The 115,343-nt window shown below is 65.4% G+C and carries 98 protein-coding genes and 1 tRNA gene (2 of these 99 only partly in view); 51 read left to right on the forward strand and 48 right to left on the reverse strand.

Features of this window, described 5'->3' with window-relative positions:
* Positions 1–167, forward strand: the 3' end of a protein-coding gene (locus tag AAA969_RS12880; RefSeq protein WP_338247258.1) for an Rrf2 family transcriptional regulator. The gene continues 277 nt to the left of window position 1, outside the view; 167 of the gene's 444 nt are visible here — the last part of the coding sequence; the start codon falls outside the window, past its left edge; the stop codon is at positions 165–167.
* Here the strand turns inward: AAA969_RS12880 and AAA969_RS12885 are convergent.
* From AAA969_RS12885 to AAA969_RS12905, 5 genes are all read right to left on the reverse strand, one after another.
* On the reverse strand, positions 164–1,930 hold the full coding sequence (locus tag AAA969_RS12885; protein ID WP_338246456.1) for a SulP family inorganic anion transporter: 1,767 nt from the start codon (positions 1,928–1,930) through the stop codon (positions 164–166). The genes AAA969_RS12880 and AAA969_RS12885 overlap by 4 nt on opposite strands.
* Before the next feature lie 96 nt (positions 1,931–2,026).
* Positions 2,027–3,733: a bifunctional protein tyrosine phosphatase family protein/NAD(P)/FAD-dependent oxidoreductase gene (locus AAA969_RS12890; protein WP_338246457.1), complete on the reverse strand. Its 1,707-nt coding sequence runs from the start codon at positions 3,731–3,733 to the stop codon at positions 2,027–2,029.
* A gap of 41 nt (positions 3,734–3,774) precedes the next feature.
* The gene (locus AAA969_RS12895) at positions 3,775–4,641 is read right to left on the reverse strand and encodes an MBL fold metallo-hydrolase (protein ID WP_338246458.1); all 867 of its coding nucleotides are present in this window, start codon (positions 4,639–4,641) and stop codon (positions 3,775–3,777) included.
* Between the two features lie 113 nt (positions 4,642–4,754).
* The gene (locus tag AAA969_RS12900) at positions 4,755–5,147 is read right to left on the reverse strand and encodes an ArsR/SmtB family transcription factor (protein ID WP_338246459.1); all 393 of its coding nucleotides are present in this window, start codon (positions 5,145–5,147) and stop codon (positions 4,755–4,757) included.
* Positions 5,137–5,802: a peroxiredoxin gene (locus AAA969_RS12905; RefSeq protein ID WP_338246460.1), complete on the reverse strand. Its 666-nt coding sequence runs from the start codon at positions 5,800–5,802 to the stop codon at positions 5,137–5,139. The genes AAA969_RS12900 and AAA969_RS12905 overlap by 11 nt, the downstream gene beginning before the upstream one ends.
* A gap of 292 nt (positions 5,803–6,094) precedes the next feature.
* Here AAA969_RS12905 and AAA969_RS12910 point away from each other — a divergent pair, with 292 nt between their 5' ends.
* Both AAA969_RS12910 and AAA969_RS12915 read left to right on the forward strand, forming a co-directional pair.
* A complete protein-coding gene (locus AAA969_RS12910) occupies positions 6,095–6,367 on the forward strand; it encodes a type II toxin-antitoxin system CcdA family antitoxin (RefSeq protein WP_338246461.1) in 273 nt (90 codons plus the stop codon).
* Positions 6,368–6,676, forward strand: coding sequence for a CcdB family protein (locus tag AAA969_RS12915; RefSeq protein ID WP_338246462.1), 309 nt, complete (start codon positions 6,368–6,370; stop codon positions 6,674–6,676). It abuts the gene before it with no gap.
* 215 nt (positions 6,677–6,891) lie between these two features.
* Here AAA969_RS12915 and AAA969_RS12920 read toward each other — a convergent pair whose 3' ends face one another.
* The gene (locus tag AAA969_RS12920) at positions 6,892–7,902 is read right to left on the reverse strand and encodes a peptidoglycan -binding protein (protein WP_338246463.1); all 1,011 of its coding nucleotides are present in this window, start codon (positions 7,900–7,902) and stop codon (positions 6,892–6,894) included.
* Positions 7,903–7,905: 3 nt separating this feature from the next.
* Positions 7,906–8,898 (reverse strand): hypothetical protein, encoded by a 993-nt coding sequence (locus AAA969_RS12925; protein WP_338246464.1) that lies wholly within the window; start codon positions 8,896–8,898, stop codon positions 7,906–7,908.
* A gap of 256 nt (positions 8,899–9,154) precedes the next feature.
* Between AAA969_RS12925 and AAA969_RS12930 the strand changes: the two genes are divergently transcribed.
* Positions 9,155–9,739 (forward strand): FMN-dependent NADH-azoreductase, encoded by a 585-nt coding sequence (locus tag AAA969_RS12930; protein WP_338246465.1) that lies wholly within the window; start codon positions 9,155–9,157, stop codon positions 9,737–9,739.
* 107 nt (positions 9,740–9,846) lie between these two features.
* Here AAA969_RS12930 and AAA969_RS12935 read toward each other — a convergent pair whose 3' ends face one another.
* From AAA969_RS12935 to thiE, 4 genes are all read right to left on the reverse strand, one after another.
* Positions 9,847–10,644, reverse strand: coding sequence for an inositol monophosphatase family protein (locus AAA969_RS12935; RefSeq protein ID WP_338246466.1), 798 nt, complete (start codon positions 10,642–10,644; stop codon positions 9,847–9,849).
* 4 nt (positions 10,645–10,648) lie between these two features.
* The gene (gene efp / locus AAA969_RS12940; protein ID WP_338246467.1) at positions 10,649–11,215 is read right to left on the reverse strand and encodes an elongation factor P; all 567 of its coding nucleotides are present in this window, start codon (positions 11,213–11,215) and stop codon (positions 10,649–10,651) included.
* A gap of 116 nt (positions 11,216–11,331) precedes the next feature.
* Positions 11,332–12,516, reverse strand: a complete 1,185-nt coding sequence (locus tag AAA969_RS12945; RefSeq protein WP_338246468.1) for a tetratricopeptide repeat protein — start codon at positions 12,514–12,516, stop codon at positions 11,332–11,334.
* An 84-nt stretch (positions 12,517–12,600) separates the two neighbouring features.
* Complete coding sequence (thiE, locus tag AAA969_RS12950) at positions 12,601–13,218, reverse strand: thiamine phosphate synthase (protein WP_338246469.1); 618 nt, start codon at positions 13,216–13,218, stop codon at positions 12,601–12,603.
* Positions 13,219–13,368: 150 nt separating this feature from the next.
* Between thiE and AAA969_RS12955 the strand changes: the two genes are divergently transcribed.
* On the forward strand, positions 13,369–13,833 hold the full coding sequence (locus AAA969_RS12955) for a peptidase S1 (protein WP_338246470.1): 465 nt from the start codon (positions 13,369–13,371) through the stop codon (positions 13,831–13,833).
* Between the two features lie 87 nt (positions 13,834–13,920).
* On the opposite strand, the gene AAA969_RS12960 is transcribed toward AAA969_RS12955, so the two are convergent.
* The 3 genes from AAA969_RS12960 to gap form a co-directional block, all read right to left on the reverse strand.
* A complete protein-coding gene (locus AAA969_RS12960) occupies positions 13,921–14,958 on the reverse strand; it encodes a class I fructose-bisphosphate aldolase (RefSeq protein ID WP_338246471.1) in 1,038 nt (345 codons plus the stop codon).
* A 176-nt stretch (positions 14,959–15,134) separates the two neighbouring features.
* Positions 15,135–16,346, reverse strand: coding sequence for a phosphoglycerate kinase (locus tag AAA969_RS12965; RefSeq protein ID WP_338246472.1), 1,212 nt, complete (start codon positions 16,344–16,346; stop codon positions 15,135–15,137).
* A 25-nt stretch (positions 16,347–16,371) separates the two neighbouring features.
* Positions 16,372–17,382, reverse strand: coding sequence for a type I glyceraldehyde-3-phosphate dehydrogenase (gene gap, locus AAA969_RS12970; RefSeq protein WP_338246473.1), 1,011 nt, complete (start codon positions 17,380–17,382; stop codon positions 16,372–16,374).
* A gap of 385 nt (positions 17,383–17,767) precedes the next feature.
* On the opposite strand from gap, the gene AAA969_RS12975 reads away from it, so the two are divergent.
* From AAA969_RS12975 to AAA969_RS12985, 3 genes are all read left to right on the forward strand, one after another.
* Positions 17,768–18,976: an NAD-dependent epimerase/dehydratase family protein gene (locus tag AAA969_RS12975; RefSeq protein ID WP_338246474.1), complete on the forward strand. Its 1,209-nt coding sequence runs from the start codon at positions 17,768–17,770 to the stop codon at positions 18,974–18,976.
* Positions 18,977–19,095: 119 nt separating this feature from the next.
* Entirely contained in the window at positions 19,096–20,466 is a 1,371-nt protein-coding gene (locus AAA969_RS12980) for a DUF1800 domain-containing protein (protein ID WP_338246475.1), read from the forward strand.
* A 9-nt stretch (positions 20,467–20,475) separates the two neighbouring features.
* The gene (locus AAA969_RS12985) at positions 20,476–21,639 is read left to right on the forward strand and encodes a DUF1501 domain-containing protein (protein ID WP_338246476.1); all 1,164 of its coding nucleotides are present in this window, start codon (positions 20,476–20,478) and stop codon (positions 21,637–21,639) included.
* Here AAA969_RS12985 and argE read toward each other — a convergent pair.
* Positions 21,636–22,805, reverse strand: coding sequence for an acetylornithine deacetylase (gene argE, locus AAA969_RS12990; protein WP_338246477.1), 1,170 nt, complete (start codon positions 22,803–22,805; stop codon positions 21,636–21,638). The genes AAA969_RS12985 and argE overlap by 4 nt on opposite strands.
* Before the next feature lie 128 nt (positions 22,806–22,933).
* On the opposite strand from argE, the gene AAA969_RS12995 reads away from it, so the two are divergent.
* Together AAA969_RS12995 and AAA969_RS13000 are read left to right on the forward strand one after the other, a co-directional pair.
* Positions 22,934–24,460 (forward strand): TadE/TadG family type IV pilus assembly protein, encoded by a 1,527-nt coding sequence (locus AAA969_RS12995; protein WP_338246478.1) that lies wholly within the window; start codon positions 22,934–22,936, stop codon positions 24,458–24,460.
* Between the two features lie 93 nt (positions 24,461–24,553).
* Complete coding sequence (locus AAA969_RS13000; RefSeq protein WP_338246479.1) at positions 24,554–26,110, forward strand: pilus assembly protein TadG-related protein; 1,557 nt, start codon at positions 24,554–24,556, stop codon at positions 26,108–26,110.
* Positions 26,111–26,172: 62 nt separating this feature from the next.
* Here the strand turns inward: AAA969_RS13000 and AAA969_RS13005 are convergent, their stop codons facing one another.
* From AAA969_RS13005 to AAA969_RS13015, 3 genes are all read right to left on the reverse strand, one after another.
* The gene (locus tag AAA969_RS13005; RefSeq protein ID WP_338246480.1) at positions 26,173–26,778 is read right to left on the reverse strand and encodes an FKBP-type peptidyl-prolyl cis-trans isomerase; all 606 of its coding nucleotides are present in this window, start codon (positions 26,776–26,778) and stop codon (positions 26,173–26,175) included.
* A 123-nt stretch (positions 26,779–26,901) separates the two neighbouring features.
* Positions 26,902–29,766 (reverse strand): M16 family metallopeptidase, encoded by a 2,865-nt coding sequence (locus tag AAA969_RS13010; RefSeq protein ID WP_338246481.1) that lies wholly within the window; start codon positions 29,764–29,766, stop codon positions 26,902–26,904.
* 85 nt (positions 29,767–29,851) lie between these two features.
* Positions 29,852–31,711, reverse strand: a complete 1,860-nt coding sequence (locus AAA969_RS13015; protein WP_338246482.1) for a dipeptide ABC transporter ATP-binding protein — start codon at positions 31,709–31,711, stop codon at positions 29,852–29,854.
* Between the two features lie 240 nt (positions 31,712–31,951).
* Here AAA969_RS13015 and AAA969_RS13020 point away from each other — a divergent pair, with 240 nt between their 5' ends.
* Complete coding sequence (locus AAA969_RS13020) at positions 31,952–35,386, forward strand: PAS domain-containing protein (protein WP_338246483.1); 3,435 nt, start codon at positions 31,952–31,954, stop codon at positions 35,384–35,386.
* A gap of 13 nt (positions 35,387–35,399) precedes the next feature.
* On the opposite strand, the gene AAA969_RS13025 is transcribed toward AAA969_RS13020, so the two are convergent.
* From AAA969_RS13025 to AAA969_RS13035, 3 genes are read right to left on the reverse strand one after another with little or no spacing between them, the layout of a single operon-like run.
* Complete coding sequence (locus tag AAA969_RS13025; protein ID WP_338246484.1) at positions 35,400–36,635, reverse strand: ABC transporter permease; 1,236 nt, start codon at positions 36,633–36,635, stop codon at positions 35,400–35,402.
* Entirely contained in the window at positions 36,632–37,312 is a 681-nt protein-coding gene (locus AAA969_RS13030) for an ABC transporter ATP-binding protein (RefSeq protein WP_338246485.1), read from the reverse strand. Before AAA969_RS13030 ends, AAA969_RS13025 begins: the two co-directional genes overlap by 4 nt.
* A complete protein-coding gene (locus AAA969_RS13035) occupies positions 37,312–38,784 on the reverse strand; it encodes an efflux RND transporter periplasmic adaptor subunit (protein WP_338246486.1) in 1,473 nt (490 codons plus the stop codon). The genes AAA969_RS13030 and AAA969_RS13035 overlap by 1 nt, the downstream gene beginning before the upstream one ends.
* A gap of 142 nt (positions 38,785–38,926) precedes the next feature.
* On the opposite strand from AAA969_RS13035, the gene AAA969_RS13040 reads away from it, so the two are divergent.
* The 3 genes from AAA969_RS13040 (at position 38,927) to AAA969_RS13050 (ending at position 40,956) form a co-directional block, all read left to right on the forward strand.
* Positions 38,927–39,244, forward strand: a complete 318-nt coding sequence (locus AAA969_RS13040; protein ID WP_338246487.1) for a hypothetical protein — start codon at positions 38,927–38,929, stop codon at positions 39,242–39,244.
* Between the two features lie 3 nt (positions 39,245–39,247).
* Complete coding sequence (locus tag AAA969_RS13045; RefSeq protein ID WP_338246488.1) at positions 39,248–40,297, forward strand: helix-turn-helix transcriptional regulator; 1,050 nt, start codon at positions 39,248–39,250, stop codon at positions 40,295–40,297.
* A 107-nt stretch (positions 40,298–40,404) separates the two neighbouring features.
* Complete coding sequence (locus AAA969_RS13050) at positions 40,405–40,956, forward strand: hypothetical protein (RefSeq protein ID WP_338246489.1); 552 nt, start codon at positions 40,405–40,407, stop codon at positions 40,954–40,956.
* A gap of 19 nt (positions 40,957–40,975) precedes the next feature.
* Here AAA969_RS13050 and AAA969_RS13055 read toward each other — a convergent pair whose 3' ends face one another.
* The gene (locus AAA969_RS13055; RefSeq protein ID WP_338246490.1) at positions 40,976–41,515 is read right to left on the reverse strand and encodes a hypothetical protein; all 540 of its coding nucleotides are present in this window, start codon (positions 41,513–41,515) and stop codon (positions 40,976–40,978) included.
* Positions 41,516–41,629: 114 nt separating this feature from the next.
* Here AAA969_RS13055 and AAA969_RS13060 point away from each other — a divergent pair, with 114 nt between their 5' ends.
* From AAA969_RS13060 to AAA969_RS13070, 3 genes are all read left to right on the forward strand, one after another.
* Positions 41,630–43,330, forward strand: a complete 1,701-nt coding sequence (locus AAA969_RS13060) for a hypothetical protein (RefSeq protein WP_338246491.1) — start codon at positions 41,630–41,632, stop codon at positions 43,328–43,330.
* Between the two features lie 107 nt (positions 43,331–43,437).
* On the forward strand, positions 43,438–43,785 hold the full coding sequence (locus tag AAA969_RS13065; RefSeq protein ID WP_338246492.1) for a zinc ribbon domain-containing protein YjdM: 348 nt from the start codon (positions 43,438–43,440) through the stop codon (positions 43,783–43,785).
* Between the two features lie 98 nt (positions 43,786–43,883).
* On the forward strand, positions 43,884–46,616 hold the full coding sequence (locus AAA969_RS13070; RefSeq protein WP_338246493.1) for a M16 family metallopeptidase: 2,733 nt from the start codon (positions 43,884–43,886) through the stop codon (positions 46,614–46,616).
* A 98-nt stretch (positions 46,617–46,714) separates the two neighbouring features.
* Here the strand turns inward: AAA969_RS13070 and AAA969_RS13075 are convergent.
* The 6 genes from AAA969_RS13075 to AAA969_RS13100 all read right to left on the reverse strand — a co-directional run bounded on the left by AAA969_RS13075 (position 46,715) and on the right by AAA969_RS13100 (position 53,390).
* Positions 46,715–47,664, reverse strand: a protein-coding gene (locus AAA969_RS13075) for an IS630 family transposase (protein ID WP_338246494.1) whose coding sequence is annotated in 2 segments (ribosomal slippage) — positions 46,715–47,322 and positions 47,322–47,664 — 951 coding nt in all. Because the reading frame shifts where the segments join, the coding sequence is not laid out codon by codon here.
* Between the two features lie 92 nt (positions 47,665–47,756).
* A complete protein-coding gene (locus AAA969_RS13080; RefSeq protein WP_338246495.1) occupies positions 47,757–48,059 on the reverse strand; it encodes a hypothetical protein in 303 nt (100 codons plus the stop codon).
* Between the two features lie 252 nt (positions 48,060–48,311).
* A complete protein-coding gene (locus tag AAA969_RS13085; RefSeq protein ID WP_338246496.1) occupies positions 48,312–49,091 on the reverse strand; it encodes an SDR family oxidoreductase in 780 nt (259 codons plus the stop codon).
* A 414-nt stretch (positions 49,092–49,505) separates the two neighbouring features.
* Positions 49,506–51,332, reverse strand: coding sequence for a translational GTPase TypA (gene typA / locus AAA969_RS13090; RefSeq protein ID WP_338246497.1), 1,827 nt, complete (start codon positions 51,330–51,332; stop codon positions 49,506–49,508).
* Positions 51,333–51,420: 88 nt separating this feature from the next.
* Positions 51,421–52,695 (reverse strand): cache domain-containing protein, encoded by a 1,275-nt coding sequence (locus AAA969_RS13095; protein ID WP_338246498.1) that lies wholly within the window; start codon positions 52,693–52,695, stop codon positions 51,421–51,423.
* 98 nt (positions 52,696–52,793) lie between these two features.
* On the reverse strand, positions 52,794–53,390 hold the full coding sequence (locus tag AAA969_RS13100; RefSeq protein ID WP_338246499.1) for a MarR family winged helix-turn-helix transcriptional regulator: 597 nt from the start codon (positions 53,388–53,390) through the stop codon (positions 52,794–52,796).
* Between the two features lie 141 nt (positions 53,391–53,531).
* On the opposite strand from AAA969_RS13100, the gene hppD reads away from it, so the two are divergent.
* From hppD to AAA969_RS13120, 4 genes are all read left to right on the forward strand, one after another.
* Positions 53,532–54,611: a 4-hydroxyphenylpyruvate dioxygenase gene (gene hppD, locus AAA969_RS13105; protein ID WP_338246500.1), complete on the forward strand. Its 1,080-nt coding sequence runs from the start codon at positions 53,532–53,534 to the stop codon at positions 54,609–54,611.
* A 16-nt stretch (positions 54,612–54,627) separates the two neighbouring features.
* A complete protein-coding gene (locus AAA969_RS13110; protein WP_338246501.1) occupies positions 54,628–55,161 on the forward strand; it encodes a VOC family protein in 534 nt (177 codons plus the stop codon).
* 255 nt (positions 55,162–55,416) lie between these two features.
* Entirely contained in the window at positions 55,417–56,139 is a 723-nt protein-coding gene (locus AAA969_RS13115; protein WP_338246502.1) for a hypothetical protein, read from the forward strand.
* Entirely contained in the window at positions 56,136–56,924 is a 789-nt protein-coding gene (locus tag AAA969_RS13120) for a hypothetical protein (RefSeq protein WP_338246503.1), read from the forward strand. Before AAA969_RS13115 ends, AAA969_RS13120 begins: the two co-directional genes overlap by 4 nt.
* Here AAA969_RS13120 and AAA969_RS13125 read toward each other — a convergent pair.
* On the reverse strand, positions 56,921–57,718 hold the full coding sequence (locus AAA969_RS13125; protein WP_338247222.1) for an IS5 family transposase: 798 nt from the start codon (positions 57,716–57,718) through the stop codon (positions 56,921–56,923). The genes AAA969_RS13120 and AAA969_RS13125 overlap by 4 nt on opposite strands.
* A 72-nt stretch (positions 57,719–57,790) precedes the next feature.
* Positions 57,791–58,480 carry an SOS response-associated peptidase gene (locus AAA969_RS13130; protein ID WP_338246504.1) on the reverse strand — a complete coding sequence of 230 codons (690 nt, stop codon included), beginning with the start codon at positions 58,478–58,480 and terminating at the stop codon, positions 57,791–57,793.
* Between the two features lie 112 nt (positions 58,481–58,592).
* Between AAA969_RS13130 and AAA969_RS13135 the strand changes: the two genes are divergently transcribed.
* From AAA969_RS13135 to AAA969_RS13150, 4 genes are all read left to right on the forward strand, one after another.
* Positions 58,593–59,630, forward strand: coding sequence for a hypothetical protein (locus AAA969_RS13135; protein ID WP_338246505.1), 1,038 nt, complete (start codon positions 58,593–58,595; stop codon positions 59,628–59,630).
* Positions 59,631–59,649: 19 nt separating this feature from the next.
* A complete protein-coding gene (locus AAA969_RS13140) occupies positions 59,650–61,179 on the forward strand; it encodes a hypothetical protein (RefSeq protein WP_338246506.1) in 1,530 nt (509 codons plus the stop codon).
* A complete protein-coding gene (locus AAA969_RS13145; protein ID WP_338246507.1) occupies positions 61,176–64,424 on the forward strand; it encodes an error-prone DNA polymerase in 3,249 nt (1,082 codons plus the stop codon). Before AAA969_RS13140 ends, AAA969_RS13145 begins: the two co-directional genes overlap by 4 nt.
* 235 nt (positions 64,425–64,659) lie before the next feature.
* Entirely contained in the window at positions 64,660–65,124 is a 465-nt protein-coding gene (locus AAA969_RS13150) for a GFA family protein (RefSeq protein WP_338246508.1), read from the forward strand.
* Between the two features lie 408 nt (positions 65,125–65,532).
* On the opposite strand, the gene AAA969_RS13155 is transcribed toward AAA969_RS13150, so the two are convergent.
* Genes AAA969_RS13155 through AAA969_RS13165 form a run of 3 tightly spaced genes read right to left on the reverse strand, consistent with a single transcriptional unit; the run spans position 65,533 to position 68,365 of the window.
* Positions 65,533–66,303: a DUF1295 domain-containing protein gene (locus tag AAA969_RS13155; RefSeq protein ID WP_338246509.1), complete on the reverse strand. Its 771-nt coding sequence runs from the start codon at positions 66,301–66,303 to the stop codon at positions 65,533–65,535.
* Positions 66,304–66,332: 29 nt separating this feature from the next.
* Positions 66,333–68,033, reverse strand: coding sequence for a sodium:solute symporter family protein (locus AAA969_RS13160; RefSeq protein WP_338246510.1), 1,701 nt, complete (start codon positions 68,031–68,033; stop codon positions 66,333–66,335).
* Entirely contained in the window at positions 68,030–68,365 is a 336-nt protein-coding gene (locus tag AAA969_RS13165) for a DUF4212 domain-containing protein (RefSeq protein WP_338246511.1), read from the reverse strand. The genes AAA969_RS13160 and AAA969_RS13165 overlap by 4 nt, the downstream gene beginning before the upstream one ends.
* A 125-nt stretch (positions 68,366–68,490) precedes the next feature.
* Here AAA969_RS13165 and AAA969_RS13170 point away from each other — a divergent pair, with 125 nt between their 5' ends.
* Entirely contained in the window at positions 68,491–68,856 is a 366-nt protein-coding gene (locus AAA969_RS13170; protein WP_338246512.1) for a BlaI/MecI/CopY family transcriptional regulator, read from the forward strand.
* Here AAA969_RS13170 and AAA969_RS13175 read toward each other — a convergent pair.
* The 3 genes from AAA969_RS13175 to AAA969_RS13185 all read right to left on the reverse strand — a co-directional run bounded on the left by AAA969_RS13175 (position 68,853) and on the right by AAA969_RS13185 (position 73,137).
* Entirely contained in the window at positions 68,853–69,818 is a 966-nt protein-coding gene (locus AAA969_RS13175; RefSeq protein ID WP_338246513.1) for an alpha/beta fold hydrolase, read from the reverse strand. The genes AAA969_RS13170 and AAA969_RS13175 overlap by 4 nt on opposite strands.
* A 113-nt stretch (positions 69,819–69,931) precedes the next feature.
* Positions 69,932–72,229, reverse strand: coding sequence for a TonB-dependent receptor (locus AAA969_RS13180; RefSeq protein WP_338246514.1), 2,298 nt, complete (start codon positions 72,227–72,229; stop codon positions 69,932–69,934).
* Positions 72,226–73,137, reverse strand: a complete 912-nt coding sequence (locus AAA969_RS13185; protein WP_338246515.1) for an alpha/beta fold hydrolase — start codon at positions 73,135–73,137, stop codon at positions 72,226–72,228. The genes AAA969_RS13180 and AAA969_RS13185 overlap by 4 nt, the downstream gene beginning before the upstream one ends.
* A gap of 83 nt (positions 73,138–73,220) precedes the next feature.
* Between AAA969_RS13185 and AAA969_RS13190 the strand changes: the two genes are divergently transcribed.
* The 6 genes from AAA969_RS13190 to AAA969_RS13215 all read left to right on the forward strand — a co-directional run bounded on the left by AAA969_RS13190 (position 73,221) and on the right by AAA969_RS13215 (position 78,614).
* The gene (locus AAA969_RS13190; protein ID WP_338246516.1) at positions 73,221–73,829 is read left to right on the forward strand and encodes a TetR/AcrR family transcriptional regulator; all 609 of its coding nucleotides are present in this window, start codon (positions 73,221–73,223) and stop codon (positions 73,827–73,829) included.
* A complete protein-coding gene (locus AAA969_RS13195) occupies positions 73,826–74,620 on the forward strand; it encodes an enoyl-CoA hydratase/isomerase family protein (protein WP_338246517.1) in 795 nt (264 codons plus the stop codon). The genes AAA969_RS13190 and AAA969_RS13195 overlap by 4 nt, the downstream gene beginning before the upstream one ends.
* Positions 74,620–76,119: an acyl-CoA synthetase gene (locus AAA969_RS13200; protein WP_338246518.1), complete on the forward strand. Its 1,500-nt coding sequence runs from the start codon at positions 74,620–74,622 to the stop codon at positions 76,117–76,119. Before AAA969_RS13195 ends, AAA969_RS13200 begins: the two co-directional genes overlap by 1 nt.
* On the forward strand, positions 76,119–76,514 hold the full coding sequence (locus AAA969_RS13205) for a MaoC/PaaZ C-terminal domain-containing protein (protein ID WP_338246519.1): 396 nt from the start codon (positions 76,119–76,121) through the stop codon (positions 76,512–76,514). Before AAA969_RS13200 ends, AAA969_RS13205 begins: the two co-directional genes overlap by 1 nt.
* Positions 76,511–76,900 carry a phosphate acetyltransferase gene (locus AAA969_RS13210; protein WP_338246520.1) on the forward strand — a complete coding sequence of 130 codons (390 nt, stop codon included), beginning with the start codon at positions 76,511–76,513 and terminating at the stop codon, positions 76,898–76,900. The genes AAA969_RS13205 and AAA969_RS13210 overlap by 4 nt, the downstream gene beginning before the upstream one ends.
* A 70-nt stretch (positions 76,901–76,970) precedes the next feature.
* Positions 76,971–78,614, forward strand: a complete 1,644-nt coding sequence (locus tag AAA969_RS13215; protein ID WP_338246521.1) for an NAD(P)/FAD-dependent oxidoreductase — start codon at positions 76,971–76,973, stop codon at positions 78,612–78,614.
* Between the two features lie 100 nt (positions 78,615–78,714).
* Here AAA969_RS13215 and ppa read toward each other — a convergent pair whose 3' ends face one another.
* From ppa to AAA969_RS13230, 3 genes are all read right to left on the reverse strand, one after another.
* Positions 78,715–79,242 (reverse strand): inorganic diphosphatase, encoded by a 528-nt coding sequence (gene ppa / locus AAA969_RS13220; protein WP_338246522.1) that lies wholly within the window; start codon positions 79,240–79,242, stop codon positions 78,715–78,717.
* 110 nt (positions 79,243–79,352) lie between these two features.
* Complete coding sequence (gene gltB, locus AAA969_RS13225; protein WP_338246523.1) at positions 79,353–83,882, reverse strand: glutamate synthase large subunit; 4,530 nt, start codon at positions 83,880–83,882, stop codon at positions 79,353–79,355.
* Positions 83,879–85,300 carry an NAD(P)-dependent oxidoreductase gene (locus tag AAA969_RS13230; RefSeq protein WP_338246524.1) on the reverse strand — a complete coding sequence of 474 codons (1,422 nt, stop codon included), beginning with the start codon at positions 85,298–85,300 and terminating at the stop codon, positions 83,879–83,881. The genes gltB and AAA969_RS13230 overlap by 4 nt, the downstream gene beginning before the upstream one ends.
* Positions 85,301–85,656: 356 nt before the next feature.
* Between AAA969_RS13230 and moaA the strand changes: the two genes are divergently transcribed.
* The 7 genes from moaA to AAA969_RS13265 all read left to right on the forward strand — a co-directional run bounded on the left by moaA (position 85,657) and on the right by AAA969_RS13265 (position 90,461).
* Positions 85,657–86,700: a GTP 3',8-cyclase MoaA gene (gene moaA, locus AAA969_RS13235; RefSeq protein ID WP_338246525.1), complete on the forward strand. Its 1,044-nt coding sequence runs from the start codon at positions 85,657–85,659 to the stop codon at positions 86,698–86,700.
* A gap of 1 nt (position 86,701) precedes the next feature.
* Entirely contained in the window at positions 86,702–86,953 is a 252-nt protein-coding gene (locus AAA969_RS13240; protein WP_338246526.1) for a MoaD/ThiS family protein, read from the forward strand.
* Positions 86,954–86,956: 3 nt separating this feature from the next.
* A complete protein-coding gene (locus tag AAA969_RS13245) occupies positions 86,957–87,427 on the forward strand; it encodes a molybdenum cofactor biosynthesis protein MoaE (protein ID WP_338246527.1) in 471 nt (156 codons plus the stop codon).
* A complete protein-coding gene (gene moaB, locus AAA969_RS13250) occupies positions 87,427–87,939 on the forward strand; it encodes a molybdenum cofactor biosynthesis protein B (RefSeq protein ID WP_338246528.1) in 513 nt (170 codons plus the stop codon). Before AAA969_RS13245 ends, moaB begins: the two co-directional genes overlap by 1 nt.
* Positions 87,936–88,502 (forward strand): cyclic pyranopterin monophosphate synthase MoaC, encoded by a 567-nt coding sequence (gene moaC, locus AAA969_RS13255; RefSeq protein ID WP_425325007.1) that lies wholly within the window; start codon positions 87,936–87,938, stop codon positions 88,500–88,502. Before moaB ends, moaC begins: the two co-directional genes overlap by 4 nt.
* Entirely contained in the window at positions 88,499–89,683 is a 1,185-nt protein-coding gene (glp, locus tag AAA969_RS13260) for a gephyrin-like molybdotransferase Glp (protein WP_338246529.1), read from the forward strand. Before moaC ends, glp begins: the two co-directional genes overlap by 4 nt.
* A gap of 100 nt (positions 89,684–89,783) precedes the next feature.
* Complete coding sequence (locus tag AAA969_RS13265; RefSeq protein ID WP_338246530.1) at positions 89,784–90,461, forward strand: GntR family transcriptional regulator; 678 nt, start codon at positions 89,784–89,786, stop codon at positions 90,459–90,461.
* Positions 90,462–90,912: 451 nt separating this feature from the next.
* Here AAA969_RS13265 and AAA969_RS13270 read toward each other — a convergent pair whose 3' ends face one another.
* On the reverse strand, positions 90,913–91,911 hold the full coding sequence (locus AAA969_RS13270) for a 4-hydroxyproline epimerase (RefSeq protein WP_338246531.1): 999 nt from the start codon (positions 91,909–91,911) through the stop codon (positions 90,913–90,915).
* Positions 91,912–91,933: 22 nt separating this feature from the next.
* Positions 91,934–92,854, reverse strand: a complete 921-nt coding sequence (locus tag AAA969_RS13275; protein WP_338246532.1) for a dihydrodipicolinate synthase family protein — start codon at positions 92,852–92,854, stop codon at positions 91,934–91,936.
* Between the two features lie 245 nt (positions 92,855–93,099).
* On the opposite strand from AAA969_RS13275, the gene AAA969_RS13280 reads away from it, so the two are divergent.
* Positions 93,100–95,640, forward strand: coding sequence for a zinc-dependent metalloprotease (locus AAA969_RS13280; protein ID WP_338246533.1), 2,541 nt, complete (start codon positions 93,100–93,102; stop codon positions 95,638–95,640).
* A complete protein-coding gene (locus AAA969_RS13285) occupies positions 95,637–96,680 on the forward strand; it encodes a WD40/YVTN/BNR-like repeat-containing protein (protein ID WP_338246534.1) in 1,044 nt (347 codons plus the stop codon). Before AAA969_RS13280 ends, AAA969_RS13285 begins: the two co-directional genes overlap by 4 nt.
* Before the next feature lie 60 nt (positions 96,681–96,740).
* Here AAA969_RS13285 and AAA969_RS13290 read toward each other — a convergent pair whose 3' ends face one another.
* Positions 96,741–97,412, reverse strand: coding sequence for a TorF family putative porin (locus tag AAA969_RS13290; protein WP_338246535.1), 672 nt, complete (start codon positions 97,410–97,412; stop codon positions 96,741–96,743).
* A 250-nt stretch (positions 97,413–97,662) separates the two neighbouring features.
* Positions 97,663–99,012, reverse strand: coding sequence for an ammonium transporter (locus AAA969_RS13295; RefSeq protein WP_338246536.1), 1,350 nt, complete (start codon positions 99,010–99,012; stop codon positions 97,663–97,665).
* A 1,075-nt stretch (positions 99,013–100,087) separates the two neighbouring features.
* Between AAA969_RS13295 and AAA969_RS13300 the strand changes: the two genes are divergently transcribed.
* The 10 genes from AAA969_RS13300 to AAA969_RS13345 all read left to right on the forward strand — a co-directional run bounded on the left by AAA969_RS13300 (position 100,088) and on the right by AAA969_RS13345 (position 111,416).
* Positions 100,088–101,809, forward strand: coding sequence for a dihydroxy-acid dehydratase (locus AAA969_RS13300; RefSeq protein ID WP_338246537.1), 1,722 nt, complete (start codon positions 100,088–100,090; stop codon positions 101,807–101,809).
* On the forward strand, positions 101,806–102,822 hold the full coding sequence (gene ilvC / locus AAA969_RS13305; RefSeq protein ID WP_338246538.1) for a ketol-acid reductoisomerase: 1,017 nt from the start codon (positions 101,806–101,808) through the stop codon (positions 102,820–102,822). Before AAA969_RS13300 ends, ilvC begins: the two co-directional genes overlap by 4 nt.
* Before the next feature lie 35 nt (positions 102,823–102,857).
* Positions 102,858–104,579, forward strand: coding sequence for an acetolactate synthase 2 catalytic subunit (gene ilvG, locus AAA969_RS13310; protein WP_338246539.1), 1,722 nt, complete (start codon positions 102,858–102,860; stop codon positions 104,577–104,579).
* Between the two features lie 2 nt (positions 104,580–104,581).
* The gene (locus AAA969_RS13315) at positions 104,582–104,926 is read left to right on the forward strand and encodes an ACT domain-containing protein (RefSeq protein ID WP_338246540.1); all 345 of its coding nucleotides are present in this window, start codon (positions 104,582–104,584) and stop codon (positions 104,924–104,926) included.
* Entirely contained in the window at positions 104,908–106,497 is a 1,590-nt protein-coding gene (locus tag AAA969_RS13320) for a 2-isopropylmalate synthase (RefSeq protein ID WP_338246541.1), read from the forward strand. Before AAA969_RS13315 ends, AAA969_RS13320 begins: the two co-directional genes overlap by 19 nt.
* A gap of 14 nt (positions 106,498–106,511) precedes the next feature.
* Entirely contained in the window at positions 106,512–107,468 is a 957-nt protein-coding gene (locus tag AAA969_RS13325; RefSeq protein WP_338246542.1) for a branched-chain amino acid transaminase, read from the forward strand.
* Positions 107,458–108,897: a 3-isopropylmalate dehydratase large subunit gene (gene leuC, locus AAA969_RS13330; protein WP_338246543.1), complete on the forward strand. Its 1,440-nt coding sequence runs from the start codon at positions 107,458–107,460 to the stop codon at positions 108,895–108,897. Before AAA969_RS13325 ends, leuC begins: the two co-directional genes overlap by 11 nt.
* Complete coding sequence (gene leuD, locus AAA969_RS13335) at positions 108,890–109,492, forward strand: 3-isopropylmalate dehydratase small subunit (RefSeq protein ID WP_338246544.1); 603 nt, start codon at positions 108,890–108,892, stop codon at positions 109,490–109,492. Before leuC ends, leuD begins: the two co-directional genes overlap by 8 nt.
* Entirely contained in the window at positions 109,489–110,550 is a 1,062-nt protein-coding gene (leuB, locus tag AAA969_RS13340; RefSeq protein ID WP_338246545.1) for a 3-isopropylmalate dehydrogenase, read from the forward strand. Before leuD ends, leuB begins: the two co-directional genes overlap by 4 nt.
* 236 nt (positions 110,551–110,786) lie before the next feature.
* Positions 110,787–111,416, forward strand: coding sequence for a hypothetical protein (locus AAA969_RS13345; protein WP_338246546.1), 630 nt, complete (start codon positions 110,787–110,789; stop codon positions 111,414–111,416).
* Between the two features lie 104 nt (positions 111,417–111,520).
* On the opposite strand, the gene AAA969_RS13350 is transcribed toward AAA969_RS13345, so the two are convergent.
* The 5 genes from AAA969_RS13350 to AAA969_RS13370 all read right to left on the reverse strand — a co-directional run.
* Positions 111,521–111,631 (reverse strand) — tRNA-OTHER (locus AAA969_RS13350).
* 231 nt (positions 111,632–111,862) lie between these two features.
* Complete coding sequence (locus AAA969_RS13355) at positions 111,863–113,023, reverse strand: dipeptidase (protein WP_338246547.1); 1,161 nt, start codon at positions 113,021–113,023, stop codon at positions 111,863–111,865.
* 107 nt (positions 113,024–113,130) lie between these two features.
* The gene (locus AAA969_RS13360) at positions 113,131–114,033 is read right to left on the reverse strand and encodes a hypothetical protein (RefSeq protein WP_338246548.1); all 903 of its coding nucleotides are present in this window, start codon (positions 114,031–114,033) and stop codon (positions 113,131–113,133) included.
* A 178-nt stretch (positions 114,034–114,211) separates the two neighbouring features.
* Complete coding sequence (locus AAA969_RS13365) at positions 114,212–114,754, reverse strand: peptidase S1 (protein ID WP_338246549.1); 543 nt, start codon at positions 114,752–114,754, stop codon at positions 114,212–114,214.
* Between the two features lie 130 nt (positions 114,755–114,884).
* Positions 114,885–115,343 carry the 3' portion of an ATP-binding protein gene (locus AAA969_RS13370; protein WP_338246550.1) on the reverse strand. 417 nt of this gene lie beyond the right edge of the window, so the window shows 459 of its 876 coding nt (coding positions 418–876); its start codon lies off the right edge, out of view; its stop codon occupies positions 114,885–114,887.

Raw genomic sequence — 115,343 nt, forward strand, 5'->3', positions numbered from 1 at the left:
ACACCAATACCTGCCCGCTCATGGACGTTTGCAAGCTGAGCCGTCTGTTCCGGAGAGGCCTCGCCGCCTTCCTCGCGGAGCTCGACACTGTCACGCTCGCCGAGATGGTCGCCGATGGACCACGCCTGCTTGAACGGCTCGCACCCCGACCGGCGGACCCGGGCTAGACGTCGCGCCCGCTGTCCGGGTCGGCGGTCCCGAGAGCTGACCGGGCGCACGCGGCATCGAGATCCTGGATGGCTTCATACTGGTTCAGATAGACATGACCGGTCAGCTCATCGAGGAAATGGGTCCGCTTGAGCTTGTCCATCACCGGGCCCTTCACTTCCGACAGATGGAGCGTGACCCCGCCATCCCGCAGACGCAGATTGATCGCCTCGAGACTCTCGAGCGCACTGGCGTCGATATGATTGACCGCCGGACACATCAGGATGAGATGCTTGAGGTCCGGACGCTTGCCGAGGACATCATAGATCGTGTCCTCGAGGAAGCGGGCATTGGCAAAGTACAGGCTTTCATCGATCCGGATGGTGATGACGCTGTCCGAGCTGATCACATCATAGCGGTCGACATTGCGGAAATGATGCGTGCCCGGCACCTGTCCCACGACCGCGAAGTGCGGCCGGCTGGTGTTGTAGAGGTGCAGCAGCAGCGAGAGGACCACCCCGGTGGTGACGCCCAGCTCCACGCCAAGGCCGAGCGTGACCAGAATGGTCGCCGCCATCGCGGCAAAGTCTGACTTCGAATAATTCCACACCGTGCGCAGGGCGGTGATGTTCACCAGCGACAGGACGGCAACAATAATGGTGGCCGCAAGGACCGCCTGGGGCAGGAAGTAGAGGTAGGGCGTCAGGAAAAGGGTCGCGAGCGCGATCCCGATCGCGGTAAAGGCGCCCGCTGCCGGGGTCTCTGCCCCGGCATCGAAATTGACGGCGGACCGAGCCAGCCCGCCGGTCACCGGATAGCCGCTCGAGAACCCGGCCGACAGGCTGGCGGCGCCGAGCGCGACCAGCTCCTGGTTGGGATCGATGCGTTGGCGTTTCTTGGCCGCCAGAGTCTGGCTGACGGAAACCGATTCGACGAAACCGATCAGGCTGATCAGCGCGGCCGAACCGAGCAGCTGCATCCACAGATCCTGGTCGAAGCGCGGCATGCCGAGCGAGGGCAGCGTACGCGGAACATCGCGGAGAATCCGGACACCCTCATCGGCCAGTCCCATGCCCGCCACGATCAATATGCTGGCGACCACGGCAAAGACGGGTCCGGCCCTCGCGATGATCGTGGCCGCCTTGTCGCCAAGCCCAGCACGCCTGAGCAGGGGCTTCAGCTGACCGCGGACCCAGAACAGGAAGAGGAGGGATCCGGCGCCGAGATATAGCGTTGGCAAGTTGGTCTGGGGCAGGTTTTCGATGAGCGCGCGGCCAATCTCGAACAGGTTATGACCGCCCGCATTGACGCCCAGAATGTGCTTGAGTTGCGAGGCGGCGATGATGATGCCGGACGCGGTGATGAAACCTGACACCACCGGATGGCTCAGGAAGTTGGCCAGGAACCCCATCCGGAACAAACCGAGCAGCAGCAGGATCGCGCCCGACAAAACAGCCAGGATCACGGCCGCTTCAATGTATTGGGGCGTTCCGGTCGCGGCGATCTTTGCCGCCGCCGCGGCCGTCATGAGCGAAAGAATGGCAACCGGCCCGACCGCCAGCTGGCGACTTGTTCCGAACAGGGCATAGGCGAAGAGCGGCAGGATGGAGGCATAAAGCCCCACCTGCGGCGGCAGCCCGGCCAGCAGGGCATAGGCGAGGGATTGCGGGATCAGCATAATCGTGACGATCAGCGCCGCCACCATGTCATTGACAAAGGTCTCACCCCGATAGCGCCGCCCCCAGTCGAGGATCGGAAGATATTTTGCCAGTTTGAACGACATCACATGCGCACTCCGCAGTCAGGCCCTGAGCCGTTGGCGCCAGCCCTGTTTGATTACCCGATCAGCGAGACCACGGACCGGTTGTTCCGGGCATCCTCAGACCGTTTCCGCCTGGCGTGTCGCGTCGGCCGTCGGCAGAATATCCGGGCCCGCCAGGGTCTCATCGCCCTTCAGCATCAGGTCGAAATAGATCCACGGCAGCATCTTTTCCTTCAGGAACCAGGCCGCACGGGTCGGCTTGGTTCCGTCCAGCATCCAGTGCGGGAAGGAGGGGTCCAGTTTGCCGCCATAGCTGAATTCCGCCAGCACGATCTTGCCGCGCTCAACGGTCAGCGGACAGGAGCCATAGCCGTTATAGACGGCATTCGGCGTCTGTACGTCGAGCGAACGGATGACATTATGGGCCACGACCGGCGCCTGCTTTCGAACCGCTGCCGCCGTCTTCGCATTGGGCGCGGAGCAGGCATCGCCGAGCCCGAAGATATTGTCATGACGGGTGTGCTGCAGCGTCGCGCTGTCGACATCGACCCAGCCGGCCTCATTCGCGAGCGGGCTGCTGGCGATGAAGTCGGGGGCGCATTGGGGCGGGCAGACATGGAGCATGTCAAAGGCACGGGCCTCCCGGGTCACCACCCCGTCGGGGCCGGTGACATCGAAGAACGCCGTTTGCGCGGGGCCGTCGACCGCCACAAGTGTCTCGCCGAAATTCAGTCCGATCCCGTACTTCTCGACGTATTTCATCAGGGCCGGAACATACTCCGCAACACCGAACAGGACGCCGCCGCTATTGTGGAACTCGATATCGATATCGCCCAGGACGCCGCGTCGCCGCCAGGCGTCACAGGCCAGATACATGGCCTTCTGCGGCGCTCCGGCGCACTTGATCGGCATCGGTGGCTGGGTGAAGAGCGCGCGCCCCGACTTCAGCGACTGCACCAGCTCCCACGTGTAGGGGGCCATGTCGAACAGATAGTTCGAGGTGACGCCATTCTTGCCGAGCGTCTCTCTCAGACCCTCGACACCATCCCAATTGAGCTTCAGCCCCGGGGCCACGACGAGGATTGTGTAGCCGACACGCTCGCCGTCTTCCAAAACCACCTGGTTGTGGTCGGGATCAAATCCGGCGCAGGCCGCGCGGATCCATTTGACGCCGTCCGGGATGAGCTTGCCCATCTGCCGCCAAGTCTGTTCGCGCTTGAAGACACCGCCGCCCACCAGCGTCCAGCCGGGCTGGTAATAGTGTTCCGCGCGCGGCTCGATGATCGCGATGCTGACACTGCCTCGCCGCTTGAGAATGCTGGCGGCCGTTGCAATACCGGCCGCACCGCCGCCGATCACGACAACATCATAGCCGGCGGCAGGGGCAGCAACATTTCCGGCAAGCTTGTCGCCGGCCTCCAGTCTCGGACGTAGCCCGGACAGGTCATAGCCCGCCTTTTCGGCGGTATCGAGAATGGCTTCGGTGGAGAGGTGTCCGGCCTGGCTGAGCGCCCACAGCGTCGCGGATCGGGTTCCGGTCCGGCAGAAGGCGAGTGCAGGCGTCGGCAGCTCGCGCATGGCGGCGCTGAATGCCGTGACATCGGCATCCTTGAGATCACCGGCAATCACCGGAACATAGCGCAATTTGAGCCCGTGCTGCCCGGCCGCGTCTTCGATCGCCTCACGCGAGGGCTGGTCGACGCTTTCGCCGTCGGGCCGGTTCAGGATCAGCGATTTGAAGCCCTGGGCCGCGGCGGTGGCAACGTCTTCAGGCTGCAATTGCGGCGAAACCGACAGGTCTGGCGCGATGGTCCGGATTTCCATGGTAATCCTCCCGTGGATCTTGGTGTCGATCGTTGATGCGTCTAGAGCGCGTTGATCGGCACTTTCATGTAGCGAACACCATTGTCCTCGGCGGGCGGCATCTCACCGGCGCGCATGTTGACCTGGACCGACGGCAGGATGAGGTGCGGCATGGCGAGCGTCTTGTCGCGCGCCGTCCGCATGGCAATGAATTCGTCCCGGCTGATCCCGGTCTTGACGTGAATATTGGCGCGCTTTTCTGCACCAACCGTGGTTTCCCACTCATAGGTGTCGCGGCCTGGCGCCTTGTAGTCGTGGCACAGGAACATGCGGGTCTCGTCGGGAAGCGCGAACAGCGTCTGGATCGAGTCGTAGAGCGTTCCCGCATCCCCGCCGGGGAAGTCGCACCGTGCGGTTCCGTAATCCGGCATGAAGATCGTATCACCGACAAACAGGGCGTCACCGATCAGATGGGACATGCAGGCGGGCGTGTGCCCCGGCGTATGGATGGCGCGCGCTTCGAGCCGGCCAACCGTGTAGGCCTCGCCATCCTTGAACAGGTGGTCGAACTGGCTGCCATCGGTGTGGAAGCTCTGACCCTCATTGAAAATCTCGCCAAACACACGCTGGACGGTGGCGACATGCTCGCCGATCGCGGTCTTGCCACCCAGCTTTTCTCGGACATAGGGCGCGGCCGTGAGGTGGTCGGCGTGGACGTGAGTATCGATGATCCACTCGACCGTCAGGCCCTGGGCCTTCACAAATGCGATCAGACGGTCGGCCGACACGGTGGCGGTCCGCCCGGACGCGGCGTCATAGTCCAGCAGCGAGTCGACGACGGCGCAGGCCTTGGTTTCCGGGTCGGCGACCACATAGCTGATCGTGTTGGTAGGCTCATCGAAGAAGGCCGTGACGATAGGATTGGTCATGTTCAGTCTCCTTGGCTGACTGGGGGCGTTGCGTGAGGGCCGTGAGGCGTGGAACGGGCGGGGGTTTGAGCTATGACGCCAAGACTTTATGACATCGGACAGGTCTTTGCGGATCAGGAGCGGGTACGGGAGAAGACCCCGTAGCCACCCGGCAGGTTGGGACGAAATTGCGGCGTTTCGGCCGAGACCGCCGCGAGCGGGACCTTGCCGAGCATCACGCCACAAATGGCATCAATCATGGCCCGCGCGCGCGGGGCGTCGGCGAGGCGATAGAAGATCACCTTGGATTCGCGGCGGGTCTCGACGACCCCTTCATCGCGAAGCTTGGCCAGTTCGCGCGACAGGCGGGGTTGACGGAACCCCAGCTGGGCCTCGATCTCGCCGACAGACATCTCGCAGGCGCGCAGCTGACAGCAGATCGTCAGACGGACCGGATGGGCGAGCGCCTTGAGCAACGAGGTCGCCTCATCGGCGAGGGGCTTGAGAGCGGTTGTGTCAGGCGTCACCGGAGGCCTCCTGGCGCGTATAGTACCAAGCGCCGCCAGCCGCGTCCGACCGGGCATCGGCTTCGGCCTGGTCGAGCGGTGGTGGCAGGACCGCTGGATCTCCGGGCATCCACCCCTCGGGCATCACGACCTGGTTGGCGTCGGATTCCTTCAGCGCACTGAGAACGCGCAGAACCTCCTCGACGGAGCGCCCGACATTCATCGGGTAGTGGATCATCGCCCGGACATACCCGTCCGGATCGATGAAAAAGACAGACCGGACGGCGGCGGTGGAGGCCGAGCCTTCATGGATCATTCCATAGGCCCGGGCGACCGCCATCGAGATGTCCTCGATGATCGGGAAGGTGATCCGGGTCTGGAAGCGGGCTTCGATATCCTTGATCCAGGCGAGGTGGGCGTAAAGGCTGTCGACCGACAGGCCGAGCAGATCTGCGCCGAGGGCGTCGAACCGGTCGGCCGCATTCTGGAAGGCCAGAAACTCGGATGTACACACCGGGGTGAAGTCGGCCGGATGAGAGAAGAAAACCAGCCAGCGCCCGCGATAGTCCGACATCCGGACCAGCCCCCGCGTCGAGCGGGCCTCAAAGTCCGGGGCACGCTCGTCAATACGAGCGGTTTCGTGTCGGACTTCCGATGGGCTGGCCGTGTCGAGCATGAGGCTTTCTCCGTTTCGACCCTCTATATATTACATTTTACGAGAATGTCGAATCAGAATCGTAAATTATAGAATCCAAGCCAAAACCCGATCCGTTGCCCGGCCTTGGCGGCGCGCTTGATTGGCGCGTTCGGACAGGATGACAGCAAGTCGGGGCGGGCGTTGGCGGCCACCCCTTCCATCGGTACTGCGGACTTCTGATCGAGGTCTGGCGTCACGCCACCCCGGCCACCAATCGTGACTTTGGCTCGGCACCGGCATGTGTATATTCATACACACATCGGAGCCTGCCATGACCGACCGCACATATCCTCAAGCCGAGCGACGCAAGCGAACCAACCTCACCGTCCGCGAAGACGTGATGGCCGAAGCCAAGGCGCTCGGTCTCAACGCCTCCCGCGCCGCCGAGGCCGGGATCGAGGCCGCCATCCGAGAGGAGAAGGGGCGTCGCTGGCTGGAAGAGAACCGCGAGGCGATCAAGGCCTATAACGAGAGGCTGGAGCGAGACGGGCCACTGCTCGGCACACCAGCTTGGGCGCTGCCGGACGAGCCGAGCGAGGCCTGAATGGCGCGCTTCGACGTCTACCGACCGACCGGCCGACCGGCGTCCTGGCTGGTCGATGTCCAAGCCGGCCTTCTCAGCGATCTGGAGAGCCGGGTCGGCATCCCGCTGGTGCCGGCCAAGAGCGGGCGGCAGGATGCGATCGACCGGCTGATGCCCGTTCTGACCATTGACGGTCAGGACTTCGTTCTGGTGACCACTGATATCGCCATGGTCCCGACACGCCTGCTGGGAAGCCCCGTCACCAATATCGAGGCCGATCACTGCGACAGCATCACCGCGGCGATGGACTTTCTGTTTCAGGGCTATTGAGTGCGGCGGGACGGAAGGGTAACGCCGAGGGCGGTGCCTACCGCTCCTCGCTTCGCTCGGCCCCATCGACCCGATGCCGCGCATCGGCCCACTTCCCCACGCGTGGGGAAGAAAAGGGAGCGCCAGAACGTCGACACCCGAGCTCGGGCTCGCGCCCGCCCATAAATCATTTGCCGAGAGACCTGTCAGGGCCAGGGTCGCAAGCCGCCGCACCCCTACCGCGACGTCAGCTTCAGCTCGATCCGGCGGTTGCGCTGGTTGGCTTCCGCGCTGCGGCCCTCGACAATCGGATAATGCTCGCCGAAGCCGGCCGCTACGAGGCGGTTGGAGGGGACGCCGAGATCCTCCATCCAGTTGACCACCGAGATCGCGCGGGCCGCCGAAAGGTGCCAGTTGGACAGGTAGGTGGTGCGGATCGGGACGGGGTCGGTGTGACCGTCAATGCGGATCACCCATTCCAGGTCATCGGGGATCTCGTCGGTCAGCTGAATGATCGCGTCGGCGATCGGGCGCAGGCTTTCACGTCCCTCATTGGACAGGGCGGCCGACCCCGACGGGAAGAGCACATCCGTTTCGAACACGAAACGGTCGCCGACAATGCGCACACCGGTACGATTGCCGAGAATAGCGCGCAGGCGGCCAAAGAAGTCGGAGCGGTAGACGGCCAGCTCGGCAGCGCGTTCGGCAAGGGCGGCATTGAGACGTTCGCCCAGATTGATGACCTGGGCCTCGGCCTCCTGGGCCCGCACCTCGGCCGCGTCGAGGGCGGCATTGAGGGTGGCGATCTGGTTGCGCAGCGCCTGGATCTGCTGGTTCAGCAGCATCAGGGCGCGGCGGCTTTCCTCGGACAATTCGCGTTCGGCGGAGAGTTCGTCCTGCAGCGCCTCGGCCTGGGTATTGGCCATGGCGAGGGCGCTGGTCAGGGCATCGCGCTCGGTCTCAAGGCCGGTGATCTCGGTCTCCAGCCCGCTGATACGGATTTCCAGCTCGGTGTTTTCTTCCTGCGTCAGCGCCAGCTCGTCGGCCAGCTGGGCGAGCTGGGCGTTGAGCGCGGCGAGCTGTTCATCGCGTCCGGTCAGCGCCCGTGACAGGGCGAACTGGCCTGCGACAAAGATCGACAGCAGGAAGACAATGACGAGCAGGAGGGTGGCCAGGGCATCGACAAAGCCCGGCCAGTGATCGCCATTATCGGCTTCCTGGAAACGCGCGAAACGCGGCGAGGCCATGGTCTATTCCCCTCCCCGCTCCCGCGATTGCAGGGCCCGGATCAGCACCCGGATCTCGTCGCGCAGGGCGCGCATGGCTTCTTCCTGGCTGGCACGGCTGTCCTCGGCAAAGCGTTGCAGGGTCGTGTCCATCTGCCGCGAATTGCGCTCCAGCGTGTGTGACAACCGGTCCAGCGTCTCGGCGGTCTGCTGCAGCAGGGCGCCGACATAGGCGGTCGAGACCTCGCCATCATCACCGGTCGTCGGACCGGCCGCTGCAAGGCGGGAGATCGAGGACAGCCATTCCTCGATCTCGTTGTAGAAACGGTTCTGGGCGCGGCTGGCCTGGAGGTCGAGAAAGCCGATGACCAGCGAGCCGGCCAGACCGAAGAGCGAGGACGCAAAGGCAGTGCCCATGCCCTGGATGGGGTCCTCGATGGCCGACATCAGGCGCATCACATCGGCTTCGCCACCGGTCGAGCTCTCGGTCACGGCGCGCACGGCCTCGCCGACATCGGAAACGACCGACAGCAGGCCCCAGAAGGTGCCAAGCAGGCCGAGAAAGATCAGCAGACGTCCGAAATAGCGGGTAAAGGCCCCGGCCTCCGACATCCGCGCGCCAACCGAGTCGAGCACGGTGCGAACCGAGCCGGCCGACAGCGAGACGCGGCCATCGGCGGACGAGATCATCGACGCCATGGGGGCAATCAGGGCCGGCGGGCGCGGCAGCGAGGCGCGGTCCTCGGCCGAACGGAAACGGATCAGCCAGCGCGCGGCCGGGCCGATGCCCAGCGCCTGGGCAAAGGTGTAGAGCACGCCGATGACCAGCACGCCGAGGATGAGACCATTGATCGCCGGATTGGCCCGGAAGGCTTCTTCCAGAGGCTCGAGCAGGAAAATCCCCAGCGCCGCGACGCCCGCCGTGAACAGCGCCATCCAGATGATGTAGCGCCACGGCCCGGTAAAGCTGACGCTCGGTGCCTGGGACATATCCTGACCGGAATTGAGAACGGGCATGCTGACCCCTCGTTAAAGCCGCCGTCTTTCCTACCCCCCGGATTGGGACAATTTGGAGGCGAGGTCAAAGGGTCGGTGCGAACTAATCGCGATCACCGCTGATGCGTCGGCGAACAATCACACCGTTATATCCAGAACGGAAACAATAATCCGCCAAATCGCTGGTTTTTCCCGATCCCTTCCATAGCCATTCTACCACCATCGATTTCACGGGCCTTGCCGGCCCGCACCCCGCATCCATGAATGGAGCTTGTTCATGACCTCGCAAACCCCGACCCAAATCCTGCGTATCGATGCCAGCATGCGCCGCCAGGGCTCTGTCAGCCGCGCGCTGGCCGATACGCTGGTCGAGCGCCTGATCGCCAACACGCCGACCGGCTCGGTCACGCATCGCGATCTCGCCGAGCACGCCCCGGCCTTCCTCGATGAAGCCTGGATCGGCGCCACCTTCACCCCGGTCGACGCCCGCACCGATGACCAGAAGGCCACCCTCGCACGCTCCGACGCGCTGGTCGCCGAACTGCAGGCCGCCGACACGCTCGTGATCGCGACACCGATCTACAATTTCGGGGTGCCCGCCGCGCTGAAGGCCTGGATCGACCAGATCGCCCGCGTCGGCGTGACCTTCAAATATACGGAGAGCGGTCCGGTCGGCCTGCTGGACGGCAAACGCGCCATCATCGTTGCCGCTTCGGGCGGGACTCAGGCCGGCAGCGCGATCGACTTCGCCACGCCCTATCTCAGGCACGTGCTCGGCTTCATCGGCATCCATGATGTCGAGATCATCGCGGCCGACCAGCTCGGTCAGGGCGCCGAACGCATCGAGGCCCTGGCGGCCTAGGCGAGGCCAGGACAGCACGTTCGCTGTGTTGTGGAGTTTGAGCGACGCCCGGCTTTGACAGTCGGGCGTCGTCTTGTATCCGGCGCGTCCGCGAAACGCCTGACGACCTAGACCGCGGCCTTCTTCAGGCGGGCGAGGACTTCGGCCAGCATCGGCTCGTTGCCGGCGGCGATATTGCCGGTCTCGAGGATATTGTCGCCGCTATCGGCCTCGGAGACGAAACCGCCGGCTTCCTTGACCAGGATGATTCCGGCCGCGATGTCCCAGGACTTCAGGCCGCGTTCCCAGAACCCGTCATAGCGGCCCGCCGCGACCCAGGCGAGATCGAGCGCGGCCGAGCCCATGCGGCGGATGCCGGCGCAATGCGGCATGATCTGGTGCAGTTCCTTGAGGAAGCGCGCCTGACCCGGGCGGCCAATATAGGGCGTACCGGTGGCGATGACGGCTTCATCGAAATGCTTGCGTTCCGCGACCCGGAGGCGGCGGTCGGCGAGCCAGGCGCCGCGGCCCTTTTCGGCGTGAAACATTTCGTCGGTGGCCGGATTGTAGATCACACCGGCAACGATCTCGCCTTCGCGCTCGAGCGCGATCGAGACCGAGAAGTGCGGCATGCCGTGCAGGAAGTTGAGCGTCCCGTCGAGCGGGTCGACGATCCAGCGATGCGACTTGTCGCTGCCCTCGACGATGCCGCGCTCCTCCATCAGGAAGCCGTAGCCCGGACGGGCCTGGCTCAGACGGTCATAGATGATGTCCTCGGACTTGTGGTCGGCGACCGAGACGAAATCGGCCGGCCCCTTGCGCGAGACCTGCAGGTGCTCGATGTCGCGAAAATCGCGATTGAGCGAGCGCCCGGCGCGCGCGGCAACATCGGTCATGACCGTGAGGAGCGGAGACAGCGTACCCATCAGATCAGTCCGCCCGCTTCACATAGCTGCCGTCTTCAGTGGCGACGATGATCTTCTCGCCAACGCCGACGAAGGGCGGCACCGAAGAGCGCACGCCATTGGACAGGATGGCCGGCTTGTAGGAATTGGCCGCGGTCTGCCCCTTCACCACCGGCTCGGTATCGGCCACTTCCAGGGTCACGTGCTGCGGCAGGGAAATGCCGATCGGACGGTCCTCGTGGAATTCGACAACGACATTCATGCCATCGGTCAGATAAGAGGCGCGCTCGGTACCGACGAAGTCGGCCTGCAGCTCGATCTGCTCATAGGTTTCCGCATCCATGAAGGTCAGGGCTTCGTCGCTGGCGAACAGGAAGGTGTGATCCTTCTGCTCCAGACGCACTTTCTCGACCTTGTCGGCGGCGCGGAAGCGTTCGTTCAGCTTGCGGCCATCGAGCAGGTTCTTCAGCTCGACCTGCGCAAAAGCACCGCCCTTGCCCGGCTTGACGTGATCCGTCTTGACCGCAACCCAGAGCGTGTCCTGGTGCATCAGCACATTGCCGGGGCGGATTTCGTTGCCGTTGATTTTCATTGGTCACCTGTTACCGCTCGCGAGCGGATCATCTGTCGCGTCAGCGCGCACGCGCCGCAAAGTGGCGCTCTCCTATCAGTGAGCACCGTGAACGGCAAGCGGTACGGCCCGTTTCGTCAGCGCGCGGCCTCGACCTCCGCCCGGATGCGTTGGCGAATATCGGCGGGCAGCACACCTTCCAGACCGGCCTCGAGGCGGTCGCGGTCACGATCATGTACCGGCGCCCCGAGCGGATCGACCGCGGCCTCGAGCGCCCAGCGGTAGGCCGCCTCGAAATCCTGCGGCACGCCTTCGCCGCGCGCGAGGGCAAACGCGTACAGGAACTGGCTCTCGACATCACCGCCACTGGCGCCGCGCGAGAACCAGTAGGCCGCCATGTCCGGATCGGCCTCGCCGCCGCGCCCCTGATACATCATCAGGCCATACTGGCCCTGGGCCGGCGCGTAATTGCTTTCCGCGGCAACACGGAGCCATTCGCGCCCGGTGGCGTCATCCTGCTCACCGCCCTCGCCATCGGCCCACATCATGCCGGCCTGGAACGCCGCTTCGGCATGGCGGTCATTGGCGGCGCGCTCATACCAGACCCGGGCGCCGGCGGCATCGCGCTCCCCGCCCTGGCCCTGATCGAGCATCTGGGCCAGCTGGTACATGCCTTCTGCCGAACCCTGCTGGGCCGCGCGACCGGCCCATTCCCGCGCCGCGATGGCGTCTTGCGGCACCGGGGAGTTTCGCAGCGTCACCGCATGCTCAACCATGGCCGGGATATGACCGGCCCGGGCTGCCCGCTCGAACCAGGGCTCGGGCTGACCGAGCTCGAGGGCCGGATCGCCGCGCCGCGCCAGCAAGCCAAGATTATACAGCGCGACAGGGTCATCGCGGTCGGCAGCGCGACTGAACCAGCGCGCTGCGGTCACAAGGTCGACCGGACCACCCTCGCCATTGCGCGCCATCAGCCCGGACAGCAGCGCCGCATCCACCACACCACCTGCCGCGGCGGTCTCGGCATAGTTTCGGGCCAGGAAGAAATCCTCGCCGACATAGGCGATCTGGGCGCGATACCAGGCCGCCTCAGCGGCGCTCAGGCCGGTCGGCACCTCGGCAGTCTGGGCCGCAAGCCCTTCGCTGGCCGCGCTTTGCACCTCCTGCGGCAACAGGATGAGGTCCCGCGGAAAGGTCGGGGCATCGGTCTCGGGAGCCTCCTGACCGGCAAAAGCCGGCGTCGCGAGCGCAACGAGGGCGGTCAGGCCCAGAATGACCAGACCGGAGGCGGTACGGAAGAGCGGGGTGGGGCGAATTGTCATGCCCCTTCTAGAACGCGCCGAATGCGGCCTGGTCAAGGCCGGTTTGCCCAAGCTGGGTGAAATGTAATCCGGCCCGCGCGCCGGTCAGGCGTCAGCGAGGCGTGCCGAAAAAGCCTTCACGGCGGCAGCCGGACCTTCGGGATATTGCCAGACCCCGCCCGACACAGCGAGGAAATCAGCACCGGCCTCGATCAGCGGCGCGGCATTGTCCGGCGTGATGCCACCAATGGCCACACAGGGCAGCTCGAAGAGCTCGGCCCACCAGGTCAGCAGGTCCGGCGTGGCGACATGGTCGGTCTGTTTGGTCGCGGTCGGGAAGAAGGCGCCAAAAGCGACATAGTCGGCGCCGGCCTCACCCGCGACCATGGCGAGATGGCGACTGTCATGGCAGGTCACACCGACCGTGCGTTCCTTGCCCATGATGGCCCGGGCGTCCTTCACCCGACCGTCGGACTGGCCGATGTGGACGCCGTCGCACCCCAAGCGGTCCGCGAGCTCGGCGCTGTCATTGAGGATCGCCGCGACACCCCGCGACTGGGCCGCCCGGATCAGCGCCGGGGCGAGCTGACGGATCTCGTCGACGCTGTGGGACTTGAGCCGGATCTGCAAGGCGGACACCGGACCCGCGTCGAGCGCGGTTTCCAGCGTGGTGACGAAATTCGCGTCGATGCGCGGTGGCGTGATCAGGTAAAGCTCGCTCATGGGCCGTCTTTTGGCAGGTGTGGCGCGCCTGCACAATGGATGAACAGCAACCGACGGATCCGTTCATCTTCCTTTCATGCAGTTTAGACAAAGGTGCCACGCAACACGGGTAGGCTCGTCGTCTACGTGTCGTTTAAAGGGGAATTCCATATGTCTTTCAAAACCATTCTCGCAGCCGGCATCGCCGTCGCTTCCTTCGCCGGTCTCGCCGCCGCCCAGGACTGGTCCGCCAACCCGACCTTCGGTTCGGTCTCGCTCAGCGCTGGTTTCGCGCCGGATCCCTACACCGTCGCCATCACCGCCGGCGGTACGATCGAAGCCTCGAACATCTCCCCGTCCTGCCGCGGCATGATTGCCAACGCACCGGATTTCCGCCTGCAATACAATGCCGGCTCGCTGCCGCTCTACATCAGCGCCTATTCCAGTGCCGACACCACGCTGGTGATCAACGGCCCGGACGGCTCCTGGTATTGCAATGACGACACCAACGGCCTGAACCCGTCGCTCGCCTGGGGCTCGCCGATGTCCGGCCAGTACGACATCTGGATCGGCACCTACGGTTCCAACAGCGACCTGGCCTCGTCCACGCTGCGCATTTCCGAGCTCGGCGACTAATCACGCCAGCGGGATACCCGGAATGAGAAAACCCCCGGCCAGACGGCCGGGGGTTTTTTGGTACGTCCGATACAAAAAGTGGAAGGCCTACGCCGTCTCTTTTTCCATCGCCGGCTTGTACTCGCCCAGCGAGGCCAGACCGTTCATCCGGGCGCGGTGGTTGAAGGCGGCTTGGGCGGCGGCATAGTTCTCGGACTTGCCGGCCCAGGCTTTCAGCGGGGCGGCCTGCAGGGCGCGACCATAGGAGAAGGTCATCGGCCAGGGCAGGTCATAGGCCTCGTTCATGATGGCGAGGTGCTCGGTGGCTTCCTCGTCGCTCTGGCCGCCCGACAGGAAGGCAATGCCCGGAACCGCGGCCGGCACGCAATTGGCCAGGCACTGGACCGTCATGTCGGCGACTTCCTCGGCCGAGGCGCGATCGCCATTGGTGGTGCCGGAGATGACCATGTTCGGCTTCAGGATCGTGCCTTCCAGCACGACGCCGTGATCGAACAGTTCGCGGTACAGCGTCTTGAGGGCGAATTCGGTGACTTCGTAGCAACGCTCGATCGAGTGATCGCCATCCATGATGACTTCCGGCTCGACGATCGGAACGATATTGGCTTCCTGGCACAGCGCCGCATAACGGGCCAGGGCGTGCATGTTGGTGTTGATGCAATACTGGCTGGGGACGCTCTCATCGCCGTCCTGGCCGATATTGATAACCGCGCGCCACTTCGCGAAGCGGGCGCCGAGCTCGTAGTATTCGGCCAGGCGCTCGCGCAGGCCATCGAGACCTTCGGTGATCGTCTCACCCTCGGCACCGGCCAGCGCCTTGGCGCCCATATCGACCTTGATGCCCGGGATCGAGCCGGCATCGGTGATCAGCTTGGCCAGCGGGGTGCCGTCCTTGGCGCTCTGGCGCAGGGTCTCGTCGTAAAGGATGACGCCGGAGATGTGCTCGCTCATCGCCGGTTCGGTGCGGAACAGCATTTCGCGCCAGTCGCGGCGATTATCGGCGGTGTTCTCCAGACCGATCGAGGCAAAGCGCTTGCCGATCGTGCCGGTCGACTCATCGGCGGCCAGAATACCCTTGCCCGGTGCCACCAGGGCGCAGGCGATTTCGTTGAGTTGATCGAGATCCATCAGGATACCCCCAGCTGTTCAAGCATGATGAGACAGACACCCGCCTGCCCGTTCCGACTGCCGCCCTTTTAGCCCGGAGCGGCGTGAATTCCCACTGGTCCGGCGCGGATTTTCGCGCCTCGCCAAGTAATTTATGTTACCGATACCATTACCTGTGTGGCAAGTCATCCAGCCGCTCAGGCCACCAGCTCAACCTCTCCCGAGACGGCGGCGACGCCCGGCAGGGTCTTGCCTTCCATCCATTCGAGGAAGGCCCCGCCGGCGGTCGAGATGAAAGTGAAATCACCCGCGACACCGGCCTGGTTGAGCGCGGCGACCGTATCACCTCCACCGGCCACGGCGATCAACTCGCCCTCGGCCGAGGCACGGGCGGCGTGCCGGGCGGTTTCCACCGTCGCGGTATCGAAAGGCGGCGTCTCGAACGCCCCGAGCGGACCATTCCAGATCAGCGTCGCAGCCTTGTCGATCGCCTGCCCGAGCGCCACGACCGTAGCCGGTCCGCAATCGAGGATCATTTCGTCCTCGCCGACCTCACTGGTCGCTGCGAGGCGGGTTTCCGGGTTCGGCTTAAACTCCTTGGCCAGGACGACATCGCTCGGCAGCATGATCTTGCAGCCGCTCTGTTCCGCCACCGCAAGGATGGCGCGCGCCGTATCGACGAGATCGCGCTCGCACAGGCTGACGCCGACCTTGATGCCCTGCGCATAGAGCAGGGTGTTGGCCATGCCGCCGCCGACGAAAAGCGTGTCGACCTTCTTCACCAGGTTTTGCAGGAGCTCGATCTTGGTCGAGACCTTGGCACCGCCCACCAGGGCGATGACCGGACGCTTCGGGCTTTCCAGCGCCGCCACCAGATGATCCATCTCGCGCTGCAGGGCGAGACCGGCATAGGACGGCAGGTGATGGGTTACGCCCTCGGTCGAGCCATGCGCCCGGTGCGCCGCCGAGAAGGCGTCGTTGACGTAGAGATCACCGAGCTCGGCCAGGGCCGCCGCGAACGCCGGATCATTCTTTTCCTCGCCGGCGTCAAACCGGGTGTTCTCCATCAGCAGGACTTCGCCGGCCGCCAGATCCATCGTCGCCGACACCGCATCGGGTCCGGTCACGACGGTCGAGAAATAGACGGCTTCACCGAGCAGGTCGGCGAGCGGCTGACAGACCGGCTCGAGCGACATCTCGGGCACCACAGCGCCCTTGGGACGACCGAAATGAGCCAGGAGAACGACTTTCGCGCCCTTTTCGGTGAGGTATTCAATGGTCGGGATGGCGGCCTCCAGACGCGTCGCGTCGCTGACCTGCCCGTCCTTCATCGGCACGTTGAAATCGACACGGACAAGCACGCGCTTGCCGGCAACATCGGCATCCTGGATGCGACGGATCGTGGTCATGGCGAGGCCTTTTCAGCGTCTGCGATTACAGGAATTTGCCCATCGCCACGGTCGTGTCGACCATGCGGCAGGCAAAGCCCCACTCATTGTCATACCAGGTCATGACCCGGGCCAGGCGCTCATCGATGACCTTGATCTTGTCGAGGGCGACGATGGAGGAGCGGCTGTCATGGTTATAGTCGATCGAGACCAGCGGCAGGGTGTCATAGCCCAGCACGCCCTTCATCGGACCATCGGCCGCCGCCTTGATGGCTTCGGCGAGTTCCTCGGCCGTGGTGGCGCGACCCGGGGTGAAGACAAGGTCGATCAGCGACACGTTCGGGGTCGGCACGCGCACGGCGGCGCCGTCGAGCTTGCCGATCAGCTCCGGCAGGACGAGACCGACCGCCTTGGCCGCGCCGGTCGAGGTCGGGACCATCGACATCGCGGCCGCGCGGGCGCGGTGCAGGTCCTTGTGATTGCGGTCCAGAGTCGGCTGGTCGCCGGTATAGGCGTGGATCGTCGTCATGTGACCGCGCTCGATACCGACCGCGTCATTGAGCACCTTGGCCACCGGGGCGAGACCATTGGTGGTGCAGGAGGCGTTGGAGACGATGATGTCCTGGGCCGTCAGCTGGTCGTGATTGACGCCATAGACGATCGTCTTGTCGGCATTCTTGGCCGGGGCCGAGACCAGCACCCGCTTGGCGCCCGCCTCGATATGGGCCATCGACGCCTCTTTCGAGTTGAAGGCGCCGGTGCATTCCATGACCACATCAATGCCCATGTCCCCCCAGGGCAGTTCGGCCGGATTGCGATTCGAGACTTTCCGGATCTTGCCGAAGCCGGCATCGATCCAGTCATCGCCGACCTTGATCTCACCGGGATAGCGACCGTGCACGCTGTCATAGGTCAGCAGGTGGGCATTGGTTTCCGGGGTGGAACTGTCGTTGATCGCGACGATCTCGACTTCATCCCAGCGCTTGTTCTCGAGAACCGCGCGCAGCGCCAGACGGCCAATACGGCCAAAACCGGTAATCGCAACCCGAAGGGCCATGCTCTAATCTCCATGTCAGCACTCCGGACCCGAGGCGTGTCCGAAGGAAGTTGGCGCGGATTTAACGGCCTTTCCGGCCGCAGTCCACCGATGCAGTGCGGCAAATCGGTCGGAGACGGAATTATTTCCAATTCAGGTCAACGCAGACGTTTTACGCACATCCTTCCAACTTCATGCAAACATGTTGCCGAATTTCCCGAAAATCCGCATCAACGATCAATGATAACGTTACCGTTTGCACCACCGGTTCGCGCCACTTCGCCCGAGCGCACCGGTCATGCGCCCCTTTCCGCAACAGCGCCCAGAGCAGGCAGGGCCTTGCCATGCCCCCTTCCCGCTGCGAGAACCAAGCCTCCAGGGAATAGACGTCAAGGGCAGACGTAATATGAAAGTGATCGTACTCGGTGGCGACGGCTTCTGTGGATGGCCGACCGCACTCCATCTTTCCAATCTCGGCCATGACGTCGTCATCGTCGACAATCTCTCGCGCCGCAAGATCGACATCGAACTCGAGGTCGAAAGCCTGACCCCGATCCGTCCGATGTCGGAACGCCTGGCCGCGTGGAAAGAGGTGTCGGGTCGCGACATATCCTTCATCAACATGAATATCGGCAAGGATTACCAGGAGCTGGTCGATCTGATCGAGGCCGAACGGCCAGACACGATCGTGCACTTCGCCGAGCAGCGCGCCGCGCCCTATTCGATGAAGTCGGCGCGCCACAAGCGCTATACGGTCGACAACAATCTCAACGCCACCAATGACGTGCTCGCCGCGATCGTCGAGACGGGTCGCGACATCCACCTCGTCCACCTCGGCACGATGGGCGTCTATGGCTATGGCACGGCCGGGATGAAGATCCCCGAGGGCTATCTCAAGGTGAAGATCCAGACGGATGACGGTCTGAAAGACCAGGAAATCCTCTATCCGGCCAATCCGGGCTCAATCTATCACATGACCAAGACCCAGGATCAGCTCTTCTTCCATTTCTACAACAAGAACGACAAGGTGAAGATCACCGATCTCCACCAGGGCATCGTCTGGGGCACGCAGACCGACGAGACCAAGCGCGATGAGCGCCTGATCAACCGCTTCGACTATGACGGAGATTACGGCACGGTGCTGAACCGCTTCCTGATGCAGGCTGCGGTCAATTATCCGATGACGGTGCATGGCACCGGCGGCCAGACACGTGCCTTCATCCACATCCAGGACACGGTGCGCTGCATCCAGCTGGCGGTCGAGAACCCGCCGCAAACCGGCGACAAGGTCCACATCCTCAACCAGATGACCGAGACGCACCGCGTCCGCGACCTGGCCAAGATGATTGCCGACCTGGCCGGCGCCGAGATGCAACTCGTCCCGAACCCGCGCAACGAGGCGGACGAAAACGACCTCCATGTCGAGAATGACACCTTCCTCAAGCTCGGCCTGAACCCGACCACGCTGGCTGACGGCCTGATGGAAGAGGTCACCGAGATCGCGCGCAAATATGCCGATCGCTGCGACCGCTCGAAAATTCCCTGCATCTCCTATTGGGGCAAGGGCCGCGAAGATGCGGCAGCCGCCAAGCCGGCAGAAAACGCGGCGGAATAGGGATTTCCGACTGACAGACACAAGGGGCGCCTCTCGGGGCGCCCCTTTTTTTGTCCGCGCCGCGACGGATATCCGATGCCGGTCCGTATAATACCCGGGACCGACGCGGGAGAGGCGGCATGAGCGGGATCGAGACAGCCATCGCGGTGACACGCTTCGGCATGGGCGCGCGACCAGCGGAAATGGCCGCGATCGGCCGCGACGGTCGCGGTTGGCTTGTCGACCAGATCGGCCGCTCCGATCCACTCGATGCGAGCGGACTGCGCACCGCCCGCGAGGCCATTCTCTATTTCCGGCAGGAATACCAACCCCGCCTTCAGGCCATCCAGGACGGCACCGCCACCAATCCCGACACGGCCCAGGAAGAGCTCGGCCGCCTCCTGAGATCAGGCTCGGCCGCCCATATCGCGGCACGGACAGGGCTGGGCCTTCGGACAGCGACCGGCTTTTCCGAGCGCTGGATCCGCTTCTGGTCCAATCATTTCAGTGTCGCCATGACGTCGCCGCCCATGGCCCTGCTCGCGCCCACCCACGAGATGGAAGCCATCCGCCCCAACGCCTTCGGCCGGTTCGAGGATCTGCTCCTTGCCGCCGAACTGCATCCGGCCATGCTCTTCTACCTCGATAACGCCCTGTCGGTCGGACCCAATTCCCGTCCCGGACGACGCCGCGGTCGCGGCCTCAACGAAAACCTGGCCCGCGAGACGCTCGAGCTGCATACGCTTGGGGTCGAGGGCGGATACAGCCAGGAGGACATTATCAGCCTCGCCAAGCTGCTGACCGGCTGGACCATCGGCAACGAGCGGTTGCAACACAGCGCCGACCAGATCGGGCGCACGGTCTTCGACGCGCGTATTCACGAGCCGGGCGCGCAGACCCTGCTCGGTCAGCGCTTCGGCGGGACGGCGCGCGACAAGGCGCCCGACGCCCTGCGCATGCTCGCCCGCCAGCCACAGACCGCGACCTTCATCGCCACCAAGCTGGCGCGCCACTTCATCGCCGATACGCCGGACGCCGCCGATATCGCGCATATCCGGGAAAGCTTCGTCCGCACTGAGGGTGACCTCGCGGCGCTGGCCCGCGCGGTGATCACCGCACCGGGCGCCTTCGCGCCGGAGCCCCGCAAGTTCAAGACTCCCGAGGAGTATCTGGTCTCGGCCTTCCGCGCCCTTGATATCAACCGGCTGCAGCCCCGCGCCCTGGGCGCCTCCCTGCGTGCCCTCGGGCAGGTCCCCTTCCGCGCGCCCTCGCCGGCAGGCTGGCCGGATACGGAGAGCGAATGGGGCGGACCGGATGCGCTGATGAAACGTCTCGATTTCGCCAATGAACTGGCCCGCCGGGCCGGCGCGAATGCCGCGCCGCGCGAACGCGGACCACAGATTCTCGGCGACAGGCTGCAGGGCGGCACGGCTCTCGCCATTGCCGCCGCCGAGTCGGCCGAACAGGGTCTGACCCTGCTCCTGATGTCCCCCGAATTCCTGCGCCGCTAGGAGACAGCCATGACCCGTTTCAGACCCGACCGACGCGAGCTTCTGGCCGGCGCCCTCGCCACCGGCGCCCTGACCCTGGGCGGCACAAGCCTCGCCCACGCCCGGACGACAACCGACCGCAAGCTTGTGGTTATCATCCTGCGCGGGGCCATGGATGGCCTCGCCGCCCTGATCCCGGCCGCCGAACCGCGCTATCGCGAGCTGCGCCGCGACCTCGCCATCTCCGGCGGGTTCGATGTCGGTCAGGGCTTCAGCCTGCATCCGCGCCTGGCCAATCTGCATCAATCCTGGAGCGCCAGCGAACTGGTCCTGCTGCCAGCGACCGCCACCGGCTATCGCGAGCGCTCGCATTTCGATGGCCAGGACTATCTCGAAGCCGGTGGCCCGGTGATCCGCGATGGCTGGCTCAATCGGGCCCTGCAGATCTCCACTGACGGCCCTGCGGCTGTCGCGATCGGCCAGACCGTCCCGCTCATCCTGCGCGGCGAGGCCGCCACGACCTCCTGGTCACCGGGCATCCTGCCCGACCCCAGCGACGGTACGATCGGCCGGCTGATGGACCTTTATGCCGGCGATCCGCGACTGGCCGAGACCCTGGCCATGGCCGTCGAGACCGATGCCATCGCCGGTGAGATGTCGATGACCGGCATGGCCGGGGGCGGACCGGGCCAGGCCTATCTTCAGACCGCACGGGCCGCGGCCAACCTGCTGTCCGCACCGGACGGGCCGGGCCTCGCCGTGATCAGCCTCGATGGCTGGGACACCCATGTCCGCCAGGGCAGCGATGACGGCCAGCTCGCCAATCGGCTCGGCGCCCTCGACGAAGCGCTCGGTATCCTGCGCGACGGGCTTCAGGCACACTGGTCGTCGACCGCCGTCCTCGTCATGACCGAGTTTGGCCGTACCGTCCGGGCCAATGGCTCCGGCGGCACCGATCACGGTACGGCGGGCACGGCCTTCCTGCTCGGCGGCGCCGTCCGCGGCGGCCGCATCATCGGCGACTGGCCCGGCCTCGACACACTCCATGAGGACCGCGACCTGATCCCCGCCAACCGTACCGAAGACCTCTGCCGCACCGTTCTGGCCGAGCATTGGGGTCTTGATCGCAGCGATCTGGACCGGCGGGTATTTCCCGATCTCGGAGGCGGCGGGTTCAGTGGGCTGATCGGCTAGCCCTCCAGCACCCGCACCATCTTTTCAAGGAAGACGCAGCACTGGTCGAGTTGGTCGATGGCGACGAACTCGTCGGGCTGGTGGGCCTGGCTGATCGAGCCGGGGCCGCACACAACCACACTCAAACCGGCGGCCTGGAACTGGCCGGCCTCGGTGCCGTAGGACACGACGCGGGTGGAATTGTCGCCGGTCAGCTGGCGCGCGAGACGTTCCGCGGCGCCCTCGGTTTCCGGCGCGAAGGCCGGCACGTCCGAGCGCACGCGGACCTTGATCGAGGCCTCCGGCGCGCTTTTGCGCATCTCGGCTTCGATCTCGGCCGCGCGCTCACGCAGACCGGCCGCGATGGCGTGCGGGTCATCCCAGGGACAGGGCCGCATCAGCGTGCCGAACTCGCAATCGAGCGCGAGGATGTTGAGCGCCGTACCGCCCTTGATCTCACCAATGGTCAGCGTGCCATGGGCCGGCGAGAACGGGCTGTCGTCCGGCGCCGCGGCTTCCATCCTGGCGGCTTCATCGACCAGGTATTGCATCAGCGGCACGGCATGGGTGATGGCGCAGGCGCCGTCCTTCACCAGAGAGGAATGCGCCTCGCGGCCGCGCACCGTCACCACCATCGAGAACAGCCCCTTGTGGGCGGTCACGACCTTCATGTCGGTCGGCTCTCCGACCACGACCATGGACGGCTTGACCGGGCCTTCCATGATCCGGTCGATCAGGGCCGGCGCGCCGAGGCAGCCGACTTCCTCGTCAAAGGACAGGGCGATATGGATCGGCTTTTTCAGCGCCGCCGAGGCGATCATCGGTGCCAGGGCCAGGATGCAGGCGGAAAAGCCCTTCATGTCACAGGTGCCGCGGCCATAGAGACGGCCATCGCCCTTGTCGGTCAGCACCCAGGGATCGGACGTCCAGGGCTGGCCATCGACCGGCACCACATCGGTATGACCGGACAGCACCACGCCGCCATCAACCGCCGGGCCGAAGCGGGCGTGCAGGTTGGCCTTCGTGCCATCCTCGTTGGGGATGCGCTCGCAGACCGCTCCCAAGGCCAGCAGCCTGGCCTCGACATGGTCGATCAGCGGCAGGTTGGTTTCGCGCGAGGTGGTATCGAAGGCGATCAGGTCGCGCAGTTCGGCGATGGCGGTGTCGAGCTTTGTGGAGACGGGCATGAGAACAATCTGATCCGTATTTGGCTGTCCCCGTTATGGGGTTTTTTACAGCGTTATCAAACAGCGCTGCGCCGGTCGAACCGGCCGGGGCATACTGGCGGCTTCTCAGTATGGGACCCGAAGACCCGATGTTGCGCCCGATCAAACCGCCAGTGCTGGATGGGTTCGTCAACCGTCTCCGCGCCTTTCCGCGACATCGTCGCGGCAATGTCGCCATGCTGTTCTCCTTGCTGCTGGTCCCGATCACGGTGCTGTCAGGCGGTGCCGTGGACATCAACCAGGCGCTCAACGCCCGTACCCGCCTGTCGAGCGCGCTGGACGGGGCGGCTCTCGCGGTCGGCGTGCAGACCTCGATCGGCGATGAGCGGGCGACCGATCTGGCGCGCGACTTCATCACCGCCAACTATCCCGATCGCGAGATCGGGGCGATCCAGGACCTCGCCGTCGAGATCGACCCGGCGAGCGACCGGGTCACGGTGCGCGCCGCCTCCCGGGTCGAGACCATCATTCTCGGCCTGATCGGGATCGACTACATCACCGTGCATTGGGAGAGCGAGGTCCAGCGCGCCCGAAGCTCGCTCGAACTCGTCATGGTGCTGGACAATACCGGCTCGATGGGCGGCTCGAAGATCGCCAGCCTGCGCTCGGCCGGGCTTCTGCTGACCGACATCCTGTTCGAGGGCGCCGACCCCAACCGCCTCAAGATCGGCCTGGTGCCCTTCTCCTCGACGGTCAATGTCGGCACCGCCTATGAGCGCGCCTGGTGGCTCGACCCGAATGCGCAATCGCCGCTGCATTCGGAGAATTTCAGCCCGGCAGCCAATCGCTGGGACCTGTATGACACGATCCGCAACCGCGACTGGACCGGCTGCGTCGAGGCCCGTGCCATCCCGCATGATATCGAGGACACCCTTCCCGACCCGGCCGATCCGGACACGCTCTTCGTCCCCTATTTTGCGCCCGATGAATCCAGCTATGCGGCCTATTCCGGCTATTCGAACTCCTACCTCAGTGACGGCATGGGCGGTTCGGACGAGCGGGCGCGCATGCGCAACACGCCGAAATATACCAATGCCTGGATCAACTCCTCGAGCCGGGGTCCGCAATGGGGCTGCACCGCGCGACCGATCACCCCCCTGACCAATCGGCGCACCACAATCGACAATGCGATCAGTGACATGATCGCCAGCGGCACCACAAATATTCCGATCGGGATCAGCTGGGGCGTCCGCGCCCTGTCGCCCGGCATGCCGTTCGACGAGGGGGTTGGTTTCGAGGAGGAAGGCACGATCAAGGCGATGGTGGTGCTGACCGATGGCGAGAATGTTCTCAATGGTCGCAACAACCCCAACTACTCCGACTACTCCGGCTATGGCTTCGTCCGGGATGGCCGCCTCGGCGTGCTCTCGACATCGGGCAACACGCTGGGCAATGCGCTCGACGACCGGACGGCGGCGGCCTGCGACTACGCCAAATCGCTGGGGATCCGGGTCTACACCATCACCTTCCAGGTCAACTCGACCTCGACCCGCAACATGATGCGCGATTGCGCCACCCATCCGACCCTGTATTTCGACAGCCCGTCCGAAACCGCCCTGCGCTCCGCCTTCGAGATGATCGCCGGCGATCTGACCAATCTGCGCCTGTCCCGATAGCGCGCGGATTCACACCTGGCTAACCCTGTCGCATAACGCCCCCTTAATCCCAATCCCGTAGGATTTTAGCGAGTTCTGCAATGGATCAACGCCATGCCTTTCAAGGGCCTGTTCAATCTGGGTGCCCGTTTTTGCCGCGAAACCCGCGGCAATGTCGCGATGATCTTTGCCCTGTCGCTGATCCCGGTCACCCTGTTGTCCGGCGGTGCGGTTGATCTCAGCCAGTCCATGAATGCCCGCTCGCGCCTCGCCCAGGCGCTCGATGCGGCCGCGCTCGCAGTCGGCGTCAACACGACGCTGTCCAATGCCGATGCCACCCGTATTGCCAATGATTTCATCGCCGCCAACTATCCCAGTCGAGAGCTGGGCGTGGTCCAGAACGTCAACGTCAACATCGATGACGAGACCGACACGGTCACCGTGACCGGCGAGGCGCGGGTCCAGACCACGCTGCTCGGCATGGCCGGGATCGACTACATCACGGTGCATTGGCAGAGCGAGGTCCAGCGGGCGCGCCAGCGGCTCGAACTGGTCATGGTGCTCGACAATACCGGCTCGATGGGCGGGTCGAGGATCCGCAATCTGCGCGACAGCGCCGAGCTTCTGACCGAAATCCTGTTCGATGCCGCCGATGACCCGGCAGACGTCAAGATCGGCCTGGTTCCCTTCGCGGCGACGGTCAATGTCGGCACCAATTACGAGCGTGCCTGGTGGCTCGACCCGGACGCCCGATCCCCGATCCATGCCGAATGGGCAGGCGGGAATCCGGTCGAGGTCGAAACCTGCACCGGCCGCGGGCGCAGCCGGCGCTGCACGACGGAAGAGATCATTGTGAACCATTGGGAGCTCTTCGATCAGCTCCGCAACACATCCTGGGACGGCTGCGTGGAAGCGCGTCCGATCCCGATGGATATCGACGACACAACCCCCACAGCCAGCGATCCGGAGACCCTCTTCGTCCCGTATTTTGCGCCGGACGAGCCGGATATCGGCAATTACTCCAATTCCTACCTGTCCGACGGTACGGGAGGCGGCGTCAGCACCCGCCTGACCTATCTCGACAAGTACGACAACGGCCGGCCCAGCCGAAACGGACCCAACCGGTCCTGCACCACAACACCGATCACACCCCTGACGACCAATGAGCGTACAATCCTCGATGCGATTGACGACATGGATGCCAGCGGCACCACCAATATCCCGAACGGGATCGGCTGGGGCATCCGGGTCATCTCGCCCGGCGCGCCTTTCACCGAAGGCTCGTCCTACCAGGATGATGAATACATCAAGGCGATGGTCATCCTGACCGATGGCGACAATTTCATGACCGGTCGCAGTACCAACCAGATGTCCGACTATGAAGCCTATGGCTATATCGCCGACGGCCGCCTGGGCCGCCGCTCGTCAAGCGGCAATGTCCTGTCCAACGAACTCGATGACCGGACCGAGGTGGCCTGTGACTACGCCAAGTCCCAGGGCATCCGCGTCTACACCATCACCTTCCAGGTCAATTCCAGCTCGACCCGGCAGCTGATGCAGGATTGCGCCAGCAATCCCAGCCTGTATTTCGACTCGCCCTCCTCGGAAGCGCTGCAGGACGCCTTCGAGATGATCGCCGGTGACCTGACAAACCTGCGCCTGTCGCGCTAGGCGACAGGCGTCGGCAGTCTTCGTCGTGCAACGGACGGGGCAGGGTCCGGACGGGCCGGCAATCAGCCCGGCAGGCCGAGCAGTTCCAGCTCGAAAACCAGCGCCATGTTGGGGCCGATCGGACCACCCGGCGTGCCGCGCATGCCATAGCCCAGGTCGGGATGAATGAAGAGCTCCCAGCGTTCGCCAACCTGCATCAGCGGCAGGGCCTCGACCCAGCCGGCAATCAGACGATCGGACGGGAAGGTGGCCGGCTCGCCGCGCGAATAGGAGCTATCGAACTCCTCGCCATTGAGCAGCTGACCGCGATAGTGAACCGTCACCATGTCACCGCGCATCGGGCTGTCGCCCTCATCGACCGCGGTCCGGATCCGGAAGATCAGACCGGAGGGGAGCTGGTAGACGCACGGCTCGCCAAGGATGTCAGCCAGGTATTGATCCGCCAGCGCGCCGTTCGCGGCCGCGTCGCTGGCGTCCTCGGGAAGATCGACGACCGGGATCGTGGCGCTTTCATCCACAGCGCAGGCCCGCGCCTGATCGACAATGAGTTGGCGGTCGATCAGCTGGTCGAGATTGGGGACGACGCGCTGGGCCAGTTGAAGGCGCTCGCGAACCGCGGCTTCATCGCCGGTGGCGGCTGTGTCGGTCGTGGTGGTCTGTGAGGTCATGGGTTCGCTCGTCATGGAGGTCGAAGACGTTTCGGTGGGCTCGGAACAGGCCGACAGCGCCAGGGCGCAGCAAGTCGCGGCTAGGGCAAAACGGGTCATGGTTTCAATCCAGTCAGCTTGGGATTATTCGGCGTCGCGCGGCAGGATGGTCACACGCCAGCTGCGCTCGGGCGAGAGGTAGGTGGCAGCGAGATCAACCAGCTGCTCCTGGGTCACGGCTTCATAGTCGGCACGCAATGTCCGGATCCGGTCGAGCCGCTCGGGATCGGACCAGGACTGGGACAGCCAGCTCATCCACGCCCCATTGCTCTCCATCGCATTCTCGATCTGCTCGAGTAGCGGCCGGCGGGCCCGCAGGAGCTCGTCCTCGCTGATGGCACCACCGGCAAGATCAGCAGCCAGCTCGTTGATGGCGGTATAGGCCTGGTCGACGGTGTCGATCTGGACGTCAGCGCCGACATAGAGATAGCCGTAGTCCGGATAGACATCCGACTCCGACGCCGCGTTGGAGGCCGAATAGGTCAGGCCCTCCGCCTCGCGCAGGCGCTCGGTCAGCTTGAGGTCGAAGACCGCATTAAGCAGCGACATGGCGCGGCTGCGGGCGACATCGCTATTGTCGAAGGTCGGCCAGTAGACATTGGCGCGGGCCTGGTTGGCGGGACCGTTATGGCGCAGCACAACCGGCTCGGTGACGGCCTCCGGGAAGACAATATTGCGGGCTTCGTCATAAGTCGGCCAGCTCTCGGCACGGGCCGGCAGGGCGCCCAGTGTCGGGGCGAGCGCCTCGATCAGGGCGGCCTCGCTGACATCACCGACAATGGTGACCTCGATCGGCGCGCGCTCCAGCGCCGGCGACAGGTAAGCCTCGATCGCGGCCATATCGACGCCGGCCACCTGTTCCGGATCCGGCAGGCCGTAGCGGTCGTCACCCGAGCGGATCAGGCGCGACACCTCGGCCGACATCACGCCGCCCGGGGTCGAATAGGAATTGCGGCGGATTTCCGGGATCAGGGCGCGGAACTGGTCGAGCCCTTCCTGGCGCCAGCCCGGATCGCTGACAAAGGCGGTCAGCAAATCCATCTGGATCCGCAGATCGCCTGGAGTGGTCCGGGTATTGAAGCTGAAACTGTCATCCCCGACATTGAAGCTGTAGCCGATATTGCGCCCGGCGAGGACGCGGCCCAGATCGTCGGCGGAGTGCTCACCCAGACCGGCGGCGGTGAACACCGAACCGGAAATGATGTCGACCGCCGGGACCGCCCGCGGCTCCAGCTCTCCCCGACCGAAATCGAGACGGACACGCACGGCCCGGTCCTCGAATGTGGTCGGCTTGAAGGTCACCGCGACACCATTCTCGAAGCGCAAGCGGACGAGACCGAGATCCTCGACCTCTTCCCGGGAGGCGATCGTACCGGCCGGACCGAAATCGGTATAGGCAAAGCTCAGTTCGCCCTGGTCTTCCGGCGCCTCCACGGCGACCTCGGCGCTGGCTTGCCAGGTCTCGATCAGGCGGCCCTGCGGATTGTCCATTTCGACCGACGTGGCGAGAAAGAGCAGTGGCTCGGCGCCGTCCCAATGCGCACGGAAGGCCGCGCTCACGGCTTCCGGCGTCACCTCATCGAGCGTGGCCTCGAAACGCTCCAGCATGGATTGCGGAGTGGTCAGGACCTGATCGGCGCGCCAGTTCGACCAGATCTGGTCGGACAGGCTTGAAGTCTGGCGTGTCCCCGCCTGCTCGGCACCATCGCGCAGGGCCGTGTGAAGATTGGCGATCTGCTCGTTGAGCTCGGCCTGGGTGAAGCCATGCTCCAGCGCCCGGCGCAATTCCTGCTCGACGACCGCCACGCCCTCTTCCCAGCGCTCCGGGCGGGCAATGGCCAGCACCGTCGCCCGGTCGGCAAGACCGAAATCGGTGGCATGATTGGCCGAGGCCTGGATCAGCGGCGAGGTGCCCGAACTGGTCAGCGTCGCAAATCGGCGCCCCAGAATGGCATTGCCGATATTGGCGAGATTATTGTCGAAACGGGACGCGACACTGTCGAGAACGGGGGTATGCGGGCGGACGGCGTCGACCGTGAAGATGGTGTAGATTTCGGGATCGTAGAAATAGCCGGCCGAGATCGGACGATCATCGGAGACCGGACCCAGATCCGGATCCGGGCGCGGGTTTTCAATCCCCTGCCAATCGGCAAACCGGGCCTCGATCCGGGCGACGGCCGCTTGCGGGTCGACATCGCCGACGACCACAATCATGCCGCGCTCGGGCGTGTAGAAATTCTCGTAATAGTCGACGAAGCGCTCACGCTGCGCGGTTTCGATGACCTCGGTGGTCCCGATGGCATCGCGATCCGGGATCAGCGTCCCGGGCAAGCGGAAGCGCCACAGCGCATTGTTCCAGCGCCGGATCGGCGTGTTGCGGACGCGCTCCTCGGACAGGATCACGCCGCGCTCGCGGTCAATCGCCTCGGGGTCGAGCAGCAGCTCGCTGGCGGTCTGGCGCATCAGGAAGAGCGCGGTCTCCAGCGCTTCATCACCGGCGTCGGGCAGATCGAGCTGATAGCCGACCGTCTCGTAGCCGGTGAAGGCATTGGTATCGGGACCGAATTGCAGGCCGTAGCGCTCGAGAAGGGGCACCATCTCGCCTTCGGGAACCTCGGTGGAGCCGTTGAAGGCCATGTGTTCGATGAAGTGGGCCAGACCGCGCTGGTCATCCGCCTCGCCGAGCGAACCCATGTTGAAGGCCATGCGCACGGAGGCAACATTGGGCGGGGTCTGGTTGGCGCGAACCGCATAGCGCAGGCCGTTCTCAAGCTGACCGTAGGTGATGGCCGGATCGGCGGGAAGGTCAGTGACCTCATGCACAAAAGCGTAATCGGTCGGGATCGAGACCTCGGTGGCCGGCGCATCCTGGGCCGGCTGACAGGCCGACAAACCGAGCACCAGCGCAATCGCCGCGACGCCCATTCCCTTACCGAATTTCACTGCCATTCCGGCTCTCCCCAAGCACGATTTACCGTCCGGAACCTAGCGGTGTCCGGCCCATTGTCGAGTGAATTAGCTGCAAAGTCCGGCGTCAGCCCGTGACCCGCTCGAACGGATCATGCTCGGCGACCCAATGCCCCTCGGCGACTTCCATCAACTGCGGCCGGTATTGTTCCGCGTCAGGATCGTCGACCAGCCTGGACTTCATGAAGCGAAGCTGGGCCCGCGTATCCATCGGCGACGGCAGCTCACCATCAAGCTTGACGCGGACGCGGGCCTTCTCGACCACCGGATCAGGAACCGGGACCGCCGAGATCAGCGCCTGGGTATAGGGATGGCGGGCATCCTCGTAGATCCGGGTGCGGTCGGCCAGCTCAACGATGCGTCCGAGATAGAGCACCATGACCCGGTGCGAGACCTCACGCACGACCGAGAGGTCGTGCGAGATGAAGATCATCGACAGGTCCATTTCCTGCTGCAGCTTGATCAGAAGCTCGACGATCTGGGCCTGGATCGAGACGTCGAGTGCCGACACGGCCTCGTCGCAGATCACCAGCTTGGGCCGCAGGATCATCGCACGGGCAATGCCGACGCGCTGATTCTGTCCGCCGGACAGCTCGTGCGGGTAGCGGTTGATCATGTTCGGGTCGAGGCCGACCTTGTCCATCATCTCCTTGACCATGACCTCGCGCTCCTTGCGCTTCATGGCCTTGCGGAACGTCAGCAGCGGCTCCTCGATCGAGGCCCCGATCGTCATCCGCGGATCGAGCGAGGCCAGCGGGTCCTGGAAGACGATCTGGAATTCCTCGCGGGTCTTGCGGACTTCATTACGCGACAGGCTCAGCAGGTCACGACCGATCCATGACACGGCCCCTTCCTGGGCCGGCACGAGCCGCAGGACGGCGCGGGCCAGGGTCGACTTGCCACAGCCTGACTCGCCGACCACGCCCAGCGTCTCGCCCGGCTGCAGGTCAAAGCTGATCCCGTCGACGGCGCGCAGGGTCTTGTAGGTCGGGAGCAGACCGCCGGAGACCTGGATCGGGAACTGGACCTTCACATTGTCGACCGAGAGCAGGGGCGCGGCATAGGCGTCACCGGCCACCGGCTTCAGGGCGGTATGGCCCGGCCGGTCGGGACGGTCGAGGCGCGGCATGGCTTCCAGCAGCATGCGCGTATAGTCGTGCTGCGGATTGGCGAAGATATCCTCGATCTTGCCACCTTCGACATAGACGCCGTGCTTCATGACCTGGGCCCGGTCGGCCATCCGCGCCACCACACCCATATCGTGGGTGATCAGGGCCAGGGCGGCGCCGGTTTCACGCTTCAGCTCGTCCATGATGTCGAGCACTTCCGCCTGCACCGTCACGTCGAGCGCGGTTGTCGGCTCGTCGCAAATCAGCAGGTCAGGCTCGCACAGCATCGACATCGCGATCATCACGCGCTGGCGCATGCCGCCGGACAGTTCGTGCGGATACTGCGCCAGGCGGCGCTTGGCTTCCGGGATGCGGACGCGGTTGAGCCATTCGAGGGCGCGGGCCTGGGCATCCTTGCCGCGCATCTTCATGTGGATGCCGAGCACTTCCTGCATCTGGTCGCCGACCGTCATGTGCGGCGTCAGCGAGGTCAGCGGGTCCTGGAAAATCATCGTCATCGAGCGACCGCGGACACGATTCAGCTTGCTGGCGGGCAGGCCGAGTATCTCCATGTCGCGATACTTGATCGAGCCGGTCGCCTTGCCGTTGGAGGCCAGAAGGCCCATCGCCGCGAGGAAGGTCTGACTCTTGCCCGAGCCTGATTCACCGACAATCGCGAGGCATTCGCCGGCATTGATCTCCAGCGACACACTCTTGACGGCCTCGACCTCGCCGTCCGGGGTCTGGAAATTGACGCTCAGGTCGGAAACCTGAAGAATCGGCGCCGAAGCGGACGTGGTCTCTTTGGCCTTGGGCACAATAAAACTCCCCAAATACTCGATGACCGGGGAGCATATCGACACAATTGCGCAAGGCCAGCCTCGTTCTCATCCCCAACTGCCCGGGCCTTGGAACGTCTTTGCGTGACGACTGCGCTGCGCAAATGCTAAGCTTCCACACTATCGAACCTTTTCAATCCGGACGCGACGCGCTCAAACTGTCTCACCCTTTTCGTCCAAGAGGCCACGGATGACACAAAGCGCCGGAGCATTGCCGCGATGACCGCACGGTCTGCCGACATGCAACGGGCATTGTTTGCCAGCTCCCCGCTGCCCATCCTTGTCCTCGATGCGCGTGGCGCCATCACCGCGATCAACGCCGCTGCATCGGAACTTCTGGGCTATGACCGGGCCGAGCTGGCCGGCAAGCGGGCGCAGATCGTGTTCGCCGACCCGCGGGCCTATGACCAGCTCGAGGACGCGGGCTTCGATATACCGGACGGCCTTTCGGAAGGTCGGTTTACGGCCCGCTACCGCACCCGCAACAGCCGTGTCTTCGACGGCGAGACCGTGGCGACCCGGTCCGCCGCCGACGGGACGACGGACGCCTCCATCCTGCTCTTCATCCGTGACGTCACGGCCGAACTCACGCTCAAGGCCCGGCTCGAGGCCAGCGACATCCAGCTGCGCGCGGCCCTCGCCTCGGCCAATGAGGGGGCTTTCTCGCTGAACCTGGTGACACGGCTCGGGTCGACCCGTGGCTTTATCAACGAGTTCATGGGCATCTCGTCCGCCGACGCGACCATCTCGCTCGAGCGCTGGCTGGAAATCACCCACGAGGAAGACCGCCCCCGCCTAGCCCAGGCCATCGAGGAACAGCGCACCAACCCGACCCGGCCTCTCGATATCATCTTCAAGGCCCAGCGCGTCGACGACGCCTGGCGCTGGTTGCACATGCGCGGCAAGGTCACCGAGTTTACCCGCGAGGGTCACGCCCTGCGGATTTCAGGCGTGGTCGCCGATGCCACCGAACGCCAGGAGCTGGAAGTTCAGCTGGCGGCGCGCGAACGCCAGTTGGCCGACGCAATCGAATACGGGTCCAGCGGCGTCTGGGAGGTTAACCCGAAGACCCTGGAAGTCACTCCGATCGGGCCGATCCGGGGCATGCTGGGCGTTTCCGATGACGTCGAGACGATGGATGGCGATATCTGGATGGATCGTATCCATGACCACGAACGGGGAAATCTCGCCCGCCAGCTCGAGGCCATTGCCGAAGGCCGGGCCGAAACGCTGGATGCCGAATACCGCCTGCTCGACGCCCGTTCCGATGAATGGATCTGGCTGCGCTCTCGCGGCGGCCTGAAACCGAACACTGATCCGCCTTTGGTGGTGGGGGTCCTGCTTGACATCACCGAGCGCAAACAACTCGAGTTGAAGCTTGTCGAGACCGAACGGCTGATGCGCGAAGGCCTGGCAGGGGCCAATGACGGGGCCTGGAGCCTCGACATCGCGAGCGACCGCCTGAGGGTCTCCGGCCTGCTGTCCCGCCTGCTTCAGGTCGAGGATGGCGAAGTGGTCGACTTCAATGACTTTTTCGCCCTTTTTCCGGACGAGACCGTCACCGTTGCGCGCGACCGCTTTGGCCAGTTCACCAACCAGACCCGTGATCAGACGGGTCCCGGGAGCAGTCAGAGTCTGGGTCGTTTCCGGGTGGTCGGGCCGGACAGCGCCGAAGTCTGGCTGCGGTCGCGGGGACAAGTGGTGGAATGGACGGCGGACGGACGTGCCGCCCGCGCCGCCGGCATCATCAGCAACATCACCGAGGAGCGGCGCCTCGAGCGCGCACTCGCCGAGAGCGACCGGCGGCTGCGTGAAGCCCTTCTGGCCGCCGGCGAAGGCGCCTGGCGGATCAATCTGAAAACCCGGATCTGCGAAGCCAGCGCCATCATTTCCGAAATGATGGGACTGCCGCCCGGCAATGCACGGGTCACCTATGACGACTGGGCCGCCCGCATCCACCCCGATGACGCCGCCGACGCGCAGCGGGGCTTTGACGCGCTGATGTCGAGCAGGCAGGACAGTATCGACCGCGTGTTCCGCTACCACTCCGACAAGGCCGGCTGGATCCGTGTCCACAATCGCGGCCGCGTCTCCGAACGCGACGAAAACGGCACGCCGACGGCCGCAACGGGTTTCATCGCCGACATCTCTGAACGCCTGTCCACCCAGGAAGCCCTCGCCGATCGCGAACAACAGCTCTTCGAGGCCGTGCAGGCGGCAGCCCTCGGCACCTGGCGGATCGACCTGAAGGCTCAGACCATTGACCTTCGCGGCACCATCATTCCGGAATTGTATGGTGACGACGTCGCCCGTACCATTCCGATTGCCGAGTGGCGAAAGCGTATCTGCAAGGACGATCTCATTGCCCTTGATGCCTCGGTTGCCCATCTCTTCGCCACGCCCGGCGCCCAGGTCGATGACCAATACCGGCTGAAAGACCTGCACGGCGAGGACGTCTGGTATCGCTCGACCGGGCGCATCGTCGAGCGCGACGCGCAGGGAAAGCCGACCGCGGCTTCCGGTGTGCTCTGGAACATCGACGCGACGCGTCGTCTCGACAACCTGATGGCCGAGGAACGGGCCCGCTTCGAGCGCATTTACCGCGCCACACCGGCCATGCTGCACACGATCGACGCCGACGGTTACATCGTCGAAGTCAGCGATTTCTGGCTGTCCAACCTCGGCTATCAGCGCGAGGAAGTGATCGGTCGCAAGTCGACGGAATTTCTCGATGAGGAGTCTCGCGAGCGGGCCATTTCGGTTGAATTGCCGAATCTGTTCCAGAGCGGTCACAACATCAACACGCCCTACCGCTTCCTGCGCAAGACCGGTGAGCCGGTCGACGTCCTGCTCTCATCCTTCCTGGAACGCGATGCCGAGGGCCAGCCGCGGCGCAGCTATGCCATCCTGAATGATGTCTCGGAGCTGAGGGCGGCCAATCAGCAACTGGAGCGGACCAATCGCGAACTCGACCGGTTTGCAACCGTGGCCTCGCACGACCTGCAGGAGCCCCTGCGCAAGGTTGCGGCTTTCTCCTCACTGGTGAAACGGCGCTATTCCGACAAGCTGGATGAAGACGGTGCCCGCAGTCTGGAATTTCTCGCCGATGCGGCCCAGCGCATGCAGCGCCTGATCCACGACCTGCTGACCTATTCCAAGCTCGCCAGCCAGCCGCTGAACTTCACGGAGATCGATACCGCCGCACTCGTCTCCGAGATCGCCGACCACCTGGAAACGGTCGTCACGGAGAGCAGCGCCCGGATCACGCCAATCGAACTGCCGGTCATCCTGTCCGATCGTGTGCTGCTGACGCAGATCCTGCAGAACCTGATGTCCAATGCGGTCAAATACCGCGGTGAGGCCAATCCGGAAATCGCCATCGAGGCGGTCGAAACCGATACGGGCTGGCGCTTTACCGTTGCCGATAACGGCATTGGCCTCGACATGCGCTTTGCCGAGAAGATATTTGCCCCCTTCCAGCGCCTGCATGCGCGCGAGGAATATCAGGGCTCGGGGATCGGCCTCGCCGTGGTTCGCCAGGCTGTTGAACGGCTGGGCGGCGCGATCCATGTCGAGTCCGAACCCGGACTCGGATCGAGCTTTGTTTTCACCCTGCCACGCACGCCACCCCGGACCGGGCCGGACAGCGACTGACGGCCGGCTTCGATTACTCGAAGCGCAGCGCGTCGATCGGATTGAGGCGCGAGGCGCGGTGGGCCGGGTAGAGGCCGAAAAAGACCCCGACAAAGGCCGAGGCCCCGATCGCAATGGCGACGATGACCGGATCGATCAAGATGTCGAGTTGGCCGACCTCGGCATAGATCAGCGTGCCGCCGACCCCGACCACGAGACCGGCCAGCCCACCGATCACGCACAGGACGATACTCTCGATCAGGAACTGGTTGCGGACATCGGCGCGGCGCGCCCCGACCGCCAGCCGCAAGCCGATCTCGCGAGTTCGCTCGGTTACCGAGACCAGCATGATGTTCATGATCCCGATCCCGCCGACCAGCAGGACGATCCCCGCCCCGACAGCGAGCAGGAGGCCGAGCTGGCTCTCTGTCTCGTTGCGGGCCCGGATGAACTCGGCCAGCGAGCCGACCGCGAAATCATCCTCGGCCCCGGGCTGGATGTCGCGCCGGATGCGCAGCAGGTCCTCGATATCGGCAATCACCCGCGAGGTGGATTCGCCGGGCGCGATATCGGCGTAGATCGTCGAAACCGCATCACGGACCGTCACACTCTGGCCTGCACCAAATCTCTGGCGAACCGTCGACAATGGGGCGAACACGACATCATCCTGATCCTGTCCCCAGGAGGTCTCGCCCTTGCGCTCCAGCGTACCGATGACCTCGAAGGGCTGGCCGCCGATGCGGATTGACTGACCGAGCGGGCTGGCACCGTCGAACAATTCCTGGATCACCGTCTGGCCAACCACGACATAGCGGCGGCCGGACACGTCCTCGGCGCCGGAGAAGGCCCGGCCTTCGCCGATCACCCAGCCGCGGGCCGAGAAATAGTCCGGGTTCACGCCCTGGATCCGGGAGGTCCAGTTGATCCCGCCAAAGACCAGCGTCGTACTGGCGGAGACTTCACCGGACACGCCCGCAAGGCCGGCGATTTCCTCGCGGATCGCCGCCACATCGCCATCGGTCATCGGATCACCCGAGCCGGCAGCGCCGCGGCGCCCGCCGAACATGGACGAGCCCGGGCGGATGATCAGGAGGTTGGCCCCGAAACTGGCAATCTGGGCCTCGACGGCCTGTTTGGTGCCCTCACTGATGGACACCAGGACGATCACCGAGGCGACACCGATGATGACGCCGAGCATGGCCAGCGCACTGCGCAAGGCATTGATGCGCAGGGCGGTCAGCGCGACGCGCAGGGAAGCAAAGGCGTTCATGAGCGGTCCTCCACGATATTGCCGTCCCGGAACACGATCTGGCGTCGGGCATGGTCCGCCACTTCCTGCTCGTGGGTCACGAGGATCACAGTGATCCCCTCGCGATTGAGCTGGTCGAAGATCGCCATGATGTCGTCGGACGTCTTGCTGTCGAGCGCGCCGGTCGGTTCGTCGGCCAGCAGGATCTTGGGATCATTGACCAGCGAGCGCGCGATCGCGACCCGCTGTTGCTGACCACCGGAGAGTTGGGCCGGATGGTGGTCGGTCCGGTCGCCCAGCCCGACCTGTTCCAGACGCGCCATGGCGCGCTTGACCCGCTCGGCATGAGGCAGGCCGGAATAGATCAGCGGCAGGCCGGCATTCTCGACCGCGCTGGTCCTCGGCAGCAGGTTGAACTGCTGGAAGACGAAGCCGATCGTGCGATTGCGAAAGCGCGAGACCGCATCCGGCCCCAGCGAGCGCACATCCTCACCGGCAATGTGCAGCTGGCCGGAGGTCGGCTGATCGAGGGCGCCAAGCAGATTCATCAGGGTCGACTTGCCCGAGCCGGAGGTTCCCATGATGGCGACGTACTCACCCGCCTCGATATCCAGCGAGACACCGTTGAGGGCATGCACCGTCTGGTCACCCATCGTGTAGGTCTTGACCAGATTGCGACACTCGATCAGCGCCGGCATTATTCGCGCACCTCGCGGGCCCGGGTGATCACGGCCTCGCCGGCCTCGAGCTGGCCACCGACAATCTCGGTCTGCTGGGTATCGTTGATGCCAACGCGGACCCGGCGCTCCGCCAGCGTCCCGTCGGCCTCGAGCACCCAGATCGTCGCCGGACGCGTCTCGCGGGCCTCACGCTGCATCTCGCGATAAAGCCGCATCTGTTCCGGCGTCAGGATGCCCTGCATCTCGCGGGCGATCTCGGCCTGGGCGGCGTCGCGATCGAACGTGCCGCCGGACTGGGCCTGCGCCGCCATGCGTCCGAAGACCGAGCGGAAGATCGTGCCGGCGCGCTCCTGCTGGTCCGGCGTCAGTTCGAGGCGCTCGGCCATCTGGGCCATCGGATTGCCGCGACCACCGCCGCCGCCACCGGGACGACCACCGCCCTCACCACCGGTCTCGACCGGCAGGGTCCGGCTCTCGAGCGCCGGGGACGGACGGAAACGCAGGGCCGAGTTCGGCACGGTCAGCACGCCGGTGCGTTCACCGGTGATAATATCCATATTGGCCGTCATGCCCGGCAGCAGGCGCTGATCCGGATTGGTCGCGGAGATCACCACTGTATAGGTCACCACATTGTTCAGGGTCTGCGGGGCCAGGCGGATCTGATCGACCACGCCGGTCAGTTCGAGGCCGCGATAGGCATCGACCGTGAACGCCACCGTCTGGCCTTCGGCGATCTGGCCGATATCGGCTTCATCGACCTGGGCATCGATCTGCACCTGGCCGAGATCCTGGGCGATCGTGAACAGGGTCGGCGCCGACAGGCTGGCCGCCACCGTCTGTCCCTGGTCAACGGCACGGTCGACGACGACGCCGTTGATCGGCGCGCGGATCGTGGTGCGTTCGAGGTCGATCCGGACCCCTTCCAGGGTCGCTTCGCGCTGGTCGAGTACCGCCTGGGCATTGCGGATCTGGGCATCGGACACGGCCAGGCTCGCTTGGGCAGCCTCCTGCGCGGTCACGGCATTGTCGAGCGCGGCCTGCGCGGTGATCCCGCGATCAAACAGGGCCTGGATACGGTCGTATTCCTGCTGCGCCGACCGGGCATTAGCCTCGGCGGTCAGACGGTTGGCACGCTGCAGGGAGAGATTGGCGGCCGCGGTCGCGCGATTGGCCTCGGCTTCGCGGATGCGGGTCTCATAGGTTTCCGGATTGAGCTGGGCGATGATCTGCCCTTCCTCGACCGTGTCGTTGAAATCGACATAGAGGGCCTCGATCTGGCCGGACAGCTGGGAGCCGACCTCGACGGTCACCAGCGCCCGCACGGCACCGGAAGCGGACACGATCCGGCGCACTTCGCCTTCCGCAACCGTTTCGGTTTCGATCACGATTTCGCCGGCGCCCTCGCCACCGCGAGACACCCACCACCAGCCGGCTGCCGCCATCACAATGAGACCGGCCACACCGATCCAGAACCGTTTCATCGACATCATTCCCGTCAACCTGTCCCCGAAGACCGTATCTGACTGACACGAACGGGGAGCCCCATTCCGTCGCAGACATCTTGTACGTGCGCATGTAGCGCGCAGATGACTGAAAGGCTAATGAGGATTGTGCATGCCGGAGTGAACACACATGTTTGACGAGATACGAGCCCTGCTCGACCTGCCCGGAATGGGGCTGGCCATCACCGTCGGACCGGTCGTCTGGCTTGTGATCTGGCTGTTCCTGTCCGTCTGCCTGTGGCGCGGCGGTTTCATCGATCTGGTCGAGAAGCTCACCCGCCCGCGCTGGGCCGGTGCAGAAAGGGCCCGGGCCGTCATGCTGATGCCGGTCCGCGCCGTCATGCTCACCCTGGCCGCCGCACTCGCAGCGACAATCACGACAGTGGGCCTCGCTTTCAACCTGGCGATCGTCATCAGCGTCATCGAGGCCATTCGCGGCGGAGGATAAACTGTGTCGGTGATTGACGGGGTCCAGCTCCTGGCCGCCTATCATGCCGGACTGCTGGCCACCTTTATGCTGTGGCGGCGGATATCGCCCAGCCTCGGCCTGCTGTGTCTCGTATTCGCCGCGCACATGCTGACCAATCTGGTGACCGCGCATGCGAACCTTCCGCCCGAGGCCGACGTGACCAGTGCGTTCGGCCTGCTGTACGGGCCCGGGCTGTGGCTGTTCGTCCGCGGGCTGTGCTACCGCGAGGCGCGGCCGGGCTGGCGGGATCTGGTACATGCCCTGCCCGCCCTTCTCGTCGTCCTGTTCCGACCGGCCGACCCCTGGCCGCAACTGGCGGGACTACCGCTGCTGATGGGCTATCTGGTCGCCATCGGGCTGGCCCTGCGGGAGCATGGCCAGCTGACCGGTCAGGTCCGCGCCGATGATGACCGGGTCAGCCTGCGCTGGGTGCGCCAGGCCTTCTATGCCTTCGTCGCCCTGGCCACCGTCGATATCCTGCGTTCGACCTTCGCCTCGCGCCTGCCCGGGCTCGATGGCGCCGGCTTCGCGCTGGTCCTGGTCGGCGTGACCGCCCTGCTCACGGCCCTCGCCTGGCGCAGCCGCGAGCATGTGCGTGATCGCGGCGCCTTGTCGCCACGTGGTCTGGACGCGGGGCGCGCCGGAGCCGGCTCCCAACCCGATGATGCCGACGCGCTGGCCGACTTCGAACGCATTGACCGGATCGTTCAGGCGCAGGCGCTGTGGCGCGAGCCCCGTCTCTCGCTCGCCGATGTCGCCCGCGCCGCGGGCGGTACGACCCGTGACATCTCGCGCGCCGTGAATGCCGGAAGTGGCGGGAGTTTTTCGACCTATGTGAACGGGCTGCGGATCGACGCCGTGGACGCCATGATGGCCGACCCCGACCGTGCGGGCGAGAGCCTTCTCAGCCTCGCCTTCGAGGCCGGGTTCAACTCCAAGTCCGCCTTCAACCGGCTCTACCACGACCTTCGCGGCGAGACCCCCAGCCGGGCCTTCGCCCGTATCACCCGGGCGCGCGCATCCGGTGGCTGACGAGCCGGATCATCACCGGAAACGTCCCATATCCTGATCCGGGACGACCCATTCCTGGCGCTGCGGCAGCCTGGTGTCCTCATCCACCCGATAGACGGACACCCGCCATGACACATCACTCTGCTTTCCGCCCCGACCTGCGTCCCGCCATGACCGCACTCATCCTCGCCGCGACGGGTCTCACAGCCTGCCTCGCAGCTCAGCCCGTGTCCGTGACCGGTCCCGAACAGGCGCCGGCAGCGGCCCGCTTCGGCGCCAGCCTGGAGACGGTCCGTCCACTGCTTGAGGCCGCCTGCACCCGCCTCACCATCCGGGACATGCCGCTGGAGCAGATGCCGGTCGCCCAGTCCAGCCACGTCCAGGCTGACTGTGCCGGTCTCGATCATGCCGGCACCCCGCGCGAGGCCGAATTCGTCTTCGCCGATGATGCCCTCGCCTTCGTCTGGGTCCTGACCGGGGCTGAGGAGGCCGAGACGCTGCGCGCAGCCCTCATTGCCGCCCATGGTACGCCCAGCCATGACCTGCCGATGGCAACCGCCTTCACCCAGGCGCACCTGGCCCTGCGTCATGACACGCCGGAACTGCTGTATTACGGCGACCACATCGCGCCGTTGTATGTGGGCTGGTTCGACCAGATGGCGGCCGACACGGGCGAGTGATCACCCGGAGCGGGCGGGACTAGGCGACCGGACGGTTGCCGTCGAAAACGCAGCCGTCATCGTCCGGATCGGCCGGGGCGCTGTCCAGAAGTCCCGCCAGCCCGGCCTCGAAGGCGTGCCCGGCCTCACGCCAGCAGTCCTTGCGGCAGGCGGGCACCGGACACGGGCCGGAGATGGCGGCGTTCGCACAGAGATGCGCCGGCAACCCGCAGCGGTATCGGCCCCAATGGACCATCTCGTGCAGGCAGGTTGCCACCACGCGATCGCGCAGGCTGGCGTCATTCGGGTGATGGCTCCACTGACCGAGCAGGCCCTTGTCGAGGGTGATGGCGGCCGGGCTGGCCGTCAGGAAGCGACCTCGCGTCGCGCCCTCCAGGGTCGCGACCAGCAGGATCGGGTTACCCTTCGGACCGAGCGCGTCCCGGGCGCCGTCCTTGTCGAGCCCTGAAAACCGCATGAAGCGCTGCAGCAGGTCGGCATGGTCCCGAAGACCGGCCATCCGCTCCGACAGGGTCTCCAGAACAGCGAAGTCCTGCCTGAGTGTCTTGTGGATGAACACGGCCCGCCCCTGGAAACCCCGCCGCGCCACGCCCCGGGCCGGCTCAACTAAAGGTAGCATCAAAGCCGTGGTCACGCTATCTTTGCGGCGACGGGGCCTGCGGGGAGACACGCCATGATGCGACACGGGATGCTTTTTGCGACATTGGGCGCCAGTCTTCTGGCCGGCTGTTCGACAATGCCCCGATCCTCCCGCCCGGCAGCGGATATCTCTGCCCATTGCACCGACCGACCCGGCAGCACGCTGACAAGCGTCGACCAGGCGCGCGACTGCATCGACGATTTCCGCCAGGTCTACCGGGGACGCGCCGACGCCAATAGCGGCCAGCGACGGGCCTTCCGGTCCGGAACCCTGTTCGGCTCACTCGGCGCGGTGGCGAATGCGCTGAGTGGCGGCAGCGATGGCGCGACCACCGGTCTGGGCCTGATCGCCGGCACCTCCGCAACCCTGTCGCCCATCGTCGCCCCGCCGGCGCAGGCGACGATCTATCTGGATGGCCAGCGCGCCGCCAACTGCCTGTTCCGCGAATCCTCAGGCGCGCTGCAGCGCCGAACCTTGCTCGACGGGGCGATGGTCACGCGCTTCATCACCTCGGCCAATGCCCTTGGCGCCATCCTCGACACCGCCCCGACACGGGACGGGGCAACCGGGCCGTATCGGACAAGCTTCGAAAGCGTGGAGTCGGCGATCCGGGACATCCTGCGGGTCCGCGACGCCGCCGTGCGTGCACGCCTCGACAATCAGCTCGAGGGCGACCAGCTGATGTCGGCCCTGATCGATGTTGATCTCGCGCTCCAGCTTCGCCTTCACAATCTTGATGTGTCACTGGAAAGCTCGGTCAATGTCGCCAATCAGAGCATCCTGACCCTGGCCGGCCAGCTCAGCCAGCGGCCCGACCTGTTCAGCCTGCCGGATCCGGTGACCCGTGACGCCGGGGTACAGAACGCCAATGATGTCGATATTGCGCTCGATAACTGGCTGCGCCGCAACCGGCCGGCCCTGGCGCGCGCCCAGGCTGACGCCGAGGCGGTCACCGCCCTGCTGGACAGCCTGGCACTGGATCACGGCGGCGCCACGGGTATTGCCAGCTGCATCGACATCGCCTCCGGCCTCACCACCGATATCATCCGGCTGCTGCAGCCGCCGGTCGCCATCGACCTAGCCGATCTCGAAACCCGGACCCAAACCCTGGACGCTGAAGGGGGCAATGCGCCCTACACGGCCCAGTGGGTCGGTGCCACCCCGCCCGGGCTTGCCCTTTCGGTCGCGGATTCCGGTGCCGGCCGCTTCACGCTCGAGGCCGATGCGAAAGCCGCGCAGCCCGGCCGCTACCAGATCATCCTGCGCGACGAGGACCTGCGGCCCATGGTCGTCCTGATCCGTGTGACCGGGGATCCGGCAAGCCGGGTCGAGGATCCGAGCGGCCTGGCGGGCGGGAGCGAAAGCGCTGACACGCCGGCTCCGGAAACGGTCACCCCCGCAGCCGGGGACGGTGCATCCGGGTCCGGCGCAGACACCGTCTTCGTCACCGCAAACGGCACGGAGCATGCCGTGTGCCGGGTGACGGCCACTGTGTCGCCCCCCTATGCCGGCGTCGCCGCGATGCAGGCGGGTATCTGCCAGTTCCTCGGCGATGCCAGCGCCTTCGGGCAGCCGGCCGGCTATGTCTTCCGCATCGATGGCGAGGCCGGTCCGGCAAGCGATGAGGCCGCCCGCGCCGCCCTCGCCTGGCGCGAGGCCGATGACGCTGTTCCCGGCGACCGGACCGGGCTCTATGACGCAGTCTGCCGCGTCTTTGACCTGGAGAATTGCTGACCACGCCCCGGCGCGCTGACGCGGCAGGCAGCGCAAAGCGCTGGACCCGGGCTGGTCTGGCAGGTCACAAGAGGACAGGATGTCCGACCCAACAGAAGGCCCCGGCCATGAGCGACCTGCCCGCCTGCCCGCAATGTGAGTGCCAGTGGACCTATGAGGACGGCGCCTTGCTGGTCTGCCCCGAGTGCGCCCATGAATGGTCGGCCGAAGCCGCCACGCCTGTCGGCGACGGCGAAACGGTCCGGGTCTGGCGCGACGCCAATGGCGCCGAGCTGGCCGATGGCGACACCGTCACCGTGATCAAGGATCTCAAGATCAAGGGCACCAGCCAGGTGGTCAAGGTCGGCACCAAGGTCAAGAATATCCGCCTGACCGATGGCGATCACGACATTGACTGCCGCATTGACGGGGTTGGCCAGATGGGTCTGAAAACCGAGTTCGTGAAGAAGGTCTAGGCGGGAGCCGCAACCGGACATTAACAGAAATTTACTTCACCTCTCCGCTCAACCTTCTATGTCTCTCCCACACATTATTCTCAAGGTGGGAGAGACCTATGCACCGCATTCTTGCGGCAACCTTCGCGGCAGCCCTGTCATGGACAGGTCTGGCCAGCGCCCAGGTGCCGGACGTTGACATTCCCTTTGAACAATTCGAGCTCGAGAACGGCCTGACCGTTGTCGTCCACGAGGACCGCAAGGCGCCGATCGTGGCCGTCAGCATCTGGTATGGTGTCGGATCCGGCGCCGAGCCAGCCGGCCGGACCGGTTTCGCCCACCTGTTCGAACACCTGATGTTCAACGGGTCGGAAAACTACAATGACGACTATTTCGGTCCGTTCGAGGATGTCGGCGCGACCGGCCTCAACGGCACCACCTGGTTCGACCGCACCAATTATTTCCAGACCGTGCCGACGCCGGCCCTGGACATGGCGCTGTGGATGGAATCAGACCGCATGACGCACCTTCTCGGTGCCATCGACCAGGAACGCCTCGATGAGCAGCGCGGCGTGGTCCAGAACGAGAAGCGCCAGGGCGACAACCAGCCTTACGGCATGGTCGAGTACTCGCAGCTGCGCGCCCTCTTCCCGGAAGGTCACCCCTACGCCCACTCCACGATTGGCTCGATGGATGACCTCGACGCCGCCTCGCTGGAAGACGTGCAGGCCTGGTTCCGCCAGTATTACGGCGCGACCAACGCCGTGCTCGTCCTGGCCGGTGACATTGATGCCGAGGAAGCCCGGCCGCTGGTCGAGCGCTATTTCGGCGACGCCCCGGTCGGCCCGCCGCTCAACCAGATCAATGAATGGGTCCCCGAGCGCCGCTACAACACCAGCGAAGTCATCTATGACGACGTGCCGCAATCGCGCATCTACCGCACCTGGGTCGTGCCGGGCCGGATCTCCGAAGAGCGCGCCGAACTGGAACTCTTCGCCACCGTGCTCGGTGGTGGCCGCACCTCGCGCCTGTACCAGGACTTCGTGTTCGGACGCCAGGTCGCGACCTCGGCCTTCGCCTATGTTGAGGAGCATCAGCTCGCCAGCCAGTTCCACATCCAGGTCACGCTGAACCCCGGTGAGGATGTCGCTGCGGCGTCTGCCCGGATCGACGAGATCGTCGCCGAACTGCTCGAAGAGGGCCCGACCCGCGACGAGCTGGCCGCAGCCCGGACCCGGATCAATGCCGGTGTCGTGCGCGGTCTGGAACAGATCGGCGGCTTTGGCGGCAAGGCCGTCACGCTGGCCGAGGGCGCCCTTTACGCCAACGATCCCGGCTTCTGGCGCACCCATCTGGAACGCCAGAACAACGCCACCCCGGACGAGATCACCGCGACGGCCAATGAATGGCTGACCACGGGTTCGCACGAAATCACCGTGCTGCCCTTCGGCCAGTATGCCAGCGTTGAAACCGATGCCGACCGCTCGGCCCTGCCGGTCGTCGCCTCGACGCCCGAACTGGTCTGGCCGGAAGTTGAAACCGCCACACTGTCCAATGGCGTGGAGATCGTCTTCGCCCGCCGTGACGCCGTGCCGGTGGTCGAAATGCAGATGGTCTTCGACAGCGGCTATGCCGCCGACAGCGTCGAAGGCGGTCAGCTTGGCCTCGCCAGCTTCACCATGAACATGCTCGACGAAGGTGCCGGCCGCATGGACGCCACCGGGATTGCCGCCCGGGCCGAAAGCCTGGGTGCCAACCTGTCGACCGGTGCCGGTCTCGACACCGCTTCGGTCAATCTCTCGGCCCTGCGCACCAATCTGCGCCCATCCGTCGAGCTGATGGCCACGGTGATCACTGATCCGAGCTTCCGCGATGAGGATATCGAGCGCGTCCGCGCCCAGACCCTCAACGGCATCCAGCAGGAAATGGCCAATCCGATTGCCATCGCCCTGCGCATGCTGCCGCCGGAAATGTTCGGTGAAGGCCACGCCTATTCGGTGCCCTTCACCGGATCAGGCACGCCGGAAGCCGTCGCGGGCTTTACCCGCGCCGACCTGCTGGCTCACCAGACCGCCTGGCTGCGTCCGGACAATGCGACCCTGTTCATCGTCGGTGACACGACGCTGGACGAGATCACACCGATCCTCGAGCGGGCCTTCCGCAACTGGCAGGCCCCGTCGACGCCGCTGCCGCAGAAGAACCTCTCCGAGGCCTCCAATTCGGATGGCGCCCGGGTGATCATCGTTGATCGTCCGAACTCGCCGCAATCGCTGATCCTGGCCGGCCTGATCGGCCCGTCCGGCTCGGTCGACAATCCGGAAGTCTACTCGGCCATGAATGACGCCATTGGCGGTTCCTTCACGGCCCGGGTGAACATGAACCTGCGTGAGGACAAGGGCTGGTCCTACGGTGCCCAGACCCTGCTCTGGGGCGCCCGCGGCCAACGCCCGTGGCTGGTCTATGCCCCGGTGCAGACCGACCGCACCTCGGACTCGCTGGCCGAGCTGCTGCGTGAGTTCAACGAGTTCACCTCCACCAACCCGGCCACGGCCGAGGAGCTGGAGCGCTCGGTGAACAACTCGACCCGCTCCCTGCCCGGCCAGTTCGAGACCGCCTCTTCGGTCCGCAACTCGCTCGCCTCGAGCGCCAATCTGGGTCGTGACTGGAATTATCCGGCCACGCTGACCGAGCGCTACCGTTCGCTCGACCTCGAAGAGGTCCGGGCTGCGGCACAAGAGGTCATTCACCCGGAGCAGTTCGTCTGGCTCATCATCGGCGACGCCGCCGTGATCGCCGACGACATCCGCGCCCTCGACATGGGTGAAGTCGAAATCCGCCGCATGGGCGAATAGGCCTCACACAGTCGGACTGAAACAAGACGGGCGCCGGAGGAAACTCCGGCGCCCGTTCCTGTTTCGGCTCGGCAGTGGCGGTCTAGAGCGTTTTCATTTTAATCGGGGTCATATCCGCAGGCTTTGAAGTAGTTGACGCACTCAGCCGGTGTGATGGCGTCGATGGCGTTGGCGACGGCCTGGTGGAGATCATCGACGGTGCGGGCTGTAGCCTTGCGAAGCAGGGCCTTGAGCTTTGAGAACGCCTTTTCGATGGGATTGAAGACCGGGCTGTAGGGCGGCAGGTAGAGCAGGCTGGCGCCGGCGGCCTCGATGGCGTCGCGCACGCCGGCGACCTTGTGGGCAGGCAGATTGTCCATCACCACGATGTCGCCGGGCTCAAGTTCGCGTACCAGCATGCCTTCAACCCAGGTCAGGAAGGTCTCGCCGTTCATGGCGCCGTCGACCAACGCAGGCGCGGCGACACCGTTCAGACGCAGCCCGGCGGTGAAGGTGATCGTCTTCCAGTGCCCGTGCGGGATCGGGGCGCGGCAGCGCTCGCCTTTGGGGGAGCGCCCGTACAGACGCGCCATCTTGGTCGACACGCCGCTCTCGTCGATGAAGACGAGGCGTTCCGGATCGAGATCCGGCTGGCGTTCGAACCATTCTACGCGACGCTCGTAGACGTCCGGCCGATCCTGTTCGGCCGCGTGGCCCGTCTTTTTTTAAATGTCTGCCCGCGTTTATCGAGGAAATACCAGAGCGTGCTTTGTTGAACGCGCAGACCGTGATCCGCCTCGAGACGCTGCGCCATCTCCGCCAGCGTGATGTCCGCCCGTTCGTCGATCAGGCCGAGAATGAAGGCTTCGTGCGCATCCAGGCAGGAGCGGCCCGGATTGCCCTTCTTGCGCGGCGACACGCCTCCGGTTCGTCGGAAAAGCCGAACCCAGCTACCAACCGTCGACTTGCCGACCCACATGCGCTGCCCCGCCTCGCTCGTCGACAAACCCTCGTCGACGACAAGACGAACCACCCGCCAGCGCAAATCCTCGCTCATCGCTCGTGTCATCCATGACCTCCCGGCTCAATGATGACACCCTAAGAATCACACTTCGCGGCCCAAGTGAATCCCTTCGCGACTCTAAGATCGATGAAAATGCTCTAGCGCCCGGTGACGGTGTGACGGGTCAGACGCCCGGGGCGGACCTGGGTCGTGAACCGCGTCTCATAGATGGTGGTGCCGTAGGCCAGGCCGGCGCTGACATCCCAGCATCCTGCCGAGGTGGTGAAGCGATAGGAACGGCCCGGCGGGATCGTGCTGCCCGAGGGCAGGCGGTTGAGGCCATAGCTCATCCCCGAACAGTCGGCGATCAGGATCACCGTCAGCGTATGGCTCGACCCGTTGGCGATCTCCAGCACCCCGGTCGGCTCACCCGGCCGGACCAGCGGACCACCGGTCACCACGCTACAGGCCTACACCACGCCCAGGCAGGCCAGGGCCATCATGACTTTCATCCAGCGCATCGCGCCCTCCCCTTTGATCCGGGAGCAAGTATCCGCCGCCCGCCGCGCGCCCGGTATCCCTCGAACAGGGGAGGCCGACTGGCTGACACGACAACAATGTCCGTTTCCGCCCCGGAGTGAGCGCGCGTATAAACAAAAAAGGGGCGGACCTGCCACGCAGCGCCCGCCCCCTTGAACTCAATTCGAACCGGCTTAGAAAGCGCCACGCGCCTGGGCCACGCCGCCATCGACGACCAGGGTCGAGCCGACCACGTAATCGCCGGCCCGCGAGGCCAGGAAGATCGCCGCGCCGGCCATGTCCGACGGCTCGCCAACCCGGCCGGAAGGCACACCCTGGGACACCATGTCGGCATGGTCACGGGCGACCTTGTTCATGCTCGAGGCGAAGGCGCCCGGCGCGATCGCGGTGACATTGATGTGCTCCTTCGCCATCTCAAGGCCCAGACGCTTGGTCAGATGGATGATGCCGGACTTGGAGGCGGCGTAGGAATAGGTCTCCATCATGTTGACCGAGAGCCCGTCGATCGAAGCGATATTGATCACCTTGGCCGGCTGCTGCGGCGAGGCCGCTGCCTTGAGGGCGCTGTGCAGGGCCTGGATCAGGAAGAAGGGCGTCTTGACATTGAGGTCCATGACCTTGTCCCAGCCGCTTTCCGGGAACTCGTCCAGCGGCGCGCCCCAGGCGGCACCGGCATTGTTGACCAGGATGTCCAGCTTGCTCTCGTGCTCGAGAAATTTCGCCGCCAGAGCCTTGGCCCCGTCAGCGCCCGAGGCATCACCCGGCAGCGCGATACAGGTGCCGAATTCCGACAGGCGCTCGGCCGTCGCCAGGCATTCCGGCGCCTTGCGCGCGGTGATGTAGACCTTCGCCCCGGCCCGCACATAGCCCTCGGCAATCATCTCGCCAATGCCGCGCGACCCGCCGGTGATCAGCGCCACCCGGCCTTCAAGGGAAAACAGATTATCAAACATGGTACGGACCTCCCGTCAGGGTTTGTGTTTTGTTGCGAGAGAGGTAGCGGCTGGAACCCGAACTGTCGAGGGTCGGGTATGGGATGTGCGGCATTCATCGGTGAAGCACCGCCGACGCGGGCTTTCCTCGCTGAGCCCGGCCCCCTTCGCCCGCAAGCGGGGGCAGAAAACCCGTCCCGCCACCTGCCATCCCATCATCCACGCTCATTTTTCCCGGAGGCGCGGGGCTCCGGCCGGGAACAATGTGATTGTTTCCGGGAGAGCTTTTCCGCCCCACACCGTGGGGAGGTGGCGCGCCCGCCAGGGCGAGACGGAGGGGTGACGCCGCAGGCGGCATGGGCCAACCGCGCTTCGTCCCTTCCTCGCTGCGCCCGCTGCCCTTCTCCCCGTGGAGAGGGACAGTGAGGGCCGGTCCTAGCCCGCCGAGCGCGACGCTTTCTTGCGCTCGTGTTCCTTGAGGAAGGTCTTGCGGATGCGGATGGATTGCGGGGTCACCTCGACGAGTTCGTCGTCATTGATGAATTCCAGCGCATATTCCAGGGTCAGCTTGATCGGGGTGGTCAGGACGATGTTCTCGTCGGTGCCCGAGGCCCGCATATTGGTCAGCTTCTTGCCCTTGGTCGGGTTGACGATCATGTCGTCATCGCGGGCGTTGACGCCGATGATCATGCCTTCATAGACCTCGACGGCGTGGCCGACAAAGAGCTTGCCGCGTTCCTGCAGGTTGAACAGGGCAAAGCCCAGCACCTTGCCGTCGATCATCGAGACCATGGCGCCGTTATGGCGCTGGCCGATCTCGCCGCCGGTCTTCGGGGCGTAGTGATCAAAGGTGTGGAACATCAGGCCGGAGCCCGAGGTCAGGGTCAGGAATTCGGAGCGGAAGCCGATCAGGCCGCGGGTCGGGATGACATAATCGATGCGGACGCGGCCATGCCCGTCCGGCACCATGTTCTTCATGTCGGCCTTGCGCTGGCCGAGCTTTTCCATGACCCCGCCCTGATCGCTCTCCTCGACATCGACGGTGAGGCTCTCATAGGGCTCGCACAGCTCGCCATCGACTTCCTTGATGACCACGCGCGGACGGCCGACGGCCAGCTCGAAACCTTCGCGGCGCATCGTCTCGATCAGGATGGAGAGGTGCAGCTCGCCGCGGCCGGAAACCGTGAACTTGTCCGGATTGTCCTGCTGCTCGACCTTCAGCGCCACATTGTGGATCAGCTCGCGCTCGAGGCGTTCCTTGAGATTGCGCGAGGTCACGAACTTGCCCTCACGGCCGGCGAACGGGCTGTCATTGACCTGGAAGGTCATCGACAGGGTCGGCTCGTCGACGGACAGCAGCGGCAGGGCCTCGACATGCTCGGGATCGCACAGCGTGTCGGAAATCTTGAGATTGTCGATGCCGGTGAAGGTGATGATGTCACCCGCCTGGGCGCTCTCGCGCTCGACCCGCTCGAGGCCGTGGAAACCGAAGATCTGCTGGACCTTGCCCTTCACCTGGCGGCCATCGGCCTTGGCGACCACGACCGACTGGTTGCGGGCGAGACGGCCACGGGTCACGCGTCCGATACCGATCACGCCGGTGAAGGAGGAGTAGTCGAGGGCCGAAACCTGCAGCTGCAGCGGACCGTCGAAATCGACGCCCGGCGGCGGCGTGTGGGTGGTGATCATCTCGAACAGCGGCGTCATGTCGGTGCCGATCGCGCCGGCCTCATTGGCCGCCCAGCCCTGCAGGGCCGAGGCGTAGACGACCGGGAAGTCGAGCTGTTCCTCATTGGCGCCAAGGCGGTCGAAGAGATCAAAGGTCTGGTCGACAACCCAGTCCGGGCGGGCCGAGGGACGGTCCGCCTTGTTGATCACGACGATCGGCTTGAGGCCGCGGGCCAACGCCTTCTTGGTCACGAAAGAGGTCTGCGGCATCGGGCCGTCGACCGCATCGACCAGCAGCAGGACACCATCAACCATCGACAGGACGCGTTCCACCTCGCCGCCGAAATCGGCGTGGCCGGGCGTGTCGACGATGTTGATGTTCCAGTCACCCCAGGTGACCGCCGTGTTCTTGGCCAGGATGGTGATCCCGCGCTCTTTTTCCAGATCGTTGGAATCCATCATGCGCTCGGACACATTGGCCCGCTCGCCCAGCGTTCCGGACTGTTGCAGCAGCTGGTCGACCAGCGTGGTCTTGCCGTGGTCAACGTGCGCCACGATGGCGATGTTGCGCAGCTTGTCGAGGGACGCGCTCATGATGTCATTCCTGTCGTGAAAAGGCGCGCCCTCTTACGCCGTGAGCGCGTGGCTGGCCAGTGCTTATTCTGTGTGGTGACCGGACGGCTTACCGGGACCCCGGCGATGACGGCGCTTCGTCAGTGGCCGCGTGGGCTGCACCGGAGACCGGATCGGAGGCCGGATCGCGGCGGGCCGGAACCGGCACATAGCGCCGACTGGCTGGCGATGCGGCCCTGCCGTCGAGGAAGTCGCGTACCAGGTGCGACCGGCGCAGCAGGCCGCGAATACCGGTGACAAGGAGCGAGAGCACGAAGATGAGCCCGAACAGGCGCCAGCCCCAGCGCGTCGCGGTCGCCTCGATACCGGCCAGATGACTGACCGACACGAAATACCAGTCCGGACCGGCGATCCGGCTGAAGGCGACCAGGAATTCGCTGCTCGGCGTGCCGACCACGCCGCGCGGACGCGGATCGTCCTGCAACAGCGCCATGATCTCGGCCGGGTCGATGCCGATGGCATTGGCCTGCTGGATCGACTGGCCGCGGGCGATGACATGGCCATCCCGGTCAAAGACGAGATTGACCCCGCCGGCCGGCGGCGCCTCCAGCGACGAGGCCAGGTGCTCGGTCATGTCGATCGACGTCCCGAACCCGCCCATCAACTCGCCATTGACCCGGATCGGCTTGCGGCAAGCGGTCGCGGATCGCTCGCCGCCGTCCGAATAGACAAAGCGGGACAGGCGGGTGCACTGCATTGCGCTGTCCGGATTGGTCTCTTCACTGAACAGGGCCGGATCCTCGTCGGCCTGCAGGTTGAAGTCGGCTGGGGCCTCGTAGCGGTAGAAAGCCAGGCGGTCTTCGCGATCGGGTGCAAAGATCACAACCCGGCGGTCCGGCGTGAAATAATAGAGGCTGGAGAACTCGCCGAGATGGGCCTCACCGAAGTTTCGGACGACGTGGAAGCCGGCCATATAGCGGCGCTCTTCCTCGGCCGTCATTGCCTCGCCATCGGCCATGAAAGCGCCAATGCCGAAGACATAGTCGGACCCGGCCAAGGCCCGGCCGTCGAACAGGTCGGGATGGCTGCGGCGGGTGCCGTCGCCGAAGGGCGGGAAGAGGGCGTTGAACTCCTCTGCCACGTCGATGTCGGCGATCAGGGCATGCCGGCGCAGGAAGGCGTCCTCGGCAGCTTCGGTCAGGGTCCGCGCCTCGTTGAAGAGGGTCTGCTCGCGATCCGCCCGCACCCGGATATAGGATTGCAGCATTTCCGCCCGGGCCATCGACAGGGAGGAGATCAGGACCTTGTGGGCACCCAGGCCTGCAATCCCGGCGAAGACCGCCGAGATCAGGACATGGACAAGAATGACAATCGCTTGGCGCACAGGTCTGACCTTCGTTTCATGCCACACCGTCTAGACCGGAAATGGCTAATGATCGGTGTTCCGGGTGGTTATATTTGATAAAGCCACGCGCCCGCCCGTCACCCCTCGTCCGGCATGGAATTGGCAAGCTGTCTCACCAGGGCACAGAAGGCCGCCTGCTTGGCCCCGTCCATCATCCGGTTGGCCGCCAGCGGCACGGCCTCGACGGCCTCACGCAGATGCGCGTAGACGTCCTTGCCCTTGCCGGTGAGGTAGAGATGGCTGACCCGCCCATCGGCCTGCGAGGCCCGGCGGATGACCAGACCCGCCTCCAGCAGCGCCTTGGTGGCGCGCGAGACGATGCCCTTGTCCATCGGCGTCACCGTGACCACGTCGACTGCCGTGCGTCCGGGCACCTCGGCAATCGCCGCGAGGACACGCCATTGCGACAGGTTCAGCCCTGCCTCGCGCTTGACGATGGCCGAGGTCAGGCGGGCGATGCGGTCGGCCAGCACCGTGACCTGATAGGGCCAGTAGGCGTCGAGGCGGATCGGCTCGCGCTCCACGCCTGCCGCGAAGGACGCCGCCTGTTCGGCAAAGCCGGGCGCCGAAGCCCCGGAGGGAGCGTCGGAGGGCGCGACCGGGGAGGCCGGGTGCGTCCGGGCGGTGGATCCGGCGGTGGATCGGGGGTTGGATCGGGGGTCAAGATCGTTCATGCCCACCATATTAGTTGCAATCACAACTTGACGCAATAGCAACCAATGGGCTATCAGGGAGGCCAATCAAACACCGCGCCGCCACCCCGAAACCGGGCGTGGCAATATCAGCGTGGTCCTGACACTTCTTGGAGGCATGACATGGCAGACCTGTTCGAAAATCCGATGGGACTTTGCGGGTTCGAGTTCGTCGAGTTCACCGCGCCGGAGCGCGGTGTGATCGAGCCGATCTTCTCGGCCATGGGCTTTACCCACATCGCCAATCACCGCTCCAAGGATGTCGAGCTGTGGCGCCAGGGCGGGATCAACTTCCTGATCAATTACGAGCCCGACACCCAGGCGGCCTTCTTCGCCAAGGAACATGGTCCGTCAGCCTGCGGCATGGGCTTCCGCGTCCGTGACGCCGCTCTGGCCTATGACGAATGCCTCGAGCGCGGCGCCGAGCCGGTCATGACCGAGCCGGGCATCTCCGAGCTGGTCATCCCGGCGGTCAAGGGCATTGGCGGCGCCTCGGTCTATCTCATCGACCGCTTCGAGGACGGCAAGTCGATCTACGACATCGATTTCAACTATCTCGAAGGCGTCGATATCCACCCCAAGGGCTGTGGCTTCAACGTGATCGATCACCTGACGCACAATGTCTACAAGGGCCGGATGGACTACTGGGCCAAGTATTACGAGGACCTCTTCAACTTCCGCGAGATCCGCTATTTCGACATCAAGGGCGAATATACCGGCCTCGTCTCGCGCGCCATGACGGCACCGGACGGGCTGATCCGCATCCCGCTCAATGAAGAGAAATCCGAGGCTGTTGGCCAGATCGAGGAATATCTGCGCGAGTACAAGGGCGAAGGCATCCAGCACATCGCCTTCTCCTGCGACAACCTCATCGAATGCTGGGACCGCCTGAAAAAGGCCGGCACCCAGTTCATGACCGCGCCGCCGGAAACCTATTACGAGATGCTGGAAGACCGCCTGCCGGGCCATGGCGAGCCGACCGAAGAGTTCAAGAAGCGCGGCATCCTGCTCGATGGCACCACCGAAGGCGGCCAGCCGCGCCTGCTGCTGCAGATCTTCTCGGAAAAGGCGATCGGCCCGATCTTCTTCGAGTTCATCCAGCGCAAGGAAGACGAAGGCTTCGGCGAGGGCAATTTCAAGGCCCTGTTCGAGTCGATCGAGCGCGACCAGGTCAAGCGTGGCGTCATCCAGGCGGCCGAGTAACCAGCAGGAGGACCTCATGTCCGTCAATCTCAAGCGCATCCACCACGTTGCCTATCGCTGCAAGGACGCCAAGCAGACGGTCGAGTTCTACCAGCGCGTCATGGGCATGGATTTCAAACTCGCCATTGCCGAGAATGAAGTCCCGTCGACCAAGGCGCCGGACCCCTACATGCACGTCTTCCTGGACGCCGGCATGGGCAATGTCCTGGCCTTTTTCGAGCTGCCCAACTCGCCGGAGATGGGCCGCGACGGCAATACGCCGGAATGGGTCCAGCACATCGCCTTCGAAGTCGAGGACATGGACACGCTGCTGGCCTCCAAGGCCCATATCGAAGCCGAGGGCATCGACGTGCTCGGCCCGGTCAATCACGGCATCTTCAAGTCGATCTACTTCTTCGACCCGAATGGTCACCGTCTCGAGCTGGCGGCCAATACCGGCACGGACGAGCAGATGGCCGAACTCAAACGCGTCGCTCCGGCGATGATCGAGGAATGGAGCCGGACCAAGCGCGCCCCGAAGCACGCGGCCTGGCTGCACGAACAGGACTAGAGCCTGTCCCGCGCTTTGCATCACACGACACTGACGCCCTGACCTTCCGGTCGGGGCGTTTTCTTTTGCGGCGCGTCTGGTCTTTCAAGCGCACCGACTTACATCGCGCCTAGGTGTTCCGCTTTTGAAATCAGACGGTTTGATGCAGGATACCACCCAATCCTGGGGGGATTGTCCGATCATGCCGAAAAACGTGCTGCCAGAACCACGCCTCGCCGGTCCGGGTAAGTTCACCGGAAAGCCCCGGCCCTTGCCATGATCCTGTCCTCGCTCACAACCGCCTTGCGGACCCAGAACTGGTTCGCCGTCATCGTCGAGTTCATCATTGTCCTGGCCGGCGTGGTGATCGGTTTCCAGATTTCCGCCTGGAACGAGACCCGGATCGAGCAATCGCGCGAAGCGCTGCTGATCGAACGCCTGTCGGCCGACTTTCGCGAGATCGAAACCCGGACGACTGCGACACTGACCCAGCTCGAGGCGCGCATGGAGGCCGGCGCGGCCTTTGAAGCGCTGTTGCTGCAACCGCCGGAGACCGTCGCGCTGACCGACTTCTTCGCGACCATGGCCAATGCGATCGGCACGCCGGTCCCGGCCGGCCGCTCGGCGACCTATGCCGAACTCCTGGCCAGCGGCGAGATGCGCCTGATCCGCTCGGAAACCCTGCGCGCGGCGCTGGTCGAGTTCGATGAGCAGGTGCGCCGGCAGGAGCTGGCCTATGCCTCGCTGGCCCGCCTGATCACCGACAATGCGGCCATTCTGCTGGAAGCCAGCACCTGGTCCGCTGACGATCTCGACCGCCTGCCCCCGCACCTCGATGCCGCCCTCGCCGAGCTGCGTGTCTCGCCTGACCTGCTGACCGCGACCCGGCTGACCATCCGCGCCAATTTTGCCAACCGCATCTGGCACGAAGGCACGCTGGAACGCGCCCGCGATGTGCTGGCCGCCCTGCCCGACGACGGAGCCGGTACGACCCCATGATCCTCTCCCGCATCGCCAAGGCCCTGAAGGACCAGAACTGGCTCGCCGTCGGCATTGAATTCATCATCGTGATCGCCGGTGTGGTGATCGGTTTCCAGGTCACGGCCTGGAATGAAGACCGGCTGTCCGCGATCCGCGGCACCGAGCTGACCGAGCGGCTGGTCGCGGATCTCCGGGACGAGCAATGGCGTGTCGCCGCGACCCGGAATTACCTCATTGATGTCGCCGCGATCGGGGAGCGCACCCTGGCAGTACTGGAAGGCGAGGCCGAGATCAGCGACGAGGCGCTGGTGATCGGGGCCTATCGCGCCACCCAGTATTTCTGGAGCGGCCTGATCCGCGGCACCTATGACGAGATTGTCGCCAGCGGTGAAATCGGCCTGATCCGCAACACCGCCCTGCGCGACAGCGCCGTCGAGTATTACGGCAGTTCGCCGACCGCCCTCCTCATCGAGCTGGGCGAGGCGCCGTTCCGCAACGCGATCCGTGAGCGCATCGACCCCGAGCTGCACCGCGATCTGGTGGCGTCTTGCACCGAGGATGTGAATATCCAGATCGGTGACTATGCGGCGATCGAAGCCATGCTGGACTTTCCCTGCCGGATCGAGGGTCACGACGCGGCGATCGCCCGTCTGGCCACTGAGTTGCGGGGTTCGCAAGACCTGACCAACCTCTTGCGCCGCCGTGTCATCGAGGCCGCCCAGCAGTCCACTTCGATCCAGTATTACGGCCGGTTGCTGGAGACCGGGCTGGCGGCGTATCCCGGGCCGGACGCCACCCCCTAGGTCACCGACTCATAAAATCGAAGCCAGATTTGGATGGCGGCGAGTTTGACGGCGGCGAGATAGTTCTCGGCGTGTTTTTCGAAGCGCGTGGCGATGGCCCGGAAGTGTTTGATCTTGCTGAAGAAGCGCTCGACGAGATTGCGCTGCCGGTAAAGGAAGGCGCTGAAGCTGGGGATGTTCTTGCGGTTCGGCATCGGCTTGATGCATCCCCATGCGCCACGGGCCTTGAGCGAGACGCGCAACGCGTCGGAATCATAGGCCCGATCGGCCAGCAGGATCTGGCCTTCGCCGATGCCGTCGAGCATGTCGGTGGCGCTGCGTCCGTCATGAGCCTGGCCGGGGGTGAGCTTGAGGGCGACGGGTAGGCCGTTGGCATCCACAAGCGCATGGATTTTCGTGGTCAGCCCGCCTCGCGAGCGCCCCATGCATCGGGTGTCAGGGGTGTCCCTCGCGGCGGCGTGCGGACCCCTTTTTGCGTTCGCCCCATGCTGGTGAACGCGGATCGAAGAGCTGTCGATCATCTGGATGTCGCCGTCGTAAGCGGCTGTAACCGCGTCGAATATCCGATCCCAGACACCCAGCTTGCGCCATCGGACGAACCGGTTGTAGCAGGTCGTCGCCGGACCGTAGCGCTCGGGGATCTCCGCCCAGGGCGAGCCGGTGCGCAGGCGCCAGTAAATCCCGTTGATCACCTTGCGGTCGTCCACGCGCGGCACCCCGCGTGGCTTGTTCGGCAGCAAGGGTTCGATGATCGACCACTCGAAATCGGTCAGTTCGTAACGACGACGGCCCATGATCCAAATCCTCCTCAAGGAGGTTGAATCAGGCTTCGGCAAAAAACGGAATCCCGTTTATGAGTTTATGACCTAGAGCAATCCCGTCCGCTGCGGGCCATCGCCCGGCTCTGTGAGCCACTCTTCGTCGATCCGCACATTGCCGACCGCCTTGTTGGCCTCGCGGATCACCATCGCCTCGGACGGCAGGCCGGTGAGCAGGCTCTCGACCTCCAGATTGTCGGTATCGGTCCAGGCCTCGAAGTCCTCCGGTCCCAGAATGACCGGCATGCGGGTGTGGATGGCGGCCATGGCCGCGTTCGGTTGGGTGGTCAGGATGGTGAAGCTCTCAATCGTCTCGCCCTCGATTTCGACACGGTCCCACAGGCCGGCAAAGCCGAACCAGTCCTGGTCCTTCACCGTGATGAAATGCGGCTGCTTGGCGCCCTTCGGACCGGTCCATTCATAGAAGCCGACCGCCGGAATGATGCAGCGCCGTTTCTGGAAGGGGACCCGAAAGCTGGGCGCCGAGGCGGCGGTCTCCGACTTCGCGTTGAAGGTGGAGAATTTCATCGCTTTCAGCGGCTTGCTCCAGAAAGACGGGACCAGGCCCCAGCGCGCCATGACGGCCTCGCTGCGACCGTCCTCGCGGCGGATGATCGGGGCCCGCTGGGTCGGCGCAATATTCCAGCGCGGCTCGAGATTGAGCGCGCCCTGCTGGAGCCGGAAACTCTCCTGCAGGATCCACCACTGAAGCTTTCCAAGGGCATAGCGTCCACACATGGCGGTGAGACTAGTCGCTCGATGCGATCTGCGAAAGCACCCGGATTCGACGCTTGACTCTTTGGGTCCAGATGAGAACATAAGCGGAACATTCAAGCGAGAGCCAAGCCTGATGACTGTGCCGTCACGCCCTGACCGGCGGCAGCAGCTCGACGAGTTGCGCCGCCAGATACGGGCCCTGGACATGAGCGAAGCCGTGCCTGCGCCGCCGCAGGCCAAGCCGGATCGACCCGATCAGGACGGGACCGGTGCGCGCATGGACCGGCTATCGGGTGAGGTCCCTGCCCCCGCTTCGGCAGCGGCGACCATCGGCGTCGACAATGACCGGACGGGTGACCGGGCGGGCGCCCAGACAGGCGGCAAGACGGGCGACAAGACAGGCGACAAGACAGGCCTGACCCGCGATGCGGCCCGGCACGGCGCCCACCCGCTCGAACTGGCGCCGGGTCTGCACGAGGTCTGTCCGGCCGGCTATCTCGACACGCCGGCCGCGCTGGCCGTGCAGGCCGGTCTGATGGCGACCCATCTGCGCGTCAGCGGACGGCAGCGCCCGGTGCTCTGGGTGCGCCGGTCGATGGGAACGGGGCAGGATTTCGGCCGGCCCTATCCGCCGGCCCTGGCGCAATGGGGGCTCGATCCCTCGCGCCTCATCCTGGTCGAGACCGGCAGCGAGGCCGACACGCTGTGGACACTGGAAGAAGGCCTGAAGGCCGGCGCCGTGGTGATCGGCGAGACCGGGCCCTCGGCCCGCTATGACCTTGTCGCCACCCGCCGGCTTGACCAGGCGGCGCGGCGGGCCGGGGCGCTGGCCCTGGTACTGCGACCGCATGACGGCGTCATGCCGAGCGCCGCGCTGAGCCGCTGGCGCATCGCCGCCCGCCCGTCCCCGGCACGGGCATGGACCGGCGCACGAGGGCTGCCGGGATTGGGAGAACCGCGGTTTCACGCCGCCCTGGAACGGGTCAGGGGCGGCCCGCCACAGGATTACGAGATCGAGTGGAAGCATGCGTCGTTTCATGTCCTTGAACCTGCCCCGCTGGCCGACCGACCGGCACCGGCCGAGCCACACGCCGACCCCGGAGTCTGGCCCGCAAACCGGCCCCGCATCGGCACGGCCTTCACCGGCCGGATTGTCCGCCTCACCGGATAAGCCTCGCCCGACCCGCCGGGTGGCGCCCTTCGCCCTCAGCCACACCACGACAGGCGGGGAGCGGCTCTACGCACTCGACGCCGAAGCCGCGCGCTGCGGCCTTCAGGTCGGTCAGTCCGTCTCGGACGCCAAGGCGCTCGAGCCGATGCTGCAGCTCCGCCCGGCCGATCCGGCCGGTGATATCCGCCGCCTGGCAGCGCTCGCCCGTGGCTGTGGTCGCTGGTCACCCTGGACCGCGCCTGATCCGGGACGCCCCGGCGAGGATGGCGTGCTGCTGGAGATCACCGGCTGCGCCCACCTGTTCGGCGGCGAGGACGCGCTGCTGGCCGAGACCCTCGGCGCCCTCAGGCGCCAGGGCCACAGCGCCCATGGTGCCATCGCGCCCACCATCGGCCTGGCCTGGGGGCTGGCCCGTCATGTCGCGCCCGGACGCCCGACCGGTCAGGTGATCACCGACGACATCACAACCGCGCTGGCGCCGCTGCCGGTCGCCGCCCTGCGCATTGGCGACACGGCCGCCACGCTGCGCCGCTTCGGCCTCAAGCGTATCGGCGACATCCTCGACCTGCCGCGCGCCAGCCTGACCCGCCGTTTCGGACGGGCGCTGGTCGACCGTCTCGACCAGGCGACCGGCCGGACCCGCGAAGTCCTCAACCCGCTGCAACCGGTCACCCCGTTTCGCGCCCGCACCCGCTATGTCGATGCCCTGCTCCTGCTCGACGGGCTGAAACAGGGCGTGCACGATACCGCGACCGGCCTGTGCGAAGCGCTGGAACAGGCCGGCCGCGGGGTGACCCGGCTCGACCTCCATCTCTTTCGCGTCGACGGCAAGACCCACCTCCTCACCCTCGGCACCGCCGCGCCGGCCCGCGACGCCCGCCATATCGCCCGCCTGTTCAACGAGAAGCTCGACCGGGCCGAGATCGATATCGGTTTCGGCATCGAGATGATCGAGCTGACCGCCCGGGCCACCGACCGGCTCGGCGAACGCCAGGACGGGCTGGTCGATGATGGCCGGATCGACGAGACCGATCTTGCCCGCCTGACCGACCGGCTGGTTGTCCGTCTCGGCGAGAGCAAGGTCCAGCGGGCCGCCCGTCGCGCCAGCCACCAGCCCGAGCGCGCGGCGCTCTGGCGCCCGGCCATGAACGCGTCGGTCCACGCCATGCCGGCGCGTGCCGGTTCCGGCCGCTCGATGCTCGCGGTTGCCGAACCGGTGCCGACGGGCGCCCTCCTGCCGCCGCCCTGCCGTCCGCTGCTCATCCTCGCCCGTCCGGAACCGGCCGAGGCCGTCGCCGAGATCCCCGACGGGCCGCCGCGCAGCTTTGTCTGGCGCCGGGTGCGCCACCAGGTCGACCGCGCCGAAGGCCCCGAACGCCTGGCCCCGGAGTGGTGGCGCGAGGGCCTCTGGCAAGCAGAGCGCCCGGCCCGGACCCGCGACTATTTCCGCGTCGAAACCCGCGAGGGTCGCCGGTTCTGGCTCTACCGCGACGGCCTCTACGGCCTGGAAACCACCCGCCCCCAATGGTTCGTCCACGGTGCGTCATGACCCGCCCGTTTGCCGAACTGCTGACGGCCAGCAATTTCACCTTCCTGACCGGGGCCTCGCATCCTGACGAGATGGTGGCCCAGGCCCGGGCGCTGGGCCTCGCGGCGATCGGCCTGGCCGACCGCAACAGCTTTGCCGGCATGGTGCGGGCACACCTGGCGGCAAAGGATGCCGGCATCCCGCTGGTGGTCGGCACCCGGCTGGTGACACGCTGCGGTCTGGAGATCGCGGCCTATCCGACCGATCTCGACGCCTGGGCCCGCCTGACCCGGCTGCTCACCGATGCCAATTTCGCGGCCCGCAAGGGCGATTGCGAGCTGCACGCCGACGCCGTCGCTTCCGCCTCGCACGGCCAGGTCCTGCTGATCATCCCGCCGTGCGAACCGGACCAGGCCTGGCAGGACCGGGTCGCCGCCCTGCTGCCGACGCTGAAGGGCGAGACCCATCTGGTGCTGACGCGCTGGTTTGACGGCCGCGATGGCGAGCGCCTGCATCGCCTGTCCCGGCTGGCGACCGACTGGGGCCTGACCACGGTGGCCAGCACCGACGCGCGCTATCATGCGCCCGGCCGCAAGCCGCTGGCCGATGTGGTCACCTGTATCCGCGAGCATGTCCGCATCGACGAGGCCGGTTTTCACCTCGCCGCCAATGCCGAGCGCCATCTCAAGCCGGCGGCCGAGATCTACCGACTGTTCGACGGATATGAGGAGGCGGTGGCGCGCTCGGTCACCATCGCCCGCCGCCTCACCTTCGCGCTCGACGCGCTGGTCTATCAATATCCCGACGAGGTGATCGGCGAGAACGAGACCCCGAACGAGACCCTGCGCCGGCTCGCCGCCGAGGGCTTGCGCAACCGCTACCCCGCCGGCGCACCGGACAAGATCGAGGCCGCCGTGGCGCGCGAACTCGATCTCATCGAAGACCTCGACTACCCGTCCTATTTCCTCACCGTCCAGGACGTCATCCGCTTTGCCCGCTCGCGCGGCATCCTGTGCCAGGGACGCGGTTCGGCGGCCAATTCGGCCGTCTGTTTCGCCATCGGTGTCACCGAGGTCGACCCGGACCGGATCGATCTCCTGTTCGAGCGCTTTGTTTCGGCCGAACGCGGCGAGCCGCCTGATATCGATGTCGATTTCGAGCACAGCCGCCGCGAGGAGGTGATCCAGTATGTCTACGAGAAATACGGGCGCCGCCGCGCCGCCATGACGGCGACGGTGAACTGCTATCGCCCGCGCGGCGCGATCCGCGAGGTCGGCAAGGTGTTCGGCCTGTCCGGCGACGTCATTTCAGCGCTGTCGAAAAGCCTGTGGGGCTGGTCCTCCGGCGAGATCCAGGAAAGCCGCATCCGCGACGAGCTGGGTCTCGATCCGGACAGCCCGGCGCTGGCAATGACGCTGCGCTATGCGCGCGAGCTGATGGGCTTTCCGCGCCATCTCGCCCAGCATCCCGGCGGCTTCGTGATGACCCGGGCAAGGCTCGACGCGATCGTGCCGCTGCACAATGCCGCCATGCCCGAACGCACCATGCTGGAATGGGACAAGGAGGATATCGACGCGCTCGGCCTCATGAAGGTCGATGTGCTGGGCCTGGGCATGCTGACCTGTGTCGCCCGCGCCTTCGACCTCCTCGCCACCCATCACGGCCGCCACCTGACCATGGCCACCATCCCGGCCGAGGACCCGCGCGTCTATGACATGATCTGCAAGGCCGACACGGTCGGCGTCTTCCAGATCGAGAGCCGGGCCCAGATGACCATGCTGCCGCGGCTGCGGCCGCGCACCTTCTACGACCTGGTGATCGAGGTCGCCATTGTTCGCCCCGGCCCTATCCAGGGCGATATGGTCCACCCCTATCTGCGCCGGCGACGCGGCGAGGAGACGGTCGAGTTTCCGTCCAGGGAGCTCGAGGAGGTGCTGGGCAAGACGCTCGGCGTGCCGCTTTTCCAGGAGCAGGCGATGCGGATCGCCATTGTCGCGGCCGGCTTCACCCCGTCAGAGGCCGACAAGCTGCGCCGCTCCATGGCCGCCTTCCGGCGTTCGGGGACGATCCATGAAATGGGCCGGAAACTGATGCACGGCATGATCGCCAATGGCTATGAGCCGGACTTTGCCGAGCGCTGCTTCAAACAGCTCGAAGGCTTTGGTGAGTACGGCTTTCCGGAAAGCCACGCCGCCAGCTTCGCCCTCATCGTCTATGTCTCGTGCTGGCTGAAACATTATTATCCCGACGTCTTCCTCGCCGCCCTCCTGAACAGCCAGCCCATGGGCTTTTACGCCCCGGCCCAGCTGGTCCGCGATGCCCGCGAACACGGCGTCGAGGTGCGTCCGCCCGACATCAATCACTCCGACTGGGATGCGACCCTGGAGGAGACCGACATTCCGCGACGGGACGGTACCGGCATGCGCTATGCCGTGCGTCTGGGCCTGCGCCAGATCAAGGGCATGCGGGAACCCGCTGCCGCCCGGCTGGTCGCTGCCCGCCAGGCCGGGGGCACCTATCACAGCCTCGCCGATCTGGCCCGCCGCGCCCGCCTCGACAAGGGCTCGCTCGACCGGCTGGCCAATGCCGACGCCGTCGGCTCGCTGGCGATGGACCGGCGCAAGGCCAGCTGGACCGCCCTCGCTGAAGCCGGCAAGCCGCTGCCCCTGTTCGACCGCACCGACAGCTGGGGCGCGGAACATCCCGTCGCCCTGCCCGAGCTGACCGGCGGTGAGCAGGTCGCCCAGGACTACGCCACGCTGCGCCTGTCGCTGAAGGCCCATCCGCTCAGCTTCTTTCGTGGCGAGCTGGCCGAGAGCGGGCATGTGCCGTGCGCGGCCCTGGCGGATATGCGCGATGGCCGCTGGGTCACCCTGGCCGGGCTGGTGCTGGTGCGCCAGCGTCCCGGCTCGGCCTCGGGCGTCATCTTCGCCACGCTGGAGGACGAGACCGGCATCGCCAATGTGATCGTCTGGCCGAGCTGTTTCGAACGCCATCGCCGCATCGTCATGGCGTCAAAACTGCTCGGCGTCACCGGGCGGGTGCAAAAGGAAGGCGCGGTCATCCATGTCGTCGCCAGCCGTCTGACCGACCAGAGCTGGCGCCTCGCGGCGCTGGCCGACGGCGAAAACTTTTCCGAAGCCCTCGCCCACGCCGACGAAATCGCCCGCCCCGGCGCCGACCCCAGAACCGTCGCCCTCTACCGCCGCGTCATGCAGGGCGAACGGCTGGAGGATATCCTGCCGAAAAGCCGGGATTTTCATTGAGGGAGGGGCGCTCACGCGCCCTTGACCTGGAAAACCGGATACGGCGAGGTCCCGGCAAGCGATGAATGAAGTCGTGAGCGCCGGGGCGCCACGCCGAAATGCGTGCGACGGCCAGGACGCCAGCCTCACCATCGCCCCTGCAATAACGGCAATTCATAACGTGTCCGATTTCGGTTGAGTTCGGGACGCGGATCGGGGCAGGACGACCCGACGACACAAGGAGGGCGACACAGCCATGGCAACTTCGGAATACACGCACGACGGCGGCTGCCGATGCGGTCAGTTACGCTTCCGGATGACCCCGCCGGCCCTGTTCACCGCCGCCTGCCATTGCCGCGGCTGCCAACGCATGAGTGGCGGCCCCTATTCGCTGACCGTGGCCGTGCCGGTGGACCGGTTTGAGGTGACCCGGGGCGAGCCCGTGATCGGCGGACTTCATGGCGCGGACATTACCCATTTTCACTGCGCGCATTGTCTGAGCTGGGTTTTCACCCGCCCCACCGGCATGGATTTCGTGAATATCCGAACCCCCATGCTGGACGACCCGTCGGGCTTCACGCCCTTTCTGGAAACCTGCACGAAGGACCGGCTCGACGGCGTCACGACCACGGTTCCGCACAGCTATGACGGCTTCCCGCCGATGGAGGATTTCGGTGACCTGCTGGCCGCCTATGCGGCCGGCCCTGGCAAAGCCGGGTAGAGCGCCGCAGTCGGGAAGGAGGCGCTGGCGCACGCCCCGCCATACATCACTTGCCGGGAGAACCCGATACGGCCCGCTGGCTGACAAGTGATGTATGGACGGCTCCGCGCGAGGCGCGTCGCATCATTCCGCTATGTCAGGATGAAGAGGGACGTTGGCAGCAATGGCCTGTCGCAGACATGCGTTATGAAAAAAGCGTTTGGCTCTCACCATCTCGTTCCATCTCCGTGGTTTGCAGCTTGGCTCGCACACGCTTTGCTTCATCCACGGAACGCTGACCTATCGCGCATTGCATTCGGTCACTCCGTCCAATTACCACGAGTAGCCAAGCCAACGGTCGATGGCCGGTCCAGGCCAAAACAATGGCGCCCCCACCGGCTCGTTAGCGCCAACGCGACCGCAACACCCCTACCCCTTCTTCGGCCACCACGGCACGAACCCCGGCGTCCGCGCCACATAGTCCGCATAGCCGGGGCGGCTTTCGTGGAGGTTTTTCTCCAGCAGGGCGGCGCCCGACCATTTGACCAGGGTGAAGGTCAGGAAGAGCGGGCCGGCCACGGTCCACCAGCCGGTGCCGTCGCTGACCGCGACCAGCCAGATGCCCCAGAAGACGCAGGCGTCGCCGAAATAATTCGGGTGGCGGGTATAGCGCCACAGGCCCTGGTCCATGACCTGGCCGGCATTGGCCGGGTCGGCCTTGAAGCGCGACAGCTGGTAGTCGCCGATGGTCTCGAACAGGAAGCCGGTGAGGAAGAGGGCGAGACCGATCAGGCTCATCGCATTGATCGGCTGGCCGGCCTCCATCACGCCATGCTGGACCGGCAGGGCGACCAGCCAGAGCAGGACGCCCTGCATGAGGAAGACGGTGACAAGGACGAAGACATGCACATTGCCCCGGGCCCGGGCCATCAGCGCCTGGTAACGCTTGTCGGCACCCTCGTGACGCCAGCGCCGGAACAGGTGGGCGCCGAGCCGCAAGGACCACATCGCCACCATGGGCAGGATGATCGAGACGCCAGCACTGACGCCGACAAAGGCCAGCGAGGTCAAGGCGAGGAAGAGAAAGCCGAGCGGCCAGACACTATCGACGTAGGACGGATCCTTGCGGGCAATCGAGAAGGGCCAGAGGAGGACCATCACGCCAAGCATGAGGGCCAGGTTGAGCCAGTAAGGTGCCATGATGATCTCTCGCTTGTGTGGAGGGCAATCTAGGGTGCGCGGATGCGTTCGACCAGCTCGCGCACGTCGGGCGGCGGGGCGGGGGTGAGCAGGGAGACCGTCACCGAAACAATGAAGCTGATCACCATGCCGATCGTGCCGAAGCCCTCCGGCGAGACACCGAGGATCCAGTGTTCCGCATCATTGGGGATCCAGCCGAAGATCTTGTAGGTCAGGATATAGGCGCCGGTGACGAGAAGGCCGGTGACCATGCCGGCGATCGCGCCTTCCTTGCTCATGCGCTGCCAGAAAATGCCCAGCAGGATGGCCGGGAAGAAGCTGGCGGCGGCCAGTCCGAAGGCCAGCGCCACGACCGAGGCGACAAAGCCGGGTGGATAGATCCCGGCGAGGATGGCGATCAACACCGCCCCGGTCGCCGACAACCGGGCGATCAGGAGCTCCTGCCTGTCGGTCATCGATTTGAACAACACCTTGCGACACAGGTCGTGCGAGATCGAGGACGAGATGACCAGCAACAGGCCGGCCGCCGTCGACAGCGCCGCGGCGATACCGCCGGCCACGACCAGCCCGATCACCCAGCCGGGAAGATTGGCGATCTCCGGATTGGCGAGCACAAAGATGTCGCGATTGAGCGTGGTGACCTCATTGACCTCGGGGTCGGCGCGATACTGGATCCGGCCATCGCCATTGCGGTCCTCGAAACCGAGAAGCCCCGTCGTCTCCCAGCGGTGGAACCAGTCCGGCGTTTCGCTTTCACCCTCGGCCAGCACCGTCGTGTCGACATCATAGACGCTCTCATTGACCGTCTCGATGAAATTGGTCCGGGCGAAGACCGCCACGGCCGGCGCGGTGAGGTAGAGGATGCCGATGAAGAGGAGCGCCCAGCCGGCGGATTTGCGGGCATCGGCGGCCTTGGGGACCGTGAAGAAGCGGATGATGACATGCGGCAGGCCGGCCGTGCCGGCCATCAGGGCCAGGGTGATGGCGAAGACGTCGAAGGTCGATTTCGAGCCGTCGGTATAGGGCGCGAAACCCAGCTCGGTGAGCATGCCGTCGAGCTTGACCAGGAGCGGCGTGCCGTCTGCGACATTACCGATGAAGCCGAGCTGGGGGATGGGCGAACCGGTCAGCTGCAGCGAGATGAAGATGGCCGGCGTCATGAAGGCGAAGATCATCACGCAGTACTGGGCGACCTGGGTGTAGGTGATGCCCTTCATGCCGCCGAGCGTGGCATACATCAAAACCACCAGCCCGCCGATCACCACACCGGTCTCGACCGGGATTTCGAGGAAGCGCGAGAAGGCAATCCCGACGCCTTGCATCTGTCCGGCGATATAGGTGAAGGAGATGAAGATGGCGCAGATCACCGCGACCACGCGGGCGGTATCGGAGTAATAGCGGTCGCCGATGAAGTCCGGCACGGTGAACTTGCCGAAACGCCGCAGATAGGGCGCCAGCAGCAGGGCCAGCAGGACATAGCCGCCGGTCCAGCCCATCAGGAAAACCGAGCCGTCAAAGCCGGAGAAGGCGATCAGTCCGGCCATCGACAGGAAGGAGGCCGCACTCATCCAGTCAGCCGCCGTCGCCATGCCGTTGAAGATTGGCGGGACATGGTGTCCGGCGACATAGAATTCATCGGTCGAGCCGACGCGCGAAGCGATCGCGATGCCGATGTAGAGCGCGAAGGAGGCGATGACGAAGAAGGCGGTCCAGAACAGGGTCACGCTCATGACGCGTCCTCCCGGCCTGTCGTGTCGGGGCGGCCTGTCGTGTCGGGGTGGCCGGTCATGTCATCAGGGCCGAGCCGGTCGGCGAAACGCCTCTCGAGCCGGTTCATCGCCCAGGCATAGTAGAAGATCAGCCCGATGAAGGTGAGGATCGAGCCTTGCTGCGCAAACCAGAAGCCGAGCGGCGCGCCCCCCAGCGACACCAGGTCGAGCCACGGCCGCAACACGATCCCGAAACCGAAGGAGACCGTGAACCAGATTGCGAGCAGCACGCCCATCAGGCCCAGATTGGCGCGCCAATAGGCCTTGCGCGCAGATGCCTTGTCTTGCGTCATGTGCTCCCCCAGATTGATCGCATGACTGTGACGGCGAGTTTCGGCGTGAGCTTTGCAAACAAATCCTTAACGCACCAGACCTGTTGCAATTCAGGTCAGCGGGAATTTGTGCAAGGATGACCGAGATGAGCCAGAGCAACCGCCTCACCGATGACGAAAACGCCACCATGCGCATCCTGTGGGATCGCGGCGGTGCCTCGGTCAGCGAGCTGGCGATGGCGACACGTCAGCCGGCCGAGGCAACGCTGGCGGTCCTGCACGGGCTGCGCCGCAAGGGCGCGGTCGAGCGCCAGCAGGCCGGGCGCGATATTGTCTATCGCCCGCGCCTGAATGCCGAGACCGCGCGCACGCACACGCTCGGTCGCCTGCTGTGCGGTGACGCCCCGCGCGGCGACAACCCGCTGGGCATCGTCGTCCTGCGCGAGAGCGATATCGACCCACAGGACTGGGCCGACCTGCAAGAAGAGATCGCCCAGCGCAACAAGGCCTAGTTTTCCAGCAGGAAAGCCTGGAGGTCGGCCAGCGTCTGCGCCGGTGCCTCCTCGTGCACGACATGACCCAGACCGGGATAGGTGATCAGCCGGACCTGCGGCATGGCTGCCACGAATTGCGGTCCATGCGTCGCTGGCACCATCGCGTCCGCCTCGCCCCACAGGATCAGGGTCGGCACATCGACCCGGGCCAGATCGGCCGTGGGCTCCGGCAGGGTGAAGACCTCAAGCCGCTCGATCATCGCTTCGCCGACGCCATCACGGCGCATCAGCTCGTAGACGCGCCGCGGCGTCTCCGCGGGCATCGCGGCCGTATCACCCCAGAGCATGCCGGTCGCCGCGTTGATCACCGGCTGCGGCGCCTGGGTCAGATAGAAGCGCACCGCCATCGGCACCGGAACCGGGTTTTCCGTAACCCCGTTGATCGAGAATCCGCCCGGCGCCAGCAGGACAAGACGGTCGACGCGGTCCGGCTGTGCCAGGGCTTCGCGCCAGGCGACCAGACCCCCCAGCGAATTGCCGACCAGCGTGGCCTGATCGATCCCGAGCGTCGTCATCAGCCGATCAAGGAAGTCGACGGTTTGCGGCACCGAATAGCGCCCCTGCGGGTCCGGGCCGGTCAGTCCATGGCCGGGCAGGTCCATGCGGACGACACGATAGTCCGCCGACAGGTCTGCCGCCCAGGCGTCCCAGCTTTCCAGTGAGTGCGAGAAGCCGTGTACGAGAACGAGCACCGGCGCATCGTCCGGTCCTTCGATCCTGACCCGGGTGAGCACCCCGTCGACATCAACCAGCCGGTCCTGTTCACCCCACCAGGGTGAGTCGATCATGGCCGAAGCCGCGCCATCCGCACCGTCCGCGTCGGGCGACGAGACGGCGGTAGAGGCCGGACGCTGGAGGAAAAAGACAACCAGGCCGACAAGAAGAACGAGACCGACAATCAGAGTGATTATAATGCGCATGGCGAGACCTCACACAGGATGAAACAGGTACGGCGGCATCCGACCGGATGCCGCCGCAAGAATACTCCGGTCGAGGCGGACGGGGGAGGATCCCGTCCGCACTCGTTTCCGGCCTAGTAGCGCCAGGCGATCGTTGCCGTCACCGTACGCGGCGGGCCGTAATAGGCAACGAGCGTGCCCTCCAGACCCAGTTCCGGTGCCAGCGTCGTATTGTTGACGAAGTCATAGCCGGAAACCTTGTACTCTTCGTCGGTCAGGTTGCGGCCATGCAGGCCGAACTGCCAGTGACCGTCATTGCCTTCCCAGACAACCGATGCGTTCCACAGGGTGTAGGCACCCTGGTCAAGCAGCGGGAAGGGGAATTCGAACTGGCTGGAGTCACCGCGGTGGCTGATCGTGTTGATCACTGACAGATCACCGTCGCGCATCGGCGTCAGGTAGGTCAGCGTGGCCGAGGCCGTGGTGTCCGGCGTGTTCTGGATCACGACCTGGTCCGACACATCGACACCGAAGGCGTTGATGAACTGGTCGTATTCACCGTCGAGCAGGCCGACCGCCCAACCCAGGGTCATGATGTCACCCGGGTTGAAGACATCGGTCCCGAGGTCCAGCGAGCCTTCATACTCGATACCGCGGATGGTCGCGGCACCGGCATTGGTGGTGACGCCGGTGAAGGTGTCGTTGACGCCGTCATTATTGGTATCGATACCCACCGAACCCGGCACCTGGATATCGGTGTAGTCCATGTTGAAGACGGCCAGGCTGTGGCGATAGCCATTGCCTTCGTACTTCCAGCCGATCTCGATGCTGTCGACCGTTTCCGGATCGAAGCTCATGAAGCGGTAGATCTCGTCGGCATCAACCGTGCCGCTGAGGTCGAAGTCCGGGGCGCCGGTGGTCTGCGCACGCGGATCGAAGCCGCCGCCCTTGAAGCCCTGCGAGTAGGTCAGGTAGAAATTGTTCTCGTCATTGGGCTGCCAGGCCAGCGAGGCCGTCGGCGAGAAATCATCCCAGGAATTGGTGCCGTTGAAATCCGACGTCGTGGCAATCGGGAAACCGGCACCGCCGAAGAATTCCGAGAAACCGCCGAGATAGGTGCGACGCAGGACTTGCGAGGTGCGCTCGTCCTCGGTGTAGCGACCACCCAGGGTCAGCGAGAATTCGTCGGTGAGATCATAGGTGAAGTTGGCGAAGACCGACCAGGTCTTGGTGTCGACATCACCGAAGGTCTGGGCGTTGAGGCCTGCGAGGACGTTGTCGAGCAGAACGTCGAACACGGTCGTCGCGTTGGCGTCGAGATAATAGTAGCCGACCAGGCCGTTCAGGCGCTCACCGGAGTAGAGCAGCTGGAACTCTTCGGAGAACTGCTCGTTCTCGTAGATCGCCGGGACGTCGAGGTCGCCGGAAGGCAGGTTGTCGAAGTCGATCGGCGTGACAGAGGTGTCGGACCGGTCGGACAGGATGTTGCGAATGGTCCAGTTCTCGTTGAGCTGCCATTCGGCCGTCAGCGACAGGCCGTCGCCTTCGACTTCCTGGTCGACCACATTGAGGCCGGCGCGGGTGTCATGGACGTTCGGAAGCACCGGAGCACCTGACAGGGCACCCGGGATCAGGCGGTGACCGCCACGGGCATTCGAGGTGTCGGAGACACTGTCATAGGCCAGACGGACGAAGAAATTGTCGGTCGGCTCCCACTCGGCAGACACGCGATAGCCGAAGACATTCTTGTCGTAATTGTCTTCGCCCGTCGTCAGGTTTTCGCCGAAACCGTCGCGCGTGAAGCGGCCCATGGTCCCACCGACACGGAAAGTGTCGGTCAGCGGCACGCTGCCGGACAGGACGGTGTCGAGCTGGCCGTAGGTGCCAATGCCGAGACGGGCCGACATGGTCGCCTCGTCGGCGTCGATACGGCGGGTCACGTATTTGACAGCACCACCGATGGTGTTGCGGCCATAAAGCGTGCCTTGCGGGCCGCGCAGGACTTCGATCCGGTCGACGTCATAGATGTCGAGCACGGCGCCTTGCGGACGGTTGAGATAGACGTCATCGACATAGATGCCGACGCCGGCTTCGAAACCGGCAACCGGGTCCTGCTGGCCAACGCCGCGGATGAAGGCCGACAGGGTCGAGTTGGTGCCGCGTGACACTTCCAGCGTGATGTTCGGCGTGGTGTCGGCGATGGCAACGATATCAATCGCGCCCATCCGCTGCAGGTCTTCGCCGCTCATGGCGCTCACCGAGAGCGGAACGTCCTGCAGTGTTTCCTCGCGGCGACGGGCGGTGACGGTGATGACGTCCCGGTCCCGCGACGCGCCGTCTTCCTGGGCCACGGCGGGTGCCGCGACCAGGGCTGATGCGGCGACCGTGCTCAACAGAAGCGCGGTGCCCGTCAGGGTCTTGAAGTTCTTCATTGGGTACTCCCCTCGATGGTGTCGTTTGAAGTCGCCTGCGCCAGGGCCTGGCGGGCGAAGATTTTAACCGCGTCGACAAATTCTTCCGGTTGTTCGAGATGCGGTGCATGCCCGGAGTGGGCGAACCCTTGCGCCTTGGCGGCGGGCAGGGTTTCGACGAGATAGCGGCTCGTCTCCGGGCCGTAGGCGTCGCTGCGTTCGCCAAAGGCGATCAGCGCCGGGATGGCCATTCCCGGAAGCTCTGCGCGCAGATCCTGCTGCGCCATGGACGCCCACAAATCCGCCATGGCGTCGGCGTTGCGGGCAGTCAGAAGGGTCAGGGCGTCGGCCACGATCTCAGGTTCGCGGGCCGCGCGGTCACGGGCGAACATCCTGGGAGCAAAGGCGGCCGCATAGGCGGGCCAATCGGCTCGCATCGCCCGGGTCGCGCGGACCGAGGCCTCGATATCCATGCCGCTCGACATGCCGAGCGCCCAGCTCTCATCATTGAGAATGCGCGGGCTCATATCCTCGATCACCATGCCGGCCAGCCGGTCATGGCCATGGCGCTGGATCATCGACCACAGGACCGTTGCCCCCATCGACCAGCCCAGCACGATGACGCGATGCAGGTCGAGCCGGGTGAGAAGCTCATCCAGGTCATCGGCCAGCTCGGCGATCGTCGTCGGGCAAGCCCCGGGCGGTGTCTCGCCATGGCCCCGAAGGTCCGGGACGAGGACGCGGAATTCAGTCGAGAGCCGGCTTGCGACCTGTTCGAAGAAGGCGCTCGATGCGGCCCAGCCATGGACCAGCAGGATCACCGGACCGTCACCGAGGTCCTGATAGGCCAGGGCCGTACCGTCGCGCAGCGTCAGGTGATGCGCCAGGCGCCCACCTTCATCCAGACTGTGCGGCTGCGTTTCGGCCACGTCGATCTCTCCCCTCGACCGTCCAACTTTTTGCCGGATCGTGTCATATTGATTTCGGAGCCATTTTGTGAAAACTGAATCATATGTCAACTTCAGAAACCAACACGGTCGATAAACGACCCAAGACCGCACGCGGTCAGAGGACCCGGAGCAAGCTTCTTGAAGCGGCTGAAGGGGCATTCGGGGAGAACGGATTTCACGCGACATCGATCGGCGACATCACCCGTCGAGCCTCGGTGGCGCTGGGAACCTTCTATGTCTATTTCGATTCCAAGGACGAGATTTTCCGCGCCCTTGTCGCTCATATGGGCGAGATGACGCGCGGCTGGATCGCCGAACGTGTCAGGGGCGCACCGGACCGGCTGGAAACCGAACATCGCGGCCTCGTGGCCTATATCGAGTTCGCCCGGGCCCATCCAAACCTCTACCGGATCATCGAGGAATCCCAGTTTGTCGCCCCGGACGCCTACAAGGCGCACTATGATGTCTTCATGGAGCGCTATCAGCGCAATCTGGAAGAGGCCGAGGCGCGCGGCGAGGTCCGCGCCGGCCAACAGGGCACGCGAGCCTGGGCGCTGATCGGGATGAGCGTCTTCATGGGGCTGCGCTTCGGCATCTGGGAACGCGACCGGGATCCGGAGGAGGTCGGCCGCATTGTCTCCGACCTGATTGCCAACGGCCTCAAGCCATGACGCAGACGCCCGACCCGTCCCCGCTACGCGTAAGCCGCGACGCCGATATCGTCCGTATCGCGCTGAACCGGCCGGCGCGCGGCAATGCCCTGACGCCGGAACTCCTGACTGCATTCTGCGCCGCGCTCGAAGACGCGCAGGACGCGCGGGCCGTGGTGGTCACCGGGGAAGGTCGCGCCTTCTCCAGCGGCGGGGATATCCGCGAGTTTCACAGCCGCGCCGACGATGTGGACGCACTTGAACGCTTCGGGGACGCCATCGTCTCATCGCTCAATCGCGCCATCCTGGCGCTGCGGGCCCTGCCTTGCCCGACCGTCGCGGCGGTCAACGGGCCGGTCACCGGCGGCGCGATCGGGCTGATGCTCGCCTGCGACATCACCCTGATGTGCCGTGACGCCTTCATCCAGCCCTACTATGCCCGCATGGGCTTTGCGCCCGATGGCGGCTGGACCGCCCTCCTGCCGGAGCGGATCGGCACGGCGCGCACGGCCAGCTGGCTGGCGCTGGATACCCGCGTCAGCGCGGTTGCCGCCTTCGAGATGGGGCTGGCCGACCGCCTCGCCGACGCCAGCAACTTCACTGCGGAGCTGGACAGCATCCTCGCGACGCTGGCCCTTCACGACCCGGCCGTCACGGCCACCAGCCGCCGCCTGCTGGATGCACGCCGCGGACCGGAGGCCCTGGCAGATTGCCTCGATCGCGAGCGCGCGGCCTTCCGCCAGCTGCTGGTCCGGCCGGAAACCCGGTCCCGCATGGCTGCCTTCCTGGCCCCGCGCGAGGCGGCCGGCTGATGGACATTCTCACCGACATTACGGCCCGCCGCGCCGCGCTGACACCGGACCGCACCGCCTTCCACGTGGTCGAGACCGGTGAGACCGTGACCTATGCCGCCCTCGATGATCGCAGCGCCCGGGCCGCCCGGGTTCTGGCCGATCGCGGCGTCGGTCCTGGCGACCGGGTCGCTATCCTGTGCCGCAACCGGATCGAATTCTTCGAAGCCCTGCTCGCCTGCGCCAAGCTGGGCGCCATCCTGGCCCCGCTGAACTGGCGCATGCCGGCCCGCGAGCTGAGCGATCTGCTCGCCGATTGCGCGCCGAAACTCCTGCTCACCGGACGCGAGGACGCGGAAACAGCCGCCGGGGCCGCCGGTCCGACCGGCCTCCAGATCCTCGATCTGGAGACCGACTGGCGCAGCGCCCGCGACGTCGCCGAACCGCATCCGGGCCGCCCGGCCTGGCCCGGCGAGGAAACCTGGTACCTGATCTATACATCGGGCACGACCGGCAAGCCGAAGGGCGTGATCCAGACCTACCGGATGGCGCTGGTGAACTACATCAACATCTCCCAGGCCATCGGCCTGCGGGACGGCGATGCCAGCCTCAATTTCCTGCCGCTCTTCCATACCGCCGGCATCAATCTGCATACCCTGCCGGTGCTGATGGCCGGCGGCCTGATCCACATCCTGCCGGGCTTCGATGCCGGGGCCACGCTCAAGCTGATCGATGAGGGTCGCCTCGACGTGATGCTGTGTGTCCCCGCCGTCTATCGCGAGCTCACCCTGCACCCGGCGTTTGAAACCACCGACCTGACCCGGCTGCGGCACTGGTCGTGCGGCGGCGCGCCGATGCCGGACGTGTTGATTGAGCAGTTTGCGGCCCGTGGCGCCGTTGTCTGCAACGGCTTCGGAATGACCGAGACCGGCCCGACCGCCTTCCTGATGGACGCCGGGCACGCACTCGACAAGATCGGCTCGGTCGGCAAGCCGCAGCTGCTGATCGATGCCCGGATCGCAACGCCGGACGGCACCCCCCTGCCGCAGGGCGAGACCGGCGAAGTCCAGTTCTTCGGTCCCGGCCTGACGCCCGGCTATTGGCACCGCGACGAGGAAACCGCCAAGCTGTTCACGCCCGACGGCTGGCTCAAGAGCGGCGATCTCGGCCGCTTCGACAGCGATGGCTATTGCTTCATCGCCGGCCGGATCAAGGAGATGTACATCTCCGGTGGCGAGAACGTCTATCCGGCCGAAGTCGAGAATGTCCTCGACGAACACCCCGCCATCCTCGAATCCGCGGTCAGCGGGGTTGATGACGAGAAATGGGGCGAGGTCGGCTGCGCCCATCTCATCCTGCGCGCCGGTGAAACCACCTCTGCCGAGGCGCTGCGCAGCTGGTGCTGCGAGCGTCTGGCCGGCTACAAGGTGCCGCGCCATTTCCTGATCGCCGAGGACTTCCCGCGCACGGCGGCCGGCAAGGTCCAGAAACACCTCCTGCCGCGGCCCGAGCAGATATGATGGCGGCAGGGACGCTGGCCCCAAAGGCCCGACACATCGCGCTGGAGCGGCGCTTCAGCCAGGCCGATTTCGATGCCTTCGCGCGGATCTCCGGCGACGACAATCCGATCCATGTCGACCCGGCATTCTCGGCCCGGACCCGCTTCGGCCAGACCGTCGCCCATGGCGCGCTGCTGTGCTCGGTGCTGCGCGGACTGGTCGAGACCCTGGTGCCCGGCGGCCGCCAACTGAGCCAGAACACGCAATACCCGGCCCCCAGCCTGGCCGGCGAAACCCTTCGTTTCGAAGCCGAAATCATCGCCGAAACCGAAGCCGGCTACAGGCTGGCCCTGACCGTGACCCGGCTTGGCGACAGCGTCGTGACCTGTCTGGGCGAGACCGAGGTGGCCGCATGAGCGGACCGCTCTCACTCGGCCGCTCGGCCCGGACGCAGCGCATCTTTACGCGTGATGACGTCGAGGCCCTGCACGCGCTGACCGGCGCGCCGCTGACATCGGACTGCGTCCCGGAAGCGCTGATCAACGGCCTGTTCTCCTACCTCCTCGGCGTCGACCTGCCGGGTCAGGGCACCAATTATCTCAAGCAGGAGACCCGCTTTCTCGCTGCCGCAGCGCTCGGCGAGCGTTTAACGGCACGGGTCGAAATCACCCGCCTGCGCCCCGACAAACATCTGGTCGACCTCGCCACGGTCTGTGAAACCGCGGACGGCACCCGTATCGCCGAGGGCCGCGCCCTGGTCCTGGCGCGGGACGTTGCCGGCGCGTTCGGGGCCGAGGCCTGACGTCGCGCTCGCAGGTGCAACATCCTCTTCCGATTGCACCAATCCGGTTTCGCGGCAAAACTCCGGCGCCATGACAGCCCTCAAAGCCCCGCACCGACCCAGGCCCCGCCCGACCCCCGAAACCCGCGACATCGTGGTCGTCGGTGGCGGCCATAACGGCCTCGTCTGCGCTGCCTATCTCGCCAAGGCCGGCCTCAAGGTCACGGTCCTGGAACGCCGCGACGTGGTCGGCGGGGCGGCGGTAACCGAGGAATTCCATCCCGGCTTCCGGAACTCGGTCGCCAGCTACACGGTCTCCCTGCTCAACCCGAAAGTCATCGCCGATCTCGACCTGCACGCTCACGGCCTCGAGATCGTCGAGCGCCGGGTCGGCAATTTCCTGCCGCTTGAAAACGGCTATCTCCTGGCCGGCGAAGGCTTGACGCGCGACCAGGTCAGCAAATTCTCCAGCGCCGATGCCGAGCGCCTGGCCGAGTACGAGGCCCGCCTCGAGGTCGTCGCCGACACCTTGCGCGCGCTGGTTCTCGAGACCCCGCCCAACCTGTCCGAGGGCAGCTGGCTCGGCGCCCTTCCCGAACTGCTCAAGGCCGCCAATCTGGGCGGCCGGCTGGGTGGCATGTCGATGACGGCGCGGCGCGACCTGCTCGACCTGTTCTCCAAGTCCGCCGGCGACTGGCTCGATGGCTGGTTCGAGAGCGATCCGATCAAGGCGCTGTTCGGCTTCGACAGCATTGTCGGCAATTTCGCCAGCCCCTACACGCCGGGGAGCGCCTATGTGCTGCTCCACCATCTGTTCGGCGAGGTGAATGGCAAGAAGGGGACCTGGGGGCACGCGATCGGCGGCATGGGCGCGATCACCCAGGCCATGGCCCGTTGCTGCGAGGCGCGTGGCGTCGAGATCCGTACCGGGTGCGCGGTGAGCGAAGTCCTGGTCGAAAATGGTGGCGCAGGCCGGGTGGTTCTGGAAAGCGGCGAAACCCTGTCGGCCCGTGCGGTTGTCTCCAACCTCAACCCGAAACTCCTGTTCGGCTCGCTGATCGATCCGACCGCCCTGCCCGCCGATTTCAACGAACGGATCCGTCACTACAAGTGCGGATCGGGAACCTTCCGGATGAATGTGGCGCTCGACCGTCTGCCCAGCTTCACGGCCTTGCCCGGAGAAGGCGATCACCTGACCGCCGGCATTATCATGGCGCCCTCGCTTGGCTATATGGAGCAGGCCTATGCCGACGCCCGGCGCCATGGCTGGTCGAAGGAACCGATCATCGAGATGCTCATTCCCTCGACGATCGATCCGACCCTCGCGCCGGACGGCCAGCATGTCGCCAGCCTGTTCTGCCAGCATGTTGCGCCTGAACTGCCGGGCGGCCGCGACTGGGATGATCATCGCGACGAGGTGGCGCAGGTGATGATCGATACGGTCGACCGCTGGGCGCCGGGCTTCAGGGACAGCGTGCTGGGCCATCAGGCCCTGACACCGAAGGATCTGGAACGCACATTCGGCCTGGTCGGCGGTGATATTTTCCACGGCGCGCTGAGCCTCGACCAGCTCTTTTCGGCCCGCCCCGTGCTTGGCCATGCCGACCACCGAAGCCCGATCAAGGGCCTCTACCAATGCGGCTCCGGCACCCATCCAGGTGGCGGCGTGACCGGCGCACCCGGACACAATGCCGCCCGGGAGATCCTCAAGGATTTCGGCAAGCGGATGGGCTAGCCGGCCGCTTCGCCGACGCGGCCCTCACGACACGAAAAAGCCCCGGACCAGCCAGTCCGGGGCTTTCTGTTTCGGCGTCAGGGAAAACGGGCCTTACGCCTCAGCCCTTCACCCGCTCCAGCGATTCAGCGATCAGTTCGCGCGCCTTGGCGGCATCGCCCCAGCCAAGCACCTTCACCCATTTGTTGGGCTCGAGATCCTTGTAGTGCTCGAAGAAGTGCTTGATGCGCATCAGCTGGGCTTCCGGGATGTCGTCCGGCTCGTTGACCTTGCCGTAGAGCGGCGACAGCTTGGCGTGCGGGACGGCGAGGATTTTCTCGTCCATGCCGCTCTCGTCTTCCATCAGCAGCACGCCGATCGGACGGGCGCGCACGACGCAACCCGGCACCAGCGTGGTGTGGCCGACAATCATGACATCAATCGGATCGCCATCTTCCGACAGGGTGTGCGGCATGAAGCCGTAATTGCACGGATAGCTCATCGGTGTGTGCAGATAGCGGTCCACAAAAAGCGTCCCGGCTTCCTTGTCCATCTCGTACTTGACCGGTTGGCCACCGACGGGGACTTCGATGATGACATTGATGTCTTCAGGCGGATTTTCGCCCGCGGAGATTTTGTCGATCCGCATCACATGCTCCTTGCGGCTGGTCCGGGCGAGGTCATACGCCCACAGTCTGACGCGACCAATGCCCGTGTTGCGCCGCAATATCAATTCTCAAGGTCAGAAAACCGGTCGCTTCACGCGGTCTGGCTGTCATTCGCCGCCGCCAGGGCCGCCCGCTCGCGCTTGACCACTTCCTCGCCGCGCAGATGGACAAAATGCCCGCGCTCGGCTGGCCAGGCCGCGAGGATGCGTTTGGCAATCCGCGAACCGGTCTCGGTCGCATGCGCCTCGATCATCGCCAGGCAACGCTCTTCCCCCTCGCCATCAAGATCGAAGGCAAGGACGGTATCGCGGTTGAGCCGGGCATCGAGACGCCGCTCGGGATCGTAGACAAAGACATGACCGCCGGTCATGCCGGCCGCGAAATTATCCCCGACCGGGCCGAGAATGACCGCCGTTCCGCCGGTCATGTACTCACAGCCATTGGTCCCGCAGCCCTCGATCACCGCATCGGCGCCGGAATTGCGAACACCGAAGCGCTGACCGGCCCGTCCGGCGGCGAGCAGCCGGCCCGAGGTCGCCCCATAAAGGCAGGTATTGCCGATAATGGCGTGCTCTTCATTGGCCTCGGTCGCACCGCCATAGGGCCGCACGATGATCGAAGCCCCCGACAACCCCTTGCCGACATAGTCATTGGCATCACCATCGAGCTCGATACGCAATCCCTTGGCAGCAAAGGCCCCCAGGGACTGCCCCGCCGACCCGCGCAGACGCAGGGTGAGATGGTCCGCGCCCAGCCCGTCCGGACCAAAACGGGTGATGATTTCAGACGAGGTCCGTGTCCCGACCGCCCGGTCGGTATTCTTGACGCCGTAGTCGAGCTGCATCTTCTCGCCGCGGTCAAAGGCCGGAGCCGCGTCCTGGATGATGTGCTCATCCAGCGACGGCGCCACCGGGTTTCGGAGATCGCGGGTCGAACGGGCCGGGCGCTCAACGGCATCGGCGCGCGACATGATGGCCGAGAGGTCGAGATCGTCGAGCGATTCCGAGCCACGGGAGACCTGGTCCAGCAGGTCAGCCCGACCGATCACGTCCTCCAGAGAGGTCGCGCCCAGACCGGCGAGGATCTCGCGCACATCCTGGGCCAGGAAAGTCATCAGGTTGACGACATGATCCGGGAAGCCACCAAAGCGGGCCCGCAGATCGTCATCCTGGGTACACACCCCGACCGGACAGGTATTGGAGTGGCACTGACGCACCATCAGACAGCCCAGCGCGATCAGGGATGCCGTGCCGACGCCAAACTCCTCGGCTCCCAGCATGGCCGCCACAACAATGTCGCGCCCGGTGCGAATGCCGCCATCGGCGCGCAGGGTCACGCGTTCGCGCAAGCCGTTGAGCGACAGCATCTGGTGTGCCTCGGCGAGGCCGAGTTCCAGCGGACCGCCGGCGAACTTGATCGAGGACAGGGCCGCAGCCCCGGTGCCACCGACCGAGCCGGAGATATTGATGATATCGGCATTCGCCTTGGCCACACCGGCGGCAACAGCGCCGACGCCGGCAGCAGCCACCAGCTTCACCCCGACCCGCGCCGTCGGATTGATCTGCTTCAGGTCATAGATGAGCTGGGCCAGATCCTCGATGGAGTAGATATCGTGGTGCGGCGGCGGCGAGATCAGGCTGACGCCGGGGGTCGCCAGGCGCATGCGGGCAATGAATTCGGTGACCTTGAAGCCCGGCAGCTGGCCGCCCTCGCCCGGCTTGGCCCCCTGGGCGACCTTGATTTCCATCTCGCGGCATTGATTGAGATATTCCGCCGTCACACCAAAACGGCCCGAGGCGATCTGCTTGACCGCCGAATTCATGTTGTCGCCATTCGGCAGGGGCTTGTAGCGGACCGGGTCCTCGCCCCCTTCTCCGGACACCGACTTGGCGCCGATCCGGTTCATGGCGACGTTGAGCGCGCCATGGGCCTCGGGTGACAGGGCACCCAGCGACATGCCGGGGGTCACAAAGCGGCGGCGGATACCATTGATTGACTCAACGCGGTCAAGCCCCACAGCCGGTCCGATCGGACGCATGTCCATCAGGTCACGCAACTGGATCGGACCCTGGTCCCTGATCGCGGTGCGATAGGATTTCCAGGCATTGTGGTCATTATTGCGCACCGCGCCCTGCAGCGCCGTGATCACCGGCGCATTGAGCGCGTGACGGTCACCGCTCGAGCGCTGACGATAGAAGCCGCCGATCGGCAAACGGGCCTCGCCGCGCCAGGCCTTGCGGTGAAGGTCGAGCGTCCGGACCTCGAGGCCGGGCAGGCCGATACCGGAAATGCGGCTGACGACGCCGGGCAGATAGGCCTCGACCAGAGCCCGGGAGAGGCCGAGCACCTCGAAATTACAGCCCCCGCGATAGGAGGAAATGATCGAGATGCCCATCTTCGAGAGGATCTTGAGCAAGCCGCCATCAAGCGCGGTCTTGAGGCGCCCGGCCTGCTTGCGCGCCCACGTCTCCCCGCCCACCGCATCGCGACCGGCGGTCACGGTCTCGAAGGCGAGATAAGGGTTCACGGTCGTCGCACCGAGGCCGATCAGCACGGCGGCATAGTGGGCATCGAAACATTCGCCGGCGCGGACATTCAGCGAACAGAAATTGCGCAGGCCGGCGCGGGTCAGCGTCGAGTGGACCGCACCCGCCACGAGTACCATCGGCAGGGCCGAATTGTCGGCGTCCTGACGATGATCGGTGAGCACCAGGTGCGCCGCGCCATCACGGACGGCGCCGACGCACTGGTTGATGACATCATCGATGGCGGTGCGCAGGGCCTGTCCGTCGCCATTGGCGCCGAGGGTCGGCAGCAGGCAATCGATCTCCTTGACCGCCCCGCCCATATGGGCCCGCCAGCGCTCATAACCACCATTGCTGAGGATCGGGCTGTCCAGCACGAGCACGCTGGCGCGCGCCTCGCCCTGGCCGAGGATATTGCCGAGATTTCGGAAGCGGGTTTTCAGACCCATCACCCGGCCTTCCCGCAAGGGATCAATCGGCGGATTGGTGACCTGGGAGAAATTCTGACGGAAGAAGTGCGATAGCGGGCGATAGCTTTCCGACAACACCGCCAGCGGGGCATCATCGCCCATCGAGCCAACGGCTTCCTTGCCATCATCGGCCATCGCCTTGATGACGAGCTCGATATTCTCGAAGGTAAAGCCCGAGGCGGCCTGGCGGCGCGTCCGTTCGGCATCGCTGAAGAGCTGGTCTTCCGAGCCCGGTCCGACAACGCTTTCCAGATCCTCCATCTCGCCGAGCCAGCGGGTATAGGGGTGTTGTTCCGACAGCTCGTTGAGGATGTCCTGCTCGCGATAGAATTTGCCCTCGACAATATCCAGCGCGATCAGGCGACCCGGTGTGATCGAGCCGCGCTCGGTCACGGTGGTCGGATCGACCGGCGCCATGCCGGTCTCGGACCCGGCCACGAACACATCGTCATTGGTCAGGGCGTAACGCATCGGGCGCAAGCCGTTGCGGTCCAGACCGGCAATTGCCCAGCGGCCGTCGAAGGCGGCAATCGCCGCCGGCCCGTCCCAGGGCTCCATCACCGCGTTGCAGTATTCATACATCCGGCTCCAGCCTTCCGGCATGACGTCGGCCCGCTTTGACCAGGCTTCCGGAATGAGAAGCGTCTTGGTCATCGGCGCCGAGCGACCGGCGCGGACCAGGATCTCGAAGGTCTGGTCGAGCGCGGCACTGTCCGAGGCACCCGGCTGGATCACCGGCTTCACATCGTTTTCGGCATCGGCGAAGGCCGTCTCCGCGATGTGCACCTCATGGCTGCGCATCCAGTTGATATTGCCGCGGATCGTATTGATCTCGCCATTGTGTGCCAGCATGCGGAAGGGCTGGGCCAGTCGCCATTCTGGGAAGGTATTGGTCGAATAGCGCTGGTGGAAGATCGCGAAGGGCGAGATGAAGTCGGGCGATTGCAGGTCCGGGTAGAAGGCGTCGATATCCTGGGCGCGGAACAGGCCCTTGTAGATGATGTCGCGCGACGACAGCGAACAGACATAGAGATCGCGCAGGTTTTCCTCGCGGGCCCGGCGCTCGATCCGGCGGCGGACGATGTAGAGCACGCGCTGCACCGCCTCGCTGTCACGGCCGCGCGGATCCCGGAACAGGACCTGTTCGATCTCCGGCAGCATGGCACGGGCCTTGTCGCCGAGAACCGAGGTGTCGATCGGCGGCTGGCGCCAGCCGTAGAAGGCAAAACCCTCGCGCAGGATTTCCGCCTCGATGATCGCGCGGGCGCGTTCGCGGGCCGCAAAATCGGTGCGGGGCAGGAAGATCATGCCGACGATGACATCCCCGCGCTCGGGCTCGTGCCCGGTCCGCGAGACGGCTTCCTTGAAGAAGTCCTGTGGCACGCCAACGCGCAGGCCGGCGCCGTCGCCGGTCAGCCCGTCGGCATCAACGGCGCCGCGGTGCCAGACCGCCTTCAGCGCATCAATCGCCAGTTCGACGATGTCGCGCCGCGCGCGCCCCTTCATGTCGGCGATCAGGCCGACGCCGCAGGCATCGCGCTCGTCGCGCGGATCGATCAGGCCGGACGCGCGGAGGGTTTCGAGGCCCTGGCGATGGGCGGCTTCGGACCAGGTCTTGTCTGTCATTCGGCCGCTCCCAGCACACGCATCCGGTTGTCGAGATAGGATTCAATCGAACGGGCAGCATCGAGCCCGTCCTTGATCGCCCACACCACCAGCGAGGCGCCGCGATGCAGGTCTCCGGCGACGAAGACACCGTCCAGGCTGGCCATCCGCGTGGCGCGGTCGACCTCGACCCGTCCGTCGCGATGAACGGAGAGATCAGGCGACTCGAACAGAACCGGCAGGTCCTCGGGCGTGAAGCCGAGGGCGGAGATGACCATGTCAGCGCCGATATCCCAGGTCTTGCCGGGATCAGCTTCCGGTGCACGGCGCCCGGACCGGTCGGGTGCGCCCAGGCGCATGCCCTGGACCCGCACCGCCGAGATCCCGTCGCCCTGGGTCAGCACGGCGAGCGGGGCGGAGAGCCATTCGAAGACGACCCCCTCCTCCTCGGCATGCTTCACTTCGCGGGCCGAGCCCGGCATGTTGGCGCGGTCGCGGCGGTAGAGACAGGTGACCGAGGTCGCGCCCTGGCGGATCGCCGTGCGGACGCAGTCCATCGCGGTATCGCCGCCACCAACCACGACGACCCGCTTGCCCCTGGCGTCGAGGACCGTGTCATTGGCCGCCGGATCGCCCAGGTCATCGCGGTTCGAGCGGGTCAGGAAATCAAGAGCCGGCAGGACACCATCGCCGCTGCCCGGACAGGTCAGCTGGCGGGCCTGATAGACACCGGTCGCGAGCAGGACGGCATGGTGCTCGGCCCGGATCGCATCGAGGCTGGCATCGCGGCCGACCTCGAAATTCAGCCTGAACACGACCCCGCCCTGCTCGAGCCGGTCGAGCCGGCGCTGGACCACCGTCTTTTCCAGCTTGAAGCCGGGAATACCGTACATCAGGAGACCGCCCGCGCGGTCGGCGCGCTCATAGACGGTGACCGAAAACCCGCTCTCACGCAGGCGCTCGGCAGCGGCCAGACCGGCCGGGCCCGACCCGATGATACCGACACTCTGGCCGCGCTCCGGACCAACATGGAGCGGCTCGACCCAGCCCTCTTTCCACGCCGTATCGGTGATATATTGCTCGACGGCGCCGATGGTGACAGCCCCGTGCTTTGACTTTTCGACCACGCAGCTGCCTTCGCACAGGCGGTCCTGCGGGCAGATGCGGCCACAGATTTCCGGCATGGTCGAGGTCGCCGCCGAGGCGTCATAGGCCTCCCTCAGACGATCCTCGCCGGCCAGCATCAGCCAATCGGGAATATTGTTCTGCAGCGGACAGCCGGACTGGCAGAAGGGGACACCGCATTGTGAACAGCGCGAGGCCTGCTCGGCAGCCGCCCCGGTCGAGAAACCGCGATAGATTTCCTTGAAATCCTGACGCCGTTCGCCCTCGGAGCGCTTTTCCGGATAGGTCTGGTCGATGTCCACAAATCTGAGCAATCCCGCCCCCGTCAAAACTTCGAAAGTTCGCTAGTGCAGCACAGACTTCGCAAGCGCACAAGTGAGCGACCGTGCGGCGAGTTGGCATATTCTTCCCCGAAACCGATCTTCAAGGAACGAATTTCCACAAGCATGGCATTTTTCCGATGCCGGAAGCAAATTACTCGCTATCGGGCGATTTCACCGTTTCCCGGTCCGCACGCCTCGGGGAAAGCGGAAACCGCCCGTCAGAGTGCCTGTCGGGGCGCTCGTCAGCCTGCCCGCCGCGCTCGCGCGCGGTCACAATGCCGTGCCTGGCGGCCCGTGTGCGGCAAAGCGCCTTGCCCCGACCGGTCATCGCGCCCAAGTTTGCCGACATGACCCCTGCCCCGACGCTCTCCTCGCTGCCGGCCCAGCCCGTTCCGGCCTCGCCGCTGATCGACAGCTTTGGCCGCCAGATCCGATATCTGCGCCTGTCGGTGACCGATCGCTGCGACCTGCGCTGCGTCTATTGCATGAAAGCGCAGCCGGAATTCCTGCCCAAGGCCGATCTGCTGACCCTGGAGGAGCTGGAACAGGTCGCCGGTGCCTTTATCGACCGGGGCATCACCAAGATCCGCATCACCGGTGGCGAACCGCTTGTCCGCCGCGACGTGGTGACGCTGATCGAGCGCCTCGGTCGGCGTCTGGGCCAAGACGGCGGGCTGGACGAGCTCACCCTGACCACCAATGCGACCCAGCTGCCCCGCTTTGCCGACCGGCTCGCGGCGGCCGGCCTGCGCCGGATCAATGTCTCGCTCGACACGCTCGACCCCGTTCGTTTCTCCCGGCTCACCCGCGGCGGCAAGCTGACCGACACGCTGGCCGGGATCGAGGCCGCCGCCGCGGCCGGCCTCAAGGTCAAGATCAATGCCGTCGCCCTGAAGGGCGAGAATGAGGACGTGTTACCCGATCTGATCGCCTGGGCGCACGGTCAGGGGCATGACATCACCCTGATCGAGGTGATGCCTGTCGGCGATGTCGGGGCTGACCGTGCCGACCAGTTCCTGCCGCTCAGTGCCGTCCGCGACCGCCTCCTGCAGCGCTGGACCCTGACCCCGCTGACAGAAACCACCGGCGGCCCGGCCCGCTATCACCGCATCGCGGAGACCGGCGGCAAGCTCGGCCTGATCACGCCGCTGACCGGGAATTTCTGCGCCGGCTGCAACCGCGTCCGCCTGACCTGCACCGGCCAGCTGCACGCCTGCCTGGGACAGGACGGCGCCGTCGACCTGCGCCGCGCCTTGCGCGAGGGGGGTCTCGAGGGGCTTAACCGCGCCATCAACCAGGCCGTTGCCGACAAGCCGGAAGCGCATGATTTTGACGTCCGCCCGGGCGCCGAACCGTCGGTCACGCGCCACATGGCAATCACGGGAGGCTAGGATGCAGGTCCATATCCAGTACATGGCCGCCCTGCGTGACCGGTTCGGGTCCGGCGAGACCCGGCTCGACCTGCCCGACACCATTGCCAATAGCGAAGACCTGATTGCCTGGCTCACCGCGCGGCATGCCGACGCCGCCGCGCTTGAAGCGCCGGAAATCCGCCTGATCCGCAATGACCGCATCGTCACCCGCCCCAGCGCCATCGCCGACGGCGACCGGCTCGCCTTCTGCCCGCCCTTCACGGGAGGCTGAGCCATGCCGGACGACATCCGCGTCAGTGCCACACCGCTTGATGCCGCCGCCCTGCTGGGCGCGTTGACCGGGCGCGAAGCCGGCGACGGGGCCGTCGCCAGCTTTGTCGGCCAGGTCCGTGCCGAGCCGGAGCTGGAAGCGCTGGAGCTGGAACACTATCCCGGCGTCACCGAGCAGGCGCTTGCAACGCTTCGGGAGCAAGCCGTCGCCCGCTGGTCGCTCGGCCAGGCGCTGATCCATCACCGTGTCGGCCGCATGGCCATCGGCGAGACCATCGTCGTGGTCGCTGCCAGCGCGCCGCACCGGCGGGCCGCACTGGAGGCCGTCAGCTTCCTGATCGACCGGCTGAAGACCGAGGCGCCGTTCTGGAAGCGCGTCCATACGACGCGCGGCAGTCACTGGGTCGAGGCGCGTGACAGCGACAGCGCCGCGTCGCAATACTGGCAGGACCAGATTGCCCAGGAGGACGCGTGATGGCTGACCCCCAACTCGGCTTTGCCGTGATGACGATATCGGACACACGCGACGAAACGAGCGACCGCACCGGTCCCTGGCTGCGCGAACAGATCGCCGCCGCCGGCCACACCGTCGTCGACCACGCCATCGTGCCGGACACGGTCGAGGCGATCCGCGCGCGCATCCAGAGCTGGCTTGATGATCCGGCGATCCAGGCCATCATCACCACCGGCGGCACCGGCCTGACCGGCCGCGATGTCACGCCGGAGGCCATCCGGCCGCTGCTCGACAAGGAGATCGACGGCTTCTCGGTGGTCTTCCACCAGATTTCCTTTCAGTCGGTCGGCGTCTCAACCCTGCAATCGCGCGCCCTCGCGGGCATCGCCCGAGCGACCTACATCTTTGCCATCCCCGGCTCGATGGGGGCCTGCAAGGACGCCTGGAACGGCATTTTGCGGCACGAGTTCGATGCGTCGCACAAACCCTGCAACCTGGTCGAGATCCTGCCCCGCCTGGGTGAAGGCGGATGAGCGGGCTGACCCATCAGGACGAGAGCGGCCGGGTCCGCATGGTCGATGTCGGCGACAAGGCCATCACCCGTCGCACCGCGACCGCCAGTGCCCGGATCGAAATGAGTGCCGCGGCCTTCGCCGCGATCCGCGACGGCCAGGGTCCCAAGGGCGATGCCTGCCGCACGGCGGAGCTGGCGGGCATCATGGGTGCCAAGCGAACCTCGGACCTGATCCCGCTCTGCCATCCGCTACCGATCACCCGGGTCGAACTTGCCATTGAACCGGTCGAGGCGGAGACCGCCTTCGCGATCACCGCGACCGTGCGCACCGATGGCAAGACCGGGGTCGAAATGGAGGCCCTGACGGCCTGTTCGGTGGCAGCCCTGACGCTCTATGATATGGCCAAGGCGCTCGACAAGGGCATGCGCATCACCGACCTCCAGCTTGAGACCAAGAGCGGCGGCAAGTCCGGCGACTGGCATCGCGCGACGGCGGTGGGCGAACCCGCCGCTACAGGCGAGGGCACGGGCGAGGGCACAGGCGATGGCACAGGAGATGGCACAGGAGATCGCACGCCATGATCCCGCTGCTCGAGGCGATTGCACGCGTGCGCGGCCAGTTGCCTGTGCTCGACTCCGAGACCGTCGGCCTCGCCGAGGCGGCCGGGCGCGTCCTCGCGGCACCGGTCCGGGCGCAATTGACCCAGCCCCCCTTCCACGCCTCGGCAATGGATGGTTATGCGGTTCGCTCCGGGGATCTCGGCGGCAATCCCGTGACCCTGCCGCTGGCCGGTGAAGCCGCGGCCGGGCATGCGCTCGATCAGCCCATCCAGCCTCGAACAGCGGTTCGCATCTCGACCGGCGCCCCCCTGCCCGAGGGTGCCGACCAGGTTGTGATCCAGGAAAACACCGACCGCCGGGGCGAGCGGATCACCCTGCGCGACACGCCGGGCCCGATGCGTCACGTCCGACCCAGGGGTGGCGATTTCGAGACAGGGCAGACCCTGCTGGAAACCGGCGACCGCCTGACGCCTTCCCGGCTCGCCCTGGCGACCGCCAGCGGCGCCTCCTGGCTTGACGTCGTCCGGCGACCGCGGATCGGGGTTCTGGCCACCGGCGACGAGCTGGTCCCGCCCGGCGCGCCGCCCGGACCCGGTCAGATCATCAATACCAATGCCCCCGCCATCATGGGCCTGCTCGCCCAGTGGGGCGCAATACCGGTCGATATGGGCATTGCCAGGGACACACCGGAGGCCGTGCGCAGCGCCCTCGATGCCGCCCGCGATCACGACCTTCTGGTGACGATCGGCGGAGCTTCGGTGGGCGATCATGATCATCTGCGCCATGTCTTTGCCGAGATGGGCGGCACGCTTCATTTCGAGAAGATCGCCCTCAAGCCGGGCAAGCCGACCTGGTTCGGGCATCTGCCCGACCTGCCGGTGCTGGGCCTGCCCGGCAATCCGGTCTCGGCGCTCGTGGTCGCCGAACTGGTCCTGCGCCCCGCGGTCGAAACCCTGCTGGGCGAACGACCCCGGCCGCGCCTGCGCCGGGCCCTTCTGAGCGCCGACCTGCCGGCCAATGGCGCCCGGGAAACCTGGATCCGCGGTCGTTTCGATCCCGAAACGGGTGGCGTCCGCCCGGCCGGCAGTCAGGACAGCGGCATGATCTCCGCCCTCGCCCGGGCCGAACTCCTGATCCCGCGCGCGATCGAGGCGCCGCGCATCGCAGCCGGCGAGCTGATCGAAATTCTCGTCCTCGACTGAGACGCCCGCGGCCCCCGACCAGGATCAGGGCAAAGCCGGCATGACAGGGCGCGCGGACCTGCCTAGTCTGGCTGATCCCAACTGAGTATCGGAGCCCCGTGTGCCGCGACCGGACCCCAGCTTTTCAGACCCGATCGAGACCGTGTCAGTGGTCGACCGGCTCGCCGACCGGATCCGCTCGCGCATCCTCGCCAATGAATTTGTGCCGGGAGAGGCGCTGCGGCAGGAGGCGCTGGCCGAGGCCTACAAGGTCTCTCGCATGCCGGTTCGCGAAGCCCTGCGCCAACTGGAAGTGGAAGGGCTCGTCGTCTTTCACGCCAACAAGGGCGTCACCGTCTCGCCGGTCTCGGCGGCGGAGATGGAAGAGCTGTTCGATCTGCGCATCCAGCTCGAACCCGGCCTGTTCGCCCATGCGATCCAGGCCGCATGCACCGCCGACATCGCCCGGATCGAAGAGATCCGGGACCGTGAGAAGGCCGCCCTGGCCAACAACGACGCCGCCAGCTGGGGCGCCCTCAATCGCGAGTTCCACGCGGCCTTGCATGCCCCCGCCGACAAGCCCCGCACCCAGGCGCTGGTCCGCGCGCTCAACCAGAATATCGAGCGCTATGTCCGCCTCCAGCTCTCACTCGGCCCCGAGGCGCGCCGGACAGCCGATGCCGAGCATGACGCCTTGCTGGACGCCGTGAAAGCCCGCGACCCCGTCGCCGGCGCCAACCGGATGGTCGCCCACATCATCACGGCCCGGACAGCGCTGGTGAAGGCGTTTGAGGGCTAGACTGCGCCGGGATCCTCCTCGCGGCGCTCGCCCCCTTCGACCCTCCATCCCCCTCGCATTTTTCCCGGAGGCGCGGAGCGCCATCCGGGACCGACGGGCGACTCATCGCTTGCAGGATGAGTGCGTGGGTCCCGGATCTGCGCCCGGCTCGGGGCCGGGCCTGCGTCCGGGAAAAATGTGTTTTCGTTTCCGGGGGGCGCTGTCGGACGGGCGACGCGGCAGGCGACATGGGCTTCCTCGCTGTGCCCCGCCTCACTGTTCCGCAAACACACAAACCTCCGTCATCCCACGGTGACCGCGCAGCGGGCATCCGGGGGACCTCGGCCAGACCGGTGGATGAGTTCGGAAAGTCAGTGGAGGCCGGATGAATGGCGGGCTGGCGGAGGTCCCCCGGATCGCGGCCACGCCGCGACCGTGGGATGACGGGCGTGTCATGGGAGCGCTCGGCCCCCTACCCCACCGTGAAGCCGTCCCAATAGGGATCGCGCTGATCGACCCGGATCGTGTTGACGCCGGTCTGGATGGCCCAGCCCTTGATGCTGGGAATGATCGCGGCGAAACCGCCGACCGTGGTTGCCTGCTCCACTCGCCCCTCGAACAGGCTGCCGATGATGCTCTCATGCACGAAATCATCGCCCGGCTTGAGCAGGCCGCGGGCGGCGAGCTGGGCCATGCGGGCACTGGTGCCGGTGCCGCAGGGGGAGCGGTCAATGGCGCGGGAGCCGTAGAAGACGGCGTTGCGGGCGTGGGCTTTCGGATCGCGCGGCTGACCGGTCCACAGGACATGGCTGGCGCCGCCCACGCTCGGGTCCTCGGGATGGGCCAGGGTGACCGCCTGGTTGGCCGCAGCGCGGATCAGCGGGCTCAGGCGCAGGATGTCGGCCGGGCTGATCGCGTCGAGATCGGCATAGCCGGGCTGCGGCTCGACGATGATGTAGTAATTGCCGCCATAGGCGATATCGACGGTGATGGCCTGCCAGCCGGGGATGTCCAGCATCAGCCCGGAGACGGCGAGATAGGAGGCGATATTGCGGATCCGCACGCCGCTGACATGGCCGCCCTCCCAGCTGATCTCCGCCTCGATCCGGCCCGCCGGCGCGTCCAGTTTCACATGGCGGCGGTCGGCCGGGGCGATGACCCCGTTTTCCAGCGCCAGGGTGAGCGCGCCAATCGTGCCATGGCCACACATGGGCAGGCAGCCAGAGGTCTCGATGAAGAGGATCGAGGCATCGGCATCGTCGGAACAGGGCGGATAGAACATCGCGCCCGACATCATGTCATGGCCGCGCGGCTCGAACATGAGTGAGCGCCGGATCCAGTCATGGCGGGCGATGAAGTCGGCCCGCTTCTCGCTCATGCTGGTGCCGGCGAGGTCGGGCAGTGGCCCGGTGACCAGCCGGACCGGGTTGCCGCAGGTATGACCGTCGAGACAGTGAAAGACATGGGGCATGGCGCGCTCCCTGCCGCCCGGCCTAGTGGGCCAGCACCGAGGGCAGCCTGATCGGACGGGTATCGCGGGCGGTCTCCACCATGGCGATCACCTCGGCCCGGCGCTCGCCGGCCAGCACCATGCGCGGCATGCGGACCCGTTCCGAGCCGCGCCCCATCACCGCTTCCGCCAGCTTGATGGACTGGACGAGGTCGTGCTCGGCATCGAGGTGCAGGAGCGGCATGAACCAGCGATAGATGGCCCGCGCGGTCTCCAGATCGCCGCGCTCGACTGCATCCCAGAGCGCGATCGACTCGGCGGGGAAGGCATTCGTCAGGCCGGACACCCAGCCAACCGCACCGAGCAGGATCTCCTCGAGGGCGACATCATCAAGCCCGGCAAAGACGCGATAGCGGTCGCCGCAACGATTGACGATATCGGTGATCCGGCGCGGGTCGGGCGCGCTTTCCTTGATCGCCACCAGGGTTTCGACATCCGACAGGCGCTCCAGCGTGTCGAGCGAGATCGAGACACGATAGGCGGGCGGGTTGTTGTAGAGCATGACCGGGAGCGGGGAGGCCGCGGCCACGGCCCGGATATGCGCCTCCAGCTCGGCCTCGCTGGGCACATAGACCATGGCGGGCAGCAGCATCAGCCCGTCGGCGCCGATCCGGGCCGCATCGCGGGCATAGGTTTGCGCAAGCGGCGTCGTCAGTTCCGAGACACCGGTCAGCACCGGCACCCGGCCGTCGACGGCCTCGACAATGGCCGCCAGCACTGCCCGCTTTTCCTCGGCGTTCAGGGAATTGTTCTCGCCCACCGTGCCCATGGCGATCAGGCCATGCACGCCGTCCTCGACCAGCGCCGTCACGACCGCCGTGGTCGCAGCGAGGTCGACCGAGAGGTCTTCGGCGAATTGGGTCGTCGCGGCGGGGAAGACCCCGCGCCAGTTTACCTGTGTCATGCCCTGTCCCTCAAAATCTGTCCCGTGCACGGGAGCGGTCATCCGATCCCCGAAGCCGGCGCCTCACGGCTGTGATCGACCGGTCCGGCCGTCTGGTGAGCAGCCTGTCATTCCCGGCCGAAAAAATCGACGCCCTCAACAATTGGATACAATATCCAGATTGGTCAAGCAGGCGGGTGACACCCCCGGGAAGCTCGGCTAGCGTCGTCGAAATGACGGGGATCAAGATCAGGATGAAGACCACCATGAAGACCACCACCCGGACCGGCACGAAGACCGGCACCATGATGCGCGTGATGTTAAGTGCTGCCGCGCTGGCCTGTACCGCGCTGACCCCGATGGCCTCCATGGCGGCCGCGCAGGACGCGCAGAGCTACACGCAAACAATTGAAAACCTTGAGCTTCGCGATGGTTTCATTCCGCTCTATATCGACGCCTCCGACGGTCGGATCCTGGCCCGACTGAGGGCTGGCGACGGCAACGGGCTGGGTCGCATGATCTATACCGCCAGCCTGACATCCGGGCTCGGATCCAACCCCGTCGGGCTCGACCGCGGACTCGGCTCAAGCTCTGAAATCCTTCGCTTTTTCCGGGTCAATGATCGCGTCTTCGCCGAGTTCGAGAACACCGGTTACCGCGCCGGTGGTGCCGGCCCCGAAGAGGCCGCCGCAACCCGCAACTCCTTCGCCCGCTCGATCATCTGGTCCACCGACATCCTCGCCGAGGAAGATGGTAACATACTGATTGACTTATCTGATTTTCTCAAGCGGGACCCGGTCGGGACGGCTGACCAGCTCTCCGGCGCCGGCCAGGGCAGTTTCTCGATCGCTGCGGACCGCTCCGCCCCGATCACCGAAAGCGCCCTCGCCTTCCCGGAAAACGTTGAAATCGATGCGCTTTTGACGCTCACCAGCGCAAGCCCCGGCTCCGAAGTCCGGGCCGTGACCCCGGCACCGGGCTCGGTCACCCTGACCGTCCACCATTCCTTCGCCGCCCTGCCGCCCGAGGGCTATGAGCCGCGCGAGGCGGATGATCGATCCGGTGCCATCACCCTCGATTTCTATGACATGGCGACCCCTCTGGACGCGCCGGTCCGGCGCTCCCTGGCCTTGCGGCATCGCCTCGAACGTGTTGATCCGTCAGCACAATCCGGCCCGGTCGTGGAGCCGATCGTGTACTATCTCGACCGCGGCACCCCGCCGCTGATCCGCGACGCCCTGATCGAAGGCGGCAATTGGTGGGCCGAGGCCTTCGCCGCCGCCGGCTATGAGGACGCCTTCCGGGTCGAGCTCCTGCCCGAAGGCGCCCACCCACTTGATATTCGCTACAATGTCATCCAGTGGGTCCATCGCCAGACCCGGGGCTGGTCCTATGGCGGCTCGGTCATCGACCCCCGGACGGGCGAGATCATCAAGGGACGGGTCATTCTGGGCTCCCAACGTGTTCGCCAGGATCGTATGATCTTTGAGGGACTTATGGGTGCCGGGGCGACCGGATCCGGGGCCGCCAATGATCCGCTGGAGCTGGCGCTCGCCCGCATCCGCCAGCTTTCGGCGCACGAGATCGGACACACGATCGGCCTGGCGCACAACTTTGCCGCCAGCGTCTCCGACCGGGCCTCGGTAATGGACTATCCGGCACCGCTCGTCACCCTCGACGCGACGGGCGAGATGGATACCAGCCAAGCCTACGGGATCGGCATTGCCGCCTGGGATCGCGTCGCGATTTCATGGCTCTACGGTGAGTTCGGCGAGGGCGAAGTCGAGGCCCGGGCGCTCGATCATATCCTCAATGAGGCCGCAGCCAACGACCTGCTTTACATCACCGACCGCCACGCCCGGGGCAATGCGAGCGCCCATCCCCTGGCCAATCTCTGGGACAATGGCGCAGACCCGGTCGCGAGCCTGACCGAAACGCTGGCGGTGCGGGCCCGGGCCCTGGAGACTTTCGGCCCGCAGGTGCTTGCAGAGGGTCAACCGGCAAGCGCCCTGCGCCAGGTGCTGCCGCCGATCTACCTGTATCACCGCTACCAGGTTGAAGCGGCTGCCAAATCCATCGGGGGCGTGGCCTTCAACTATGGACCCAACCGGGCCGATCTGGTCGGCATGACACCGGTCAGCGCAGACGATCAGACCCGCGCGCTCCAGGCGCTTCTGGCAACACTCGACCCGCAGATCCTCGACCTGTCTGACGACATCCTCGCGCTCATGATGCCCGCTCCGTTCGCCGATTATGACGCGGCCGCCACGCGCGAGCTGTTCCGGTCGGATGATTATCCGGCCTTCAGCCGGACCGGTGCGGCGGCCGCAGCCGGACGGATCACGCTCCAGGCCCTGCTCAACCCGTCGCGGCTCTCGCGACTGGCCGAACAGTCCGCCCGGGATGACAGCCAGATGACCCTGGAGGACCTGCTCAGCGAGGTCGAAGAGCACTTGTTTGACGCGCCCCGGGATGAGGCGGCGCGCCTGACCCCGATCCGGAATGCGCTGCAAACCGAGTATGTTGCGCAATTGCTCGAGATCCTCGCCTCGGATCCTGTTGCCCCGGCGGCCGCAGCGCGGCTCCGCCTGGAAACCATGGCCCGCAACGAACCCTCGCGGCGGCGCAGCGGCGCGGATGCCGCGCACCAACTCTGGCTGGCCCGGGCCGCCCTTGCGGGCCTCGAACGGTTTGACGCCGGCGAGACGCCGGAGCTGATCGATACACCGATCCCGCCCGGCAGCCCGATCGGTGCCGACACATGCTGGCATTGCGATAGCGCGGCGCTGATGGGTCTGCGCGAGTGAGGTGGCACAACCTCGCCGGCTTCACCGCCGCCACGGCGTTGATGTCGGCCTGCACCCCCGCGCCGCAGTCCGACTGGAGCCTCACCCCGCAGGAAAGCGGTGTGACCGCCTCCCTGCGCGGCCTCAGCGTGGTGGATGACGACATCGTCTGGATCGGCGCACCGGATGGCCAGGTCCTGCAGACACGCGATGGCGGCGCGAATTGGCAGGTCAGGACGGTAGCGCTCGCGCAGGGTGCCGATCTGCGCTCCGCCCATGCGTTCGATGATCAGCGCGCACTCTTCGTCACAGCCGGTCAGCCGGCCCGCATCATCGAGACACGGGATGGTGGGGCGAGCTTCCGCCTGGTCTGGGAAGACGAGACCGGCGCGGCCTTTTTCGACAGCCTTGCCTTCTGGGACGGTGAGCGCGGCCTGGCCTTTTCTGATCCGGTCGACGGCGTCTTTCTGGTCCTGCGAACCCTCGACGGTGGGCTAACCTGGCAGGCCCTCGAGGTCGGCCCGGTCCCGCTCGAGTCCGAGGCCGGCTTTGCCGCGTCCAATTCATCGATTGGCCTGACACCCGATGGCTGTGCGTTTATCGGCACAGGCGGCGGAGCCGTCGCCCGGATTCTGCGCACCTGCGATTTCGGAGACACGTGGGACGCCCGTGAAACGCCGATGGCGGCCGGGTCGGCAGGAGCGGGCATTTTCGCCGTCTCGATCGGCCCGGATGATGGGCTTGCCCTCAGCGGCGGAAACTATCAGGCCCCGCAGGACCCGGCCGGAAACTTTGCCTATTCGGGGGATCGTGGTGAAACCTGGCAGACAAGCGAGATGCCACCACTCGGCTACCGCTCTGACCTCGCCGCCCTTGGGGACGGCTGGCTCGCGGTCGGGACAACGGGTGTCGATATCGGGGTGCGGGCCGGGACCGGATTTCGCTGGCAGGCCAGTGGCTGGAACATCCCGGCGCCGAACGCGATTGCCGTGTCGCCGTCTGGCCAAACAGCATGGATCATCGGTGCGGGTGGCGGCATCTGGCGGGTAGAGCCGAAATAGGATCAGGCCCGGCGCCTGGCCGGGCCTGAGTCACTTTCCGCAATCTTCAGGGTCGAGGGATCAACCGCCGAAGCTTTGCGAGAAGGACAGCACAATGCTGTCATCGCCGCCATCCGAGAGGTCGTGATAACGCAGATCCCATCCGACATTGCCGAAGACCGTGCCGGAGACACCGAGCTGGTAGTCTTCATAGTCGGCCGCCGGAATGTCGTCGAACTGGCTCATGCCGATCCGTCCATCGACGGTGATACCTTCGAAGACTTCCATGCCGAGGCCGGATTCCAGATACCAGGCCTGTCCGGTCTCGCCGTAGAATTCCGGAGAGTAGGAGAGCTTGGCGTCCCAGGCGACGGGGCCGAACTCACGACCGATACCGCCGTAGAATTCGACGAAATTCTGGTCGCCGCCCGCACTCGGGCTATCGGGATAAGCATAGTAGATCACGCCGATGTCCCAATCGAACCCGGCACCCGAGAAGGCGTAACCGCCATACAGGTCGAGTTCCATCGTGGTGTCGTCAGAGAAATCGACGCTCGACCCCCAGACGCCGACATAGAAGCCCTCGGCCTCAACGTCGAAACCGCCGGAAATCGCCGGACCGCCATCGGTCTGGGTGATGCCGCGGAAGATGTAGTCGGTGGTCAGACCGACATTGCCGACGACTTCTGCGGCGGAGGCCGGGGCGGTGACGCAGCAGGCCGCGAGGCCAAGGGCGAGAAGTTTGGTTTTCATGACTTACTCCTGGGTGGAAATACGGGTGAGGAAGAACTGGGTGTGCTGAGGCGTCGGTGGGCGGGGCGGGAGCGCAGCTCTCCCGCTGACCGCCCGACGACCGGCGCGGATTTCAGCGTCTGGGGAAGAGCCGGACTGGACCGGCGCTCCGGGGTTGATGAAACAGACAGGTCTGGCTCCGGGACGGCCCCGTCCGGCGACGCGCCCGGATCGATGAAGGCGGAGCTCATCGATCCGGACACATGAGCCGCTACTGCGCCGGGGCTGAGGCCTTTCCCACGTCATTGGCGAAGATCGAGCCGGCGTCGTGTCCAAGCTCGGACAGGTCGCCGCCGACATTCTCGGCGTCGGGAGAGAGGCGGATGCCGACAGTGACTTTCAAGATCAGCCAGACGATGAAGCTGGTGATGAAGACGAAGGCTCCGATTGCCAGAACACCAACGCCTTGGCCGAAGAAGGTGGCGTCGGAATTTGTGAGCGGCACAGCCATCGTGCCCCAGATGCCGGCGAACAGGTGGACCGGGATTGCACCGACAACATCGTCGATACGGACCATCTCCAGCAGCTTGGCACCGAGCGTCGCAATGATGGCACCGACAGCGCCGATGGCGATGGCCTGCATGATGGTCGGCGTGAGCGGCTCGGCCGTGATGGCAACCAGCCCGGCCAGCGCGCCATTGAGACAGAGCGCCAGATTGGCTTTTCCGCCGCCCAGCAGCATGGACAGGAGGTAGGCTGTTACGACACCACCGGCCGCAGCCATGTTGGTATTGGCGAAGATCTGGGAGATCGCGACCGCATCGGAGGCCGACCCGAGTGCCAGCTGGGAGGCGCCGTTGAAGCCGAACCAGCCGAACCACAGGATGAACGTACCCAGGGTTGCCAGCGGCAGGGAGCCCGGCAGCATCGGCTTGGCGTCCGGGCCGAAGCGGCCGGTCCGTGCACCCAGCAGGATGGCACCCGCGAGGGCAGCCCAGCCACCGGTCGAGTGAACCAGGGTGGAACCGGCAAAGTCCGAGAAACCGAAATCGGCATCAAGCCAGCCCTCACCCCATTCCCAGGAGCCCTGGACCGGGTAGATCACGGCGGTCAGGACGACCACGAAAATGAAGAACGGCCCCAGCTTCACACGCTCGGCAATGGTGCCGGACACGATCGAAGCAGCGGTTGCCACGAAGACCATCTGGAAGAACCAGTCGGACGCGGCGGAATAGCCCGTCCCGAGATCGATCGACTCATCCGCCGCGAGTTCGGACGGAACCCAGAGCTCGGGGATGCCGAAATAGGGGGTTTGACCGCCATACATCACCTGATAGCCGACCAGGTAGAACATGATCCCGGCGATCGAGTAGAGCGCGATATTCTTGAGACAGATCGCGGCGGTGTGTTTCGTGCGGACGAATCCGGCTTCCAGCATGGCGAAGCCGGCGGCCATCAACATCACCAGAAAGCCCCCGATCAGGAAGAGCAGCGTGTTGAAAACGAACGCTGTTTCCTCTGACACCTCGGCATGCGCCGCGCCGGTCAGGCCGACGCCGGCCAGCACCGCGCAGACGGCACCTCGTGCCAGCGTCTTGTTCATCTGTGTCCTGCCAATCATTGGGATCCCCCCGTTCTGGCAACTACCCCCACCATCCGGCCTGTCATCAGGTCGCGGACGGGGCTGCAGGGTGTCTGCAGCACTTGAAAACCCTGGTCAGGATCAGTGAGGGGATGGTCGCCTCAACGGGCGCCGGAACGGGACCGGGTACGGCCCTTCATCTCTCATGATCCGCACCACGCAGACGTGGTGGCGGATCCAATCATTGCGATCTGTGGCTCAGGTCACCTTGAGGCAACTCTTGATGTGTCGACTTTAGGGTCGAGAATGTTGCGATGCAACATATTTCTTATCATGGCTCATATTCGAATATTTAGTGCGACGAGAACTCCTGAAGCGCTACTTCACGCAATTTAATTTCCCCAGGAAAGAGGCTGGCGTCGGCCGCCGCCAGCAGTTCAATCCACAGAGTCGCGACATGATCGGATGTCGCCGGTAAATTTGCTGCGCCCGCACAATTTTCCGTCAACCGATTAATTCGGATTTCCGTGCGACCCCGTCCCCCTGCCCGAAATTGAACACCCCTGCCTGTCGAAGAGGCAAGATGAGCCGCCATTCAGATTGGCCGGAACACATGGTCGGGACCCCGCCTGACCACGATGCCGCACGTCGGGCAGACGTTGGCCCTCACCTCCCGGGAGCAGCGCGAAAGGTCAGCGGCGGCCCCTCGCGTGCGCGCGCTCGCGCGTGCGCATGAAATTCCTGTGCAGCAAAACCTGCATGAGTGGAAAACCATGCCCGCAGATGTCAAATTTTCCGGTTTAGTGCAGTTTTTTTCCAGTACGGGGTTGCCTTAACCAAATCATCGGGTCACGTTGCAGCGCAATAGAGATTGAAAAGCTGATTGTGATGACCAAAGCGTTTGCCTTGCCGGTAGCCCCGGCCGCCGCCCTGATGGGCGAGCGGGTGAACACGCTCGGCCTCCTCCTCCTCGTACTTGTACTTATTATCCCGACCATAACGGGAGCGGTAAGCACGCCTGCCTGACGAGAGACCTCGCCAACTGGCAGACAAAAAACCCCGCTCCCGGAACCCGGAGCGGGGTTTTTTGTGTTTTGACCCACGGAAAACCCTGATGACACACGACCACCGCAAATCCTCAGACGCCATTACGGCCGGCCCGGCGCGGGCTCCGGCCCGGGCCATGCTGCGTGCGACCGGCATGGAGGATGCCGATTTCGACAAGCCGATGATCGGGGTCATCAACACCTGGACCACGGTGACGCCCTGCAACATGCACCTCGCCGATCTGGCCGAACCGGTCCGCGAAGCTGTCCGGGAAGCCGGAGGTCATCCCGTCGATTTCAACACGATCGTGGTGTCGGACGGGATTTCCATGGGCACGGACGGCATGCGCGCCTCCCTGATCTCGCGGGAGGTCATCACCGACTCGATCGAGCTGGCCGTGCGTGGTCACAGCCTGGATGGCGTGGTCATTCTGGTCGGGTGCGACAAGACCATCCCGGCGGCCGCTATGGCGCTGGCGCGGTTGGATGTTCCCGGCTGCATCCTCTATGGCGGGACGATCATGCCCGGCAAGCTGGGTGACAAGGCGCTGTCGATCCAGGACGTGTTCGAAGCGGTCGGTGCGCACGCGGCGGGTACACTCGACGACAAGGGGCTGGCAGAGGTCGAAAAGGCGGCCTGCCCGGGCGCCGGCGCCTGTGGTGGTCAGTTCACCGCCAACACGATGGCGATGATCCTGACCATGCTGGGCCTGTCCCCGATGGGCGTGAACGATATCCCGGCTCCGCACCCGGACAAGCCCGCCGCCGCCGCGCGCTGCGGTCGCCTGGCGGTCGAGCTGGCCAGGACCGGGACCACGCCACGCCGCTTCATCACCGAAGCCTCCCTGCGCAATGCCGTGATCGCGGCTTCGGCCTCCGGCGGCTCGACCAATGCCATCCTGCATGTGGCAGCCATTGCCGCAGAAGCCGGCGTGCCATTCGACATTGCCGATTTCGACCGCATCTCGAGCGAGGCTCCGGTCATCACCGATCTGAAGCCCGGCGGACGGTTCCTGGCGCACCACATGTTCCTGGCCGGCGGATCGCGCCTGTTCGGGCAGCGCCTGATCGAGGGCGGTTTGCTGGCCGACACCCCGACCGTCACCGGCACAAGCCTGCACGGCGAATGCGCCAGCGCAGAAGAGTCCCTGAACCAGCGCGTCATCCATACCGTCGCCAATCCGGTCAAGCCCGATGGCGGCTTCCGCATCCTGACCGGCGACCTGGCGCCCGAGGGCTCGGTCCTGAAATTGTCCGGCCATGACCGCAACGCGTTTTCCGGTCCCGCCCGCGTGTTCGAGTGCGAGGAAGAGGCTTTCGCCGCGGTCGAGGCCAATTCGATCAAGCCGGGCGATATCCTCATCATCCGTAATGAAGGCCCCAAGGGCGGCCCAGGCATGCGCGAAATGCTGGGCGTCACCGCCGCCCTGGTCGGCCAAGGCCTGGCGGGCGACGTCGCCCTGATTACCGACGGCCGCTTCTCCGGCGCGTCGAAGGGCTTCGTGATCGGCCATGTCAGCCCGGAAGCTGCCGACGGCGGTCCGATCGGCCGTATCCGTAATGGTGACATCATCCGCATCGATGTCGCGGCTCGCCGGATCGATGTCGAGGCGGACCTGAGCGAACGCCCGGTTTCATCCTCCGGTCGGCCGGCACCGACCGGCGTCTTTGCCAAATACGCTGCCCTGGTCGCTTCGGCGTCACGCGGCGCCACCACAATCATCGCGCCGACGCCACCCGCGACGCCGCCAAGCCAACACATGCAATCCAAGCAGGAGATGCCCGCATGACCGCCTCCACCCCGTCCCGCCGTGCTGCCTTCGAGGTCGACACGACAGCCTTCAAATCCCAGCCCATTGCCGTGATCGGCTATGGCAGCCAGGGGCGAGCCCATGCCATGAACCTCAAGGAGAGCGGCTGCGATGTGACGGTCGGCGTCCGACCGGGCGGCCCCGGCGAAGCCAAAGCCAAGGCCGATGGCCTGAAAACGGCGACGCCGGAAGAGGCCACCAAGGCCGCCAAGCTGATCGCCATCCTGACCCCGGACATGAGCCACGAGGCCCTGTTCCGCGAGTCGATCGCACCCAATCTGTCGGCCGGCGATGCGGTCCTGTTCGCGCACGGTTTCTCGGTCCATTTCGGTCGCGTCACACCGCCGGAAGGCGTTGATGTGATCCTGGTCGCGCCGAAAGGTCCGGGCGATCTGGTCCGCCGCGAGTACGAGATCGGTCGCGGCGTGCCCTGCCTGTTCGCGGTCCAGCAGGATGCCACCGGCGAAGCCCGAAACCGGGCACTCGGCTACACGGCGTGCATCGGCGGAGCCAATTCCGGGATCATCGAGACCAGCTTCGCCGAAGAGACCGAGACCGACCTGTTCGGCGAACAGGCCGTGCTGTGCGGCGGCGCGACCGAGCTGGTCATGGCCGGATACGAGACCCTGGTCGATGCAGGCTACCAGCCGGAAGTCGCCTATTTCGAATGCCTGCATGAGCTCAAGCTGATCGTCGACCTGCTCTATGAGGGCGGCATGGCGAAGATGCACGAGTTCATCTCGGAAACCGCCATTTATGGCGATTTGCGTTCCGGCCCCCGCGTCATCAATGACGAGACCCGCGCCCGCATGCGTGAAGTCCTCAAGGACATCCAGGACGGCACGTTCGCGCGCGACTGGATCACCGAAAACCAGGCCGGAAAGCCGCAATACCACGCCCTGCTGCGCAAGGACCTGGAGCATCCGATCGAGAAGGTCGGGGCCGCCCTGCGCGCCGACATGCCGTGGCTGCAACCCGGCGCCAACAACTAGCCGGCCCCGCCCGACCCGACAAAGGACGACACAAGATGACGGCCCTGACCGCCACCGATATTGCCGCAACGACAAGCCCCGCCGACGCGACCCGGCCGCGTGCCCGCCAGACCGGGGCGCACGCAGTCGTCCGGACGCTGGAAGCTCTCGGCGTGACGCGCGTTTTCGGTTATCCGGGCGGCGCCATCATGCCCGTCTATGACGCGCTGACCGGCTCGTCCCTGCAACATATTCTGGTCCGGCATGAACAGGCGGCGGCGTTCGCTGCCGATGCCCAGGCCCGCCTGACCGGCAAGGCCGGCGTGTGCCTCGCGACCTCAGGGCCGGGCGCCACCAATCTCCTGACCGGCATCGCCAATGCCTATCTGGACAGCGTGCCGATGATCATCCTGACCGGCCAGGTGCCGTCCGGACTGATGGGCACGGATGCCTTCCAGGAAGTCGACGTGTTCGGCATGTCGATGCCGGTCGTGAAACACTCGATCATCATCCGGGACCCCATGCGGATTCCGGAGATGATCGCCGAGGCCTTCGAGATCGCGGAAGGCGGGCGTCCCGGTCCCGTCCTGATCGATCTGCCGAAGGATGTCCTGCAAGCCGAGGCATACCCCACCTTTCCCCCAGGTCCTCGGCCTGTGGCCGAGCCGTCGCATCCGCCAGAATCAGACCTGGCGGCGGCGACGGCTCTGCTGGCCCAGGCAGAACGCCCGGTTTTCTATATCGGGGGCGGGGTGACCCTGGCCGGTGCGGTCGATGCCGTGCGCGATTTCATGGCCCGGACCGGCATTCCGACTGTTGCTACCCTGAAGGCGCTGGGCTGCGCCCACCCCGACAGCGAGACCTATCTGGGCATGCTCGGCATGCATGGCGGCCGCGCCGCCAATGTCGCGGTCGATGAAAGCGACCTGCTGATCTGCTGCGGGGCCCGGTTTGACGACCGCGCCACCGGACGCCTCGACAGTTTCGCCCCGGGCGCGCGCATCATCCACATCGATGGCGATGCCGCCGAGATCGACAAGCTGCGCCGGGCCGAGATTGGCCTGGCCGGTGACATCACCGCGATCCTGGCCGGGATCACCAATGGGTGGCTGGACATCGCCGATTGGCGCGAGACCTGTATCGAACGCAAACACCGCCATGCCTTCCGCTATGACGCGCCGGGCTCGGGTGTTTTCGCACCGGCCATGCTGAAGGAACTGTCCGAGGCCGCCGGCGACGACTTCATCGCCGCCTGCGATGTCGGTCAGCACCAGATGTGGGTTGCCCAGCATTGCCGCTTCTCGCGGCCTGAACACCATCTGACCTCGGCCGGACTGGGTGCCATGGGCTATGGCCTGCCCGCCGGGATCGGTGCCGCCATGACGCGGCCCGACCACAAGGTCGTCACCATCACCGGCGACGGCTCGATCATGATGAACATCCAGGAGCTGGCGACCGCCCGCCGTTACGGCGTGCCGATCCGGATCCTGCTGCTGGACAATGCCTCCCTGGGCCTGGTCCGGCAGTGGCAGGAATATTTCTTCGAGGAGAATTTCTCGGAGATCGATCTCTACGACAATCCTGACTTCGCAGAAGTCGCCCATGCCTTTGGCATCGAGGCCTTCACCGTTCACAGCCGCGAGGAAGTTCCCGCGGCCATCGACCGCCTGCTCAATGCCCGCGGCCCGATCCTCGCGCATGTCCTGATCGACCCGCGCGAGAATGTCTGGCCGCTGGTCCCGCCGGGCGCGTCCAACGCCGACATGATGGAGGACTGATCATGCGCACCTCGCTTCGTATTGAACTCGCCGACGCCGAAGGCGCGCTGATGCGGCTCATCGGACTGGTGGAACGCCGGGGCTTCACGATCGCCACGCTCGACAAGGGCGAAATGTCTGAGGGTCGGTCGACCGTCACCATGACGCTCGATGCCCGTGATGGCGCCCGCAACATGGATGTGCTGGCCCGCCAGGTCGCCCGGCTGTTCGACGTTCGCGGCGTCTTCACCCGCGACGCGGAAAGCCCGATCTCTCCGGCGATGGCTCCGGGGATTGTTTCAGGGATCGCAGCCCAGGCGGCTGCCGGTCCGGACCGTTGGAGACAAGCATGTCCACCCCGACACTGAAGCCCATGACCAGCCGGACGCCGGATCAGCTGCACATTTTCGACACCACGCTGCGCGATGGCGAGCAGGCCCCCGGCTTCTCGATGAATCCGGGTGAGAAGCTGGAGATCGCCCGCCTGCTCGAGGCGATGCGGGTCGACACGATCGAGGCCGGCTTTGCTGCCGCCTCGCCCGGCGATGCCGAAGCGATCCGGCTGATCGCCTCGGAAATCCGCAATTCCACCCTGTGCTCACTCGCCCGCGCGACCGAGGGCGATATCGACGCCGCCGCAAAGGCGCTGGAACCGGCCCGCCGCAAGCGCCTGCACATCTTTATCGCCACCAGCCCGATCCACCGGGAGGCCAAGCTGCGCATGTCGCGGCGCGAAGTCCTGCAGACCATCGAACGTTGCCTGCAGCATGCCGCCGGTACATTCGACGAGATCGAGTTCTCGGCCGAGGACGCCTTGCGCACCGAGCCGGACTTCCTCGTTGAAGCGATGAGCTGCGCCGCAGCCTATGGTGCCGACGTGCTCAACGTCCCGGATACGGTCGGCTATTCCGAGCCGGGCGAAATCCAGGCCGTCTTCGAGCGTCTGATCGCCAAGGTCGCGCGCCCGGAGCATGTGATTTTCTCGGCCCATTGCCACAATGACCTCGGCCTGGCGGTCGCCAATTCCCTGGCCGCCGTGAAGGGCGGGGCGCGTCAGGTCGAATGCGCGATCAACGGGATCGGCGAGCGGGCGGGCAATTGTTCGCTGGAAGAAATCGTGATGGCGCTGCAGGTCCGGGCCGACATCTTCCCGGCGGTCAGCCATGTCGATGCGACCAAGATCTGGAATGCCAGCCAGCGGCTGCAACGGGTGACCGGCGCGGCCGTCGCTCCCAACAAGGCGATCGTCGGCAAGAATGCCTTTGCCCACGAGGCCGGTATCCACCAGCACGGCATGATCTCGGACCGGCGCACCTATGAAATCATGACCCCGGAGAGCGTTGGCGCGCCCGGATCGGCCCTGGTCCTGGGCAAGCACTCCGGCAAGCATGCCCTGATCCAGCGTCTGGCCAAGCTCGGCTACAAGCCCGACACCGAGAAGCTGAACCAGGTCTTCATCGACTTCAAACACCTGGCCGACGAGCTGGGCGAAGTGAATGACGCCGACCTGGTCGCCATGATGGAGGGCTTCTCGCCGAGCGGATCGCGCTGGACGGTGCTGCGGACCGAGCTGCGCACCACCGCCGGCCGCCAACCCAAGCAGTTCGCCCGTATCGAGCTGGAGCACCCGTCCCGGGGTCGCGTTTCCGACATTGCCTCGGGCGATGGCCCGATGGCGGCGGCCTTCGCGGCGGTTCAGCGGATTACCGGAACCGATGCGACCATCATCGCTCTCGAGACGCGGATGCGGTCAACCTCAACCGGGCGGGAGTTCGTGGCCGACATCAGCGTCGACATTGATGGTAACACTTTCTCTGGCCGCGCCCGCGGTCCCGACGTTCTCACAGCCGCGATCGACTCGCTGCTCTTCACACTCGACCGCGGCGAGGCCTATGGCCGGGCCGATATCACCGAACAACAAGCGGCCGCGGCCGTCTGACAGGAATTGAGACAATGGCTATCCAGGAAACCGACTTCATCTGGCGCAATGGCGAACTGATCGACTGGCATGAAGCCCAGACGCATGTTCTCTCCCACGCCCTGCATTATGGCTCCTCCGTCTTCGAAGGAATCCGCTGCTACAACACACCAACCGGCCCCCAGATCTTCCGGCTGAGCGATCACATCAAGCGCCTGTTCAACAGCGCCCGCGTTTATCACATGCCGATCAATCACACCCAGGAGGAGGTCGAGGCCGCCTGCCGGATGGTCATTCGTGCGAACCACCTCAAGGACGCCTATATCCGGCCGCTGGCTTATTTCGGCTATGGCGGGATCGGCGTCCTGCCCGGCGCCGATACCAAGTCGGAAATCTGCATCGCCGCCTTCCCCTGGGGCGCCTATCTCGGCGAGGAGGCCCTGACCAAGGGGGTGGATTGCTGCATCTCCTCGTGGAGCCGGCCCGCCCCGAACACCATTCCGACCGGCGCCAAGGCCGGCGGCAATTATCTCTCGTCAATGCTGATCAGCCATGAAGCCCATTCGCGCGGCTTTGATGAAGGCATTGGCCTCGACGTCAACGGGCTGGTTTCCGAAGGCGCCGGCGAGAACATCTTCGTGGTCTCGGACGGTATTATCCGCACCCCGCCGAGCTCCTCCTCCATCCTGTCCGGCCTGACCCGGGACGCCGTGATGAAGCTGGCCGAGGCGGAGGGCTTTGACGTCCGCGAGCAGACCATGTCCCGCGAGAGCCTGTATTTCGCCGACGAGATCTTCTTCACCGGCACCGCCGCCGAGATCACGCCGGTGCGTTCCGTCGATGGCCATGTCGTTCGCGCCGGTGGCCGCGGACCGGTCGCCGAGCTGATGCAGGCGCGCTTCTTCGGCCTGTTCTCCGGCGAGACACCGGACCGTCATGGCTGGCTGCAGCCGGTTCACGACAATGCGATGGAGGTCCAGCATGTCGCCTGAGACTGAGCGCGCGGGCCACGCCCCGCGCTCGATGTTCGACAAGGTCTGGGACGCCCACCAGGTCCGCGCCGAAACGGCCGAGACCCCGGGCCTGCTCTATGTCGACCTCCATCTCGTCCATGAAGTGACCTCGCCGCAGGCTTTCTCCGTGCTGGCCGAACGCGGGCTGACCGTGCGGCGACCGGACCGGACGCTGGCGACGATTGACCACGCCACCCCGACGCTCGACTTCGCGCCCGGCGAGACCCCGCCCTACGCCACACCGGCCGCCCAAAACCAGGTCGAGACCCTGCAGGCCAATACGGCCCGGCACGGCATTACCCTGCACGGCTGGGGTAGCGGGCATCGCGGTGTGGTCCACGTCATCGGACCGGAGCTCGGCGCGACCCGTCCGGGCATGACAATTGTCTGCGGCGACAGCCATACCGCGACCCATGGCGCCTTTGGAGCGCTGGCGTTCGGCATCGGTACGACCGAGGTCGGTCACGTCCTGGCCTCGCAATGCCTGCTGCAACGCAAGCCGAAATCCATGCGGATCACGGTCGATGGCGAGACCGCACCGGGTATTTCAGCCAAGGATATCATTCTCGCCATCATCGCCGAGATCGGCGTCGATGGCGGGACCGGTTGCGTCATCGAATACGCCGGCAGCGCCATCGCGGCGCTCGACATGGAAGGTCGGATGACGGTCTGCAACATGTCGATCGAGGCCGGGGCACGGGCCGGCATGATCGCGCCGGACGCAACGACATTCGCCTGGCTTGAAGGCCGCGCGCATTGCCCGCACGGCGCGGACTGGGACCAGGCCATCGAACGCTGGCGTCAGCTGCCCAGTGATCCCGGCGCCCGGTTCGACCACGAGATCAGGATCGATGCCGCAAGCATCCGCCCGATGGTCACCTGGGGCACGGCGCCGGATACCGGCATCGCGGTCAACGCGCCCATCCCGGCACCGCGCACCGCGTCCCAGAAAAAGGCCCTCGCCTATATGGGTCTGGAGGCCGGAAAGCCGGTGGCCGGCGCCCGGGTCGATCAGGTCTTTATCGGCTCCTGCACCAATTCTCGGATCACGGATTTGCGCGAGGCGGCGGCCATCATGAGCGGCCGACGGGTGGCTGACGGCATCCGCGCCCTCGTCGTGCCCGGCTCGGTCGCGGTCCGGGCCCAGGCCGAGGCAGAAGGGCTGGACCGGATCTTCATCGCGGCCGGCGCCGAGTGGCGTCAGCCGGGCTGTTCCATGTGCATTGCCATGAATGGCGATCGCGGCGAGCCGGGCCAGCTGGTGGTCTCGACCTCGAACCGCAATTTCGAAGGCCGCCAGGGTCCGGGCGTCCGCACGGTCCTCGCCAGTCCCGCCACCGCTGCGGCGGCGGCCATAGCCGGACATGTCATCGACCCGGCCGAGCTGATGGAGCCCGCCCATGCCTGAGATCCCTGCCCCCGGGGCCAAGGACGATATCCGCCGGATCGACAGCCGGACCTTTGTGATCGACCAGGAAGACATTGATACCGACCAGATCATCCCGGCCCGCTTCCTGACCACGACCAGTCGGGACGGGCTTGGCAAGCTGGCCTTCCATGACTGGCGGTATGATGGCGAGGGCAAGCCGCTGGAGGCGGTCTCGCTCAACAGCCTCGACACGGCACAATGCCGGGTGCTTGTCGCCGGCCGAAATTTCGGCTGCGGCTCGTCGCGCGAGCACGCGCCCTGGGCGCTGCATGATTTCGGTTTCCGGGCCGTCATCTCGAGCGAGTTCGCCGATATCTTCCGCTCCAATGCGGCCCGCAACGGGTTGCTGCCGATCATTGCGCCGGAAGCGGCCCATAACTGGCTGCTGGCCAATCCGGGCGTGGCGATCCGGATCGACCTTGCCAGCCAGCATGTCGATCTGGGCAATGGACCCAGCTTCGACTTTGCCATCGAACCCTTCGCCAAGCACTGTCTGATGGAAGGCACCGACCCGCTCGGCTTCCTGATGAACCATGCCGACGCCATCGACGCCTATGAGGCCGACCACGCATGACCTACCGCATCACCCTTCTGCCCGGCGACGGGATCGGACCGGAAATCACCGCAGTCGCGCGCGCCGTGCTCGAGCATGTTGCCGCCGTGGACGGTTTCCGGGTCAGTTTTGAAACCTGCGCTTTCGGGGGCGCCTCGATCGATGAATTCGGCGAGCCCCTGACCGAAGCCACGCTGAAAACCTGCCAGACGGCCGACGCCGTCTTTCTCGGAGCCGTTGGCGGGCCGAAATGGGATCGCGCCGACGTCCGCCCGGAGGCCGGCCTTCTGGCCCTGCGCAAGGCGCTGGGCGTCTACGCCAATCTGCGGCCGGCGGCGGTACATCCGGCCCTGGCCGGCAAATCCCCGCTGCGGGCAGACCTGGTGGCCGGGACCGATCTCCTGATCGTGCGCGAGCTGACCGGCGGGATTTATTTCGGGACGCGCGAACGCAGCGCCGACAGTGCCAGCGACACCTGCACCTATTCGCGCGGCGAGATCGAACGGGTGGCCCGTATCGCCTTCCAGCAGGCGCGCCTGCGGCGCGGCAAGCTGACCTCGGTCGACAAGGCCAATGTGCTGGAAACCAGCCGCCTGTGGCGCGATGTCGTCTCCGAGATGGGCGCGCGCGACTTCCCCGATATCGAACTCGACCACATGTATGTCGACGCCGCCGCCATGCACCTGCTGCGCGCGCCGGCGAGCTTTGACGTCATCGTCACCGAGAACATGTTCGGCGACATCCTGTCCGACGAAGCCTCCATGCTGCCCGGCTCGATCGGCCTTCTGGGCTCGGCCTCGCTGGGCGACCAGAAACCGGGCCTCTTCGAACCCATCCACGGCTCGGCCCCCGACATCGCCGGCCAGGACAAGGCCAACCCGTTCGGCGCGATCGAGGCGGCCGCTCAACTACTGGAAAGCTTGGGCGAGACGGGGGCCGCGGGCCGGATCCGCGACGCCGTTGATGCCATGCATCAGGCAGGGGAGTGGACCGGCGATCTGGGTGGTTCGCTGAGTTGTTCGCAGGCCGGGGTGAAGCTGGTGGAGCACCTGGAGGCGGAGGCTGTGGCGGCGGAGTAGGTGCGCGGGGGTGCCGAATGTCGGCGTGTGGGTGGACGACGTGCGCTTTGGTGCGGATGGGGGCGTCGCGATGCGCACGGGTCTAGGGTTTAGCGATACCGCTCAATCCTGAGACAGAACGCCATGCGGCCAAGTGGATACAGGACGTTGTTCAGCGGCGTCACTGGGGCAAGATCTATTGAATCCCCAAGGTGCGCAGCAGGTGTGCTAGGCCTCTGACCGGGAGGAACGGGATCATGCAACTGCCGAATCCAACGATGATGGAGCTACTCGCGACGCTCTATGAGCCCTGTCGAAACTTCGGTGTCTGTCCCCAAGCGCGTTGGGACCCACAGGCAGGTCATGTGCCGAGGGGCTTCCTCGGCGCCACAGGCGTCCTTGAAGAAGTCGAGATGGTGTTGGTGTTCGCCGAACCGGGCGCGCCGCACGACGGAGAGGCATACTCCGCCTGCCAGACTAGCGACGACTTCATCGAAGCAGTGATCAGCCACGCATACTCGGCCTTCGCGTACGGGCAGGACCTGATGCATCGCAACACCCGCGAGCTGATCGACATGGCGTTCCCCGGCATGGCGTTTGATGATCAGCTGCGGAAGGTCTGGCTGACTGAGAGCCGGCTCTGCTCGCTCGATGAGGAACTGGGTTCATGCTCTGATCGGACTTGTGCGGAGACCCACCTATCAGCTCAGCTGGAACTACTGCCTAGGGCGCGGGTGATCACGCTCGGAGGGAAGGCGGCTCAACGCAGTCGCCATGCCGCACCCGGCCAGTTCAAGGCATATGCGGTGGCCCCACCGGGAGCCAACCACAGACCGGCTCGGCCAAGCTGGGAAGCTGCGGCTAGCTGGGTTCGCGAGATTGAGTAAGGGGGTGCGGGGGAAGACGGAACACGCGTATATGATTATAAGTGCTCGGATTTTTGAAACAAAACCGAACCGCCTACTAAGGTGCCGCCCGTAGCTTAAGCCGTTGGTGGAGGCGGTGGGATTTGAACCCACGAAACCCCGAGGGGTCTACCGGATTATTCGTCACTACGGGCGGCGTATCAGGCCGGCGCAATCGACCGCTCTGCCACGCCTCCAAGGGAGTAAAGATGGGGGGATCTCAGACGCGGGTGCAAGTGACGAGACGTCTTCATGCACAAAGTTTCCATCCAGAGCCATTGCACCCAGCGTTTTTCTAGACCTTAACATGCTGATATAATTGCGCTATTAAGACCGTCTCGAACGCGGCGCTATCCTCTCCTGGGCACCATATTTTCGATATCGCCGAAAGCCCCCTCCGGGATCAAGCCGACCCCACAACCCACCCCCTACCCCGGCAAATTCTCCAGAAAGAACCGGATCGTATTCTCCCCCATGACCTGGCGGATCTCGCTTTCGCTCAGGCCCGCGGCCAGCAGGCGGTCGGTGAGGACGGCGTATTCGGAGGCGTCGAAGGTGGTGGTGACGGTGCCGTCATAGTCCGAGCCGAGGGCGACATGGTCGATGCCGACCAGGTCGATGGCGGCCAGCAGGGTGGCGGCGACGCCTTCGGGGCTGTCGTCACAGGTCACATCGGCCCAGAAACCGATGCCGATCAGCCCGCCGCCGGCGGCGATGCGCTGCATCAGCGCGTCGGGGATGTTGCGCTTGACCTCGCAATGGCCGTGCACGCCGGTGTGGGAGACCACCAGCGGACTGTCGGTCATGGCCAGCACGTCCTCGACGACCTGCGGCGAGGAATGGGCGACGTCGATGATCAGGCCGCGTTCGTCCATGCGGCGGATCACGTCGCGACCGAAATCGGTCAGGCCGGCATTCGACACGCCGTGCAGCGAGCCTCCGAGCGCATTGTCGAAAAAGTGCTGAAGACCCAGCATCCGGTAGCCGGCATCCCAGAGCGCATCGACATTGCCGATCTCGCCCTCGAGCGGATGCGCGCCCTCGGTCTCGAGCAGGCCGGCCATCGCGGTGGGGTCGGTCTCGCGCGCAGCCAGCACGGCCTCCAGGTCGCCCCGGGTCCGGACGACCGTGAAACTGTCATCACGCGCCGCCAGCCGGTTCAGGCGCTCGGCATGATAGAGCGCGCGTTCAAGGATCGAGTCCCAGGTCCGCATCGGCCAGCGCTGAACGATCGCGAGCGCGGTAATATCGTCGCTGTCGGCGGTATTGCTGTCATAATTCTGGCCGGACGGGGTCTTGGTTACACTCGAGAAGACCTGGAGCGCGACACCCCCGGCCCGCAGGCGCGGCAGATCGGTATGGCCGCGATCATTCCAGCGCGTCGGGTCGCGCATCCACAGAAGCATGTCGGAGTGCAGATCGGAGACCCGCAGCGTTGTATGAAGGGCTTCGGCCTCCTCGCTGATCACATAGGGCTCGTGCGGGGTGACCAGGTTCATCCCGGCATCAATCCGGGCCGGCAGGATGACGAAGACGAAGCCGATGATCCCGACAATGATCAGCGCGATGATACCCAGTGAGATACGCATGATGAACCCGTCCGTTTCTGACCGCCGACTCCTTAAACCGGAACGGCCCATGGCAAAAGGGCGGCCGGTGGAAACCGGCCGCCCTTGCTGTGCCCTCGAGCGCGCGATTACTCGCTGTAGAGCTCGGAGATCGACAGTGACGCCTGGGCGTTCTGACCCTGGCTGTAGGAGCCGATCCAGATGTCGTAGGTGCCGGATGTCGGATTGCCGAAGGTCAGCGACGGGTTGAGCCCGGCATTGCCGCCATCATCATTGCAATACCAGTTGCCGTTCGGGTCATTGACGAGGATCGTCGTGTCAGAACTGGACGCCGCCGACAGGATGAGCGGCAGGGAGCCCGCCGTGAAGTTCAGCTCGAAATCAGGCGCACCCGAGACCCAGCCGGCGCAGTCGCCACGGACGCTGGACGCCCGGTAGCTGCCACCGGACACGATGCTGACGCGATACGGATCCGGCGTGAAGCCACCGCGCAGGTTGGCAGATCCGTAGTTCGCCGGGAGCGACCAGTCGATGCCGCCGCCATATCCACCGGAGGGCTGGCCACCGGCCATCCCAAGCTCGGAGATGGACAGCGTCGCCTGGGCGTAATCGCCCTCTGAATAGGATCCGACCCAGATGTCGTAGCGACCGGACTGCGGGTTGGAGAAGGTCAGGCTCGGATTGAGGCCTTCGCCGCTGTCATCATCGCAATACCAGTTGCCGTAGGGACCGTTGACGACCAGCGTCGTGTCCGAGCTGGCGACCGAGCCGATGGTCAGGTCGAACATGTTGCCGGCCTCGTAATAGACCGAAAAATCAGGCGCATTGGCGATCCAGCCGCGGCACGAGCTGGAGATGTTGCTGGCCCGGATCTGACCGCCAGAGGTCAGCGTCACATTGTATGGATCAGGCGTGAAACCGGAGCTCAGGTTCACGGAGCCATAGCTCGCCGGTGCCGAGATGTCCTGGGCTGTTGCTGTGCCGGCCAAGAGCGCAACGGCGCAGACACTCATGAAGATTTGGGTTTTCATAACATTCCCCTCCCCCCAGACAGTGGGAAACGCCCCTGCGTTCCGGTAATCACCTCTGGTCTGGACCAGATTAACGGGTTTCGCGGGTGAACCAAGGCTGAACGCACAAATATTCGAAGTCTGCCGCGAACGAACAGCTGGCAGCCAAAGCTAACAGCCAGCCGGACGAGGCGCGGGATCAATTCGGACCGCGCCAGCTCTCCATGAGGAGACGCGCCGCCTCCCGGGACTGTTCAGCGTTCAGGTCCGGAGCCCGCACACGGCGCTGATTGGACCGGGTAAAGCCGTGCTCGGAAAAAGCCAGCCTCGCGTCTGCATAGTCGCCCTGACGATAAGATCCGATCCAGATCGAATAGCGGCCCGAGGGCGGGTTGGCGATCACGACCTGGGGGTTCAGACCCTCGCCGCTGTCATCATCACACGACCACCCCGCCGGTGAATGTACGACGAGGGTCGTATCAGCCTCCGAGATGGCACTGATGGTGACATCCCAGATAGCGGCGCTGGAAAAATAGATCGCATAGTCCGGCTTGTCGGCAATCCATCCCTGGCAAGCGGGTGATATCGTGCTGGCCTGGATCGGCCCGCCTGACTGGATATCGACCAGAAAGGGATCCATTTCCCACGCCGTCCTGATTTCCACGGCGCCGAAATGTGGCGGAAGATTGGGATCCTGCGCATAGCCACCACCAGTAAAGGCGATCGCCGCACAAATACTCATCACTGCTCTGGACATTAATCCCACCCTCCAGCGCCACAGCGCACAGGCACATCGCCTGATTCAACACCACAGCTCAAATCAGGGGTAACGCGAGACTTTCTCTAGTCAAGAAAAAACGGTCCGGCCGACCTTAATTGACTGAGGCGTTCTCGGCGTCAATCAGGATGGTCGCCTCTACAAGATTGCCGGCTCCGTGATAGGTCAGCGAGGTAAAGGACAGGTCCCGGGCCATGGTTATACCGCGTCCGCGATAGCCTTCGGTCGGTGCGTTCGATGCGAGGTGACCGGCATGATCAAACCCGGCCCCTTCATCCTGGACCGTCATCGAGATGATGCGCTCGCTGCGCTGGAAGGTGACGATCACAACACGGTCTGAATACTCCGGATCCCGCAGGCGGGCCTCAATCTCGTCGCGCCAGCGGCCGGCCATGAGAAGCTCCTGCTTCATGGCGGCGTCGATCTCGAGATTTCCGTGCTCGACAGCATTGATCAGCAGCTCCTGGAGCCCGATCGCCACCAGATCGGAATTCGGACAGGCCAGCGCGATCATGGTTGCCAGATTGCGGGCCTCATCAAGCGTGCGCAGGAC

The organism is Maricaulis maris, from assembly GCF_036322705.1.
Classification (GTDB): domain Bacteria; phylum Pseudomonadota; class Alphaproteobacteria; order Caulobacterales; family Maricaulaceae; genus Maricaulis; species Maricaulis maris_B.

Coding starts and splice junctions, on each gene's coding strand:
- AAA969_RS13355 (WP_338246547.1), bottom strand. CDS start 113,023: ATGCGTATCTCACTGGGTATCATCGCGCTGATCATTGTCGGGATCATC.
- AAA969_RS13290 (WP_338246535.1), bottom strand. CDS start 97,412: ATGAAAACCAAACTTCTCGCCCTTGGCCTCGCGGCCTGCTGCGTCACC.
- AAA969_RS13085 (WP_338246496.1), bottom strand. CDS start 49,091: ATGTTTGATAATCTGTTTTCCCTTGAAGGCCGGGTGGCGCTGATCACC.
- AAA969_RS13175 (WP_338246513.1), bottom strand. CDS start 69,818: ATGCGCATTATAATCACTCTGATTGTCGGTCTCGTTCTTCTTGTCGGC.
- AAA969_RS13135 (WP_338246505.1), top strand. CDS start 58,593: ATGACTGTGCCGTCACGCCCTGACCGGCGGCAGCAGCTCGACGAGTTG.
- AAA969_RS13360 (WP_338246548.1), bottom strand. CDS start 114,033: ATGAAAACCCAAATCTTCATGAGTGTCTGCGCCGTTGCGCTCTTGGCC.
- typA (WP_338246497.1), bottom strand. CDS start 51,332: ATGAGCGCGTCCCTCGACAAGCTGCGCAACATCGCCATCGTGGCGCAC.
- gap (WP_338246473.1), bottom strand. CDS start 17,382: ATGGCCCTTCGGGTTGCGATTACCGGTTTTGGCCGTATTGGCCGTCTG.
- AAA969_RS13180 (WP_338246514.1), bottom strand. CDS start 72,229: ATGAAGAACTTCAAGACCCTGACGGGCACCGCGCTTCTGTTGAGCACG.
- AAA969_RS13030 (WP_338246485.1), bottom strand. CDS start 37,312: ATGCCGGCGCTGATCGAGTGTCGCAATCTGGTCAAGACCTACACGATG.
- AAA969_RS13195 (WP_338246517.1), top strand. CDS start 73,826: ATGACGCAGACGCCCGACCCGTCCCCGCTACGCGTAAGCCGCGACGCC.
- AAA969_RS13120 (WP_338246503.1), top strand. CDS start 56,136: ATGATCCTCTCCCGCATCGCCAAGGCCCTGAAGGACCAGAACTGGCTC.
- AAA969_RS13130 (WP_338246504.1), bottom strand. CDS start 58,480: ATGTGTGGACGCTATGCCCTTGGAAAGCTTCAGTGGTGGATCCTGCAG.
- ilvG (WP_338246539.1), top strand. CDS start 102,858: ATGACGGCCCTGACCGCCACCGATATTGCCGCAACGACAAGCCCCGCC.
- AAA969_RS12925 (WP_338246464.1), bottom strand. CDS start 8,898: ATGCCCGTTCTCAATTCCGGTCAGGATATGTCCCAGGCACCGAGCGTC.
- AAA969_RS13165 (WP_338246511.1), bottom strand. CDS start 68,365: ATGACGCAAGACAAGGCATCTGCGCGCAAGGCCTATTGGCGCGCCAAT.
- AAA969_RS13170 (WP_338246512.1), top strand. CDS start 68,491: ATGAGCCAGAGCAACCGCCTCACCGATGACGAAAACGCCACCATGCGC.
- AAA969_RS12965 (WP_338246472.1), bottom strand. CDS start 16,346: ATGACCACGATCCGTCGCATCCAGGATGCCGATGTTGCCGGCAAGCGC.
- AAA969_RS13070 (WP_338246493.1), top strand. CDS start 43,884: ATGCACCGCATTCTTGCGGCAACCTTCGCGGCAGCCCTGTCATGGACA.
- AAA969_RS13200 (WP_338246518.1), top strand. CDS start 74,620: ATGGACATTCTCACCGACATTACGGCCCGCCGCGCCGCGCTGACACCG.
- AAA969_RS13275 (WP_338246532.1), bottom strand. CDS start 92,854: ATGACACAGGTAAACTGGCGCGGGGTCTTCCCCGCCGCGACGACCCAA.
- AAA969_RS12985 (WP_338246476.1), top strand. CDS start 20,476: ATGACCCGTTTCAGACCCGACCGACGCGAGCTTCTGGCCGGCGCCCTC.
- AAA969_RS12895 (WP_338246458.1), bottom strand. CDS start 4,641: ATGACCAATCCTATCGTCACGGCCTTCTTCGATGAGCCTACCAACACG.
- moaC (WP_425325007.1), top strand. CDS start 87,936: ATGAGCGGGCTGACCCATCAGGACGAGAGCGGCCGGGTCCGCATGGTC.
- AAA969_RS12910 (WP_338246461.1), top strand. CDS start 6,095: ATGACCGACCGCACATATCCTCAAGCCGAGCGACGCAAGCGAACCAAC.
- hppD (WP_338246500.1), top strand. CDS start 53,532: ATGGCAGACCTGTTCGAAAATCCGATGGGACTTTGCGGGTTCGAGTTC.
- AAA969_RS13155 (WP_338246509.1), bottom strand. CDS start 66,303: ATGGCACCTTACTGGCTCAACCTGGCCCTCATGCTTGGCGTGATGGTC.
- AAA969_RS13100 (WP_338246499.1), bottom strand. CDS start 53,390: ATGAACGATCTTGACCCCCGATCCAACCCCCGATCCACCGCCGGATCC.
- gltB (WP_338246523.1), bottom strand. CDS start 83,882: ATGACAGACAAGACCTGGTCCGAAGCCGCCCATCGCCAGGGCCTCGAA.
- AAA969_RS13215 (WP_338246521.1), top strand. CDS start 76,971: ATGACAGCCCTCAAAGCCCCGCACCGACCCAGGCCCCGCCCGACCCCC.
- AAA969_RS12905 (WP_338246460.1), bottom strand. CDS start 5,802: ATGCTCGACACGGCCAGCCCATCGGAAGTCCGACACGAAACCGCTCGT.
- AAA969_RS13010 (WP_338246481.1), bottom strand. CDS start 29,766: ATGGCAGTGAAATTCGGTAAGGGAATGGGCGTCGCGGCGATTGCGCTG.
- AAA969_RS13325 (WP_338246542.1), top strand. CDS start 106,512: ATGGCTATCCAGGAAACCGACTTCATCTGGCGCAATGGCGAACTGATC.
- AAA969_RS13115 (WP_338246502.1), top strand. CDS start 55,417: ATGATCCTGTCCTCGCTCACAACCGCCTTGCGGACCCAGAACTGGTTC.
- AAA969_RS12915 (WP_338246462.1), top strand. CDS start 6,368: ATGGCGCGCTTCGACGTCTACCGACCGACCGGCCGACCGGCGTCCTGG.
- AAA969_RS13345 (WP_338246546.1), top strand. CDS start 110,787: ATGCAACTGCCGAATCCAACGATGATGGAGCTACTCGCGACGCTCTAT.
- moaB (WP_338246528.1), top strand. CDS start 87,427: ATGGCTGACCCCCAACTCGGCTTTGCCGTGATGACGATATCGGACACA.
- AAA969_RS13270 (WP_338246531.1), bottom strand. CDS start 91,911: ATGCCCCATGTCTTTCACTGTCTCGACGGTCATACCTGCGGCAACCCG.
- AAA969_RS12960 (WP_338246471.1), bottom strand. CDS start 14,958: ATGGATCTCGATCAACTCAACGAAATCGCCTGCGCCCTGGTGGCACCG.
- ilvC (WP_338246538.1), top strand. CDS start 101,806: ATGACCGCCTCCACCCCGTCCCGCCGTGCTGCCTTCGAGGTCGACACG.
- AAA969_RS13110 (WP_338246501.1), top strand. CDS start 54,628: ATGTCCGTCAATCTCAAGCGCATCCACCACGTTGCCTATCGCTGCAAG.
- leuC (WP_338246543.1), top strand. CDS start 107,458: ATGTCGCCTGAGACTGAGCGCGCGGGCCACGCCCCGCGCTCGATGTTC.
- AAA969_RS13295 (WP_338246536.1), bottom strand. CDS start 99,012: ATGATTGGCAGGACACAGATGAACAAGACGCTGGCACGAGGTGCCGTC.
- moaA (WP_338246525.1), top strand. CDS start 85,657: ATGACCCCTGCCCCGACGCTCTCCTCGCTGCCGGCCCAGCCCGTTCCG.
- AAA969_RS13035 (WP_338246486.1), bottom strand. CDS start 38,784: ATGATGTCGATGAAACGGTTCTGGATCGGTGTGGCCGGTCTCATTGTG.
- AAA969_RS12930 (WP_338246465.1), top strand. CDS start 9,155: ATGACCTCGCAAACCCCGACCCAAATCCTGCGTATCGATGCCAGCATG.
- AAA969_RS13040 (WP_338246487.1), top strand. CDS start 38,927: ATGTTTGACGAGATACGAGCCCTGCTCGACCTGCCCGGAATGGGGCTG.
- thiE (WP_338246469.1), bottom strand. CDS start 13,218: ATGAGCGAGCTTTACCTGATCACGCCACCGCGCATCGACGCGAATTTC.
- AAA969_RS13000 (WP_338246479.1), top strand. CDS start 24,554: ATGCCTTTCAAGGGCCTGTTCAATCTGGGTGCCCGTTTTTGCCGCGAA.
- AAA969_RS12885 (WP_338246456.1), bottom strand. CDS start 1,930: ATGTCGTTCAAACTGGCAAAATATCTTCCGATCCTCGACTGGGGGCGG.
- AAA969_RS13245 (WP_338246527.1), top strand. CDS start 86,957: ATGCCGGACGACATCCGCGTCAGTGCCACACCGCTTGATGCCGCCGCC.
- AAA969_RS12955 (WP_338246470.1), top strand. CDS start 13,369: ATGTCTTTCAAAACCATTCTCGCAGCCGGCATCGCCGTCGCTTCCTTC.
- AAA969_RS12935 (WP_338246466.1), bottom strand. CDS start 10,644: ATGGGTACGCTGTCTCCGCTCCTCACGGTCATGACCGATGTTGCCGCG.
- AAA969_RS13190 (WP_338246516.1), top strand. CDS start 73,221: ATGTCAACTTCAGAAACCAACACGGTCGATAAACGACCCAAGACCGCA.
- AAA969_RS13050 (WP_338246489.1), top strand. CDS start 40,405: ATGACACATCACTCTGCTTTCCGCCCCGACCTGCGTCCCGCCATGACC.
- leuD (WP_338246544.1), top strand. CDS start 108,890: ATGCCTGAGATCCCTGCCCCCGGGGCCAAGGACGATATCCGCCGGATC.
- glp (WP_338246529.1), top strand. CDS start 88,499: ATGATCCCGCTGCTCGAGGCGATTGCACGCGTGCGCGGCCAGTTGCCT.
- AAA969_RS13315 (WP_338246540.1), top strand. CDS start 104,582: ATGCGCACCTCGCTTCGTATTGAACTCGCCGACGCCGAAGGCGCGCTG.
- AAA969_RS13240 (WP_338246526.1), top strand. CDS start 86,702: ATGCAGGTCCATATCCAGTACATGGCCGCCCTGCGTGACCGGTTCGGG.
- ppa (WP_338246522.1), bottom strand. CDS start 79,242: ATGCGGATCGACAAAATCTCCGCGGGCGAAAATCCGCCTGAAGACATC.
- AAA969_RS13210 (WP_338246520.1), top strand. CDS start 76,511: ATGAGCGGACCGCTCTCACTCGGCCGCTCGGCCCGGACGCAGCGCATC.
- AAA969_RS12920 (WP_338246463.1), bottom strand. CDS start 7,902: ATGGCCTCGCCGCGTTTCGCGCGTTTCCAGGAAGCCGATAATGGCGAT.
- AAA969_RS13160 (WP_338246510.1), bottom strand. CDS start 68,033: ATGAGCGTGACCCTGTTCTGGACCGCCTTCTTCGTCATCGCCTCCTTC.
- AAA969_RS13320 (WP_338246541.1), top strand. CDS start 104,908: ATGTCCACCCCGACACTGAAGCCCATGACCAGCCGGACGCCGGATCAG.
- AAA969_RS13205 (WP_338246519.1), top strand. CDS start 76,119: ATGGCGGCAGGGACGCTGGCCCCAAAGGCCCGACACATCGCGCTGGAG.
- AAA969_RS13025 (WP_338246484.1), bottom strand. CDS start 36,635: ATGAACGCCTTTGCTTCCCTGCGCGTCGCGCTGACCGCCCTGCGCATC.
- AAA969_RS12980 (WP_338246475.1), top strand. CDS start 19,096: ATGAGCGGGATCGAGACAGCCATCGCGGTGACACGCTTCGGCATGGGC.
- AAA969_RS12945 (WP_338246468.1), bottom strand. CDS start 12,516: ATGACAATTCGCCCCACCCCGCTCTTCCGTACCGCCTCCGGTCTGGTC.
- AAA969_RS13060 (WP_338246491.1), top strand. CDS start 41,630: ATGATGCGACACGGGATGCTTTTTGCGACATTGGGCGCCAGTCTTCTG.
- AAA969_RS12890 (WP_338246457.1), bottom strand. CDS start 3,733: ATGGAAATCCGGACCATCGCGCCAGACCTGTCGGTTTCGCCGCAATTG.
- efp (WP_338246467.1), bottom strand. CDS start 11,215: ATGAAAATCAACGGCAACGAAATCCGCCCCGGCAATGTGCTGATGCAC.
- AAA969_RS13280 (WP_338246533.1), top strand. CDS start 93,100: ATGAAGACCACCACCCGGACCGGCACGAAGACCGGCACCATGATGCGC.
- AAA969_RS13365 (WP_338246549.1), bottom strand. CDS start 114,754: ATGAGTATTTGTGCGGCGATCGCCTTTACTGGTGGTGGCTATGCGCAG.
- AAA969_RS13065 (WP_338246492.1), top strand. CDS start 43,438: ATGAGCGACCTGCCCGCCTGCCCGCAATGTGAGTGCCAGTGGACCTAT.
- AAA969_RS13150 (WP_338246508.1), top strand. CDS start 64,660: ATGGCAACTTCGGAATACACGCACGACGGCGGCTGCCGATGCGGTCAG.
- AAA969_RS13005 (WP_338246480.1), bottom strand. CDS start 26,778: ATGACCTCACAGACCACCACGACCGACACAGCCGCCACCGGCGATGAA.
- AAA969_RS13020 (WP_338246483.1), top strand. CDS start 31,952: ATGACCGCACGGTCTGCCGACATGCAACGGGCATTGTTTGCCAGCTCC.
- AAA969_RS13125 (WP_338247222.1), bottom strand. CDS start 57,718: ATGGGCCGTCGTCGTTACGAACTGACCGATTTCGAGTGGTCGATCATC.
- leuB (WP_338246545.1), top strand. CDS start 109,489: ATGACCTACCGCATCACCCTTCTGCCCGGCGACGGGATCGGACCGGAA.
- argE (WP_338246477.1), bottom strand. CDS start 22,805: ATGCCCGTCTCCACAAAGCTCGACACCGCCATCGCCGAACTGCGCGAC.
- AAA969_RS12995 (WP_338246478.1), top strand. CDS start 22,934: ATGTTGCGCCCGATCAAACCGCCAGTGCTGGATGGGTTCGTCAACCGT.
- AAA969_RS13300 (WP_338246537.1), top strand. CDS start 100,088: ATGACACACGACCACCGCAAATCCTCAGACGCCATTACGGCCGGCCCG.
- AAA969_RS12975 (WP_338246474.1), top strand. CDS start 17,768: ATGAAAGTGATCGTACTCGGTGGCGACGGCTTCTGTGGATGGCCGACC.
- AAA969_RS13145 (WP_338246507.1), top strand. CDS start 61,176: ATGACCCGCCCGTTTGCCGAACTGCTGACGGCCAGCAATTTCACCTTC.